This is a genomic window from Shewanella sp. KX20019, assembly GCF_016757755.1.
In the GTDB taxonomy this organism is placed as follows: Bacteria; Pseudomonadota; Gammaproteobacteria; order Enterobacterales; family Shewanellaceae; genus Shewanella.
Genome location: NZ_CP068437.1, coordinates 4959742 through 5075084 on the forward strand (window position 1 = coordinate 4959742; position 115343 = coordinate 5075084).

Here is a 115343-nt window from a genome sequence, read left to right on the forward strand (position 1 = left end):
TGATGAAACATTTGTCGTTGTATGTGGCGATGCATGGATTGATCTCGATCTTAAGCAAGCAGTCGAACAGCATAAAAGCCACGGGGGGCTGGCTACAATTATCACCCGTGAAGTTCCCTCATCAGAGGTCTGTAAATACGGTGTTGTTGTTACAGACAAATATGAACAGGTGGTTAGCTTCCAAGAAAAACCACTGGAGTCAGAGGCGCTATCTAACAAGATTAATACTGGGATCTATATCTTCGAACCTGCTATTTTTGATTTTATCCCTAAAGGTGTCGAGTTCGATATCGGCAGCGACCTGTTCCCACTTCTTGTTGAAAGAAAAGCGCATTTTTATGCGGTGAATATGGACTTTCAGTGGCTAGATGTCGGTAAAGTCAAAGATGTTTGGGAAGTGACGAGCGATATTTTAAACGGAAAAGTAAAGGGGTACCCCATTCCTGGCACACAACTATCGCCTGGTGTTTGGGTGGGCATTAATACCCAAATCGATATCTCTAAATGTAAAATAACTCCCCCTGTCATTATAAGCAGTGGCTGTGAAATCCAGAACGGTGCAACCATTATCGGCCCTGCAGTTGTCGGTGCTAACTGTAGAGTAGATGCCAAAAGCTTAGTCAGCAACACTCTAATTTGTGATTACATTCATCTCGCTGATGACGCCTACATTGCCAATAAAACCATGTTTGGTGATTACCTGCTAGGTCACGATGGTTACACCCAACTGCTGGCAGATTGCCAATACGTACATATTCTGAAAAATCGTAACGTTTCTAGGCCATTGACGGGTAAGGCGAGCATCAACGAAATCTATAGCACTCTGCAGGCACCAAAGGCAGATCCGGTGCCGCTACAGCAGGTTAAATAGGGCTAATTTATGGATGTGAGCACGGGGACGTTTCACAAACAATATCTCAGTAGCCTTGAAGCATCTAGAGAGGTCGCTGAAGACATTGTGCCCTACTGGAATAGTCTAGGACTTAATGAGTCGATAGTCGGACAGATGGAGCTTTGCTTAGTTGAAGTTGTTAACAATGTTTTTGAGCATGCCTATGGCAACAGGGAAGGTGACAAGTTCGAAGCTACATCGTACATGAGTAGTGCCAATGTTCTCATCGTTGAAATATCGGACTTTGGTCAATCCATGTCTGATGATTTGCTGGAAGATTTACTCAGCACAGACTTCGTTGAACCCATAGCGGATGATCCTGAAACGTGGCTGCAAAGCCGAAGAGGATTGAAGATCATTCAACAACTATCCGATAAATTAGAATATTTTTCGCACCAAAATCGTAACACATTAAGGCTACAACGTAGTGCCAGCTAACTGAATAAACTATAACCGTTCAGTCGACAAAGCCCGACTCGATGCAGCTAGGAAGATGGATATGTGCCTTACAAATAAGTGCACGGAGATAAGAAAATGGATTTTTACTTCAATGAGTTTGAGAAACGCACTCCACCTCAACCTGCAAGCTATAGCCCTTCGCGAGAATTACTGTATCAATACTTGGCGACCTGTAACATTGCGCTTGGTGTATGGTATTTGGTTTGGCGTTGGGGCTTTGCGCTCAACTACGATGCAATGTGGTTTTCACTGCCTTTGGCCTTCGCCGAATCTTGCGCATTTGTTGGTTCCGTCCTATTTGCCTTCAATTTATGGAAAACCGCAGATGAGTCCATCAAAAGCCCACCAGCCAGCATTAATGAGTGCATTAATGATCCGCTGGACGACAGACCTATTGGCGTGGACATCATGTTTCCCACATATGATGAGGAGCCAGAGCTCGTCGCTTTGAGCATTCGAGACGCGCTAAAGGTACGCTACCCTCATGAAATAGAGATGAGGATCTTTATACTCGATGACGGCAGACGCCCAGAGATGGCACAGTTAGCCGCCGACATGGGGGTTGAATATATCACTCGCGATAATAACGTCGGCTATAAAGCGGGGAATTTACGCAATGCGTTAGAGCAAACCTATGGCGACTTTATTGTTATTTGCGATGCCGATACTCGCCCCTTCCCTAGTATCTTAGAAAATACCTTAGGATACTTTAAGGACCCTGATGTGGCTTGGGTACAAACACCACAGTGGTTTTTTGACCTTCCCGCCGGTGAAAGACTCCCCGCTTGGTTAAAGAAACGCTTAGGCACTCCAGTAGGCTGGCTTGGCAGTGCTTTTGAGAAAATTTATGGCCCTGTCACGTTAGGCCGCGACCCCTACGCGAATGATCCACAAATGTTTTATGACGTCATTCAGCGACGTCGTAATTGGGCCAATGCGTCGTTTTGTTGCGGAGCAGGATCGATACATCGCCGAGAAGCAGTCATGGAAGCGGCGTTACGAAGCTATAGCCACCAGATCAGCCAAGAGCATGAAGAGGTTGAAAAGCAAATCCGTAAACTCACCAAAGAGAAGAGCGTCGATAATGATATCTCCGCGAACTTACGCCAAGAGATCATCTTTGATACTGAGTTTACCCCCTATAAATTCCATGTTTCAGAAGATATCTATACCTCACTCATTCTTCACAGTGATACCGAACGTGAGTGGCGCTCAATTCAACATACGCAAGTAGAAAGTAAAATGCTGTCACCACAAGACCTGCAAAGCTGGACCGTACAACGCTTTAAATACTCAGGTGGTGCAATTGACATCTTTATGAACGATAACCCTCTGTTTAAAAAAGGCATGAGTCTGAAGCAGAAACTCATGTACGGCGCCAGCTTTTGGTCAAACTTATCGGCTATTTGGAATATTATCTTCCTTGCCTGCCCTATTGTGTACTTTCTTACCAGCATTGCGCCCGTTAGCGCCTATGACACCACTTTCTACATGCACTTCCTCCCTTTTGTGATTACCGCAGAGCTTGCGATGATGGTCGGTACCTGGGGCATTGCTGGCTACCAAGGCAAAACTAACTTCTTGTCCTTTTTTCCGGTTAACTTACGCGCTTTGTGGACGGTTCTGCGCGGTAAAAAAATCAGTTTCCCCACCACCCCTAAAAGCCGTCAACAAGGTTTCTTCCTCCATTTAGTGATTCCGCAAATAGCAGTGTTTACTCTGAGCCTAGGCAGTATGGCTTTTGCGTGGTACGCATACAGCAGCCACACATTTGGCAATTATTCACTTGGCGGGTTAATTCTCAATAGTTTTTGGACCATTAATAACATGATGGCCATGTGGGGCATGATTGCCGCAGCATGCTGGTCACCACCCTCTCACGATGTATCCACCACGATAGAAACCACCAAGGAGTTGGAATATGGAATCGAGTAGCTCATTCGTTAAAGCTCGTCATCACATCGTATTCTTAGCGGGGCTGTTTACTGCTCTAGCTGTCGCTTTCACTATTGAAACCCGCGAATACAACCAAGTAATGGGCAACCTTTCATTTGCTCCTTCAGAGCCCATCCCTTTTAGAGAGACCCGAGTATTAACCGAACAAGAGTTTCAGTGGGCAAAAACAGCTTGGCAGTACTTCGAAAACAACTATCAAGATAATACTGGCTTGGTGAACTCAGTAGATGGCTATCCCTCTACGACGATGTGGGATACAGCCTCCTACCTTATGGCGCTCATTTCTGCCCATAGGCTCAATGTGATTAGCTATGAAGAGTTCAATCTCAAGATAGAAAAAGCTTTAGTCACTCTATCCCGCTTGCCGCTGGTGAAAGACCAATTACCCAATAAAGCTTACGACACCCAAACATTACAGATGGTGGACTACACCAATAAACCTGTCGAAGATGAAAATGGTATTGGTTGGTCAGCTATCGATATCGGCCGAATTTTAGTGCCGATGAACATTTTGGTTTGGCAATACCCCAAGTTTAACAAACAGGTCAACAGTGTATTGCAGCACTGGCAGGTGGGTGTAATGACCAAAGATGGTTATTTATTTGGCTCCAGACCCGCTAAGTCAGGTAAAGGTCTTGAGCTAGTACAAGAGGGGCGTATTGGTTACGAAGAGTATGCAGCAAAAGCACTCAGCTTGATGGGGCGAGATGTATTCAACGCGTTGAAGTACGCTGACTATTTGAAGCTGATAACGATTGATGGCGTCGAAGTTCCAACCGATAGTCGAGATCCAGCCAAGTACCATGCACATAACTATGTTGTTAGTGAGTCATACATTCTCGATAGTATCGAATTTGGCGCTGACAGTGTGTCCAAAATTTTTGCTTTTCGTGTTTATAAAGCGCAAGAACAGCGCTATGAACGTTCAGGCATTATCACCGCCGTTAGTGAGGATAATATAGACCAAGCCCCCTACTTTGTTTACAACACCGTTTTCTCTGATGGCAAGGAGTGGAACACCATCACAGATACTGGTGCAGATGCCTCTGAATTTAAGACCCTTTCAACGAAAGCGGCTTTCGGCTGGTACGCCCTATATGACACCGCCTATGCAGACGTTCTGATAGCGGGTGTCGATGAACTGTATTCCGACAGTAAAGGCTGGTACTCAGGAGTATATGAGAAAACCGGAGAAGCCAATAAAGCAATTACCGCCAATACCAACGGTATTGTTTTAGAGTCGCTGGCTTACATTCAAAATGGCGCCTTGCTTAATGTCGGTGTAGAAGAACAACTATAGGGGATGCGTATGCAACTTACTTTAACCATATGCCTAGCTCTACTGCTTGTTGCATGTGGTAATAGCTATCAAGGCTTTTCTAACGATATTGTCGAACGTCATACACATTGGGAGGTTCCTAAGCCACGCTCAGGAGAACTTACTGAGCAAGAGATGGAAATGGCGACTATCGCTTGGCAGTATTTTGTTAACAACTATCAAGAGTCAACCGGGCTCGTTAATGCTGTAAATGACTACCCCTCAGTTACTTGGTGGGACGCCTCATCCTATTTAGCGGGAATGGTCAGTGCGTTAGAGTTTGGCATTATTGAGAAAGAGGAGTTCGATCGCCGTTTTATTCGTTTCATTGCCACACTCAATACCATTGATCTATTTATGGGTGAGCTACCCAACAAGGCGTATAACACCCAAAATGCCGCAAAAGTGGATTATGCAAACCAACCTGGCGAGATTGGCTATTCTGCTTTGGATTTAGGCCGGTTGCTCATTTGGCTGCATATTATTAAACATCGCTTTCCTCAGTTTGGCAGTGCCATTGATTCAGCGGTATTACGATGGAATTTTTGCAATGTTGTCGATGAAACTGGCACCATGTTTGGCGCGCTTTTGGAGGCCGATAAACCCGTGCAGTACTTACAAGAGGGCCGATTGGGTTATGAAGAATACGCCGCCAAAGGCTTTGAACTTTGGGGATTTAATACTAAGCAAGCATTAATGCCTGAACCCTACGCCACCATCAATATGTATGGTTACGACATACCCTATGACACGCGAGATCCGCGCAAGCTCAAAGCTCATAGCTACGTAGTCACCGAAAGTTATGTGCTAGATGGTGTTGAGTTCGGTTGGGATGTTACTGCGGACCATAGTGCACACGACAACAATTACAGCCACGCTTGGGTAGCTGAGTTTGCATTGCAGATCTATCGAGTTCAAGAAAAACGCTATCAAGAAACCGGTATCATCACTGCCAGGACTGAACATCAACTCGACGGAGCGCCCTACTTCGTCTATGACACTATTTACACCGATGGTTTTGCTTGGAATACGATTTCTGAAGTAGGTGCTTTTTTACCGCAATACTCCGCCGTTGCGATCAAAGGGGCAATGGGGATGTGGGTACTGTGGGACACAGAATATACCGATCTTCTTTTTGACCACGTGAGCCATGTTTATGACCGTGAAAAAGGCTTTTATGAGGGCATATTTGAGAATGGTACCGGACTCATTAATACATTCACCTCAAACAACAACGGTATTTTGCTCGAAATCTTACTGTATAAAAAACAGGGTAAGTTACTACAGTATCAAGCGACTACCGCTCCTAGCCTTTGGGAGAAAGCATTACAAAGCCCATTTGGATATGAAGGGCAATGCTTACCGAGAAAGACTGCAGCAAACTAATTCAGCTTTCTGACTGGAGTCATATGCTACGACAATGTGTTCTGCTGTTACTGCTGTTTTGCCTTCAAGCTTGTGGTCTTGTCTACCAAGGAGTTCAGTCTGGCGTATCTGGCGTTAATGAATCTCAGTTCATAAGACAAGGTAGACACGGTGAACTGACCGAAAAAGAGCTTAGTTGGGCAAACACAGCGTGGCAGTATTTCGCCAATAATACTCAGCTATCTTCAGGCCTAGTTAACTCCATAGACAATTATCCGACGATGGATATGACCTCGTTGGCCGATTATCTTATCGCGCTGCAAGCTGCGCTGCAGTTCGAGTTAATTTCAACCAAAGCTCATGACGAAAGACTCACTATGGTGATTGATTTTCTGGTGAAAATGCCTTTAACGCGTCAAGGTGTACCAAATAAAGTCTACTCCACCAACTATGGCAGCATGGTTAACTACGCCAATCAGCCAGCTGAATTAGGTTGGTCTGCCATTGATATAGGTAGACTACTTATTGCATTAGCCATTACAAAACAACACAACCCTGAATTTTCTGAATATATTGATAAAGCTGTTCTACGTTGGAATTTTTGCGCCTTGGTCTCTGACAAAGGCGAGCTATATGGTGGAAATATCAGTGATGGACAGGTTAATAGCTATAAAGAGGGACGCTTAGGTATCGAGGAATATGCTGCATATGGTTATTTAGACTGGCAGATAATCCCTAAAAAAACCATGAAACTTGAGCCCTATGAAGTGGCGACAATCAATGGAATCGACCTACTTTTTGATGGCAGAGATCCGCGCTATTTTGATGTGCTAAGGCCGGTTTTTAGCACCCCCTACCTATGGCTAGGACTTGAATTTAATTGGGATGATATAGACGACCTACATTCACTCGACGCACAACATACCAATGTGCCGTTAGCAGCAATGGCGGACTCCATCTATCAAGTACAGCAGAGTCGCTGGGATATTGAACGGATTTACACCGCAAGAGCAGAACATGTGGTCTCCGGCGAACCCTATTTCGTTTATGATGCTATCTATGCATTAGGCACCCCTTGGATCACCGTCGCCGAAGATGGCAGTAGCCACGATCAGCTTGCTCTTATCTCTACCCGAGTCGCGTTTCAAATGTGGGCACTTTGGAAAACCTATTACACCGAACGCCTAATAACACTGGTGCAAGAGTTATATCATCCACAACGGGGTTGGTATGAAGGGCGCTATGAAGTATCAAGTGCCTATGAAAAAAGCATCACTTTAAAGACTAATGCAGGAGTGCTCGAAGCTTTGCTCTACAAGGTCAACGGCAAGCTTTATCAAGCCAAAGAAAACAAGGAATATCGTGATGTACGCTTTAACTCACGCTTCAATCATCCAGGTAAATGCTTAGTGGAGACGTTCGATGAGTCATAAGTATCGATTTATAGTAGCCCTGTCTCTTATGGTGCTATCTGCAAGCAAGCCCTCATTTGCAGAAGCGCTAAACCTTGAATTACGCCCCTTTAGCAAAGGAAACTATCTACTTGCAAAAGGCCGCTATCAACAAGCTGCGGCGCATTGGCATCAGCTAAGTGCGGTGCTGTTAAGTAACCCCAACAAAGTGTCTCAACAAGAGATGTGGCAATCGGCAGGACTGGCGGCATCACTTGCTGCTATTGCAGCAGATAAAGCAGAAGATCCGGTAGCGTACCAATATTGGTCAGACAGCACTCGCTACCTCTTAACAGGGGGGACTAATTGGTCGCAAATACAGCAAAAACTACATCAACGTTTAGAAACTGCGAATACTCAGCTATCGGTGGCTATGCAGGTCAGTGATGTTACCAGTGGTATAGACGAGAACCTCGACATTGAACTCACGGCACTGCAGTTGTGGCAAGAGAAACTAAACCTTTTCTCCTTCACCACCCCCAAGCTAGGTCTGAACCGATATGACTTAAACATCAATTACAATGTAGACCAACCTACCCAGATCTACACTCCCAGCACAGTGCAATCACAACAGCCTACTTCGGGGAAGAAACTCTCAGGCTATGATTCTAATTTTTCCCACTCTCCCTCCTTTACCCCAACACCACAATCTACAAAAACCGCCGAAGCACAATTAGAAAAGGCAGCGGAAAATAGGGTCATCGATGCTTCTGACGCGGCGCTTGCTTCTGCAGCTCAGTCTCAGACAAAGGACAGTAAAAGTACCGCCGTCATCCTGCCGACTGAAGAGGCAAATACAACCAATTTACTGGGTAAGGGAGGTATTAATCAAGCACAAGAGATAAAAGTAGAGTCGCTACAAAAACGGCAAATTGAACCTATTCCAGCAACAGCAAAACCTGAAAATATAGAGATAATTGATCTCAAAGAAAATGACAGAGAACCACCATATTAAGCTTTTAAAATAAATAGCTAACTGAGCGACAGGAGCCAACGACTTCATAATACCTAAATAGCCGTAAACGGAGAAAGGTATCTCCTTGCTGTTTTGTCGATCTATTACTACATTTTAAGCATGTCCAATGTTGATGCAGCGTCAATATTGCGGGCGCTCAGGATGAGTTAATCAATGAAAGGATTCATTATGAATATGCACAAAGAAGATCTCCAACAAATTTATCGCGCGGCTAGCAACCAATTTGATTTAACTGAATCTTCGCACCAAATCAGTCTACTTGAGCTCGCGGACTCCTTATTGGAGCTAAAACGCACCTCTCCTGCGCAACTTGCCTCATTGGCACGAAGAGAGGATTGCCCCCTTGCCTTTAAATTAGCCGTTAAGCTAGTGCAATCACGCAAATACTTGCGACAAATAACCACACCTATCTCCATTGGCGTTGTCTTTGCTATGTGGGGAGAGCATCATCGCTTGCTAGAAAAAAGCGCCACTAATATCAATGGTGAAAACTCACTGCTAACCAAAGTCACTCAGCTTCAATGGGCATGCAAAGGGACTAAAGTGGACTGGCATTTGTATCCCGTTGACGATGGCTGCCCTCACAGCAGTTTCGACATTGCCAACCGCATTGCCAATAGAAGCTCACAGCCCGAAAAAATATCGGTACTCGACCTAAAAGATGGGATCAGTGCAAAACAGGGCCCTTTAGCCAAGCTCAATGATGTTGATGACTCCAGAAAAGGTGGCGCTATAATTCATGGTTGCATGCAAGCCCTCTCTGACGGTGTTGATGCCGTTATTTATACCGACGCTGATAACTCTGTTCATATGGGACAACTTGGGCTCATACTGGCACCTTTTGTGGCAAATCATGCTCAAGTCGTACTGGGAAATCGCAAAGATCCACTCTCTATTTTAGTTAAACAAGAGCAGCGCTGGGGGATCGGTATTAAGACCCTCAGACACATGCAAAGAATGGTCGGTGCAGCTATTTTTTCAAAGGGTATTCACGATACTCAGGCCGCTTACAAACTCTTTAGTCGTGATGCACTACAGCATATTCTAGCTAAACCAAGCGTATTTGATTTTTCATTCGATACCGATTGGATCTTAGCTGCCATGCAGCATCAGCAAAGTATTGCCACGGTTCCTTTCGCCTTTATTGATTCAGCTGCCGAATCAGCTTCAATAACCCAGGGACCAATGAGCACTTGGTTAACATTATTACAAGGCCTAGTTAAAGCGTTGCGAGCCAGAGGTGCTGATTACAACAAAGAGATGGCTCAGTTAATTGATAGAGAAATACAAACCGCTGAAGATTTAGAGCGCATTATTGATCTGCTCCCAGATGAACTTATGCATGCAAAAGACGCTGAGCTCGGTGATATGCAACTTATGACTCCTAAAGCATTAGCAACTTGGTTAACCAAGGTTAAAGCGGGGCAACTCACCGCAACCGCCTAATAAACGAATTCAATCAAAATATACCGTGTATCAGCCAATATTTTCATCGCAGACGTCCCAGATGAATATCAGGCGTCAGTAAACAGGTATAGAGCAAAGGACGTAATCATGATAGAAGTTAATGAATTAAAAGCACTGTGTGGCGATGATGATTCCATGGTAAAAATGTTGCTTACCATATACTTAGAAGAGTATGGCGAAAGTGATAGCATCATCCAACATCGCTTTTCCAGTGATGATGTCGACGGCTTATTTCAAATATCTCATGAACTTAAAGGTATGTTCAGTAATTTATGCGCCAAAGAGGCTATGACATTAGCCCAAGCAGTAGAATCAAGCTCCCAAGCTGGCTCTTTGCCAAATCAAACGGCTATCAACGATCTTTGTGGCAAAATAAAAGAGATTAACCAACAAATAGAAGGGATTTTGCAATAGGCCGCCAATTGCAAAAAACCATGCTAGATAAGAGCACACTCAATATCGCAGTGTGCTCTTTCGCTATACTCAGTACGGTAGGAAATCATTTTGCGTGGGGAAATACCACGCAAAATGACGCTGCAATACAAATACAGCCCGAGCAACAGAAGTCGCAGTTACATTCCCCCGAATCACAAAGGGTGTCAAGAGTGATATTGGGCTCTGAGAACTCTAATCAAACGACTATCCAATTTCAGCGTCGAGCGGTTATCCCACAAGTAAAACCTAAAAATGTGAGTATCCCGGTAGCACAAGAGACTGCCCCTCAATATTCAGATCCCCCAGAGAAACTTGCCGATAAAGCAATGCAGGTTTCTCTAACTCGCTACGAGAAGTTACTGATAAGCAAAGCACAGCGATACATAGATAAGAACTGGAACGAAAGCACCGGCCTCATCGATTCCGTTCAAGGGTATACGCACGCCACCATGTGGGATATTGCCAGTGGTATCGCTGCTATTATGGCCTTGGAGGCATTGGGAGTCAGCAACCAACAAGTCACAGAGTTACGACTAGGGAAATTACTTTCGACCCTACATCAATTGCCACTTTACAAAGGCAAGCTCCCCAATCGACAGTACAATACCGTAACAGGACAACCCTCTGGTCGATTTAGTCAAACCTCGTCCCACGGTAATGGATGGTCTGCTTTAGATCTAGGTAGGCTCTATATTTGGTTAGCGATTGTCGCCAAAAAAAAGCCTCACCTCGCCGCCGATATTGAGCTCATCAAGAAAAAGTGGCAGCTTAGTACTGCGGTACATAAAAAAACACTATATGGCACCAAGCTAACGTCTAAAAATGAGTATTTCCGCCAGGAAGGACGACTGGGTTACCTGCAATATGCAGCAACGGGTTATCGCCTGATGAATCTAGATGTCGATAATGCTTTTATGTGTAATAAGTTAGATAAAGTGACGCTTGATAACATCAAGCTACAAATTGACCCGCGCAATCTGCCCTTTCTAACACTTGACCCTTTTCTGCTCTACACCATCGAGGTCAGCAATGACCCCTCTTGCTGGAATCAGCTTAATAAGCTCTACCAACTGCATGAAGCCAAGTACAACCTCAATAACAGGTTAACCGCCTACGCTGAAGATTCATTGAGTAAGTCCCCTTGGTTTTTATATAACAACATCTACTACCAGGGCAAAGCTTGGCATAGCGTTTCTCATTCAGGTAAGCCTCTTGGCGAATCGCAAAGCTTCAGCAATAAAGCCGCTTTTGCTCTGAGTGTTATTTATCAAAGCGAGTACAGCCAAAGCTTAGCGACACAGGTAATAACTAATAGTGCTCAGCATACAGAAATCCCTACTGGACTTTACCGTGATGGCAAAACAAACACCGCCTACAATATAAACACTAACTCACTGATTTTAGTCAGCCTTTGGTATAAGGCTCGCAATAGACGGGCAATTTTTGAAGAGTGAAAAATTGGTAATACTCATACGCTATAATACATAGATCTGTTAGGGATGACTCATTTGAGAAAGCACCATGAATGGACTGTTAGCACGACCTTATGGGTAATAACCCTAAGCAGTACAGTGGCTAATTGTCAGGCAAATGAACACCAAACTGAGATGGCAAAACACGCGCCCAGAACAGAAGAGACAACCGTAATCAATCAAGCTGTCACCAAAGAAATAGAGCCAAAAACAGAAGCTGATCTCATCTGGAATGGTGCAACCAGCTCATTTATGCTGCCATTTGAAGGTTGGGACTCCGATGCTCCTTGGTACAAACGCTGGAGCGCCAGTATCAGCATTGGCTACCCTTTGGTCGATACTGCCGCCGTTCTACCCGCAAATGCCACCACAGGCCCAAGTAATCAAAATTTAACAGCAAGCTTGTCACTTAAGTATTCGATTATCGGTAATTGGTTTATCTCTGCTACCGCATATCACTATTTTGATAAAGAGCTTCAGCAAGCGTGGAATCCCGATTTTACCTATGTATTTGGTTACAGTGATTGGCGACCGTATACCTTTAGCCTGCTCTACTCCAATTACGGCGGTAACCGTTTCTCTCCCGACCCTGGAGGCAAACACACTGAGTTTTCGCAAGGAACATGGGCGTTAGGTTGGAAATTTCCAATCAACAAACCTTTTGTCGATTGGCTTTCGTTTACTGACGAAGGTGCCATTGGTTGTCAATTTGATTATAACTACACACCAGAATACTTCGATTTAGCTAGCATCGAATATAAGACCAGCCATCAAACAATAAGCTTAGGGTGCAAATACTCAATCATCGGCAATTGGTATGTCAATGCAACTGCCTTTTACTATTTAGACAGTAGCCAGAAACAGCCGTGGAACCCTGATTTCACTTATGGATTCGGTTACTTTGATTGGCATCCTGGAACAATAACCATTCAATATAACAACTACTCTGGTAACCGCTGGAATAGTGCCGATAGAGGGCCCGATACTGGTCGGTTTAAGGATGGCTCCTTGAGTATCAGTTATTCATTCAACTTCTAACATTTAACTTTATGTTATAAGCCACTCTTGCTATGACTCTAAGCGATTAAGCACTTTCTGATGGCACTTTGGGCACTTATAAGAGTGTCGATGAATTTTACTGCCACACTCGGGGCATGGCAGCATTTTCCTATCCTTGCTAAGCAGTAAAATTAACACGCCAATGGGCCCTAATACATAACCCAACAATGCTCCAGCAACGATGTTGCCTTTGCGATAACCAATGATAATAGAGGCAAGTAACATCAGCAGATAAAAGCCAAGCCAAAATACAATATTATCCATAATCAAAAGACAAAGTTCAAAGTCAGGCTGAGTATGTCGACATCATCTTTCTCGCCGTATAAGAGTGGCGAGGTGACAAACTGAGCACGATTACCCTTTTCTTGTGAGAATATAGATTGGAACTCAGCATTAAGCGATATTGTCGAAGTCACATCATAGCGAACCCCCACTGTAACGCCTTTGCTCTTCCTTAACTCATGGCTCTCGGCATAGACAAGGTAAGGTGTGAAGTCATCAAGAGCATAGGCAGCACTGGCGTACCAGTTGGTTTGAAACTTATCGTACTCAACTTCAACCATCCACTGCCAAGCATCCAAACTGTACTCAGCCCCCAAAGTATAAATATCCAGTTTCTGTGTCGCTGGAAATGGACGCTGAGTATATTTGGCCTGCATAAAACCAGTATGGATCCGATAGTTAAATCCTACCAAATCTACGTATATCCCCGCCATATACTCGGTGTCAAATTTAAGTAGGTTGGCCCCGAGCTGCACTTCATTAAGTCGGTCAAACCCGTAATATGGAGAGATAGTTAGTGATATTTCGTCAGATATTTCATAATCCCAAGCCAGAGAAATACCGTCATAAGAGGTAAAACCTAAAATGGCATCGTAAACCTCTTCTGGTGGTCTAGCCCATGTATAGGCTTGACCAACATAGTAAAATTCAGAAACTAGAAACAACGGTAAGCGCAGTCGCCCTGTCCGCAATTCAAAATCACCAAACTCGTAGCCCAAATAGGCCCACTCCAGTTCGGGTTCGCTCCAGTTATCTTGAGTACGTTTGACGACTTGAGCTGACGCATTAAACCCTTCAAAAACATCGATATCGAGCTGCAATCCAAATAAGGTATCACAGTCATAACAGATGTCATCGGAGATTTCTCGGTTGATAAATAGCGGTGTCTTATTATCTGTTTTACTGATGGATGTCGTACCGAAACCACTCAACATAATGTCATCTGTGAGTTCGACTCCAGCTTCTACATTTGCGGTGATACCTAAGCTCAATATCAAAAATATGTACTGACGGCTTAATAACATGGCTACTCTCCTTGTGGCACGGTAATTAAGATATTCACTTCTTCCGGAACCGATTCAATCGGAGCATATGCGATACCATTAGGGTTGTCATTTAGCCACTTTAGGATCTGTTTTATATCATCACCATCTAGCTCTTCGGGTGGTGAACCTTTGCCAGAGAAGGCTAGCCCCGCCCAATAACCGTTCATCTGTGATACTGATTTTCCCAACAACATGCTGTAGAACTCTTCACGATGCATGGAAGTTTCGGGTAGATCGACCAAAACAATTTTAAGGCTACCGTCTATTTTTTTAGACTTGCCTCGATATAACATTCTAGCTTTGCTTTTACTTAGGGGGGGGAGTGACTCATTAAGGCTAAAAATTGCGAACTCAACATCAGTGCCTTCATCCGTGTCAGCTTCTAAAGCCCAGAGTGATGAGGATAGGGAGAGAGCCGTCATCAAAACGACTAACCTTGTATAAAAAAACAAGCTACTAAAGTTTAATCCATTAAACATATAAAACCTTCAATCCTAGATAGTTTTTTGTACTATGCTGAATATAGTCAAGAGTTGTGAGATTCACAACTTTATGATTGAACCGTTCAATTCAAGGAGCAGGAATGAACTTATTGAATCGTATTTCAATAAAAACAAGGATGTTGGCATTAGTGTTACTACCGTTATTGTTCGCTGCATTTTTATCGGCACTGGAGATAAAAAAGCAAACCAATAATGTGCGAGCACTCAATACTCTCAACCACAAAATTACCTTTTTAGAGTCTTTTTCAGCACTGAATATCAAAATAAATCAAGCTCGAGAACAACTCTACGCTCAGGGCCGCCCTTTCTTATTGGCAGACTTCACCCCTATTATCGCTGAATTTCCACAGTTACTTCCCAAAGCGTTCACCACCCAAAACAGCGATGATATCCAAGCCTGGTTTGATAGCACTAAAGATGCTTTAACTGAATCGCCAGAACTAACAAGAGAGGGTGTTGTTGATTGGTCTGCTTGGATGAGTGAACTGCAAGCGCAAGCGCTAGTTGTTTTAGAAAAAGATAAGCTAGATGTGCCTGCGCAGATTAACCAAAATCTAACCATACTATTTCAGTTGCAATGGTTGTCACTTTGGTCAGCAGAAGAGAAGTGGCTTATTAATCAACTACTCACAAATAGGAGCAACACAGATCTACTCACTCAATTAAACATGAGCGCTGAAAGACAGCAGCTCTACGTTGAACGCTTTATCAATATCAATGCCAAACCAGAACAAGTCGATCTGCTGCTGGCGACATTTTCAGACAAGGCATTTGAGCAAAGTTATCAACTGCGCAGCGATATTTTACGGGGCAATATTTTAGTCGATAGCCCCGAATCCAATTTAAAAGCCTTTAGTCAACGCCTAAGCCTTATTCAGTTTGTTGTAACCACATTTTCAGAACAATTGACCGGTAAAATTCACAGTGAAATAGCACAATCAAAAAATTTGATCATCATTTTCTGTAGCGCCTTATTTGCATCACTACTCATCATTGGAACGATTGGTGCCAACCTTTACCGCCGAATACTCAATTACCTAAACCACGTGATTAAAACCATGTCAAAAATTGAGGAAACACATGACTACTCAAATAAAATAAATGAAAATGGCAACGACGAATTTAGCTTGTTTTCCAAAAAGCTCAACAACCTGATCCATGAGCGCTACTTAAATGATGAGAAAATTTTACGCGCTAAATCTGATGCAGAAAATGCCAATAAAGCCAAAAGCTCATTTCTCGCTAATATGTCCCATGAAATCAGAACCCCATTGAATGGTATTATCGGTATGTCTGAGATTCTTGCAGGCACCAAACTGACCCCAGTACAAAATGAGTATTTGGAAACCATAGAAACATCGTCGCACACTTTACTGTTACTGATTAACGATATATTGGACCTGTCAAAAATTGAGTCTGGTAATCTTACAATTGCCAACACCGACACAAATATTTCAGAGGTCGTCTACGACACGTTAACAATGGTGCTAGCTAAGGTGGTTGAGAAAAATCTCGACCTGCAAATTGATATCCCAAAAAATACGCCTTACCTCGTTTCGATTGATGAACATCGTATGCGTCAAGTACTGATGAATCTACTGTCAAATGCGGTCAAATTTACCGCTGAAGGTTTTATCAAGGTCGCTGTATGTAGTCAGTTTGATGAAAAACCGTATGCCAACATGCAGATTAAAATTTATGATAGCGGCATTGGTATCGAAGAGGACAAGCAACAACAGATCTTTTCTCCGTTTATTCAAGAAGATGGCTCTATTACCCGCGAATTTGGTGGCACAGGTCTAGGGCTTGCTATCTGTAAACAACTAATCGAGCTAATGGGTGGTGACATAAAGATCAGCTCAGAAAAAGGTAAAGGCAGTTGTTTCTCTGTTGAATTTAAAACGCGTATTATTGCCCACGAAGCACCAGAACAGGATGAGTTTAAACACCTTACCTCAGCACTAATATCCAATAATAATGACATTATAGAAACCCTTGATGGCGCTTGCATCAGGCAGGGATTCAAGCTCAATTATCGTTATCCATCCAGCTTTGACCTTCTACAAGATAAACAATCGTTCGATGTCCTTTTTGTTGATAATTCCTCAATCACTAGAGAGGCTTTAGCGACGTTACCTGAGTTATTGTCTCAACAAGATATCTTTACAATTGCCATCAACACACTCTCAGAGCAACGTACCCTTGATAATATAGATTCCACTATCACTCTGCCATTACTAGGCAGACGCTTTAACAACGCCATTCACAACGGTTTAGAAAATAGAGAACTACGCACAAAAGTGGTATCTGAAACGGAGCAGATAGCGAACAGCAACATCGCTGAGGATAAAATAAAAGTTGTAATTCTGATTGTCGAAGACAATCTGGTAAACCAGAAAGTGGCATCTCTACTGGTGAAACAAGCTGGATTTGACTTTATCATTGCCAATAATGGACTCGAGGCATTCGAGTTCATTACCAAAGGCGAAGTCATTAACGCTATTCTGATGGATTGTATGATGCCCATTATGGATGGCTTCACCGCAACCGAAAAAATCAGGGAATGGGAAAAGCTAAACTCTGAACAGCGCTTACCTATCATTGCACTCACCGCCAGTGTATTAGATCAAGATATCGAGAAATGCTTTGAGTCGGGTATGGATGACTATTTGGCGAAACCCTTTAAAAAGGATGTGTTACTCGACAAACTAAAGCTAGTCTCTAAGCTTGCCAGCTAACCCCCTCCCCACGGCGGTGATCACCGCCAGCAACTACAATTTCAATATGAGTCAAAAACTAATACCGCTCCCAAACTGCAAAACTGCGTTGTTTTGGTTAAATCTTGAACTTGCATATTGGAGTTTAATAGTATGAAATGACAGCAATATGAATGAATTTAGTGACCTTGTATCACAAGGATATTGGTGGCTCTCTTTGCTTGGCGGTCTTCACTGCTTAGGCCTAGGCTTATACATCCGCTATATCTATCATGAAAAAAATGGTAACCATAAGATTTTAGGCGGTATATTTAGCCTAATGGCGCTATATTTTTTTACCGGCCTACTCACCAAAGAAAATGCGCCCGCTCCCATCCACTTTATCGTTATTTTAATTATTCCAATCTACTTCTTATTAATGCCGATGCTCTATTTATACTGTCATCGCAGTTTAAATGACACAAAAACTCCCATAGGTTTTTCCGCTCACTTCTATCTCGGTACCATAGTCGCTATTACCGTATTGACCGCTGCAACTTACCACGTATTGAACCAAGGGGTACTGCCCGAAATACCATTGAGCCTCAACTTGGGTTTCAGCCACCTAAATCTACTCGGTGCGGCACTGCCTGCGCTGTTATTTATCCAGACAGCGTTCTATTTTTACATTATTTTAAAGATGCTTAGCCACTATCCTGGCCGCACTTCCCGACTACATCAAGAAAGCCTTAAGGACATAAAGTTTCGCTGGTTGCTGGTACTTACCCTCGCGCTAATGAGTAATTGGATTATCAGAGCGGTACTGGTTATCTTACCTTTTTATTTCGGCGAACAATTAATTGGCATTAACCATGCTGCCACTAAACTTGTACTGTTACTCACCGTATATATCCTTGCCATTTATGGCTTAAAACAGATCACCTATGCCGCATTCTTACGTGGCAGGTTAGCTCAACCTCAGCAAAAGTCACCGATGAAATCCAGCCAACAACTGCTCAGTTCAGAAGAGCTTGCCTACCTGCAAAAGTTAATGCAAGACGAGAAAAAATAACCTTAATAGCTGACATATTTCATGGATTTTATAACACCACTTGCGCTAGTGTATTAGCGCTTATCTCATTATAAAAATTACAGAAATACCTGAAGGGTAGGAACAACATGAAAAACTTCAACAAGCTAACCCTGCTTGCTACTGCAATGGCAACATTGCTCGGTACCAGTATGGGCACCTCGGCAGCAGAAAGAACTCACGACATCATTATCGATGATTTTTTTGATCTTGGCGGCATGAGCTCAGTGACATTAAGTCCTAATGGCAAGAAAGCACTTTGGCTAGAATCCCGCTGGGACAAAGAGCTGGATAAAAGCCAGCGAGATCTATGGCTACTCGACACCAAAAGTGGTGACGCCAAACGCCTTACATTCACTAACGAAAGTGAATCAAGCCCACAATGGAGTCCTGACGGGCAACATATCTATTTTTTAGGTAAGGTAAAACAAGAATCAGCCAAGGCTCCATACAATGGCAAGACACAAGTTTTCCGCATTGCAGTCGCTGGCGGTGACATGCAACCGATGACTAAAGAGGTTGAAGGTGTTAACGGTTTTCAACTCAGCAATGACGGCAAAAGTGTATATTTCTTAGCGACTAAAACAGTGAAAGACAAAGATGATTGGGCCTCAATGCGAGCTGGTCACTCTGCGCCTCAATATGGCCATGGCGAGCGTAAAACAAACCCTTTATACCAACTGGATCTACAACACTTTAAGCAACAATTATTGTTAGATGACGACAAAGTAGTTTGGGAGTTCAAGGTCAATGACGATGGCAGTAAAGTTGCCCGTATAACCACGGACGACAATGAGCTGGTTAGGCTAGAAGGTTGGTCTGATGTTGAAGTCTTCGATACCAAAACAAAAATCAATACGACCCTCGCAGATAAGCAATGGCGCGACCAAGCTCCTTCCCCGTATGGCTGGTTATTAGGCCTAGATTGGCAAGAAAACGGTAACCAACTCGCCTTTAGAATCGATTTTGACGGTCACCCAGGTAAGCTCTTTATCGCCAATGCGCAAACAACCGACGCGCCATCACTCGAAGTGACCCGTGGCGGAGATGTTACCTTAAACTCCGGCGACATAAAGTGGCGACCAGATAGTGATGAGATCTGTTATCGCGGCGCTGAACATGCTCGAGTAAAGCTATTTTGTACCGAAATTGATGATGGCGAACAGGGAGATACTCGTGCTGTTGTTAATGGCGATATGGTCATTGGTAGCTACAGCTTTAGCCAAAATGGTAAACGCGTCGCCTTTAGCCACAACGGTTTAGATCATTTTTCAGATATGTTTATTGCCGATGCCAATAGCAGCCGCGCTAAAGCAAAACGCCTGAGCAACATCAACCCGCAAGTTGATAGCTGGAAGCTCCCTCAAGTGTCTATCGTTAGCTGGAAGGCACCTGACGGTAGTGTTGTGGAAGGTATATTGGATCTACCCGCTGACTATAAAAAGTCTGATGGTCCGTTACCATTAGTAGTGCAAATTCACGGCGGACCAACATCAGCAACACCATACGCTTTACAACACCGCTCTTATGGACGCTCAACATTTACAGCCAAAGGCTGGGCACTGCTGTCGCCTAACTATCGTGGTTCTACCGGTTATGGTGATAAGTTCTTAACTGATTTAGTTGGTAAAGAGCATGACATCGAAGTTAAAGACATTATCGCTGGTGTCGATCAACTTATTAGCGACGGTATTGTTGATGGAGACAAAATGGCAGTGATGGGCTGGAGTAACGGGGGTTACCTGACTAATGCTTTAATCAGCACCACTGAACGCTTTAAAGCGGCAAGCTCCGGCGCAGGTGTTTTCGACCAGCGTCTACAGTGGATGCTCGAAGACACACCGGGTCACGTAGTTAACTTTATGGAAGGCCTACCTTGGGAAAAGCCAGAGGCTTACACCCATGGCTCATCACTCAGCCATGCTGACAAAATCAAAACGCCCACTCTTATCCATATCGGTGAAAATGACCAACGAGTTCCTGCAGGTCATGCACAAGGTCTATATCGCGCCCTTAAACACTACCTAAACGTACCTGTTGAGCTCATTGTTTATCCTGGCGAAGGTCATGGACTGAGCAAGTATCAGCACCGAAAAGCCAAGATGGAGTGGGACCAGAAATGGTTCGAGCACTATGTTTTAGGCAAGCCAGTCGAATAAGTTAACAAGTAGCTATTAATAGAAGCGCCTCATTAGGCGCTTTTTTAATGAGAAACAAACATCAGTATAAAAGTCATTCACTTTCCGTTCAGGATAGCTATGCTAAGGTTGATACCATCCAGTATAAGTCCAGTTTGCTCGATAAGGATAATTCAATGACAAGCTTCATCAAACGAATCACCGCCAGTTTATGCTTACTCGCCAGCATGATGATCGCGCCACAAGCTTTAGCTGAAGATGGCTACACCCAAGCCAAAAATACTTTCCAGCAAGCGAACCAAACCAAAAAGTTCTTCGATACCGCATACGGTTACGCATTATTTCCGACCGTCGGTAAAGGCGGAATAGGTATAGGTGCAGCTTATGGCAAGGGGCGCGTCTATCAAGGTGGCAATTACCAAGGTGACACCAGCCTGACTCAAGTCTCTTTTGGTTTTCAGCTTGGCGGCCAAGCCTATAGCGAAGTTATATTCTTTAAAGATAAAGCCGCTTATCAAGATTTCACCAGTGGCAGCTTTGAGTTCGGTGCACAGGCTTCTGCAGTAGCGATTAACATTGGTGCCAATGCACAAGCAGGTACTACAGGTAATTCAGCTGGAGCAGGAAAGAAAGCGGCGACAGCGTCTTATATTAACGGCATGGCAGTCTTTACCGTGGCCAAGGGTGGCTTAATGTTTGAAGCCGCATTGGCAGGCCAATCCTTCACTTTTGAAGAGAAATAGCCTTAAGGGAACGCAGCGACGAGGGTGTGACTTCGTCGCTTCTAGATAAGCTAAGAAGGCAAGAACCGGACAACAGTTCTTGGTTCTAGGCTCGAGTATTAGAGGTTCTAGGTTCTTGGTTCTAGGCTCGAGTATTAGAGGTTCTAGGTTCTAGGTTCTAGGTTCTAGGTTCTAGGTTCTAGGTTCTAGGTTCTAGCAATTGAAAGCTAAAATCTAGATGCATCACACCCGTTCACTTAAACAGATTGTCTTACTTATGTCCCCAAGGTACAGGAGGCAAATCAACAGGTTTTGTCAGATCAAAGTCGACTCGAAAATCTCGCTCTTCACGAGTTAAGCGATAGGTAAACTCTTCAGGGTTACTGTACATATGCCAAACATTGGTGATCGAAACATCTAGACCGTTGTCTCTAAAGTTGTTAATTGAATATGCATCCACAGGAAAGGATTGCTCAGTAGCGCTGCCCATACTTGCCGTCATACCGCCGTACATAGTGACCTTATCCTCACTGCCATCTTGATGGCGATGATCGTGCGCTAGATGCAAACCGTATTGTGTTTTAGTGATCACCCAAGTGCGAGAGTGATCGTCACCGACGTGAAATGGCACCTTAAGCACGGTGTCACTGCATTCGCGTACATGCATAACCAGTTTCTTACCGCTGAACGCCGAATCAGCGCTATTACCCGCCGTCACTGTACCTTCAAATGCTTTGCCACAATGCGCTGCGATACTATCGAAAAAGGTTGTTTGTTCGGTGGTGACAGCCGCCGCTGGCAAGGTAAAAGTCGCAGCCGTTAACAGGCCAATCTGTGAGTATTTTGTTGTTTTCATTATTATCTCCAATGATTTGTGACTAACTCTATCATAAAGAGATAAATTTTAACTTAAGCAGAGTAAACACATAATTCACTCCAATAAACAGGGGGGAACAGCTAGTGAAAATGAACTAGTTACCGGCATACTTTTGACTGATATGAAGACGATATACAAAATCCACATTGCTATCAATTATATCAACTGTTAGCTTCCATAATTAATAAAATTCAACGTTCGATAATATCGAAATTATAAAACCTATAGAGAAAGTAGAGTGAAATCAAAAATACTAAATAGGACAAGAAACATTATTGGTTATATCTTTATTATTACTGCTGGATTTAGCATTGGCATTGGGACGAAGTACGGTTTTGATCTATACAATCAGCAACCAAACGTAATTCAAACAAACACTAGTAATCATTACCAAGATATTGATAGCAAGGTGATAATCTACACCACTCAGTGGTGTCCTTTCTGTAAAAAAGCCAAACAATACTTAACAAAACATAACATTGATTATATTGAAAGGGATATTGAATCAGGTAATAAAGAAACCATTGAACTATATGAATCTATAGGCTACCCAGGAGTTCCAAAGATAGTCGTAGGCAGCAAAATAATAAATGGGTTTAATGAATCATTATTATCAAAAGAACTAAAGTCTCAAAATTTACTTTAGAAAATATTTAAATCTCAGCATCAACAAACCAATAATCGGCTCTATTTAGTAAAAAACACCTATTTATGCTTAATGAAACTAAACAATAGCTTATTTAAAACAAACCATAATCATTTAACATTTAATTAAAGGGAAGTATCATGATTAATAAAAAACTAGCAGTATTAGCGGCAAGTATAGGCCTAGGGTTAAGCTCATTCTATGCTATCTCGGCACCGGAATGTGGCAGTAGTGCTAGGTGCGGTTATCAAAATGATCGCGATATAAGTGCCTGCATGCAAACCACAAACCCAGTGGTAATCGATGGCGTGCGTTACGATAGATATAACACTCGCGCCGAATGTGAAGCGGCGTACGCCGAAGATTTACAACGATGCCTAGCCGGTGATACTGATGGCCCAGGTTCGCCATTTGGCTGCTAGTTAGATAAAAATCGATGGGGGTAACTCAAATGATTTACACCCATCGTCATTTTATTCTCGACGAAATCAAGCATTCGTCTCATCTTTAAATTAACTACCTTTGGTGCTTAGGCGTGGTGCCCCAGGCATTTTTCTTTACAGGACGCTGGCTACCCGATTGAGTTTTCGAGTGAGCACCTTTTGACTGGCCAGGTTTAGCATGCCCTGATTGACGATTTCCCGATCCACCAGCATTACCACCAGCTTTCTTAGCTGCGCCGCCCTTGTTGCCATCTGCTTGCTTTCTGTCATCAAACTGATCGGCTGAGAATCGGGTGAACGCCTTCTTACCTTTACCATCATCTTTGCTTGTGAGCTTCTTTTTACTACGCAGCGCTTCTCGCTCTTGACGCGATTCTGCTGGCACCAAGCATGATGGACTGTTACCAATAAGCTTCTCTCTGCCCATCTCTATTAGCGCTTCACGGATCATTGGCCAGCCAGCTTCATCGTGATATCGCAGCAGAGCTTTATGCAATTTTCGCTGTCGCCCCTTCTTAGGAACAGATATTTGCTCACTAGTATGTTTCACATTTTTCAGTGAGTTCAGTTCAGTATGGTAAACAGTTGTTGCATTGGCCATCGGTGATGGATAGAAGTTCTGCACCTGATCGAGTTTAAACTTTTCAGCCTTTAACCATAGCGCGAGGTTAACCATATCTTCATTGGTTGTTCCTGGATGCGCCGAGATAAAGTAGGGGATCAGATACTGCTTCTTACCCGCTTGCTGCGAATATTTGTCGAATAACTCTTTGAATTTGTCATAGCTCCCCATCCCAGGCTTCATCATCATATCGAGAGGACCTTTCTCGGTATGTTCTGGTGCAATCTTCAGGTAGCCACCCACGTGATGGGTCGCTAACTCTTTGACATAGCGAGGATCTTCTGTCGCTAAATCATAACGGACTCCTGAGGCAATCAAGATTTTTTTAATACCTGGAATTTCTCTAGCGGCACGATATAGGTCTATCGTTGGCTGATGATCGGTATCCATATGACCACAAATATCGGGGAAGATACAGGAGAGTCGACGGCAGGTTTGCTCCGCCTTTTCACTCTTACATCCCAAGTGATACATGTTGGCTGTGGGGCCACCAAGGTCTGAAATCACTCCAGTAAAACCTGGGACTTTGCCTTGAATATCTTTAATCTCTTTCACCACCGAGTCTTGAGAGCGACTCTGGATAATGCGGCCCTCATGTTCGGTGATCGAACAAAAAGAGCAACCACCGAAACAACCACGCATGATATTAATTGAGGTCTTAATCATGTCATAGGCTGGGATCTTCTCGCTACCATACGAAGGGTGAGCGACACGCTGATACGCCAGATCAAACACACCATCCATCTCATCGGTATTTAGCGGCAAAGCGGGAGGATTGACCCAGATAGCGCGCTCAGCATGAACTTGAAATAGCGCTCGAGCACAACCCGGGTTTTGCTCCTGATGCAAAATACGCGAAGCATGGGCATAGAGAAACTTATCGCTTGCGACCTTTTCATAGCTAGGCAGCTGAATATAACTCTTCTCCCAAGGCTTAGGCTTGGGCGGTTGAACAGTGATAACCTTAGGGGCGTCGTTATCGAATATTTTCTCATCGGTTGGGCCAGAAAGATTTTTACAGCCGACATCATCGGCGCCATAAGGGTTGGGAATAGCATCAATCTTATGTTGCTGATCGATTTTACGTGAATCGATTCCGCTCCACCCAGATAGTGGCTCCTTACGGATCACCGTGGTACCACGAATATCATGCATATCTGCCATCAATTCACCGGCGCCCAGCCGATGGGAGATCTCGACCAAGGGTCGTTCAGCGTTACCGTAGACCAGAATGTCGGCCTTAGCATCTAAAATGACTGAACGGCGAACCTTATCTGACCAATAATCATAATGGGCCGTACGGCGCAGACTCGCCTCAATACCGCCAATCACTACCGGTACTTGTTTAAAGGCCTCTTTACAGCGCTGAGTATAAACGGTTACCGCACGATCGGGGCGCTTGCCACCAATATTGCCCGGCGTATAGGCATCATCATGGCGCATTCGTCGCTCTGCGGTATAACGGTTGATCATCGAATCCATATTGCCGGCAGTGACCCCAAAGTAGAGGTTAGGTTTGCCTAGCTTCATAAAATCATCTTTATTAGACCAGTCAGGCTGTGAGATTATCCCCACTCTAAAGCCTTGAGCTTCGAGCATGCGACCAATGATGGCCATGCCAAAACTTGGATGATCCACATAAGCATCACCTGTAACTATGATGATGTCACAGCTATCCCAACCTAACTTATTCATCTCTTTACGAGACATAGGTAAAAATGGCGCTGGGCGAGTAAGCTCAGAGCGATACTTGGAATGAGTAAATAATGTGGATTCTACTTGCATTGATTAGACTGCCTAACTTAGAAACAAAAAATACGGGTTACACGCCCCGGTGTCAGCTCATATCGGGGACGCGGAGTATAACAGGCTCCGCTCCGCAGGTGTGACTAAAAAAGCATCAGATTGATGCTTTTTTTAGTATAGTCGATATACCCTCTTCTTCGCTGTGGGTATTGCTGTGCTTGGGATTGTTACGACACAGAGGCTGATTGAAAAAACCAACACATCACAATAACCAAGATTAAAGGTTAGTCACATATGCAATTAGATTAACCACCACTAAACCCACAATAACCGCCCATGTCATCAATACCCCCCAGAAACGGCCGAAATGATAACCGCCTTTGCCTTGGGTTAACCCTATGGCATGCATCAAGCGTGATACAAGCCAAAGCGTACCAAAGCAATGCAGTACCGCAGCGCTGGTGCCATTGCTCTCTGCAACCACAAATAGCAACATCGCAATCGGTGCGTTCTCGAGCAAATTTTCATGTACTCGACGCGCTAAGCTTAGTGTTTCGTTGCCAGAAGAACCAATGCCAATTTTATGCACTCTTCTGAGTTTTATCACTCTATAAGCTAAAGTAATAATGAGCAGTGCTGTTAGGCTAATATACAGACCTGATATCGCGAGTAGCATGGAACTTCCTATTTGTGATTACTATCAACTGCACAGCATTACAATTTACGAACATGAAGTAAATAAATCACAACTTTTTTTGAACAAATCAGGTAAGATGCGCTCGTCAATAATATGCCAATAAGCAGTGTCGAATAGCAGTGACAAGCAAGCTAAATTAACAGCTGCTTATTGATAATAATTAAGCCTTACAACTAAGATATAAATAGCGAACAACTATTGTGAACAATCAAGAGTTTCTAGAAAAGCGACGTTTTATCATTCGACTCGGTAAAGCACTGCATAAATTTGGTACCCCAGCCTATCGGCTTGAAGCACACCTGCAAGCGGTATCAAAGCTGCTCGGCATCGAGGGTTATTTCTTGGTGTCGCCAACGGCAATGACTTTCGTACTGCAACACGATGAAGATCAAGAGTATAACCACGTGGCGCGGGTCAACCCTGGTGAACTAGATTTAGGCTCCTTAGCACGAACCGACGAACTCGTTGAAGAGCTGATGTCTGGCAAACGGACATTAACCGAAGCTCTTGAACGTTTAGAGGAGATTTCCAATAAGCCTAACCCTTATGGCACAGGCCTAACGCTATTGGCTTTTGGCAGTTCAGCAGGTGCCTTTGCCATGTTAATGGGCACCAGTTGGAATGATGTATTCTGGTCAGCGATTTTAGGCTTGATGGTTTATGGGTTGGTCTATCGCGCCGAACGCTCTAAGCGTATGGCCGAGATGCTCGAACCCCTAGCCGCGATTTTGTGCGCAATTGCCGCGAGCGGTATTGCAAAATTTGATCCCAGTATGAATATTCCGGTGGTCATACTCTCTGGTATCATCATCTTTATTCCAGGTTTAGCATTAACACTCGGCTTAGCAGAGTTAGCCGCAAGAGATCTAATCTCTGGCACAGCAAGGGTGATGGATGCGTTCATGCTGCTGTTTAAGCTCTATTTCGGGGTTATTCTAGGCATGACAATAGGTGAAACACTATTTGGTGAAACCACTTATGTACCGCCTGAATCACTGCCTGAATGGGCTATTTGGGCTGCTGTTCCGATTCTATCTATGGCGCTAGTGATTATCTTCAAAGCGCGTATGAAAGACTCTCCTTGGGGAGTTCTTGCTGGTATTGTGGCATTTTTCTCCGCTATGATCGGCGGCATTTACTTTGGAGACTCTATTGGTATTTTCTTTGGCGCTTTAGCAGTAGGCGTATATTCAAATCTGTTTGCTCGCTGGATGAAAGCACCAGCAACTATTGCGCTGTTACAAGGCATCGTAATCTTAGTGCCCGGTAGCAAAACTTATATTGGTCTCAATACCTTAATTTTAGGTGAAACCATTTTTAATCAGTCACACCTTGGCACGCAGGTATTTCTTATCTTTATGTCCATTGTCGCTGGGTTGATCTTTGCCAATGTGGCCGTGCCTCCACGCCGAACCTTGTAACCGTTTACGAGTTACAATTTAACACATGCGGGCGCCTCAGCGCGCTCGCATCCTCTGCGTTATATTCAATTCTCCTCAAGTAAAATCATCATCTTATCCTTGACTAACCCGCGCGTTCCGTGTGTTATAGCTATGTAAAGCAATTGTAAGAGCTGTTACTTATTAGGACTCCATCCTGCCTATGACTCGATTTAGCTGTTCGACGTTAGCCTTGTTAACTTACGCACTAACCAGTGCCGTTAGTGCTGAAGAGGTAACGACGGAAAAAACAGCAGCTAAAGCCGAAGATTACCAGCAAAAAAAACAGATAAAAAACATAATTGTCAAAAGTAATGACATCTTTGATCTGTCTGATCCCGAGACCTTTTTCATTCATCGCTGGGCTAATTACCTGCATATCAATACTCGTGATTCAGTCATTCGTGACAAGCTCAGCTTTAAAGAAAATGAAACTGTAAGCCAGAAAGATCTCGATGAAGTACAGCGCATACTGCGGGCAGAGCCCTATATTCGTGACGCTAATATTGAGTTTGCTACGCCTGCACCAGATGCTGATCTAGCCAGTGACAATAGCGAGAACATTTTAGTAGAGACCTGGGATAATTGGTCATTACTCCCCACTGTCAGTGTCGGCCGCAGCGGTGGTGAAAGTAAGTTCTCTATCGGCATCAAAGAAGATAACTTGCTCGGGTTAGGGATCCGGACTCGTTTCAAGTACCAATCGAATGCCGACCGTACCGGCTACAAATTTGCCATTGAAGCCCCCATCAACTTTATTGAACATGCCACCATAGCGGCTGATTTTTACGACAACAGTGACGGCCAAGCAACCCATCTATATTTTGAGAAACCCTTCTATACGCTTGATGCTAGTAATATGTATTCGGCCGAGTATTTAGATGATCTGCGTGTCGATACCTTAAAGCAAAATGGCCAAGAGTTTAATGAGTTTGAACATGGGGTCACCTACAACAGCGCCCGATACGGCTGGTTATTGAATCGCAGCAGTGATGAGCTTTCTCGCATAATAACGGGACTGACTCAAGACAAGCACGAATTCAGTAATATAGCAGAGTACCCCATATCAGAGCTGCCGCAGGATCGTGATTTCCTCTACCCTTGGGTCGCCTATCAATACCTGCAAGATGACTTTAAGGTTCTTAATAACGTCCACCTCATTAACTACAACGAGGACTTTAATCTAGGTTGGCAGCACTACGTTAAATTGGGGCTTGAGACTCGAGATACCGATGACGACTCACCCGTTGGCTATCACATCAACTGGCAATCTAGCCGTGGTTTTCAGGCCGAAGATCATTTGCTACTGCTGGAGATGGATGGCGAGGGCGTATTTGCCACCACTCAAAAAGATTACTATCAGGTCAATGTTGCCGCAGAATACTTCTACCACATTACGCCTAAATGGACTGCCTACTCCAAGCTAAGATTCAGCAGTTCTCAAAACAATTATATTGATAAGCCTTTTGCCCTGGGCGATGACACTGGGATCCGTGGCTACCCAAATAACTATCAATATGGTGACAATCAATGGGCATTTACCGCAGAAGTACGTAATTACCCCAATATTAACCTTTATCAATTAGCAGAGCTCGGTTGGGCTGTCTTTAGCGATGTGGGTCAAGCAACTGGCGGAAACGATGCCAACAACGAAGTTTCCGGCGTTATTGGCAGTGTCGGGATTGGCGCGAGGATCTACTCCTCTAAATCAAGTTATGGCAACGTCGCCCATATTGATTTTAGTGTCCCCTTTACCACGGGGGCCGAAGTGAATAGCTGGGAATGGCGTTTCTTAGTGAAGAATCGATTCTAGCTGCTGAGATGCTAGGGGCGAGCAGCTAACGAAACACTGTAAATATCGGCATCATTAATACCCAACATACTAACCACAATGGTATCGTCATCTGCTTTCGCCAATGCACGCTGACCACGAATACTCACCGCAGGTAAAGTAAATAGCAACTGCTGTTGATTATCTGCTGTCATCTCAATAATTTGATCGCTGATATCAGAACGCTTTAAAAAATACAGCGCCTCATTTTGATAAAAGAAGCTGCCCCAATCACCAGTCGACAGTTCGGCTGTGATCAACTGCTCTTCGCCACCATCATTTGGATGGTAGAAGATGCCAGCTTGGTTATCACGGCTGTAATATACGCCACCCGCGTTATCCTCTACGCCATATTTCGCAGCATGAGCCACGACAAACTCGGACTGCTGACTATCGAGATGATAGACATAGAGACTCCAATGACCATCGACATTTGAGGAGTAGTAGATCTTACGGCCATCATTGGAAAATGACGGATTTCTAACATCACCTTTAATACCATTGATTTTACTTGGCGCTTCGCTACCCACCAAACCTAAGTAGAGGTCGTAGTTCTTGGCCCCTTTGGGTTTCATCGGCAATACATAGTGTTTATCAACTGGCGAGGCTGCAGGTACGCCAACTATCCCCTGCGAATGAGTTAGCTGTTTACTGCCTGTATCTTGATTAACCCATAGCTCCCAAGCACCGCTACGATTAGACAAAAACAACACCTCTTGCGAGCTCGCCACGAACTGTCCAAACATGTCACGCGAAGACGACGCTAACTGACGTTTTATCTGTCCGTCCGTTAATGAACGCACGGTAATATGCTCTTGGGATAGATGACGAGAGTAATACAGACTATTGCTTTTTTCGTTAATGGCTATGCTGCTAATGGTATTATCCTGATGAAAATCAGTAATCGATTGAGTGGCAAAACTATATCGCTCAATCACAAACGCCCCATCACGCAGAGCATTAAAATACAGCATATTACTTGCTTGTTCCCACTCAAGAGCGATCACCATACTCTCGCCTTCAATGATGCTAACTACGTCATCGTTTAGCTGCGATAGTATAATAATTTTGGCATCCATCGCAGCCGAGCGTACCAGCGCTAACTCTTCACTATTCGCAGACCAGCTCATTAACAGATCTTCTTCTCCAGAGGCGGGATAAGAAAACTGGCTGATATCTGATGAGGCAAAATGGTAGGTAAATACTGCAACACTATCGTCAATCGATTTGGCATAGGCAAGTAACTCACCATCTGGAGACCAATCAAGACTGTGCAGATAGCCACGACTAGTGCAGCCCGTGTCGATAAGCCGGTCTTGATTAGTAATGAGCTCTCGAACATGCAACTCGCAGCGACCATTCGCGCTGAAGCGCAGATAAGCCAATGCTTGACCGTCTGGCGACCAAGTCGGCGACGTTTCCTTATCTTCACTCATAGACACTTGTCTCAACGGTGCCTTAGCATCGCTCAAATCTTTAATATAAATCTGGGCTTTTTTCTGCTCTCGTCGCCATTGAAAAGCCATAAAACGACCGTCGGGAGAGATGGCTGCTTGCTCCTCCACCCCTTCAAAGTTGGTAATTCGCTTCACGGCTAGCGGCTCTTCAACCGTTATAGGGGCATAAAGCGAGTGCAAGAGAAACCCAAGCAAGGAGAGTAGTGCAACGCTAAATAACGCGACGATAGGCTTGAGCAACGATGACGAATGCTGTGGAATTACATGCGGTTTCAGAACGATAGCTTGATTAGTTTTTTCATCGAGCACGACCGGGGTAAATAACAGCTGGTAGCCAATTTTAGTGATGGTCTTAAAGTAGAATTCAGGCTCTTCATCAAGCTCGCTAATGGTTTTTCTTAGCTGCCAAATTGCATTACCGGTGCCGCGTTTTCCTACCTCAATATTTCCTAGCCACACCTGCTCAATCGCAACCTCTTTAGTGACTGTTTCTTCCGCATGAAGAATTAACAACTTTAGAAATTCAAATACTTTTGCAGGCAAAGTAACGATACGCTCGCCTTTACTTATCGTCATGTCGTGACAATTTACGATACATTGACCAATCTGATATTTTTGATGTGGTAACGAGATCATATTTATTGTCGATACTCCCATAAGGACTTATAAAACAAGAGTTTTAAAGCTAATAATCAGCTTAAGGTTAACTTTTACGTAACATGCATCTTATCTGTGCCTGCTCAGCAATCCAACTCCTAACCTACATTTCCCAACTAAAAAGCGACCTTATTCACAATTATTGAAAATTCAAGGCGGTGTAGATTTACATTTTGACAATAATAATCAGCGACTTGAAAATAATTCATCTTCAACCTCGTTAGCTGTATCAATTTGTACAATCAGCAATGCAAAAAAGAGAGCACCTAATGTGCTCTCTTTTTAAGTGGAAGCTAAGCTCCTTTTCATAAACTAGCGTTTAACGGCGTACTCTACGGCGTAAACCAAGCAGTGCAAATAAGCTAAGCAGGCTAACACCTAAGCTACCACCGCTATCGCTGTCATTGGTTGGCTCTTCAGCAACTGGCGCATTCAGCGTCATTACAAAAGTCGTTGCTGTTTTATTTACGCTATCATCAGCTGTCACCATCACAGTGTATTCACCTGCGGCGCCCGCTGCAGCACTACCAGTGATCACACCACTAACACTGTCGATGCTCATACCATCTGGTAAGCCTGTCGCGCTAAAGGTCAATGCATCACCTTCCGCTTCGCTAAAGTACATAGCTGCATCAATCTCTACAGCGTCCGTCTCCGCCAAAGATACTGCAGGTATTACATCCACAAGCTCAGGAGCGATATCATTAACGTTGTTAATCGTCACTGTGACGTTAGACACTGCTGTAAACGCATTACCCGCGCGGCCTATAACTTCCAAGTTATAGCTCATGTTGCCAGCATCATAGTCTAGAGCGGCTGGATTATTGACGATGATCTCACCCTTTGCACTCATTGAGAATGGATCGCCTGGTATCGCATTGGCTAGGCTTAGCGTATACGGTGACCACGAAGAATCAAAGTTTGCTGCAGCGAAGAAGGTTTCAGAATCAAGCTTCACTTGGCCAATGACGGTGCCCATTTCTGCATCTTCATCGACACTGTGGCTTTGACCATCTAATGGGTGAGCCATCAAGCCATAACTGCCCTGTCCCATCGCCGAGGTCATGCCCCAGTTATCCTCAAGGCTGATCAACATCATGCCGTGGTTATCACAACCGCCACCACCGATGTTGAAGCTAAAGTTACAGACACTTGCCATACCTAGCTCAGCGGTCTCACCGGCAGCCAAGGTCACCATAGGGCTGTACTCTTTGACCTCCCCCTCTTCAACGAGACGTGAAATCAATGGTAGACCACCAGAGTTACTTTCCACTTCCTTCTCTTCACCTGTCATCCAGTCAAAGTAAGTGCTGGTCTGTATCTTGCCGAATTTAACAGGGTTAAACTGAATAATAGGCTCACCCAGATTGGCAATTGCGTCACGGTCAGTAGCAAAGATCCAGCCGTGGTTTTGATCAAAGTCAGCTACACTAGCCATGTTGTCACCATGGTAGAGATCTTCTAGACAATACTGAGAAACAAAATTCTGCCCGTGACCTGTCATGTAAGTTGGTAACTTAGACTTGGTGTAACGCTTGCGTGGTTGGGTCCAATCATACTCTTGGTTGTGGTCGATAAACCATGATGCTGGCGCACCGTTTTCATCTGGCTCAATAAAGCCTCCCATCACCACTTGAGTAGCTTCATCCCATGCGTTCGGGTCACCGTTCACCCCTTTATCCAGCTCCATATCGAGCACAAACTGCTCTTGATAAACGTTCCACCAAATTAGCGCAGCCCCCCCCTTATCAAAGTGATTCGCCATACCTGCATCATTCGGCTTAAAGAAACGCCCCGCAACCACTAGTTTCTTACCTGAAACAGTGCACATTGCTTCATCATAAACACCACCACCGACTACATTCGGCATATTGCCTTGGGTGTTCTCTTTTCCTTCAGGAAGCTGTTTCTGATGATGCATTGCAGGAAACACCGCAAATGTAGTCTCTGTGGCACTGGCATTGGTAAATTGCTGTACATAAGCACCGGCTTCTGGGCTAAATTTGTTGCTTAGCTCAGAACCGTATTGCTCTTCAAATGTACTAAAATCTCGAGTAATTTCGCTGCTTACCCTTGGTTTAACTAACCAGCTCATGTTCACTGTCGGCTTCTCTTCTGCAGTCAATTGCAGCTGACCTGTTAGCTCTACCTTTGACCAATTTATCGAGCTGAAGTCGCTCGCCATCTTAATTGGCCAGTTCTCAAGTTTCGTAAAATCAATCTCTAGTACCACCGGGAACTCAACAGTCTGCCCCGCAGGAACACTTACGCTTGCTGGCACATCCCATGTTAGCGCTGCATCACCGGACTTACCCATAGAGCTCATCGCCACTTCATAGGTTACTGTGGCATCAGATAAGTTCTTAAGCTGCACCTCCTTAACAAAACGCTGTACACCGACACCCTCTTCGAAACCAAAACTCAAGTTAGGCTGGTAGCTATTTTTCTCCCAAGCAACCACTGACGAGTTGATCGCAGCATCTATATTTTCAACACCGTTACCAATCAATACAAGATCGGCCTGCTCATTAGCGAGATTCATGACATTGTTATCTGCGGTATTCATCAACAGTGCTTTAATCTCAACCATCGACAATGCTGGACGCTTTGATTTAAGCACCGCCGCGGCCGCGGCAACACGTGCAGCCGCCATCACAGTGTGTGACTCGGTATCTGTTTGATCGCCACCACCAACAACTGCAACATCGATATTTTCAGCGTAACTGACCATGTCAGGTTTAGAGTATCCATTGGCACCGCGAACAGGTCCATGTGGGGTACTCTCAGTGACCATCATCTTGTCTGCTGTATCGGTAGTCATACCACCCACCGTCAACGCACTCGGTGCAGCTCCACGCCATGTCATATTGAAGCGATTATCAAACCACTCGCCACCCGTTCCGGCATTAACCACAACCAAGGCGCCGAGCCCTGAAGCCATCTCAATCGCATGAGCCTCTGCAACTGAACCTGAAATACCATCATCTGAAGGGGCATAGAAGGCGCTGCCACCAAGTGCATCGACGACGATGATGTCGGCTCGGTCATCGAAGCTGCCGTCTTGGTTTGGATCGAGTGCATACTCCAATGCCAACATGAATTTGCTGCTTGACTCTGCACTTATTCTGTATCCACTGCCGTAAGGGTCAGATACATTTGATGTTTTATAGGCGGCAATTTTTGCCCCTGGTGCGAGTGAATGAACCACGCTGGCGAGTCTAGTACCATGACCCGTATTGTGAGTTGCACCATCGTAATCACGGGTATAATAGATATTCTGATCGATTGGGTTTGGATCTAACCCCCAACCGGCATCACTGCTCAGATCCATACCTTCAACCACAACATCGGTCGGGAAGCCATCAAATGCATTGACTGCATTTTCCATCGCAGCGCCGTAGCTTGCCGCTTCGCCGTCACCACCTAGTCCGACGTGAGTGTAATCGACACCCGAACCAATAATGGCGACTTTAACGCCTTCACCCGCCGTTGCGTCATCAACCAATGCAGGTGCTTTAGCTGCTGTCGCTAAGGTCCCTGTCATTGTTCTATCTACTGACTGGGTCATCGCATTAACTGGCATCACAGCTGTTGTGATCTCAGCAACCACGGCTTTAACGCCAGCGATGCTCTTTATCTGCTCAGCATATGATGCATCAGCCTGCACCCGCACAAAATTACCAAATATTTTTGCGCCAGGCAGTGACTTGATATTGCCATCAAGTGCCATAATTTCACTAAGAACTGTTTTTTGCTTGGCACTTACCTGCTTCAGGTTGGCGGCAAATTTCTTTTTGTTATTAACCGTGGCCTTAGTGAGTGAGCCGACATCTGAAAGATAAACATTAAAAGTGACGATTTGCTCTTTCTTTGCTGTCGCACTGTATACCGATAAAGTGTCAGTACTTTGTGCAACCGCTATCGTTGCCGGCACCATAGCTGCTAAGGCTATACAGGTTGCCAATTTGGATTTTTTAAATGACATATTTTTTCCCTAAGAAGTTGCGACATTATTATTATTGTCTAAGTCGAATCGTTTAAGGCTAACCAGCCGCGCAGTCACAATTGATTAACAGCTCATTAACTCTCCACCCCTATGGTTTTCTGTCAATTGCAGCCAAACAACAAGCATTCAGCCTTTTATTTTATTTCTTTTCTCTTTCTATTAGTCTTCACTTCTTTTAGATACAACAACTTACACCGACACCATTTAGCGTTAAAAAATCTAACCCTAAATCAAATACAGCAATATTCAATGTCAAACCTGTTGTTTCGCGCCATCAAACCAACTCCCATACCAATGCCAGTATCGCCGCCCACCTCCAAAGCCTTTGCTGCATTGGCTTACAGCGGGTTACAAGCTAAATGTCAGCAATAAATAAGCCAGCTACAAATAGGCGTTCAGTAGATGAGAAACCACTAAAAAGCAGATACATTTCGATACAACAAGCATTTGTAAGCCATTGTTTAAATAGGAAATGAAAAAGAAATGAAGGATAAGTGAAGTCAAATAGTAGCGAGCAATTTGCTCAATACGGTTTCGATGGGGTATCAAGTTTACGTCGAATTAACAATTCTCACCCATTTATAGATCGCGGCAATTAAGTCGTGATGATAGAAAAATAGAATAATAATTAAAAAAGAGGAAGACCAAGTGAAATTAATCTATAAAAAAAGCCTCATCGCAGCGGCGCTCGGATTAGCCTTAAGTCCAGTATCACAGGCGAGCATGCTCGATAGCCGTGGCTTAGATGCTGATAGCGGCCAACGTAGTAACAAAATCCAACCAAGTAAACGTAATACCGATAATCTTTATATGGTACTACTCGATGACCAACCTCTAGCAACTTATAAAGGCGGCATCGCCAACTTACAAGCCACTAGCGTATTAACTAACAGTGCCAATAAAACCCAGCATAAAGGCACACTTAATGTGCAAAGTGCTGCGAGTCAGAGCTACTTAAAATATCTTAGCCAACAAACAAATTCTACGCTAAAGCGCGCCCAAGCGAGCCTAAACAGACAGTTAACGGTTGATAGCCAATACCAAATAGCACTCAATGGTTTTAGCACCACTCTAAGTGAGCAAGAAGCAATGCAACTACAAAATGTTGCAGGCGTAAAGCTGGTGCAGAAAGTGCAACGCCGCCACCTAACTACTGATTCAGGCCCAAAACATATACAAGCACCGTCCGCATGGGATGGCACAGCCACAGGTATGGCAACTCAAGGTGAAGGCATTATTGTCGGTATTATCGATACTGGCATCAGTGCATTTAACCCATCATTTGCAGATGTTGGTGGTGATGGCTATGACCATACTAACCCTCTAGGCGAAGGGGTATATTTGGGCCACTGCGCAGATTCAGAACTAGCACATTACTGTAACGATAAGTTAATTGGTATTTGGGCGCACGATGGAGTGCTTGCCGACTACATTCCTGAGGGTGATGATGTTATCGGTATTGATCATAATGGTCATGGTTCACATACCGCATCTACGACCGCGGGTAACGTTGTTAAAAACGTCCCTATATATAATGTGATGGGTGACGAGGCAGAATTTACTTTTGGTCAGATTAGCGGCGTAGCACCCCACGCAAATATTATCTCTTATCAAGTTTGTGCAGCCGATGCTGGTTGCTGGACAGATGTCACCGCACTCGCTGTGGAGCATGCTATTGAAAATGGTGTGCAAGTACTCAACTATTCTGTCGGTGGTGGCGCTAGCAACCCTTGGTATGATACCGATGCGGCAGCATTTCTGTCAGCACGCGAAGCGGGGATCCATGTTGCCACATCAGCAGGTAACTCTGGACCTGAGGCTGGAACCGTAGGATCTCCAGGTAATGCACCATGGATCACCACAGTAGCGGCTTACACCCATGATCGTAGCTTTACCGATAAGGACGTCAGCTTTACCGGTGGTGATAGCTCACTAGCATCTCTCTCAGGTAAAGCCGCTACTGGCGGCATAACCGCTAACGTAGTTCACGCCGCTGACTTTGGCGATGCAGACTGCCTTGAACCTTTTGCAAGTGACACCTTTAATGGTGAAATTGTTATTTGCCAACGTGGTGATATAGCACGAGTCTCTAAGGGAACCAACGTTTTAGCTGGCGGCGCCGGCGGCATGATCTTGATTAATATCGATGGTGGGGCTGAAACCGTCAATGCCGACTTCCATGTACTGCCAGCCATCCATGTCGATGCGGCTCAAGGTAATGAGTTAACCACTTGGTTGTCTATGGGTAGCGACCACACTGCGACTATTGACAGCTCAACGATGGAGAGCAACCCAGACAATGCCGATATCGCAGCAGTCTTCACCTCACGCGGGCCAGAACCCATCATGAACCGTTGGTTAACGCCGCATGTTGCAGCGCCAGGTGTTGCCATTTACGCAGCAAACTCTGAATACCAGCCATGGCGTGAAGAGAAAACCGAATCTCCATATACCTTTATGGATGGTACCTCAATGTCTAGCCCACATGTTGCTGGCGCGATGGCATTAATCGCCGCGCTTAAGCCAGAGTGGACCCCAGCAGAGCTGCAGTCGGCACTAATGTTAACTGCCGAGTTTAATACTCGTAAAGATGATGGCGTCACGCCGTCAGATTTTTTCGACTCAGGTGCCGGTAGTATCCGTATTAACAATGCGCTCAATAGCGGATTGATCATGGATGTAACATATCAAGAATACCTCGATGCTAACCCCGACTTGGGCGGCAAGCCAGAAGAGATGAACATGCCATCAGCAATACAAAGTGATTGTATGATCAGCTGTAACTGGAGCCGTACTTTTACGGCAACGGCAGCATCTACTTGGACCACTAGCGGTGATGCAAGTGTTGATGGCTTGACCGTTAGCGCTTCACCTAGCACTTTCACCCTTGCTGCAGGTGAAAGTATTACTCTTGATGTTAACGCTACTATCTCAAGTGGTTTTGATTCTGAATATGGCATGGGTAGGTTGTTACTGACACCGTCAGATTCTAGCCTAACGCCATCAGCTATGCCGGTGATTGGGACGTTTGTAGCAGGTGGTTACCCATCCAAAACACGACTTGAGACCAGCAAAAACATTGCTGGAATGGCGATTGAAGGCATTACCACGGTAGGTTCTGATAATGTCCATGTCGGCGTGTTTGAACTTGCAGAAGTTGAGACCATCACAGTAAGCATTCCCCGCGATGACAGCGACGGTGCTTCATGGCCAACGAATGTCTACAATGACAGCAGCTATTTCTACTCACAGCTTATCAATATTACCCCGAATACCAAGCGTATTGTTGCGCGTATTAAGGATACCAGCTCGCCAGATCTCGATCTCTACATTGGCCGCGATGCAAACTACAACGGTAAGCCTGACGATTACTACGAGATGGCTGAATTACTCTGTATGAGTGCGACCGAAACCGCATTCGAGAACTGTGAAGTTAATGACCCGCAACCAGGAACATACTATGTCGCTGTGCATAACTTTGGTGACACCTCTGCACCGTCAGACACCATCGATGACATCACTATTGAGCTAACCACTATAGGTAAAGACGACTCAAGCATTACCGTTGACTATAACGCTCAGGTTGATGCCAATGAAGATATTGGTTTGGTGATGAACTGGAATAAAGAGCTACAACCTGACACGCTTTACATGACGGTTCTCGAGATAGGGACCGGCCCAGATGCACCCGATAACATAGGTCTAATGCCAGTAGAGTTATATCGCTCAGCAACTTATGTCAGCAGCAGTTTAGATGCGACAGCAATCGATGCCGGCGACATGTTAACCATGAGTATTGAGCTAGCTGCTAATTCTGCTAATGAGGATATGCAGTTTGAGATTCAAACTTCTATCCCCGCTGGATTAACTATTGCTAGTGACTCTCATAGTGGTGTTGTTGATGGCGAAACTCTAACGTGGCAAGTCACTCAAGCTGCCAATAGCGACGCACAAGTCATTGTACTAACGCTGGCGACAACAGATGTGGTGATGTCTACCGAGCTCAATTTTTATGTTAGTCACACAGTGAACAATGACAGTGTAACTGAGACATTAGCGCCGGTACATTTAGAGGGGATCCCTGTAGCCAAAATCAATGGTGAGTCAACATCGACTACCAGTGCTGATGAGCAAACAGTAGTCAACCTATCGGCTAGCGACAGCACTGCACCCAACAGTACAGATACGCTGAGCTACGCCTGGGTACAAACTTCAGGACCTGCTGTAACAATAGATGATGCAACGATGATGGATATCGCGGTAACGCTACCTGATGTTGATGCTGATACCACTGTAGAACTTGAGCTGACGGTGAGTAATGGGATGAAAACCGCTATTGCAGCAACAGCCAGTATCGCCATCACAGCTGATGTTGCACCAGCTCCAGTACCGACACCTGAGCCAAGTGACTCTAGCGGTGGTGCCATGGGACTATCAGTCCTGTTGTTAGGAGTATTAGGTTTACGTCGTCGTTCAAAGAGGTCGTAAATCTAGTCATAAAGGGGGGCGTTATTTTGAAGTGGTAACGCCCAAAACGTAAGGTTTCTTGTCAATTAAGATCGCTAATAGAGGATCTTTTAGGGTTAATACTTTTGCCGACTGCATTGCAGTCGGCTTTTTTCTACCTCTTACAAATCGTGTTAGAACTTATAATCAAGCGTCAAATACACTTGCTGGCTGTTATCAATAGTGATCCCATGACGTTCGTAATCTTGCTCTAGATAGCGATAACCGAGATCTGACGAAAAGTGTTCGCTCCATTGATATTGCATGCCTACCTGGCCACCCCAGACAGGCGCAGTATCTGCACGCCCTGCTATTTTATTATCGTTAACGCCGGCAGTAACACCGGCAAATAAGTTAACGTCTTTATGCACTGGGATGAGATAATCGTATGAGATCAGCCAGCTGTATTGCTCCTGTTTATAGTCACTACCCGCTTGGGAAAACTCATCTTCCATATAGCCAAAAGTACCTGTGATCCGGTGCTGTTGTTCAATCAACACGCCCGCTCTTCCTTGCCACGACATATCTTCAGTATCATGCTGTATCTTGCCATCAACCTTGTCTGTTTGATAACCCGCAGCCGCACCAACGAAGAATTCAACTTCAACTGCATTAGCGCTACCGACCAGTAACCCTGAACATAGAACACCTGCTAGCATTGTTTTAATTTTCATAACAAACCTCACTAATGACTTATCTGTTTCGTGTCGTAATCGACATTGAGAACAGATTAACCGTAAGATTAACAATAAAAAAGTGCCTATCGCCAGCCAGTTTGTATTGAATAATGTGACAGTCAATAAACCGTCAACATCCATTAACGTACTGTTTTTAATCCCTTAACAAGGGGGTTATCAGCAGCCAGCGTTTCAATCTTCACTCAGCTGAGTGGTACTGCTCCTTTATATTCAAGACAATCTACTGCGCCTAAAGGCATTTACTGCGCAGTCAAGTACAACTCCTATGCTGCTAGAGAATAAACTCAGAAGAGATGTTAATTAGCTTTGGAGAAACGTAAACTTATCTAAGCCGAACCCACTCTAATTGGCTATTAATGGCTATGCCCTTGGGATAGATTGATCATAATCACGCCTGCGGCCACAAGACCCATACCCACCCAAGTGGTTAAATCCAAATGTTGACGATAGAATAACGCGGATAGCAAGGTGACAGTGACGATAGCAAGGCCCGCCCAAAGCGCATGCACCACACCGACAGGCATGCCTTTCATCGCTTGGCCTAGAAAGATAAATGCCGTCAAATGCCCCAGTATGACCATTGCAGCTGGCAACGGCTTGCTAAAGCCATCAGTCGCCTTAAGCGCCACATGAGATAAAGCTTCAGCCATGACACCTAGTAATAGAAAGATCCAACTCATAATGTAAGCCTTAAATTTTAAACTGTTCGGCAGGCAAAGCCCGCTACAAAGATTGGGATAGTGGTTTTATTGCAGCTATTATATTGGTAATCAATAAGATGATAATCTACTGAAACAGCAAATCACTTTTACTAGGTAGTAATAAAGTAATGTGGTCGAATTGAAAAATAAGCCAACAGATCGCAGTATCAATGACGCTGTTTGGGTGATACCAGCCAATAAGTTACCCCTAGCGCGATAATGACTGCCGCTGAGGCCCATACATATTCAGGCTCCACCTCTTTAAAGTCTAAGACGATAATTTTTCGGGAGATCGCCATCAATGCAGTCGCTATTACAATCTGCACATGGATCACCTCCTCTTTCAGATAGATGGTAATATTTTGGAAAATTTCAATCGCAATTAGCACCGCGAGGAAAGAGCCGAAAATAACCAGTATGTCCTTCATATCGATCAAGCCGTAGGGTGGCGTCATGATTTCAATAAACAACACCCGCCCGACATCAATCACACTCCATAGAATGACCAATGTCATCAACACCGCTAATATCCGCACCGCATAGTGCACAACTTGACCCAACTTATTAATCAGTGGCTCTTTCTCTATTTTTTCCATCTAGCGCTCCGGTATTAATCAGATAAAGTATTTTAAGCGGTTATTCATACTGTTAGACCAACTCCGCTTTGGTGGAGGTATTATATTCATTTACGCAGAGATGATAATCCACCTGAAATACAATTATCTTTTACCAGACAGAAATAATTAATACCCACGTGTTCCCATAAAAGCGTCCGTCTACTCAAATGGCTTTAGCTCTCCGATGACAATGGCGCCAAAGTACAACTTTTCGTGCGAGCGCTACCCTAATGTTAGTCATAAAAAAAGCGCCGAAGCGCTTTTTATCATGTCCAATAATAGTGACATCAATATATCAGTCTGTTTTAGCCGTTATTTGCAACATGAGCTGCGATGGCATCCATCAATACTGGGGATAGGCAATCATATGGCGCCAATCCTAGATCTGTTAATGTATTGCGAACATCTGCCATAGCTTCAGGTGCAGTGCCAGACTCAATGATTGAAGAGACAAAAGCTGCAAACTCAGGTGCAGACCAACCTTGTTGCTTAGATAGCTCTGTATGTACAAAGTCTAAACCATAGAAAGGGTGGCCAGTGTTTTCGATACGACCATACATATGAGTACCGCACTCTTTACAAGCATGACGCTGAATTGCCGCTGATTCATCGATGACCTGTAATTTATCAGCGTTGGCAGTCACGCTAACCATCTCTTTTGAAACCACAGCGATCTGGGCAAACAGAGCGCCTTCGGGCTTCCAGCACTTGCTACAACCACATACGTGGTTATGTGCCGTTTGCGCTGCTACGGCAACTTCTACCGGATTGCTTGAACATTGGCACTGTAATGAACCGCCAGTAAAACCTTCCGCTGTTGCTACAATGCCGTTATCGACCTGTGGGTGAATTAATGTTGTCAAAATGATTACTCCAAAAATGTGGCTAAGCTCTGTTCAACAGGGCTTAGCCTGCTAGTTATACCAATCTGGATAAGTTAAGTGTTCATAACATTACGCAGGAAAAACCGCTTAGAACAAGGCATGAGTTGCTGGTAACTAATTATTCTAATTACAAAACTCATAACGTAGTTATCAGCGATTTTGACCAGTAAGAATGATCAAATATTTATGTAAGTTGGTATTACATAGCTTGTTTAAAAATATTGATAATGTCTTCAGTGGTGGCTTTTCTTGGGTTGGTTAAAGAGCACGCATCGTTTAAGGCATTAATCGCCATAAACTCAAGTTTGTCCTCTGTGACACCAAGATCGGCAAGCTTTTGTGCGGTTCCCACAGAGGCTGAAAGTCGTTCGATTTCAACAATGCCAGCTTCTGCTGCATCGGCAGTCGTCATATCTCTAGTATCGACTCCCATCGCTTTAGCAATATCGGCAAAGCGCTCACTGCTAACCACAGCGTTGTAACGTGAAACCTTAGGTAGCAAGATGGCATTACATAAGCCGTGTACTAGGTCATACACACCACCAAGTTGATGTGCGATAGAGTGGGAGTAGCCTAACGACGCATTAGAAAACGCCATGCCAGCAAGATATTCGCCGTATTGCATGCCATCACGCGCTTGACGGTCTTCCCCATTATCGACAGCCTTTTTCAGGTTTTGCGCAATTAGCTCAATAGCCTTAATCGCCGAGGCATCGGTTATTGGCGTTGCTGCGGTAGAGACATAAGCTTCTACTGCATGGGTCAACGCATCCATACCGGTTGCAGCGGTAAGTGACTTTGGCATTGCCACCATAAGTTCTGAGTCATTCACAGCAATAATCGGTGTCAGGTTTTTATCGACAACCGGATACTTGGTCTGGTCTTCTTCGTTGGCAACAACCGCAAATATGGTCATTTCAGCAGCGGTGCCCGCTGTAGTATTCACTGTAACCAGAGGTAACTGCGGTTTAGCCGATAAATGTACTCCCTTAGAGTAATCACGAATATGGCCACCATTTGTTGCCACTAAGGCGATGCCTTTGGCACAGTCATGAGGGGAACCGCCCCCAAATGAGATCACAAAGTCACAATCCTCAGCTTTGAGGATCTCAAGGCCTTGCTCGATGTTGTTCTCTGTCGGGTTAGGTTGTACACCATCGAAGATGGTGAAAGCGATATCGTGTGCAGTCAACTCTTCGGTAAGCTTATCGACGAGTTTAATGTCAACCAGCGCCTTATCTGTCACAACCAAGGCTTTATTAAAATTTCTTGCTTGTAGTTCACTACCTAATTGTTTGATGGCATTGGGTCCCATCATCGACATTGGTGGCATATAGAATGTTGTGCTCATTTTAATTTCCTTAATTAATATAAAAACAGGCAGCCTCTTTAGATAAAATGGAACCACTGAAAGTCGAGGCTGGATGACTCAAGGTCATTCGATGGCAGTAATTATATTCCTTACTCACGAGTTGATAATCCCCACTTTCAGCAAATTACTTTTTACACTGAGTAATAATAAATCTAAGCAGAATAGCTATTTTAGTGATAGAAAAGATCGCGAAGAGACTCAAATAAAACAGGAGATTGCATTTAGAGAGGATTGGATAATAATTAGGGGATACTCAACAGAAATAACCTCTTGAGAGCCATTATGTTTAAATGGGAAGGCCTGTGTGAATTCGTTGCAGTAGCTGAAACCGAAAGCTTTACCAAGGCGTCACAACGCTTAGGGATCTCCACTGCCCAAGTTAGCAGACAGATCAGCGCACTGGAATCTCGGCTTGCGGCAAAGTTATTTCTACGCACCACCAGAAAAGTGTCTGTAACCGAAGTAGGCCAGATCTATTATCAACATTGTCGGCAGCTTCTTGATGGGCTAGATGAAGCAGAGCGAGCTATCACTAATTTGCAAACCATTCCTAGGGGATTGTTAAAAATCACCGCCCCAGTCAGTTATGGCGAAAAATATATTGCCCCCTTGATCAACGACTTTACCGTATTATATCCAGAACTGGAGGTAAAGCTGGTGCTCACTAATCAACAAGTGGACCTAATTGATGAAGGATATGATCTCGCCATTCGGCTCGGACAATTAGCAGACTCTAGCATGATGGCCAAAAAGTTAAGCACACGAACACAATACGTTTGCGCATCGCCTGCTTATATTACTACTTACGGTATCCCCCACTCGTTGTCAGAGTTAGAACAGCATAATTGCTTATTAGGTACAATGGATTATTGGCGTTTTCAAGTTAAAGGCAAGACAACAAATGTTCGCGTCAGCGGCACACTCAGCTGCAGCAGTGGCCATGCTTTGGTCGATGCCGCTATAAAAGGTATCGGTATCGTTCAACTTCCTGATTTTTATGTTTCCAATTTCCTAGAAAGTAAGCAGCTAGTGACACTGCTCGAGCACAACCGCCAACCCGAAGAGGGTATTTGGGCCATCTATCCGCAAAACCGCCACTTATCACCCAAGGTGCGTATGTTGCTCGACTACCTCACCACAGCCCTCAAATAAGTTTTTAATGTCCCTGCACTGACCTGCAACAAGCTATCACCTCGCCTCTAGCAACTAATAAAACAATGTATTCATATGCTTGCTATTACTCACAACACTACTATTACCAGGTGGTAAAAGTAATTTACCTTTTTGGCCAATTGTTCCAAATACGATGGTAACTATAATGAGCCCATCTTAAGTCCTGAGGACGAGCGCTTCCCTTTCGGAACGCACAAGCCCTAAGGCAATTGTCAAAAGTATTACAGCACCGATTACGGTGCACAGAGGAACTATTATGTCTCGTATTGTTATTGTTGGTGGCGGCGCAGCTGGTCTTGAAATCGCTAGCCTTTTAGGACGTTCTGTCAATCGTCAAGATGAAGTCGTCCTTGTCGAAGGGGAGACTCACCATTACTGGAAGCCTCGTTTCCATGAGATTGCCGCTGGTACCTTTGATAGCGACCTCGACAGCCTTTGCTATTTTAGTCATGGCGCTAAGAATGGTTACATGCATTATCAAGCGTGGATGACAGACATCAACCGACAAGATAAACAGCTCGTGGTGCGTAAACCTAACGGAGAAGCAGATACTATTGAATATGATTACTTAGTGATTGCTATCGGCGCCATTAGCAACGATTTTGCGACTCAAGGTGCTAAAGAGCACTGCCTGTTTCTCGACACTCCAGAGCAAGCTCGAGATAGCTGGCACCAGATAAGCACCCTGTTACGCTCAGGCCAAGAGCGCACCATTAATATCGTCGGTGCAGGCGCTACCGGTCTTGAACTCGCTGCTGAGTTAGCTAAAGTAAGTGCAAAATTAACGAAAAACCCTTATGCCGCCAAACTAAACATCAACCTGATAGAAGCTGCTGATAGGGTGTTACCTAACAGTCCACAGAAAATGTCAGATCTAGCTCAATCACGACTTGAGCAGTACCAGGTCAACATCATGCTCAACACCCGTATCGCCAATGTTGAAGCTTCTCGCATGACCACCATCGATGGCAAAATATTAACCGCTGATGTCCAGTTTTGGGCTGCTGGAATTAAAGCGCCCGATTGGCTTAAAAACATCGGTGGTTTGCAGAGTAATAACGCGAATCAGTTGATCGTTGAGCAAACACTGGCTACAACAGCAGATGCATCAATTTTCTCCCTAGGTGATTGCGCCGCGATCCCTCAGGCAGACGGTACTCAAGTGCCACCAAAAGCACAGGCTGCTAATCGCGCCGCAGTGCATCTAGCCAAGAACTTGGTGGCGCATTTAGAGGGCAAAGCGCTGAAACCTTTCGTCTACAAGGATGGCGGAATGGTCGTTGCAATTGGGCATAACTTTGCCATCAGCACCCTGATGAATGACAGATTAGTGTTAAAAGGCCGCTTAGTTCGCCGCCTGTACGATACGATTTTCCGCCTGCATCAAAAAACGGTCAGTGGCCTATTTACCATGTCACGACTGATTATCATCAAGCGCTTAAAATGTATGTTTAAGCCAGCTTAAACTACGCAATATCCCCTGACTCGAAAGGTGCTTCAGGTCAGGGGAGCATTAAACATACAAAAAGGAGGCTAGCGCCTCCTTTTTATGCTTAATGACGTTAAACGCTATCCATATTAAAAGCTAAGTGTCACCTGCTCGTTGGCTGCCAGAGGACGATCGAAACCAATATGCGATGCAGCTGCGGCATCATCAGACATGGGTTTGAAGTTCGGTTGACTCGAAAATGCTGACTGCCACTCGATCAGGTTTATGTCATCAACATAAATCGACTCACTTGATTGACTGAGGTTTTCAAATTCAACTAATACCCGGATACTACGATAACCAATCCGAGGTGAGTTAAATTGTGCCTCAATGTTTTGCCATTGTGCATTTCCGCCAGATAGAAGCTGACTACTTATCAAGTGTTTTTCACCCTGCTGTAATGCCGTGTCTAATTTTTCTCGCGTCTTGCGCCCCTGCCAATAAAGATTCACCTTAGTATATTGAGGCGCTTTGATATTCAAGGCTAAGGTCATCGGGCTGCTAGAGTTATAAACTCGACGAAAATTAGTCATACCTATGGTTGCAGTCGCCTTGGCAGGTAATCTTGCTTCGAGCGCATATTGGCCACTACTTGCCTCAGCAGTGGTTATTTCAAACGGTGACTGGTCGAGATCCCAACCACGTTCTGCGGTATTAAACAGCGCAAAGCTTTCAAAATCAGAACCATTAACCAGATTTTTGCCAACGCGATACTTTATTCCCGCCTTGTTGCTTTCGACATGCTTAAGTTGCTGACTCCAATCACTGTTATAGAGATCAAATACACTCTGCTCTGCCAACGGCTTTATCGTTAACATCCCAGGTTCGCTCGATGGAGAGTGACGCGTAATCACCCCATGCCCACCTGAGACTTGAATGTCCACACCGCGCTTTTTAGATAGTGTACTCAAGCGTTTTAGTACCGTATAGCGCTGCGCGCCCGTCGCAGGCGTCGGCTTATAGCCTTTCAAATAAACAGGGACAATTTCAGCACGGTGAAAAACATCACCGTCCATCCACACATTTAACATAAAAGAATAGGGCGTCGCGTAAAAATACTGATCGAAGATAAAATTCCCCATTGAGTAAGCAATTAATTTGTCATTGTAGATCTCAAAACCTTGAGTGACATGGGGATGATGCCCAACGGCTAAATCCGCACCGCTATCTATGGCTAACTTTAGTTTTTGCTCCAAAACCATTGTCGGCTCAGCGCTATATTCCAATCCACCATGATACTGCACCACGGTCGCTCTGCTTGCCGAAGCCTCTTTCGCGACTGACGCTTGAATATTGTCCTCAGAACCGAAAGCGGCGCCACCTTTTTTAAGCGAAGCGGTTTGATTTGGCGTGAAATTCCCCTGCCAACCCACGTAGCCTAAAAATGAAAACGGGTTACCGTTGAGCGTGGTTCGGTGAGCGGCTAATGCGTCAGCTTGATCTTTGCCTGCACCAGCATAAGCCAGAGGGCTTTGTGCAAGATAAGCAAGTGTTGAATCCAGCCCTTCATCTAGATAGTCATAAGTATGATTGTTACCTAAGGTGACAAAATCGACCCCGGCCCATTCTAATGCCGCGAGGGTTTCCGGGGGCGAATAGAAGGTTACTGATTTTGGCGCGCGCTCTGCAGGCTTATGAGCGGCGATCTGCGTTTCCAAATTCACCGAGGCGAGATCGGCCAAACTTAAATAGGGCTTAACATGTTGAACTATCGATCTCGTGTCTTCAGTTTTACTCTCTGCGTTAATAATCACTGCGTTATTAAAACGCGGTTTAGCATAACGACGACCCATCATCACATCGCCACCAAAGGTGAGCAGCGTACGACCTGCTTTTTCCGCCACCAATTGGATATCACCGATAGTGTTATGACTTGCGCCTAACTCATAATGGCTGAATGTTTGCAGCCCCTGATAGTGACCTTTCGCCTGCAACTTTAACAAGTAAGATTCCGCCGCCGCGACCTTAAGCTCATAGCGTCCTTCATTATCCGTTTGCACAAGTTGTTGACCGACCGATACCTGCGCCCGTGCAATCGGCATATCAGCCTCAGTAAACACTCGCCCTTTTAGGGTTATCAAGTCTGCCGCAGTTGCGACATTGGCCGAGAGCAGAAATACGCTGCAGCAGATCAGTTTGAAGGTCATATGTTAGTCACCCAAAGGTAAATGAATCGTTAAATATATCCGATTAAAGCGCGCTACACACCGCAAATAATCAGCCAAAATCATAACGTTAGGTTATGAAGTAAAAAGGGAAATATCACGCTATAGACACTGTCTATAGTTTAAGCAATCTTCTGTCTTAGCCAAGCAATATAAAACTTGCTAACGTAAACAAACTAGACGAATGAGGCAGCCGACATGGAACATCAATTACAGCATTTCAGTGTAGATAAAAACGAGCAGCAATTAGCATTGGACGAGGTTAATAGCGATAAAAAGCCAACGGATACTTGGACTAACGAGTATTTAGCCGATGAGTCTTGCTATGTGCTCGGTTACAACTAGCGCCTAACAGCCCCTAAATAACCAACACTAAAATCAACGCCTTTAAAGAAAGGCGCTATTTAACAACTCGGCCCCCAAGCAAGCCAGTATAATGGCCTTGATTGATGGCCAATTTTCCATTTATAACAACGTAATCAACCCCACTAGACAAGCGGTTCCAGTGAGCAAAGTCAGCCTCATCGCGTAATCGCTCAGAATCAAAAATAACGATATCTGCAAAATAGCCGGTTTGTAATAAGCCTCGCTTATCCAGCTTCAATATTGCGGCTGTCTTACTGCTACTTTGCTGAATAAACTGCGGCAAGGTTAGCAAAGATTTTTGCTGCACATACTCACGATATTTCTTAGGGAAGCTGGCATACTTTCGAGGATGACCATCGGTGCCATCCGATGAGGTAACGACCCAAGGTTGCACCATAAATCGCTCTATATCTGCCGGTGACATGTTAAAAGATGCCACTCGAATTCGGCTACCTTTGACCAATTCCAGCACAGTATCTGCCGCCGTTTTTTGATACTTAGCAGCGATCTCTTTTAGCGTTTCCCCCTCTAAAGACTCATCTTCTGCTGCGGTGATAAGCAGTGAGTCGGGTCCACCTCTACGCCTAATATTCTCTTCAATTTCACTGATAATTCGCGCTCGCTTTGAAGGGTCTTCGAGGCGACTTAAAAAATGAGAACGTGAATCAGCCATCACCCACTTTGGCACCACAGCACTCTTAAGGTTGGTACCTGAGGCTCGCCATGGATATTGGTCAGCCGAGATACTGCTACCCGATTGCTGCGCCGCATTAATCAATTTGATGACATCTTTACTTTGCCCCCAAACATCTTTTCCTAAGGCTTTTATATGGGCAATATGTAGATGGATATCCGCAGCGTTGGCAATCTTAATCGCTTCCTCTATAGCCGCTGTAAAACCGATATTAAAGGTACTTTCATCCCGTAAGTGGGTATCGTAAATGCCATCATATTTTGCTGCGACTTTCGCCAATGCAATCACTTCTTCGGCATCTGCATACACACCCGGAACATAATACAATCCGCTCGATAGCCCCACCGCCCCCTGTTCCATCGCTTGCGTTAACAACATTTGCATTTGAGCTATCTCAGCCTTAGTGGCATAGCGCTCAGCTAAACTCATTACTGCCCTACGAATATAGCCATGGCCCGCAAGTAATGCGGTATTGGTACCGATACCATTTTTAGCAAGCTGCATGCTTAATCGTTGAATGTCGGCACGACCATCGCCGTCGTTACCGTTTACCACAGTTGTAACACCTTGATAGAGATAGTTGAGGTTGGCCTTTTTATCCTCACTCAGTAACTGTTCAATGCTATGGGTATGTGGATCAATAAACCCAGGACTCACGACAGAGTTTTTAGCATCAATCCTTTGCTTAGCGACATACTTCACTTCGCCCAGCGGACTGATACCACAAATTTTATCGCCGCAAATGGCTATATCTAACGCTCTTTGCGCCGAACCATCACCAATATGCACGCGCTTACCACTGATCAATAGATCGACCTCTTGTGGTTCTACAGCAATGGAACTAAGCGACACGCACAGTAAACTCACAACTAATGACAATTGTTTCATTTCAGCGACTTCCCTTTAAACTCACTCGGCGTTGTGGCTAGCATTTTTTGCATCAAACCATCGCTAGCGACCACTGCAAGCTTCTTAATTACCGCTCTATCGGTATTATCACCCATCTCATAGGTGATCCCATGAACCCCATATTCATCAGCAATAAACTGCTTAAAGATCCCCTTGTCTGAATTGTGTCCAGGCTGCTCGCGGATCACAAAAGGCGACACGGTCTCTCTCAACTCCGCAAGCCAGCTTTCAACCAACAACGGCGGGTTTAAACCATAATCAGAAGGCATGGTGTAAAAAATATCTTTCTTGGTTGAATGGAAATCGACGGCAAATACGATCTTGCCACCGCTCTGAGTGATGCCCTTAAGCTTATCGCGCACCAATCTCGACTCTACCTGCTTAAATGCTTTCCAATCACGGTTAAGATCCACACCATTTGCATTGTGTCTCCAATTGCCTAACGCCACACCGTCTGGGTTTAAGTCTGGCACGATCAATATATTGAATCGCTGCATAAAGCGGGCTGATAATTGGCTATCAGCAATCAAGTTATTAACGAATGGAAATAGCGCTAAAGCACCGGTGACTTCAGGCGGGTGTTGACGCCCGAGAACAACTATCCACTCATCTCCCCCGCCTGTGACCTCAAGCGCACCAATATCTCGGAGTTGTGTTGATTGGCCCAGAGTGTAATGACGCACATTTGGCTGTTTAGCTAAGCTTTTCATCCATATGTCATAGTCTTTATTAGTGATTAACTCTTGGCCTGCAATAAACGTAGGCGTTGGGCTTACTGCAACCTTAAAGTGCAGCACATTATTACGCACTCGATACTTTAAAGGCTGCCAGTTAATGCGGTTTTGACTGGCTTTAGGGGTATATCTTTGATGCCCACCTTGATAACTGATTGATACCTCAACCTCCTTCTCTGTCGTAGAGGTGATCTTAAAAGCGTACCAAGGGCTATCATTAATAGGCTCATTTTCTGGGGTAATGCTGAGCTTGATTTTACCATCGACAATCTTGCAATCGTTAACTCGTGCATTTTCAAAGTTACTGCTGACCTTAAGATCTGGCCCGTCACAACGCGTTATCGGCTGGACTGAACTGCAGGCAATAACCACAAAGCTGAGAATAATAAAACTGATTTTATACAACATATTCAAAAACCTTAACCATAGAGAGCGTTTGCTCTCTATGGTTTATTGTGTTTTAAGAGGTAGATTTAGAATGATTTACGAATATCGATATAGAAATAACGACCACGATTTGAATGGACACTAGAGAAGTAACCAAAGCTTTCATCTGCTATTGGTGGCTGCTCATCTGCAATGTTTTTCACTCCGAGTCGGATCCGAGTATCATCTAATAAACCGGCATCATTAAAGGTGTAATCAGCGTACATATTGACAGTAATCATACTGTCGATAGGCAGAGGTTCACCCTCGCTGGTCGCGGTACTCGTATCAACAAAATCGCTAACATAGTTAGCCGTTACACCGGCGCTCCAAGGCTGGAACTTCCAACGCACAGACGTATATGCACGCCATTCAGGTCTACCATTTTGCTTTATCAAATCATTGGCGCCTGCTACCACTTGTGATTGTGGTACCGAAGGGTCACCCGCTTCTTGTGCCGCCAAGACTTCAGCTGTAATTGCGTCAGGTTCTTGATCAAACTTGATGAGGTGCGCGGCATTAAGATTAAAATCAAATTCACCGATGGCAGTCTCTAAACCATAAAAAACACTAAAATCTATACCCTCGATCTCTCTTGGGCTAAGGTTTTGATACTGGTTTTGGATCTCAATCACTTCACCGTCAGCTCCACGGATAACCGCGGTATTGGTTGAGCCTTGAGAGCGCTTTAATGAGTCATAAAGTAGATGAGTCTGACTAGGTAATATGCCAACAACGCCCTCTTGTTCGATATTCCACCAATCAAAAGTAAAGGTTAGGTTATCAAGGGGAGAGATGACCAAACCAAGTGACTTGTTAATATCGTCTTCCGGTTCCAGGTTAGCATTACCAGAACGGATCTCGGTCATTGCATAGGATGAATCCGTGACGGGGTCATATCGTGTATTTGAACGTGAAACTCCTTGCTCAACAACTTGGGGCAGGTTGGGGGCTCTAAACCCACCAGAGTATGCGCCACGAAGCTGTAAACCATCCACAGGTACCCAAGATAGCGCCACCTTAGGTTTTAGCACATCACCCACATCAGAGAAGTTTTCATAACGTAATGCTAACTGTAGCTCTAAACTCTGCGCCCAGGACATATCCGCTAGGATTGGCGCTATCACTTCGCCGTATGCCGAAAATACATTACGACTACCATCAGCATCAGGTGTTGGACTCGAGCCCAGCACACTACTACCCGATAGCACTTCGCCGCTATTTGGATCTGTTAGCGGATGACTACCATCAAGTAGAGGGTCACGGTCATCACTGTAAGTTTCACGTCGCCACTCTATACCACTGGCAAAGCCAACATCACCTGCGGGTAACTCAAACAGCTCTGCTGTCGAGACCTTAAAGTCGGCTAGCGCCAATGATGTTTCACTCTCTCGAGTAACATCTGTTGTGAATAGATCAATCACCTCTTGTGGGTTAGGTGTGCCATCACCACTATTGATATTATTAATATCACCACCATTAAAAATGTCATACGCACTGCTCATTTCAGTGCTATTAACGGCTCTAACAAATTTGTTGGCATCAATACGATTGCGCGCGGTATCTAAGGTATTGGCTTCTGAATATAGTAGTCCGGTTTCCCAGTCCCAATCTCCCGCGTATCCGGTTAAACCCGTTAGTAATCTAAAGCTAGTATCTTCTACTTCAATGTCTCTGCCACCCGCATCGATTGGACGGTAACTACGTACAGTCACCTCTTCTCCGAATGGATTGTAATAAGCGTCTTCAGCAATGGTGAAACGCTGTGCAGTTAAATTACCCGATTGTTCACGAACACGGTTTGAGTCCGCTTTGTAGTAGATAGCCTCGCCAAAAAGTTCTAAATCTTCATTTATTTCATGGGTTAGATAACTGTAGAAGTTAAGGCGTTTTACATCGGACGTCATCGATTGATCTGCCGCCCTGTCATATCTCATGTCTCGCGGAAGGCTGCCTTTATCGGCACAAAGGCCATTTTCTAACTGCTGAACACAACCATCCATAGTGTCTGGTTGAATATGAAATTTGCCTAAAGAGCTAGAGGAAAATGAGCCCCAAGGTGTGCTGCTACTTCTGTTATCGAGTTGAGTGTCACCGACAAACTCTTCTGGTAATCCCGGATACTCACGTCTATCTTGCGACTTAGAATAATCACGCTCACTTGCATCCATACCATTACGATCGTAATAGCCTAGTGACATAGTCATGTGCGTTTTATCTTCGTTAAAACTAAAGCCTGTTGCACCATTGATAGTCACCTGATCTAGATCAGTTCCCTCAGAGCTACCATAGTTAACACTCACATTGGTGCCTTCAAAATCACTTTTCAAGACATAGTTAACCACGCCTGCTACCGCATCAGAACCATAAACAGCAGCGGCACCATCGCGCAACACTTCTAAACGCTTAAGCCCTTTCACAGGTAGTGTATTCGCGTTCACTGTTGCAACAGGGACATAGTTTTCAGTCTGGGTTCCTGGGTGTAACACTAGCCGGCGACCGTTCAATAGGGTTAATGTATTACCCGTTCCTAGGCCTCTTAAGTTAATTGACGATACATCACCACGCGCATCATTCACTCCACCAACGGCTCGCTCATTATTAAAAGCGACCTCACCAACTTGAGGTATTGATCGCAATAACTCATCAATTGTCGCGGCGCCTGTAGCTTCAATATCATCTTCACTCAATACCGTGACGGGTAAAGTCCCTTCCGCCTCAGCTCGCTTAATGTTTGAACCTAAAACCTGAATACGTTCAACCGTTTCCTCTGTTGCTGGCGGGGTCTCTTCTGCAAGTACAGGAGCTGCCAAAGTAGTTAGTAAACCTAGGGTTATAGAGTTAAGCGCAAAGTTGCGAATATCCTTATTTTTCATCATATCACCATTAATTATTTCTTATTATTCGGCTACCGCAAAACGCCATTCAATTCGGGACTATAGTGATGACAGTTTCTGCTGGCACATACAATTTACATTTTATAACCATCGTATAACCTTTGTTTATACCGTGTAAAATTTATGTTTAATACAAGCACATAAAATGATGCTAGATTGTTTGGCAGATAATAAAAAGAGATATATTCCAATGGACAGTTTGAAAAAACCTGTGGTGTTACTATTCACCTTACTGAGCTTTGCACTCTGCGCTTATGTTCACTTCAATGTAGAACCGACATGGAAAGAGCAGCTCTATTCTTTTGCTACCCATGAAAATGAAGCTGGAGCACTTTTTTATGAAGAGGACGGGGTAAAAAAACGCATTGAATCACTCACTCCCTATGCAAACTCACCGTTAACACAAGTGGCACTCAACCTCTACTCTAAGCCAGTCGATTTAGACCAACAATGGGTAACAAAGGACGCTTCAATCTACCTTTCCAAACCGAGCTTTCATCTCGGGTTTTGGTCGATATTCCCGGCATTTCTGGCTATCTTTCTATGCCTTGTCACCAAAGAACCTCTTATCGCGTTAATGAGCGGTATTATATCTGGCGCCCTATTACTGGGTAAGTTTGACCTTATCGACGCCATCATAATACCGAGTCTGGCAACCGAGAGCGCTGCAGGTATCTTGTTGTTATATCTATGGTTACTAGGTGGCTTGATGGGGGTGTGGTCAAAAACTGGGGCGGCGCAAGCGTTTGCCGACCATATGACAGAGCATTATGTTAGCGGGCCCAGATCAGCCAAATTAGTCGCTTGGTTTTTAGGCGTGATCTTCTTTCAAGGCGGAACCGTCAGCACTGTGTTAGTCGGTACTACCGTTAAGCCACTTGCCGATAAGGCTAATGTGAGCCATGAAGAGATGGCGTATATCGTCGACTCTACGGCGTCGCCGATTGCTTCGGTTATCGCCTTCAACGCTTGGCCTGCTTATGTTCAAGCGCTTATTTTTGTACCCGGTGTGGCCTTTTTAGCGACAGCACAAGATAGGATCAACTTCTTCTTTTCCAGTATCCCTTTTAGCTTTTATGGCATTATCGCGGTATTGGGTACCTTACTTTTGAGCCTGAATATCATGACCTTTTCAGGGAAAAGGCTGCGCCAAGCACGACTCCGCGCGATAACGACTGGCCAGCTTGATGCCCCAACGGCTCGACCAATGAGCGCAGAAGAGCTGTCTAAACCCAGTGTTCCCGCAGGATATAAATCGAGTATGCTGGAATTCATATTGCCATTACTGCTGTTAATTGGCATCGCAATAACCACATTTCTAACACTTGGTTCCCCCAAGGTCGCATGGGCATTTGCCGCTGCACTCCTATTGAGTGTCTTGATCGCCTTAGCTAAAAATATGTCCATTCACGATCTTATCGACGGTTTCAATCAAGGCGTAAAAGGAGTCGTACTCGGGTCTGTTATCTTAATGCTCGCCGTTATTATTGGATTACTAAGCAGGCAAGTGGGCGGCGGGCTGTACCTTATCGATTTTCTCGGTGAAGGAATGCCCTATTGGTGTCTACCCATTTTCTTGCAAGTGTTAACCATGGTTATCGCATTTTCGACAGGCACAAGCTGGGGCACCTACGCCATTGCCTTTCCATTAGCCATGCCGCTCGCTTGGTCTATTGCCATGAGTAGTGGAATTGATAATCCAGAGATCTATATGATGATCTGCTTTGCCACTGTGCTCAATGGCAGTGTTTGTGGCGATCAATGTTCGCCGATCTCAGATACCACGATATTAAGTTCGATGACGACCGGTTGCGATTTAATGGATCATGTTAAATCACAAATTTACCCCGCCAGCCTAGCAGCTGTGCTTGCAGCAATTTTGTGGACTCTGTCTGCACTGATTTTCGCCTAACTTTTACTGAGGCTTTATGAGATTACGTCATATAGAGATTTTTCACGCGATTTATACCACCGGCTCGATAACCAATGCCGCGCAGTTTTTACATGTGTCACAACCTTCGGTGAGTAAGGTGTTAGCCCATGCTGAAATGCAGCTGGGGTTCTCACTATTTCAACGACAGAAGGGACGGCTCACGCCCACCAGCGAAGCACAAATGCTATTTAGCGAGGTCGACAAGGTATATAAGCAGATCCACTCGGTGCGTAATACGGCAGAAAATATCAGAAAAAGTCGCAGTGGCAGTATAAGCATTGGCGTCACCCCTGCACTAGGCTTTGATTACTTACCCGAAACCGTGGCTGCATACCGGAAATCACACCCCGACATCAACATCAATCTAGAAACCATACACAATGAAGATGTGCTACAAGCCTTGCTTGAGCACCGAATTGATTTCGCACTGGTGTTCTCTCCACCGCCACTCGCTGGAGTTAGCCAACATGTTATTTGTAATTCAGAGTTGGTGCTGATGTATCCAACCGGATCCGAGCACTCATTTGCGGCAACCGTTCCCATTCAAGCCTTAGAAAACAAAGAGCTCATTGGAATTTGGGATAGTGGCCCTCTTGGCGACATTTTATGGAATCGCATAAACCAAGAAGCAATATCAGTTAACAGCAATATTCAGGTACAGACCTATTTCATTGCAGCCAGATTGGTGGCACAAAAGATGGGAGTATGTGTAGTGGACGAATATACAGCTGCCGGAAACCTGAATGATGAAGTGTCGATGGCCAACTTTGAACCTCCACTTAACTTCAAATTATCGGCTCTTCACTTAGAGAATAAAGCACTGTCGAACGTCGCAACCGCTTTTCTTGAACAGCTGAGGAAAACAGCCGAAAAAGCATAGGTATAACCTTTAGTTATGTTGCTGGTAATTGTTGGTATTTTCAACTCAAACAAGGATCGCTTAGCTTTAAGTTATGTACTAAAACACACTTAAGGCTACCATGAATATAACTGCGCCGTATCTACTCTTCTTGGGCGATGCAACCGATAAGCTCTCGATCAAAATGGCTCAAGGAGTCGCCGATTGGCGTCCTGATTTGTGTGTTGGTCAGCTTAGACTTCCTGGTTGCGAGGTGTCTACAAACTTGCCCGATATGAGCATTCAAGATGCCCATGCAAAAGGGGCAAAGACCTTTGTACTCGGATTTGCTAACAGTGGCGGCACTATCGACCCGAGTTGGGTTCCCTACATTATTGAAGCGCTCAATGCAGGGCTTAATATCGTTAGTGGCCTACATGATAAATTGACGGATATCGCTGAAATTAGGCAAGCAGCCGCAGCAAAAGGGCTGCAACTTACCGATATACGTCACCCTCAGCAAAAATTCAAAACCGCTAATGGCGTAAGTCGCCCAGGAAAACGGTTACTCACCGTTGGTACTGACTGCTCGGTGGGTAAAATGTATACCTCCCTAGCCCTAGATAAAGCGATGAAACAGCATGGTTTTGATGTTGATTTCAGGGCTACTGGTCAATGCGGGATCTTAATTGCTGGTAGCGGGGTTGCAATTGACTGCGTCGTTGCAGATTTCATCGCTGGCGCCAGTGAAAGCTTGAGTCCAGCGAATAAGCCTCTGCATTGGGATATTATTGAAGGCCAAGGTTCACTGTCACACCCTGCATTTGCTGGTGTTAGTTTAGGCTTACTTCATGGCGCTCAACCCGACGCACTGGTCATTTGTCATGCCTTAGGTAGAAGTTCAATGCGTGGCCTAAACCACTGTTTACCTCCATCAATTAGCGACACCATCGCGATGAACTTAGCGGCGGCTAAGCTTACCAACCCTGACTGCTCCATTGCAGGCATAGCGATTAACACGTCAAGTGTTGATGAAGAGGAAGCCTTGCTGATCTGTGAACGTATCACTGCTGAGTTTAAACTGCCTTGTGTCGACCCACTGCGCCACGGCGTGGATATGATTATCGAGCGCTTATCATGAAGCTATCCTATCAATTAGTTGAACAATCATGGCCGTTGGCGAAAGAGTTTAGGATCTCTCGCGGCGCCAAGACACAGGCCAACGTGCTACTACTCGCGCTCTCAGATGGTGAACATCTTGCGTGGGGAGAATCGGTTCCCTATGCTCGTTACGGTGAAACACTCACTTCGGTTTCGCAGCAAATTGAGCGCATCATGCCGCTTCTGTCGAGCCAAACGAGTGGCGAACAATTAAGCCAGATGATGCCTGCGGGCGCAGCACGTAACTTAGTCGATTGCGCGCTTTGGGATTTACGCGCTAAAAAAGCTAACGCCTCTGTAGCGACATTGCTGGGGCTAACACCCGCATCAACAGTGATCACCGCACAGACCCTCAGCATAGACACCAAAGAGCGCATGGCGGCTGAAGCCCGAACGATTGGCAATGCTCAACTGATAAAAATTAAGCTAGATGAGCATGACATCATCGCAAAAATGGAGCAGATCCACCTTGCTGCGCCGCAAAGCCAATTCATTATCGATGCCAATGAAGCCTGGAGTTTTGAAACCTTAATCCAGGTATTACCTGCACTCGCAAAGCTCAATGTGGCACTCATTGAGCAACCGTTACCCAGCAACAACGACAGCGACTTAGCGACTCTATCTTCACCGATACCGATTTGCGCCGATGAATCCTGTCATGTCAGTGCTGATCTAGCCAAATTAAAAGGAAAGTACCAAGCGATAAACATCAAACTGGATAAATCCGGTGGCTTAACTGAAGCGGTAAAACTAATGCAAGCTGCGACTGAACAAGGTTTTATCATTATGACAGGTTGTATGGTCGGCACATCGTTGGCGATGGCCCCCGCCTACCTTCTCTCTGGTGCATCCTCTTTTGTCGATCTTGATGGACCACTGCTCATTGCTAAAGATAGAGATAACGGCTTTACCTTTGCTGATGGCCAAATGCAACCTCACTCGAGTGCTTTTTGGGGCGGTGAAAACAATCAATCTAATGTTGAGCTAGCGAGGCTATTTACATCTTAATGCTTACATTATTGCTGTCTCCCCTGTTGTTTCGTCCCCTACCGTCTAGGACACTGTTGTGCCACGCTTAATTGGGCACAACAGCTTATCTTATTGTTAGTCGCGAGGTGATAACAACGCTCTCCAAGTCTTGCCACTCAAACACCGATCTGATTTAATCGTTGCCTTAGCCGATAATCGAAGATAACAATTATCAACACAACAAACATTCAGGCAAGGCGACTCAATACGCCTCCCCAGCAGTCAAAAATAACATTAGCGATCATGCTAGTGCTGTTGCTGTGCCAGTTGTTTGTGATGAGTTCAGCTTATTCGGTGCAGTACCCCAATGGTAAGCACCCTATGGGCAGCAATGTTAGTCACCACCATAGCCACGAAAATAACCATCCCTTAACGGCCCATCACGACAGTGATAATATTTCCGCTTTTAATGCTACCGAATCGATTATCGATATTGTTGAGCGCGATAGCGGCTTATCGGCCGACAGTGGTGAGCATGATCACAGCAACCATTCACATACACCATCGCACCTGCCAATCGAGTCACATTTTAATAGCGACTTCTATCAAGCCGGTACCTTAAGTGATGCTGATGTGTTGTTTAGTAACCATAGATACGCACCACCCAACCCACCTCCACACAGCTAATTATTTTTCTATTGTGCGATAAGTGAAACGCACAACATCGTTAATACGCACCAGTAACCGATTGAAATTGTTGCGGGATATCTGCGTATGACAGAAATGAATAATTGGAGTATCTGTAATGAGCCAACCTTTGGCGAAAGCCATGGCTACCACCACGAAGCTAGTGGTGATTTTTTTGGGGCTATTTGCCTCTTTCTCTCTGTTCGCTCACGGCGTAGATGAGGGGACTCGGCAGTTTTTAGCCGCTAACCAAGGGGTATCAATTCTGCCCTTTATCTATATCGGCGCTAAACACATGGTCACCGGATATGATCACCTACTGTTTTTAGTGGGGGTGATTTTCTTTCTCTATCGCACCAAAGATGTATTGCTGTATGTCAGCCTTTTCACTATTGGCCACAGCATTACCTTGTTGTACGGCGTGTTTTATGACATTCAGGTCAATGCTTATCTGATCGATGCCATTATTGGGTTTTCAATCGTTTATAAAGGTTTTGATAACTTAGGCGGATTTAAGCGCATGTTTGGTTTTCAGCCCAACACCAAAGTCGCAGTGATGATCTTTGGCCTATTCCATGGCTTTGGCCTTGCCACTAAAATCCAAGAGTTTAACCTGCCACAAGAGGGGTTATTAGCCAATATTATTGGGTTTAATGTCGGCGTAGAAATTGGGCAGTTCTTAGCGTTAGGCGTGGTACTTATTGTCATGAGTTTTTGGCGTAGACATCAGAGCTATCTTAAGTTTGCAACGACTGCCAACACACTGCTAATGAGTGGTGGATTGATGTTAGTTGGCTACCAACTCACTGGTTACTTTACCAGTTAACGCTTAACAAGATAGCCGCGTTCAACGGCAAAATACAGCTCAATACGCATGCGTAATTACCCTTTTAGGAACAACAATGAAAAACCAAACTAACAATCAAGCAACTGACACCATAAGCAGTACCATTAGCGTACCCGTCCACTCTAATGCCACTTTACTGAAAGCGAGTATCGTCGCCACCGTCATCGCTGCTGTGGTATTGGTCACGGCTATTTTGCCCGCCGAGTACAATATTGACCCAACTGGGATCGGAAAATCACTCGGGCTAACAAAAATAGCCACGGCAGCGACAGCTGCGATTATTCCAAGCGCTAAAGCCGCGACCAACGTAATGAAAAGTACTGATTCCATTGTGATAATAAATGCACCGTCAGTGGCAGAGATAAAGCAAGTTAGAGCAGAGGTACTTGGACTGCGCCAAGATACGGTCGACATAGTGATTGCGGCAGGCAAGGGCTTAGAATACAAGCTACTGATAAATGAAAACGAACATTTAGAGTATGAATGGCACACCGATGGCGCTCCATTGTATTTTGACTTTCACGGTGAACCTCAAGGTGATACGACCGGCTTTTTTGAAAGCTTTACCATCACCACATCCGATCAAGTGAAGGGCACGCTTACAACACCTTTTGCAGGATCTCACGGCTGGTACTGGAAAAACAAAACCAGTGCGCCAATTACGGTCACGTTAACCACTAAAGGCGCTTATCTGATTAAGGGTTAGATTCAATGACAAAAAATCCCGCTTACTAGTAATAAGTGAGCGGGATTTAAATACTAATAATTAAGACTATTACAGTGAAATAGGTTACACCTAAAATGCCTATAATTAGCTCTTAATGGTTAAAGTTGGCCATATGGCTGGCTTGATTCGTATTGTACTGTTCAAGACTCATCGTCTCGGCGGAGCCTTGTGGGAAGAAGTTCTCAACAAAGTATTGATAATATTGTTGACGATCAATTGCTTGCTTATTAGGCTGGCTGTCCGCAGGTGTTAAAGGGACAACCGTATTGTTGTTGGCATCCCAACTCCCAGCTTCGATTCCCCCATTGATGATGTCGGTTACAACTCCCATTCTGTTAGCAAAAGTATGATTAACCCGCCCTTTAGCTATATCATTTTCATTGGGTTGCCATAAGCCATTGATTACCGCTGCACACGATGGTTTATTCCATTGCGGGGTGCACCAGAACCAAAGTGCCGTAGCCCAGGCAAGATAAGGCGTTTCAGCCACTAATTTAGGATCATTAAAAATATCTTGCTCATTATTGGGGATCCCTTGGCTTGCAGCTTGGTAGTTTGATTCGTATGACAGCTGCAATGCACCACGGCCATAATACGATTGAGATCCATCTGGCGTTAATCCATAAGCGGCACACCATGGAGTTTGACCCGGATTGATCGCACACCGCTCCTGCGTTGCCGCGCCGCCTTCGATAACAAAAAACAACCCTTTATTAAAGGTATCGCTATTGTAACCATCGCCTGTCGTTTCATGGCTAGCATTCGCCAAGAAGGCCAATAGATTGGTCAGTGTTAACGCCACCGTAGTCCCCAGCATTTCACTTTCAAACTGCTGATATGCGGCAACCAGCGCGGCATAGCTATAAACACTATCTCGCTCAGGAAACATTTGGTTAAATTGATCTTCAGAGAGCATAAAGCGGCTTTGATTCGACATGTTTTGACTTCCTTGTTATTGAGTTCAGCTAATGGAATACACCTATCCCACTATTAATAAATTCATACACCATGAATTAGGTCTGTGGTTCAGTTACAGCATTTAAAAACCAACAACACAATCCTAGACCATAGATTCAAAACCAACCTTACGGAAAGCTTACTGCGAGCAGTGACCCCATACTCTTTGCCTATTTTGTAATAAAAATAATGTTCTCAACCTTGTTCACGTAATAGCCTGCATTGGACGCAAAGCCAATCACCCCTTCATTGTCACACTTACCAGATCAGCCTCAGATCTTATTAAAGGTAAAATTTAAGTAACAAAAAAGCCCGCTCACTATTTATAAGTGAGCGGGCTTTTTTGGTGATTTAGCAAACGCTTTTATTCGGCGTTGCCCTTATCGGCTTCTTTTTCCTCAACAGCAGCAAAAGCGATAATTTTTTGCTTAATCGCCTCTTTCTCAGCCTTATCTTTTAAACGGTAGATGCGCTTTATCTGCGACTTCTGCATTGGCTCCTGTGGAGTCGCTACTGAATCGAACCCGACCTCAACCTTTCCCAAGGTTGAAGTAATCAACAGCCCTTGGGCAAACTTCAAATTATTCAAGCCACCATTCAACACCAACAAGTAACTCTGTCGCGGTTTAGAGTTAACGATTACCGTATATTTATCGACATTCTCCCAACCATCCATTCTAAAGTTATCGATAGAATTAACCTGCTCTAATTCAGGAAAAGTATACAGTGCAGATCGTTCTTTCGAGGCCTCTGATGATGCGCAACCCGCTAAAAATATTGCAAAGCTAAGTGCTAGGATGTTCCATATCTTCATTGCTATCTCCCTAATGTATTGTTATCAATGATATGAGCTAACTTAACTCTAGCGTGAAAACAGCAGAGTGCCAATACTCGTCATCCTCGATGAGTTAACCACAAAATGACCCTATAGCACTAGCACTCTACACTCCCTCACATAACGACAATAGCTGAACCACATAAATACGGTGTTCTGCGCAGCAGAGGCAATTTCCGCCCATAAAAAATGCCGCTACAGAGCGGCATTTTTAAAATATGACAGAGTAAAACTAGTCGCTTAAATGCGCTGCATGAAAACGCATATGCTGCTCAATAAAGCTGGCGATAAAGTAGTAACTATGATCATAACCTTCATGCATATTAAGCGTTAACGGATAACCGCTCACTTTAGCCGCAGCCTGCAACATTTCAGGTTTAAGTTGCTCAACTAAAAAGTTATCAGCTTCACCTTGATCAACTAACGCCGGTACAAAGCTTGTGGCTTTACGCATTAATAGACTCGCATCGTAGTCAGCCCAAGCATTAGTGTCACGACCAAGGTATGCTGTCAGTGCTTTTTTGCCCCAAGGGCAATTAACCGGGTTACTGATCGGGCTAAAGGCAGAAACAGACTGATAAGCGTCGCTATTACGCATGGCAATAACTAAAGCGCCATGTCCACCCATTGAATGACCGGCGATTGAACGCTTGTCTGATACTGGGAACATTGACTCGACTAGCTTTGGCAGTTCACTGACCACATAATCATACATTTGATAATGACGACTCCAAGGCGCTTGAGTCGCGTTCACATAGAAACCCGCGCCTTGGCCTAAATCATAGCCTGCATCATCCGCGACACCTTCACCACGAGGGCTAGTGTCTGGCGCCACGATGGCAATACCCAATTCAGCCGCTAATGCTTGAACACCCGCTTTTTGCATGAAGTTTTCGTCAGTACAAGTTAAACCTGACAACCAATAAAGCACGGGAACTTTCTGGCCATTTGACGCTTGAGGCGGTAAATAAATAGCAAATCGCATGGCACAGTTTAACGATTCTGATTGGTGAGTATATTGCTTGTGCCAACCCCCAAAACTCTTATTCACACTAATATTTTCAATTGTCATACATACATCTCTTGTCGCGCCCCCTTATTACTTCCACCTTAGCTGGAAGCAATAAGAAAGCGACTGAATGGGTTTAGATTATCTTTCGAGTGGCAGTGTTAACTTACTTATCGAAATGGATAACAGTACGAATACTCTTACCTTCGTGCATTAGGTCAAATGCTTCGTTAACTTGCTCTAGGGCCATTGTGTGAGTAATAAAGTCACTTAACTTAAACTCACCTGCCAAATAACGCTCAACGTACTCAGGTAGCTCAGAGCGGCCTTTAACACCACCAAAAGCACTACCTTTCCATACTCGGCCAGTCACTAGCTGGAATGGACGAGTTGAGATCTCTTGACCTGCACCAGCCACACCAATAACCACTGATTCGCCCCAACCTTTATGACAACACTCAAGTGCGCTGCGCATTACGTTGACGTTACCGATACACTCAAATGAGTAATCAACGCCGCCATCAGTCAGCTCAACAATCACATCTTGAATTGGCTTGTCGTAATCTTTTGGGTTGATGCAATCTGTTGCACCCAATTGACGAGCTAATTCGAACTTGCTTTCGTTAATGTCGATAGCGATGATACGTGAAGCTTTAGCCATCGCTGCACCAATCACTGCAGATAGACCAATACCGCCCATACCAAATACAGCAACAGTAGCTCCCTCTTCAACCTTGGCAGTATTCATCACTGCGCCCATACCAGTTGTAACACCACAACCCAATAAGCATACTTCTTCGAGAGGTGCTTCAGGGTTAACTTTGGCAAGTGAGATTTCAGGTAATACTGTGTATTCAGAAAAGGTTGAACATCCCATGTAGTGGAAAATATCGACACCATCTTTAGAGAAACGCGTAGTGCCGTCTGGCATTAGGCCTTTACCTTGAGTTTCACGGATCTTCTGGCATAAGTTAGTCTTACCAGACTTACAGAACTTACACTCGCCACACTCTGGCGTGTATAAAGGAATAACATGATCACCGACTTGAACACTGGTTACGCCTTCACCAATTGACTCAACGATACCGCCACCTTCGTGACCTAAAATACAAGGGAAGATCCCTTCTGGGTCATCGCCAGATAGTGTGAACGCATCGGTATGGCAAACACCCGTAGCAATCATCTTGACTCGAACTTCGCCTTTTTGCGGCGGCATAACATCAACGATTTCCATCGTCAGTGGTTTGCCAACGGCCCAAGCAACTGCGGCTTTAGATTTAATAGTCTGTGCTGTCATGTGTAATTCCTACTTTATATAGAGTTAAAAAACGGTCTTATTCTGTTCAATGCCGTAATGAATATGCGAGCATTATAGCGAGGACTCATAAAATGATAATCCCACCATTATGCAATTAACTTTTACCGTATGGTAATAATAGTGGCTAATTTACCGCTTTTATCATTACCTAATTAGCCAATGCGCTTACTGTTGTTAGCGCAACTGACTATCTTTACTACCTCGTCTGTTAAACAAGGTGACTTTTTTACTTTTCTCATCCAGCTCACTTTGGCAACTAACACAATAGCGAACACCTTGAATCGCCTTGCGACGCGCCTCTGGGATCGGACTATCGCACTCCTCACAAAATAGTAAGCTGGCTTCCGATGATAATCCGCTACGAATTTGAGCTACGCCATCGGCGACACTATTATCAATCTGATCTTGCACCGCTCCATCACGGGCCCATCCACCAGCCATAAGGACTCCTTTATCTAGCACGCTGGTTACGTGGCAGAGTTAAAGTTTAGAAGAACATGGGCGAATTACCACGTTCCTTTGATTGGTTAAATTATACCCAGCGAGGTAAGAATGATAATCCCACTAAAGCGAAAATTTCTTTTACTGCACAGTAATAATTTGCCACGAACAAGGAAGATCACTTTGCATTTCAACCAGAGTTAGTAATAATTGACGCCATTAGAGAGTGACAAATAGTAGAGAGCGTATATGTTCAATTGGGAAGGTGTCAGTGAGTTTGTTGCAGTAGCAGAAGCTGAGAGCTTTACTAAGGCTGCCGCACGCCTAGGAATATCGACGGCTCAAGTCAGTCGTCAAGTGAGCGCACTAGAAACACGACTTGCTGCTAAGTTGTTTCACCGTACTACCCGCAAGGTATCGGTAACTGAAGTTGGCAGGATCTACTATCAGCACTGTCGCCAAGTCTTAGATGGTTTAGATGAAGCAGAAAGGGCGATCACCAATTTACAGACCACCCCTAGAGGCTTACTCAAAATCACCGCGCCGGTAACCTATGGTGAGGGCATGATTGCACCACTCATTAACGATTTTATTACTCAATACCCAGAGCTTGAAGTACAGATAAACCTCACCAATTTGAAAGTAGACCTGATTGATGAAGGCTACGATCTCGCCATCCGCTTAGGCCAGCTAGAAGACTCAAGCATGATGGCAAAACGCTTGGGTTCTCGCACGCAATATGTCTGCGCCTCACCCAGCTATCTGTCTACCTACGGCTTACCACATTCATTGTCTGAACTTGAACAACACAACTGTTTAGTGGGCACCATGGACTACTGGCGCTTTCAAGAAAAAGGTAAAGCCCGTAATGTACGCATCAAAGGTAACTTAAGCTGTAATAGCGGTCATGCCTTGGTCGATGCTGCTATAAAAGGGCTGGGCATCATCCAGCTACCCGATTATTACGTTAGCGAATTTATTGAGTCCGGAAAACTAGTACCACTGCTGGAAAACAACCGCCAAGCGGTTGAGGGAATTTGGGCGCTCTACCCTCACAATAGACATCTATCTCCTAAAGTACGTATGTTACTCGATTTCTTAAATGAAAAAATAGTTTAGAGATTGAAACTAACACAGCTCAAAGGTTCTGCCCAGCGTGAGGCTGCGGCAGGATAATTGCGCGCTCTACCCCACTATTCACGAAAGACATCTATCGCCTAAAGTACGTATGTTACTCGATTTCTTAAATGAAAAAATAGTTTAGAGATTGAAACTAACGCAGCTCAAAGGTTCTGCCCAGTGTGAGGCTGCCGCAGGATAATTGGGCGCTCTACCCCACTCTTAACGAAAGACACCTATCGCCTAAAGTACGTATGTTACTCGATTTCTTAAATGAAAAAATAGTTTAGAGATTGAAACTAACGCAGCTCAAAGGTTCTGCCCAGCGTGATGCTGCAGCAGGATAATTGGGCGCTCTACTCCACTATTCACAATGAATACCTGACTTAGTCGCAGGCTTTTAGTTGCGACTAGCCACTAAAAGGTTTTACCTAAGGTTAGGTAAAGGGTTTTATGTTGCAGGTCGTCAATACCAAAGCCAAGTACTGCTGGGCCAAACTCAGTTTCGGTGCCGATAAATATACTGCTGGCGTAGATCAGATCGTCAAGCCCGCGCTGATCTTTATATTGCCAAACATTACCCGCTTCGGCAGAAACGCCCAAGTAAAGTGGTTTGTTCATGCCACCGAATCCCTGCCAGTTAATACGATACTGATACACCAGTGACCCATACGCGAGCTGTGAACCCACCAGCGCATTTTTATGTAAGCCAGATAGGTTTAAAAAGCCCCCAAGTTTATGAGTATGTATTAAGCTCACCTCATCACTATCTGTGCCGCTAACTTTGAGCTTACTGATCAGCGTGTGCTGTTTGAGGCTACGGGCATGCTTGAGGGAAAACTCATAATTGAAAAGTGCAGTATCACCAAATACATCACCGACAATGGGTAAAACAAGCGAGTCCAATTTATCGTCGTTATAAGCCCCCTTGAAATAGAGCTGGGTACCGCGGTTCGGAAAGCTATAACTGTCTAAACTATCAAAACTAATAATGATAAATCCGGAGTAACTCTGATAATCAATATCAAGATCAATCATTGATGGGCCTTCTATATTGCCGATTTCAGCAGCTATCCCCAGTTCAACGATCATATCGTTACTCAGATTAACCCCAATCGAGGAGCTGATACTGTGTGCCTTAGTCAACGTTTTTAAACTGCGCTGGTTATCCCAAAAATACAACTGTTCATCTTGGGAGTATTGATAACGATTTTTCCAATAATAATGCTCTAACGGATCGAGATGTAGACGATACTCGGTCGCAAGACGCTTCTCTTTGCCTGAAGATAACTCAAAACGCAGCAGTCCTTGGCTATCTCCGACATGATGCATCGTATAAGCGAGATCGAGCTTAACGTCAGATATTTCGCTAAAGTCCTCTTCCAATGAAAACCCGATATCAAAAAAGTTAGGCCCCCAACTTTTCTCATTGGCAGTGATCTGTAGTGTTTTTTGAGAGTCTTCATCCGTCACAACTTCAGCTGCAATTCGCTCAAAGCTATTAAGCGCATAAACACGATCCACCGCCTCCACTATTTCGTCTGCATCAACGCTATCGCCAGCGTTAATGTCTAGAGCGGCGCTTATTTTCTCTGGCGTCTCACGACTATTATTAACTACGATAACGTTATCAATCGCTCGCCGTTGAAAAGCCTCTAGAGCTTGCTTATAGCGCTGTCGATTATCAACATATAACGCAAACTCCTCGGCGCTGCTTTGCAATGGAATAAGCCTGTCGGCATGGGCAAGTGCCGCCTGTTCTCCTTTTTCAAAACCCAGTGGCATGCTGCTAAAATCGGTGGTGCCTAGCAAACTGATATCGGGACGAATAAGAATATCTTGCGGCTGTAAATTCTGCACCTGCTCAACGGCATTAGCTCGCGTCATCATGGTGGATAGCTGCGACAATATCGCAAAGCTATCTTGCAACTCCTCTTTCGGCGCCAATTCGGCACCAATATCAACTGCAATGACAATATCAGCGCCCATTTCGCGCACTGTATCTGCCGGCATATTGCTCACCATGCCGCCGTCGGTTAGGTATTTACCATCAATCTCTATCGGCTGCAAAATACCTGGCACCGATGCAGAAGCCTGCATCGCAGCCAGCAAGTTGCCTGAATCTAAAACGACAGCGTGCCCAGTGGCAATGTCAGTGCTGATCGCTTTAAAGGGGATAGCTAAATCATCAAATGAAGTTTGTCGCGGCACCATGCCTGTAGACAGAATATAAAGGTTCGCCATAGTTTGGCCGCGCAAGACGCCTTGCGGCAATAGAATTTCACCATCTAGCGAGCCAAACTCAAAGGGTAAATTAAAGCGGTCAAAATCTTGTTTATCATGATAATTCAATGCCGTTCTCGGCACCGTATCATCAAAGCCACTGACCCAATCGAGCTCAAGCATAATCCGCTCGATATCATCGACACTGTAGCCAAGCGCGTATAGTCCACCAACATAGGCACCAATACTGGTGCCAGCAATATAATCGACCCGTATATGCTGCGATTCCAGATAACGCAGCACGCCCACATGCGCCGCCCCTTTTGCGCCACCACCACTCAACGCCAGACCAATTTTTCCGAGAACCGGCTTAGACTCTCCCATATCAGCGTGCAGCAGCGGTTCTTGCTCACGAGCAGACACGGCCGCTGAATTCAGCACTACTGCCGTCATAAGTAAAACACCTGCGCTAGCTAAATAATGACTCAAACCCATTACACCATCACGAAAATAGAGCGGCTATTTTAAGATGTAAGTGATTGACTCATTAAGTGCCGGTTGTGAGTTTTATTGTCTCGAATAGAGAGACAATATACTGCAGTCAAAAATATCACGCTAATTTACAACAGGTTAAGATATGAAAATTTGAGTTGTGATAAGCACATTATTTCGATTAGGGCTACGGCGGCTAATTCGGATCATACAATAGCACTGAGTGTGCACTACTCCAGCTAGAGGCATCACGCCTCATGAACTGCGAGTAAAGCGGCATCTTCATCACTTAGCTACTACTATATGTAAACCACAACCCAGAGTGATTATTAATTCGAGTTCAAACTATTTCGGTGGTGTGTTAATTGATGGAGATCACAAGCTAGGGCGGGAAAACTGTTAAGTCGATGCCAGTCGTGTTAATTTATTTCGTTAATTTCCTTATGTCAGCCACACTTTTGGTAATAAAGTTGTCACGGCGTCGTTACCCGCAACATCCGAAGCGCAGTCCCTAGTTTGAACTCTAACAATTGTTAGAAAAGGCACATGCGAAAAATCTCTAACCTCACATACGGAGTTTTTATGAAACGTATACTTATGATTGGTACTCTGCTGCTTAGTAGTGCCGCTCATCAAGCCCTTGCCGAAGAGCAATGCGGCAAGGTCACTATCGCTGATATGAATTGGAGCTCAGCTTCATTAATCGCTAACGTCGACCGTTTTATCCTCGAGCATGGCTATGGCTGTGACGCCGAGTTAATCCCTGGCGATACTATGCCTACCAGCACCTCAATGATCGAAAAAGGTGAGCCTGACATCGCGCCAGAAATGTGGACCAATACAGTCAAAGAGCTTATCGAGCAAGCCGTTAGTGACAAACGCTTGGCCATCGCAGGCTATTCACTCTCCGATGGTGGTGAAGAAGGCTTTTGGGTACCGCAATATATGGTCGACAAAGACCCAAGCCTAAAAACGATTGCAGGCATTATCGCCAAAGTTAAAACCTTTAAACACCCAGAAGACCCTGATCGTGGTGCCTTCTATGGCTGCCCAGCGGGCTGGGGCTGTCAGCTTTCTGCAGAAAATCTATTTCGCGCACTAAAACTGAGTGATGCCGGTTTTGATCTTATTGATCCAGGTTCAGGAGCGGGTCTTTCAGGTTCTATCGCCCGTGCCTACGAGCGTGGAAAACCTTGGTTTGGTTATTACTGGGCACCGACCTCAGTTTTGGGCAAGTACAAAATGTCCAAGGTCGACTTTGGTACAGGTATTGATGAGGAGCATTTCCGCGACTGCATCTCTCAAGCTGAGTGCGCCGAGCCACAGGTCACCATGTACCCCACTTCAGTCGTACAAACGGTCACAACAATGGCTTTCGCTGAAAAATCAACAATTCAGTTTGAGTACCTTGCTAAACGCTCTATCACCAATGCACAGATGAACGATCTTCTAGCTTGGATGGAAGACAATCAAGCGGATGGCAATATTGCCGCTGAGCACTTCCTCCTAACCCATCAAGACATTTGGCTTACTTGGATTCCTGCTGACGTCGCCGCAAAGGTGAAATCCGCACTAGCAGATCTATAAGTCACACCATAATGCGAGGCCTACAAAACCTCGCTATTTTGCTCCCCGTCTAAATTATTCATATAAAAAATAAAGAGGTAGAAATGGCTGACTTTTCTTGGCTCAGCAAATTCCCTAAGATGGACCGTGCCACCTTGCTGGAAATCCGCAAATATTTGGATGGCACCTTTCGGGACTTTTCCCGCGAATATGGCGATCTCATCGAGTCTTTTTTCGATCCACTGCTCAGCTTTCTTATCTGGTTTGAAAAGCTATTAGTACAATCTCCATGGTGGGCGGTACTGCTGTCGATTACGGCGTTGGTTTACGCTGCTAGTCGTTCATGGAAATTGTCTTTAGGCGTGGTGGTTTCCTTCCTGCTGATTGGCTATTTCGGTATGTGGGAAGATACGATGCGTACGCTAAGCATCATTACCGTATGTACGCTAGTGGCCATTGCACTAGGCGTACCTATTGGTATCTTAATGGCGCGCAGTAACCGAACCCAAGCCGTGATAACACCAATTCTGGATGTGATGCAAACCATGCCCGCTTTCGTCTACTTGATCCCCGTGGTCATGTTACTTGGCATTGGCAAGGTACCCGGCGTTATCGCCGTGGTTATATACGCTATTCCGCCCGTTATTCGATTGACTAACCTGGGGATCCGCCTAGTCGATAAAGAGGTGCTTGAAGCCGCTACTGCCTATGGTGCTAACCCAATGCAACGTCTGTTGGGGGTGCAGTTGCCACTGGCCTCACCCACCATAATGGCGGGTATTAACCAGACCATTATGATGGCGTTAGGCATGGTCGTTATCGCGTCAATGATTGGCGTTACGGGGCTAGGTCAACCGGTGCTTAAGTCGATCACCAACCAATATTTCACCCTCGGGCTGTTTAACGGTTTAGCCATTGTTGCACTAGCCATTATTTTTGATAGAGCTTCTCAAGCCTATGCCAAACGTTCGCAAAAACATACCCGGAGTGGACATCATGAATAACGCCTCGCCTAAAGAGCCACTCATTCAAATTAGAGATCTGTATAAGGTCTTTGGCAAAAAGCCAAACAAGGTTATGCCTTTAGTAAAAGAAGGTTTATCTAAGGATGACATCTTAGCTAAAACCGGTCATACGGTCGGCCTTAAAGCCATTAATCTCGATATTCAAAAGGGCGAGATCTTTGTGATTATGGGGCTGTCAGGTTCAGGTAAGTCGACTTTGATTCGTCATTTCAATCGGTTAATTGATCCTACCGAAGGGCAAATTCTGGTTGAAGGCATCGACGTGATGCAGCTCAATACCAAAGAGTTGGAGCAGTTTCGTCGTAATAAAATGGCCATGGTATTCCAACGCTTTGGCTTAATGCCCCATAAAAGTGTGCTGGAAAATGTGGCTTACGGCCTAAGCGTACAGGGGGTAGACAAAGCCATTAGAAATGCCAAAGCCAAAGAGTGGCTGGAGACTGTCGGCCTGAGCGGGTATGAAGCGCAGTACCCTGCACAACTTTCTGGTGGTCAGCAACAACGTGTTGGCCTAGCAAGAGCCTTGTGTACCGATGCCGAAATCCTGCTGATGGATGAAGCTTTCTCGGCTCTCGATCCATTGATACGTAGTGAGATGCAAGACCAACTGATTGAACTGCAAAAAGATCTCCACAAAACGATTATCTTTATTACCCATGATCTCGATGAAGCGCTGCGTATTGGCGACAGAATCGCGATCCTCAAGGATGGCAATCTGGTTCAAGTAGGACAGCCGGTGGATATCTTGCTCAACCCTGCCGACGATTATGTTGAGGCCTTCGTCAAAGACGTCAACCGTCCACGAGCCTTAACCGTCGAAACCGTGATGAAGCCACCCGCAAATCGCCTTACCGCCGAAACCATCGGTGAAGCACTTAAACAAATGAAGCGTATTCCGGCAGATTATGCCTACTACGTTACCGACGAGGGCTTCCAAGGTGTTGTGTGCCAAGAAGCATTAGAAGACGCCGTAAAAACAGATAAAGATGCGCTCATGGAAGACTTCAAAGTCGAAGAGATGAGCCCAATCTCACAGGACGCGCTGCTCGAAAGTATTATTCCGGCCACTATGGAATCTGACTTTCCACTGCCGGTTGTCGATTCAGAAGGTGATTTGCAAGGAGAGCTTTCGCGAGCCCACCTAGCTGACGTGCTATCTGACTTCTACACTGATGATGCCGACAACAGCGACTCACAAAAATCAAACTAAAAAACAAGGATAAATGATGATCCGTTATACACTTGCTGCTTCCTGTATAGCCCTTGCGTTAACTGCTAATGCAAATGCCACCCCAGTAGATGAAGAACTAGAGGCGTTAAAAGCCCGAATCGAGCAACTAGAATCCCAACAGCAGAAGGAATCTGAGCCGCTAGTCGCCGAAGAGAAGAAAAAAGACAATGCCGTCAAGTTTGGCGGTGCCGTTCGTGTCAATTACTCCTATGAAGATTTTGACGATGATAATGCTGACCGCGGTGGCGATTTTGATTTCGATCTATTCCGCATCGACGTTTCAGGCAGTTACGAAGACTTGAGCTACTCTGCTCAGTATCGCTGGTTTGAATACATGAATGTCATTCAGCACGCATGGATTGGTTACAACTTTACTGAACAACAGCAGGGTAAAATTGGTGTAACTCAAGTACCATTCGGTATGCTAACTTACGCATCAAACAGCTACTTCTTCAGCTCTAACTTCTATTTAGGCTTAGAAGATGACTACGACATGGGCTTAAATTATACCTACACTGGTGATAAAAACCGACTCGATCTCGCCTTCTACAAGAATGATGAGCAAGGTGGCCTTGATGGTTATGTCTCAGACCGTACCGATCGTTATGCTTACGATGTTGTCGGTATTCGTTTAGAGGGTGAAGATGCCTATGCCGCTCCAACTGACGGCTACGACGCCGCAGAACTAAACACCTTCAACGCGCGTTATGCCCATAACTTGGCATTCAATGATGTTGATGTTGAGCTCGGTGCATCCATTCAAGCTGGCCAGCTTGAAATTGCCAACGGTACCGATGGCGACAACGTTGCAGCAGCAATCCACGGTGTGGTTAACTACGACCGCTGGAATGTTAAATTGCAAATGACCGATTACAAGTATGACGTTGATGGCATGGATGTTGAGCGCATTGTTGTGGCCGCTTACCACTTCTATGACTCTATTCCAGCAGAAGCGACGACTTATATCGCCAACGTAGCATACAGCCTACCTGTTGATATTGGGCCAATATCAAACCTAACCTTCTATAACGACTACTCAGTGGTTACTGATAAGTCTGCGGATCTAGATGATACCTTTATGAATGTTACAGGCATGGCTATTACTGCTGGCGGACTCTATACCTACGTCGACTTTGTTGTCGGCAAGAACCAACCCTTTATCGGCGGCACTATGGTCGGTGATGGTGATACCAACAAACGTTTTAATATTAACTTCGGTTACTATTTTTAAAGCTGCTTAAAGAACGGAATGAGCTACAGCTCATTTCACTCATCCTATAAAGCCCGCTTATCGAAAGATACACGGGCTTTTCTCAACATGTAAATAACCATGAATCCAATTATGGCTCTGGCATGTAACGCATATGTGGCCCTCTTGCAGGGTGACCCGATATCGATTCTAGAAATGCCATTAGATCTTTGATCTCATTTTGAGTCAATTTAAGCGGCTTTAAGTGGATTGAAGTTTGTGGTGCTAGCGGATCCTCACGTGTTTTTTGGCTCGCTACACCGCCCATATTATAAAAATTCAACAAGCCTTCCATGTTGACGAATAAGCCATTATGCATCCAAGGTTTGGTATTCATAACTCCTCTCAGCCCAGGCGTTCTGAACTTGCCCACATCATCATAGTTACGCGTTTGATTATACAAACCTAGATCTTGATAAAACCTTTTATAGTAAGTCAGCCCGATGTTATGAAATTGGCTATCACTCATTTCAGGACCATTATGACAATTCATACATCTGGCTTTAGTTCTAAATAGGTGTAGACCTCTGACTGATTCATCAGAAAAAGCGGCACTTAACCTTTGCTTTTGGCTTTCTTCCTCAATTTCACTTGCCATCAGGAAAATATCAAATCGACTTCGGCGCGATAGAATGGTTCGCTCAAAAGTGGCAATGGCTTGTGCAATTCGTTCTCGAGTCACCTCTTCACTGCCGAAAGTTAATTTAAAGAGCTGCACATACTGCGGATCATTACTGAGCCTTTCCTCTAGCTCATCAAGAGTAAAGTTCATTTCAACACTATCGGTAATCGGCATCAGCGCTTGTTCTTCTAAACTTGCCGCCCTACCATCCCAAAAAAGGCTGCTGTAAAAAGCGCTATTCTCAATACTGGGGGCATTACGTTTGCCTTTTAATCTATGATGACCAAAAGACACTTGCCTACCATCAGCCCAACCTAAATTCCTATCGTGGCAAGAGGCGCAAGCGATATGGCCTGACCGCGAAAGCTGGGGATCATGAAATAGCTTGTCACCTAAACGCAGCTTAAGTTGGCTAAATGGATTGTCTGCAGGGAAAATGGGAGCCGGCAACAAACCTAACTCTCTTTTTGCAATGCCTACATCTAGTAAGGGTGCAGGCCAGCACTTAGGCGCTTGCATATACAAGGCCCTTAACTCGTCAATATTAGGCGCCTCCAGCCCCATAATTATGCTCGGCAAACATCGAATATTCGTTGGCTCCTCCGCGGCCGCAGCATAGTGAAAGCAACTAAAAATCATACATATAAGAGTAAGCATGAATGCATTGTGTTTGCGATAATATGTGAACTGAAAAGCACTGAAAGGGATAATTGTTATCACTAGAACGACTCAAGCTAGTAAAAAATTGAAGCTGTTAATGCAACAGCTTCTCGATAAAGCTATTTGTAGTGGTTACTTAATGACCAGTGTGGTTTGCGTAGCATCAATCGCCACCAGCAAACGAGCCTCTTTCGCTTTAGCATCGCTATCTAGATTCCAGCACGCATCAACTCTTTCACTGCTGGCTGATGCTAAAACAGAATGAAATAGGCTCGCCTTTTTTAACCACTCATGGGAGCCAATATCATTGCTCGAGATATAACACAGCTGTTGACTACCATCACTAATAATAGGCGCTTGGTGGGCTTGTACTGCAGTGCTAGCTAGCAGACTTAATAGAAAAACAGTGTTTAAAATTTTCATGTGAAACTCCTTAATTTTATAATCTAATGTTGGTATGCAACGCCTAGCCAGAAGCGGCGACCCAGCTCTGTGCCAGTTGCATATGGGTTAACTTGATAGGTACGGCTATTAGTGAGGTTTTCACCGTCAAAACTGAATGTAATACGATGGTTTTTAGCTATTTCAAGGTCATATTTAATACTGCCACTGAGTAACCAAAAAGCTGGTTGTTCACCTTTAATATAAAGTGGGTACTCAGTACGGCTAGTCACACAGCCCTCACAAATACTGGTCGATTGCCGTAATGACAAATACTTACCTGTAGCAAAGGCCACATCTTGTTTAGAGCTATAGCGGGCATAAGCTGATAGGCGCCAATTACCCCAGCCTCCACCCCAACTTAAGTTCGCTATAAACGGACGGTTGTAATCCTGCTTGGCTAAATCCAAATCATGCTGAGTGATGAGATCATTGATAACCTTTGTTTGACCGGGTTTATCGGGGTCTGGCACTATTTGCTGTAAGTAAACCAGTTCACTTTCATCATAGTTAAAGTTTAGTTTTTCGTTTCGTTGTGCGTCACTTACTATCGTTTCGCCATCAAAACTTGCTTTATCAGTTTCATTTTTTACATGGGAGATATTGAACTCTACATGCTGACTGGCAAAGCTTGCCATCCAAGATAAGGAGTATCTTTGGTATTTACTACTACCACTATTTTCAGCAAATAAAATCGCCTCTCCTTGACTGTTGACACCTTTAACTCGATTAATTTGATCTTGGCTTCTACGCGCAAGCCATTTAGCTTCAAGCGTTCCTCCAAAAAGAGACTGCCTAAATGCTAAGGTCAATTCATCGCTAAAAGGTGTTTTGGTGTCTTGGTAGACAGTACGGTAACCGTTTGAAGAAACCTCGCGTTGCCACTGCTGTGGTTGATTTTGATAGGCTCGCCTCACCTCTTTATAACTAGGTTGTACTGCTTCATTTAATTTATGGTGAGAAAGATCGGCTTCATAATAGCGATTAACACCCAATACCAGCACACTGTTGCCACTATCAAACAGATCGTATGCAGCTCTAAAACGAGGTGCAATATTGTGTTGCTGAATAAAGTCGTTGTAATCATAACGCAGACCTAAGGTGGCATTTAATGACTTCCAGTTGAACGTTTGCTCTGCATATAACGCAGCAGCCCATAAGTCGACTTTAGTGCTGGCCATAGGTGAAACCTGTCGGCTCTGAAAGTACTGACCCGTTTGCAATACGTTATTTTGATAGAGCAGCAGATCATCTAGGTTGGTTAAGTCTAACGGGCGGCCTAAATCTCGCTCTAGCTCTGAAATAGTTTTAGCCAACACGGTTTCGACACAATCTAAGGTGTAGCCAGCGCAGTCAACATTAGGGTTAACCACTGCACCATTGTATAAAACGGCATCGACAAGGCGGTCAAACTCAGTGGTTTGCTGCTTAATTTCTCCGCCAAAGCTTGTTTGAGTTTCACCCCATGAAAATGACTGCTCATTGAGCAGATAGTCCTGCTTTAACGTAATGTTTTGCTGGGTTTTATCGATACTGCCATAACCACCTTCAGCGCTAGCCTGACTGCCGTCATAGCTCCCCCAATCTTTACCTTTCAAGTTAACCCAATTAAACCAATAACTCGGTGCGGTTTTACTATTGAGACTTTGATGCCAAGACAGACTGGTTTCAATGTCAGCCCATGGATTACTATTATTCCAATCCAATAAGATACTCTGTGAGCCGCCATTGATATCAAAGTTACTATTCAAGGCATAGGTATCAAAATATTGACCTTGATACGGCGCGTAAATAGCAGTGACTTCCAGCTCATCGTTGGCGCTAATATCATGGTGATACTTAATCAGCCCATTATAATTAGTCTGTTTTTGAGGCTTAAGCACACCCAGTTGTAACTTGGTTTCTGATGACTTTAGCATTTGCAGTTGGCCCAAAAGACCGGCGTTCTCACCTATAGGCGTAGAAAACGAGGCCGACATATCTTGTTTAGAGAAACTCGGCTGATAAATCGTCTCCTCTCCTGAAAAATCAGGCGCGTAAAACTGATTGTAAGTCACAAAGCTATCCGAGGTTTGCCGATAACTAAGCGACCAACTTGGTGCATCCGTTGCTTGTTTAGTGGTAACGCTAACCACTCCGCCAGAGAACTGACCATATTTGGCAGGGACATTGGAGTCATAGACTTCAATTTCCTCTAACAACTGCAAGTTGATAAAGCTTGCTTGACTATGACCAGAGACATCTTGCAGTAAGTTTTTATCTAAAGATGCATTACCGGTACTGAGACGAGAGTTGTTATTCATGCCGTTAATAAAATAGCCTGATTGATAACCATCACTGCCAGACAGTGATACTTCCGCAGGCCTAATATTACTGGCCTGCTCAGCACTGTAGCTTTCTTCTGAGTACTGCACACCCGGCAATAAACCTAGAATATCATTCAGGTTACCATTACCAAATTGATAGTCCTCAATGAGTTGCTGATTGAGTGTGTAGCTACCCGTACTTTGGCTTGAAATCGGGGTTGGTCGTCGACCTACCACCTCAATCACTTCCATTGCCGCTTGCTCTGGCGCTGAATTTTTTTGCTTACCGGTTGCTGCGTCCTTCTTTGGTGAAAGTGCTGGCTGCACTTTAGACTTAACTAACGTTTGCACGTCATTTTCAGCGCTAACAGCTGTTGATAATGTGCTCGCAAACACAATCAGCATAGTGCTGATTGTGTTAATTTTGTGAGAGTGTTTAGTCATTACTACTTCTATTCACTCACTTAATGTACTGCAGGATCTAGAGGCTTACTGTCATCTAAATCACTATAGCCATCGTTGTCACTGTCGCTATCTAAGACAAGGCCAGATGCTTGGATCTGCGCTTCAGTAGCTGATGCACTAAAGAAGTTAGGTAAACCGTCATGATCGGTATCAACTGTTGCCACCGATTGCACAGGGAAGTGATTTTGATTCGCTAATGCCGTAGCAACCTTGGTTTGGATCGCCGCTTTTTCAACGGGTCCCAAATGCTGGTTTTGCATTAATGCTTGTGCTTCTTGATAAAAAGCAGCACCGGCTAACTGAGTCGCAAAGAAGGGCACATAATTGATTTGGGTTTGATTAGAAGCGGTGTTTAATAAGGCTAAGTTCGCATCGATCAACTTTTTCAACTGCGCTCTTGCGTGGCTATATAGCGCTGCATAGTCGGCATGCAATCCTGCTTTTTGGTCAATTTTCTCGATAAATAGCGGATAGTTATTCTCACTACCTCTTTGATCTAAGAAGCGCTCTGTGATTGCACTTAAAAAGCTGTCAGCAGCGCGCTTTTCAAGCGCAATGATCAAATCAATAGTACGATCATAGTAAATGTTGGCCCGGGCATAATCGCCACCTTTAAAAGCGGAGCCCGCAATCTGCTTCAGTAGATCAATTCTTACCGATGAATCAGTGTCATACTTAGCTAGGTTGGTTTCGGCTACAGCTAAAACTTGCTCTATTTCAGCCTCTAATCCACGCGGATAGAGAAACTCAATAAGCTGCGAATTTGCTTGAACTGCATCCTCTATACTCACATCAGTGCCGTCAACGCCATCGGCATAATATTGCTTCGCGAGCGCGACACACATTTTAGCGACACGGACGGTAGCTTGTTGATATTGCGCGGCATTGTCACTGTCATCAAGCGCTAGCTCATCATAGACTTCAATTAGCTTTTGGCATCCGACATTACCTGTAACAAAACCCTGCCTAAAAAGATTTTGCTGTACGTATTCTGCAGAGGAAACCAAGGTTTCAGCCTCTTCTAGCGCTAATACTGCACCAGCATAATCTGCCATACGCAAACGATAGATAGCCAAACCTGGAGTACTTGAGCCATAGTTAACTAAGTTGGTGAAATGATTTCTTAGTTGCGCTTCATCTCGACTGTCGAGCACCAATGCTAAGGCTTTGTTTCCATCAGGCTCTATTTGCGCAAGTGCCATCAGTTTGGCATCAGCAGCCTCCGATGCTGCATATGCTCGCATCCAGCTGGCTTCTGGGATCCCCTCTATAAAAATTGCTGGGTCAATTTCAGGATAAAGCACCACAATCGGTTGGATGTTAAAAGCGACCCCCGCAGGATACTCAACCATACTGACCGCGCTGTACAAGCTGGCCTCTCGTGGATATAGCGGATCGTAGTTAACAACCCCATGCAGAGCTAACAGGTCGGCAGCCGCGGCTTTGGCTTTATCCCTAGCATTAAGACGAGTGTAGAACTCTATTATTTGGACTAATGCCACTTGGCGAACACTGTGAAACGGCTTACCTAGGTTGCCATTACGGTCATTAGAGACATTCTGATAACCGATACGGTTAGCGTAATCGTAGAGCTTGTCGAGGTTAAGCAAAGCAAACGCTATGTCGTTATCGCTATTAGTTTGTTCCCAAATTTTAATGAGCTCTTCAATTTGTCGGCTGTAACCAAAAAATGCGACTAAAGCCGCTCGGTTATACTCTTGACTTAATACGGATGAAAACAGCAGATCAACGATATCAAAAATGCCCGTTGCCGAGATCTCATCACCTGCCGCTCTATATGACTTAGAGAGATCGATATAAAAGCTCACATCATCACCGTTAAAGCTATTAACACCTTTAGATGCGAGATATTGATTATAAATAGACTTAGCTTCACCCCTTAGCGTTTCCGCCTCATCAACTTTTCCAAGCTGCTGATATTCATTGGCGACTCGTAGTTTTGTATCGGCAAAAACGGGAGCTGAAATTATTTTACTGGCGTTAAGCAGCTCATCCACTTGTGTCGTTAGCTCAGCAGTGGCGTAGCCAATCGCTAAACTGCGATTAATAACAGACTGATTGATATCATCATTGAGGTTTTCACTGATTGCGGCAGCTTGCTTTAAGTGTGATAACTCAGAGGTATAGTAGTAGTAAGCTCTATCAGCATTGCTGGCAAGATTAGTGGTAATTTGAAAACGCTTTTGCACCTCTTCAATGCCATCAGAGACGCTAATAATTACCACATCGTCGACCTCAAGCAGCTGTTCGAGTTGATAACTGACCTCTCCAGTGGTTGCGTCCAGCGTTAACTGACCATTTTCAGGTGCCTTCACTAAGGCATAGCTCAATGTATCTTCATCAACATCAGTAGCACTCACCGAGCCGGCTTTAATTTCATTACCACTGACTAACAGTGTATCGCCATTAAACACAGGTGCATCATTCACCGCAGTGATGGTTAGCGACACAGTTAAACTGCTGTCTTTACTGCCATCACTCACAAGCACTTCAAAGCTATCACTGCCAAAATAGTTGCTATTAGGTGTATAACTTGCCACTCCAGTTTGAGGATTAAGCTGCAATGCGCCGCGAGCAGGAGCATTGCCTACAGAGTAAGTGAGTAGATCTCCATCGGCATCTGTAGCGCTAGTCGAAATAGTTTGCGTGCTATCTTCCGCTAAACTAACAGCCATTGATGACTCTGAAAAAATTGGAGCACTGTTGCCACTACTGCTGCCACCACAGGCAGTTAAAATAGAAAGTGACAAAGTTGTAATAAGGTAAGGCAGCAATGAGCTCTTGTTGTGATACATCTGTTTATCTCTATTCGTTAAAAACATGCAGATGCTAATGAGAACAATTCCTATTAACAACAAAGTTTACAAAACTGTAATGTAAATACGGTAAACGAATGATTTTGGATGGGACAAAAAGCGCCGATGTAAAAATAGCGGCTGGATAAAAAATTGAACATTAACAATGACTAAAAAATTAACTTTGTTTTACTATATGCTGTTAAAGATGTTCTTTTCCTAAAAAATCCAATGATAAATTTGCAAAGTAAAGCTCTAGGCAGAGGATTAAAACATCGAAAGTTTAACAAACACGATGAGTTTTCGAAGGGAAATAGATGCCAATAAATATAAATGGCCAATTCTACTGGCAAGTAAATTTATAGCTAAGTCTAATAATAGCGCTAGCAACAGCTCTTTGAATAATGCCATAAATGCAAAAGGCCTCACATTGCTGCGAGGCCTTTTACGTTAATAGGTGAGTTGGCCGATAAGCCGGGTCCTGTCGTGGACAGTTATTCATCTAGGCCTGCAATTGCTCACAGGCTCAAGCGACCTACCCGGTCCCAACGCGAGCAGCGCCATACGGGACCCTATTTGGTCTTGCTTCGGGTAGAGTTTACCTTGCAACGGACTATTACTAGCCGCCCGGTGCGCTCTTACCGCACCCTTTCACCCTTACCAACCGAAGTTGGCGGTCTCCTCTCTGCTGCACTTGTCGTCGGTTCACACCGCCCAGGCGTTACCTGGTACCCTGCTCTTTGAAGCCCGGACTTTCCTCCCCGTTCTTGCGAACGCGGCAACTGTCTAGCCAACTCGGCGCGGATTATAGCCTAAGCTCAAGCAACAAACCAAGGACTTTCACCTTTGATGCTTACGATTAAAGTAATATTAGAGACCGATCGCTAATCCGTGCTTATAAAGTGCGTTCTTTTTAATGCCGTAGATCTGCCCAGCAATCGCTGATGCCTTTTTTAATGGCAGCTCTTCACACAATAACTTTAGCGTTTCAATCACCACAGTAGAGAACTCTGACTCTTCATCACTGCGGTGGCCATGACACATCAATACTATTTCACCACGTTGCTGGTTTGGATCGTCTTTAACCGTTTGCAAAACTTCGCCTACAGGGCCCGACAAGAAGGTCTCAAATGTTTTGGTCACTTCTCGCGCCATCACAATTTCACGGTCTTCGCCGAGTGCAGCTGCAATCGACTCTAAACTGTGGACGATACGGTGCGGTGATTCATAAAAAATCAAGGTGCGTGGATCTTCTTTAAGCGCGCTGAGTTTATCTAAGCGGCCTTTCTCTTTAGAGGGGAGAAAACCTTCAAAAGTGAAACGGTCTGAGGGTAAACCTGAAGCGCTCAATGCGGTAATGGCTGCGCAAGGGCCTGGCAGTGGGATCACATTAAAGCCCGCTTCACGTACCTGCTTCACCAAGTGATAACCTGGGTCAGATATCAGTGGCGTGCCAGCATCAGAGATAAGTGCGACTGACTCACCATAGCCTAACTTTTGAATGATCCACTGCGCTCTATCGCGTTCGTTATGATCATGCAACGCGGTTTTACGCGTTTCAATACCAAAGTGGCTCAACAACTTACCACTATGACGTGTATCTTCGCAGGCGATGAGCGACACTTGATTAAGCACCTCAATTGCACGGCTACTTATATCCCCTAAATTCCCGATTGGCGTGGGAACAATGTAAAGCGCGACCGACAGGTCCATATCTACCTCAGTATTGACTTATAGCAAGAGTTTTTAACAAGACTTTCGCCAAGCGTAAGAGCAGGTTAAACTATTGACAGCATCTTACCAGAGTGAAGACCTGTGTTAAAAAGACTGAATTCAACTAAATTTATCTCAATCGCGATTTTATCTGCAGTTTTATTCGGTTGTGGAACTCCTACGGCTCCCGTAAAGACTGAAAAGACACAAGTTTCTTTGTCTGCTGTGACAATGGCGTCATCACAGTACTTGGCGCTGGCGGCCAACGAAAAAAACCGTGAAACTCGTGATAAGTATGTTTTATTGGCGGCACATGCACTTCTCAATGAAGGTAACGCCAACGCTGCAGACAAAACATTAACGTCTATTGCGCAAGAAATCACACAAAAACCTGAGCTGCTAGCAGAGCACAAATATCTGAGCGCACGTGTTTTAGAGGTAATTTCGACCTATGACCATGCACTGAAAACACTCGACTACCCTAGCACTTGGACACTACCGAATTGGCAATGGGTGAGCTATTACCAATTCAAGGCGCGCCTCTATCAACATATCAACCAGCCGATAGAGCAAGTAAGACAGCTAAGCTTATTGAGCCAGTACTTACCCACTACACAGGCTTTTGAGGTCAATGATGAAATCTGGCGGTCCTTGCAGCCCATTAGCGAAAAAACGCTACTCAGTTTTCGCGATGACCGTAGTAACCCCACTTTTCAAGGTTGGGTACAATTAGCCTATATCGCTAAACATTACGCGATTAATCCCAATGATTTGGTTCGTCAACTCGGCAGCTGGCAACAGCTAAACCCCAACCATCCAGCGGCAGCTAAATTGCCTACGGATCTAGAGAAAGCGCTCAATACTAAGCCCTATCAACCTAAAAACATTGCGGTACTATTACCACTAACGGGCCCACGAGCCGTTGTTGCAAACACCGTTAAACAGGGCATTATTGCCAATTACATGGCAACGGGTGATGACAGTGTTGCTGTTAACTTTTTTGACACAGCACTTGGAGCACAACTTGCTTATCAACAGGCGGTAACTGCTGGTGCTGAGTTTATTATTGGGCCGCTACTACAGTCAGAGGTGGAGCAGTTACAGAATATGGATAGTGCTCCCACGACAACAGAGCAACGGGGCTCAAGCACCACAGCAACGCGAGCGATCACACCGACAACTACAACACCTGTAGCGAAAAAGAGTATTCCGCAGCTGTATCTAAATCATATCGATGATTTTACGCCACAAGATGACAAATTTTTCTTTGCACTATCACCAACAGATGAGGCTATCGATGCCGCGCAACGACTCTATAACGACGGCATAGAGCAGCCATTATTACTTGTGAGTAATGATGCTGTTGGCCACCGCATGGCTGAGAGTTTTAGCGAGGCTTGGCAGCAATTGACTCAAAAACCCGCCGAAATTCATTACTATGATGGCGGTGACAAAATGAAGGTCACGGTACAAAAAGCATTGGGTGTTATTGACAGTAAAGAGCGCATTGCACGCATTAAAGCGATCTTAACACCCAAAATAGAGGCTGACTTCCGCTCTCGCCGTGATATTGATGCTATTTACATGATCTCGGCTAGCCGCGATTTGCTGCTATTAAAACCGTTTATTGACGTCAACTTCAGTGTATTTGCACAGCCAGTGCCGCTTTACACCACCAGCCGCAGCCGAATTGAAAGCAATACCCGTGAAACGGCAACCGAATTGAATCATCTGACTATTAGTGACATTCCTTGGTTAATAACCCCTAACACTGAAACTCGTATGGTGAATGAGCTATGGCCGAACTGGAGTAACAGTCGTAAACGCTTGTACATTATGGGCTATGACGCACTCGATTTAGTCGGTAAACTTGCACAAATGCGCGCACTACCCGGCTACCAGTTTTCCGGCCGTAGTGGCACACTATCAGTTCAAGGTGACGGAACGATTAACCGCCAGTTGAGCTGGGGTCGTTATCAACGAGGTAACTTGCGCCCACTTTAAGAAAATTCTTTAAACTGACATGTAAATGTTTAACGCTCGATAACGACATAGCGTTATATTCAAATACCGCCACAAGGATGCAGCGAATTTGAAAGAGAGAACAGCCGTGAAAGGACAAGCTGCTGAAAATGCCGCGCGGCAATATTTGGAACAACACGGACTTAAGTTTGTCGAACGAAACGTGCGCTATCGTTTTGGTGAAATCGATATTATTATGCGCGACGGTAAAGATTGGGTATTCATTGAAGTTAAGTATCGCACCCATACCCAATACGGCGGCGCGGTTAACGCATTAAGCCTTGCTCAAACGCAACGCTTAAGAAAAGCCGCGAGCCATTACATTCAATTGAACCGAATCGACGCTATCTGTCGATTCGATGTTATCGCCGCCGATCCCTCAGGCATACAATGGATCCGCGACGCTTTTTAAACCGATTTAATTTTAATTTGCGCGTTTGCTAAAACGCTATATACAGACATAAGGTAACTCCATGTTAGAGCGCATTAAAGACAGCTTTACTGAATCTATTCAAACCAAAATTGATGCTTCTGAAGCATTGCCAGAGTCAATTGCCAAAGCGGCAGAGATGATGGTGCATTGTTTGTTAAGCGGCAATAAGATCTTAGCTTGTGGTAATGGCGGTAGCGCTGGTGATGCGCAGCATTTTTCTGCCGAGTTATTGAATCGTTATGAAATAGAACGTCCACCTTTACCTGCTATCGCATTGAGCTGTGACACATCAACGATCACCGCGATTGCGAACGACTACAGTTATGATGAAATTTTCTCCAAGCAAATAATGGCACTCGGTCAGCCCGGTGATATTCTGCTCGCCATTTCAACCAGCGGTAACTCTGGAAACGTGATTAAGGCGATGGAAGCAGCACTTAGCCGCGATATGACCATAGTGTCGTTAACCGGTAAAGACGGTGGCGCAATGGCAGGGCTATTGAGTGTCAACGACGTTGAGATCCGTGTGCCGTCAAAAGTGACAGCCCGCATCCAAGAAGTACACTTACTGGCGATTCACTGCTTGTGTGACAACATTGACCGCACGCTATTCCCGCAGGACGAATCAGCATGATAAAGCTGCTACCGTTAATTGCCATACTGCTCATGCTGCAAGGCTGTGCGGGCGCAGTAATGGTGGGGGCTGTTGGTGGCGTCATGATGGTCAATGATGAGCGTAGTTTTCAAACTCAGCTTGATGACACTAACGCCGATTTCAACATCTCTAGTGCGCTATCATCTCATGATGACCTAAAAAACCAAGCCAATGTCAGCGGGATTGTGATGAACTCAAATGTATTGATGATTGGTCAAGCGCCCAACTCAATGCTGCGAGATAAAGCGATTCGCACAGTACAAGAGCTTAAAATTGGTGGCAAGATCCATAATCAAATTCGGATCGGCAACCCCACCTCCTTTACCACTCGTAGTAATGACACTTGGATAACCACCAAGGTGAAAAGTCGCATGCTCAGTGAAGATAATCTCGATGTCACTAACATTAAAGTGGTCACTGAGAATGGTGAGGTATTTCTCATTGGGTTAGTGGAGCGCCAGCAAGCCGATCTTGCTGTGGACGTTGCCCGAAATACAGCCGGCGTGCGCAAAGTGATTAAGGTATTTGAGTACACCGACTCGTAACCTTAATCAGCCCTGCGACCGTTTAAGAGATCATCGCGCATTGTGCTCGATGATTTTTTTTGCGCTGCTATTCAGTATTTTATGGCTTAACCAAGGAATGAATAACGACGGCAGTACAATAAAACCTGCGCCAACCCAGCTTAATGCATCCAGCCACTCCCCAAATAACAACCAACCAAAGAACACACAAAATAGAAGTCCAGCGTACTCCGCAATCGCTATCTGGCTCGCTTGTGCACGTCGATAAGCCAATACACAAAACCAATGATATGCCAACAAAAAGCCACTGCTTAAGCCAGCTATGGCCACTAACGACCAACTTAGCCCCTCTAACCCTTGTACAGCAACCATCACTATCACTAGCGGAATACTCAGCGCGTTATAAAGCATCAATGTCACTGTTGGATCTTCTGTATCCGGCAACTTTCGCAATGCCAGCTGATTGATCGCAAAGGTAGATGCCGAAATAAGTACCGCAACGCCAAACCAATTTATCTCACTCGGCCTTAGTAGAATTAAGATGCCAATAAATCCGAAGATGGTTGCCAGCCATTGCCATGGGGTCACCCGCTCTTTTAAAAACACGCACCCCAACAGCACTATGATTAGCGGTGCCGAGAAAAATAGTGAACTCACCGTAGCGATGGGTAGCGCCATCAATCCCATGATGAGGCACACAGCCCCCATAGCACCGGTGTTAGCCCTAAAAAGGTGTAATTTAAGGTGAGAGGTTGTTGGACGACGGGCGATAAACCATATCGGTAGTAACATCAATACCGACAGCACTTGCCGCAACAACAAAAAAGTTGCCGCGTTACTGCCCTCTGGCATCCATTTAATCGACACATCGTACAGCGCACTAAAAAGATTGCCGAACACCAGCAACCCAATGCCAATCGTGACATTTGACCTCATCTTTACTTCCACCAGCTAACTCTATATTTGCGGATGATATAGCGCTTAAATCACGACATGAAATGATGTTTTTTACTCAAGCATGAATTAAACTAATACTATGAACAAGATCACTTATTTAACTCATACCATCTAAGATAAAACAATGAGAAAACTACCACCACTCAGAGCCTTGCAGGTGTTTGAAGCTGCAGCAAGACAAGCGCATTTTTCCAAAGCAGCCGCTGAGCTATGCATAACCCAAAGCGCGGTTTCACATCAAGTCAGGCAATTGGAGGAGCACTTTGGTGAGCGATTATTTACCCGAGAGGGACGCCAGCTACGCTTAACAACCAAGGGCAAGCATCTGTACGAGTCATTGGAGCGGATCTTTAATGAACTCAGCGATCTCAGTATGCAGATCAGCGGCGATAGCAACGATCAACTACGGCTAGCGGTTTATAGCTCATTTGCCATTAAATGGTTAATCCCTAGGCTAAGCAGCTTTAGAAGACAACATCCTGAAATAAAAATCCGCCTCGATATGATCACCGACGACCCCGAGCTTAGTGATGGTGTGGCAGATATGTTTATTACCGGCCAGAGCGGACAACCAGGTTACTATCATCAGTTGCTACATAAGGAACGCTTAGTGCCGGTGATCAGCCCCAGCTTGATGACACCCGATTACCTGCCAGTGGATGAGTTAGGCTCACATCCATTACTCACGGTCGATGAAGGGCCTTTAGGGCTAGACTGGGACCGTTGGTTTGTCGCCAATGATATGATTTTGCCGCCAGAGCAACAGCAACACCTCTTTAGCCATGTATTACTGGCCATTGAAGCCGCAATTGCAGGCCAAGGGATAGCGCTGGCTTCTGACTTTATGGTGCAGGCTGATATTGAAAAAGCGCTGTTAGTAGAGTTAGCACTACCCGACATATTGACGGGGTTTGAATTCTATTTCAGCTGTAAGCAGCGTCGTTTAAAAGAGCCAGCAATTGATGCATTTGTGAATTGGCTTAATCTGCAGTCCTAGCCCACAAAAAAGCCAGCGTATTACGCTGGCTTTTATTGCATGCTGAACTTAGTTACTGATAACTAGACAATCATGCCGATTTTTTCGTACACCTGCTTTATGGTCACTTCAGCACGGGCTTTAGCTTTTTCCGCCCCCGCTTTAAAGACAGAATCGAGATAAGCTTCGTCTGCTCTGAATTTTTTAAAGCGAGCTTGTAGAGGCTCAAGCATAGCAACAACGGCTTCGCCTGTGGCGACCTTTAAGTGGCCATACATCTTGCCTTCAAAATCTTTCTCAATCGCTGCTAGTGATTGACCGTTACAGCCAGACATCAAACTCATTAAGTTAGACACACCCGGCTTTTCCTCAACGTCAAAACGCACCACTGGTGGCTCTTGCCCATCGGTCATCGCCTTTTTGATCTTCTTCATAATCGCTTTAGGATCATCAAGTAAACCAATGACATTGTTACGGTTATCATCTGACTTAGACATTTTCTTTGTCGGGTCTTGCAGTGACATCACCTTGGCACCCATTTCAGGGATAAATGGCTCAGGTACCACAAATGTTTCGCCGTAAGCATTGTTGAAGCGAGTTGCAATATCACGCGTTAGCTCTAAATGTTGTTTCTGATCTTGGCCAACAGGCACTTCATTGGTTTGATATAGAAGAATATCGGCCGCCATTAATACAGGATAACCGAACAAGCCAACATTGATATTATTAGCGTGTTTTTGCGACTTATCTTTGAACTGCGTCATACGGTTAAGCTCACCCATCTGGGTGTAACAGTTCAATGCCCAGCTAAGCTGTGTGTGCTGTGGTACTTGAGACTGTAGAAATACGGTGCTCTTATCAGGGTCTATACCACAGGCAAGATAGATCGCTAAGGTGTCTAAACACGCTTCGCGCAACTTGGCTGGATCCTGCCTTACGGTAATCGCATGTAAATCAACAACACAATAAATACAGTCGTGAGTGTCTTGTAAACCAACCCACTGACGTAGTGCACCCATGTAATTACCAATACTCAGCTCACCAGATGGTTGAGCACCACTAAACACGATAGGTTTTGCAGTCATTCTTTTATTGCTCCATTGATTCAGCGGTGATATTTAATAGCGCTGAAATTTCATTAAATTGTTCACATACCGCAGCAGGGCTGCTCAGCCCAATATCTTCACCGTAGTTGTAGCCATAGGTCAAGCCTATTGACGCAATCCCGGCGGCTTTTGCGGCTAATATGTCATTTTTCGAGTCTCCGACCATTAAGAGGTGTGCGGGCTCAAGCTGCCATTGCTGCAATATATGCGTTAACGGCATAGGGTCTGGTTTCATTTTTGACAATGAATCTCCACCCAAGACTATCGAAAAGTAACTGTCTAGCTTAAACGCTTCAAGCAAGGGCACCGTAAATTCATAAGGTTTATTCGTGACGATCGCCAACTGATAGCCCGCGGCATAAAGCTGCTGCAACACTAATTCGACCTTGTCATATAAGCGACTATGCTGCTGCAGATTCTGCTGATAGAAATGCATAAACCTTGGCATACAGGCCGCTAGTTTTTCGTCACTGACTTCGAGCTCCAGCGCAAAACAGAGTGCTCGACGCATCAGCATTTCGGCGCCATTACCGACCCAGCTACGCACCTGCTCTTGAGTACATAAAGGTAAACCCAGCTCCTGCAGCGTAGCATTGGTCGCCGCCGCAAGATCAGGAACGCTATCAATAAGCGTCCCATCTAAGTCAAATGCTACCGCTTTAATTTGACTAAAGTCAGCCATCAGTTAAGCCTCAATACTTGCTAATTCAGTACGCATTTGGTCGATAACGACTTTATAGTCAGGCTTATTGAAAATAGCCGAACCGGCGACGAACATATCTGCGCCCGCAGCAGCAATTTCAGCGATGTTGTCGACTTTAACGCCACCATCAACTTGCAGGCGAATATCATAGCCGCTGTCATCAATCAGCTTACGCACTTGGCGTAGCTTATCTAAGGTTGATGGAATAAATGACTGACCACCAAAACCTGGGTTAACCGACATCAATAGGATGACATCGAGCTTATCCATGACATGATCTAAGTAATGTAGCGGCGTTCCAGGGTTAAACACCAGACCCGCTTTACAACCTGATTCTTTGATCAGCTGCAAACTACGATCTAAATGCTCACTCGCTTCAGGGTGAAACGTAATAATTGAGGCGCCCGCCTTAGCAAAATCAGGAATAAGGCTATCGACCGGTTTAACCATTAAGTGCACGTCAATATCAGCTGTTACACCATAATCACGCAATGCTTTGCAGACCATAGGTCCAATCGTTAAATTTGGCACATAGTGGTTATCCATTACATCAAAATGAACAACATCGGCCCCCGCGTTCAGTACCGCGTCAACGTCTTCACCTAGACGAGCAAAATCTGCTGATAAAATAGAAGGAGCAATCAAAAATGGACGCATAACAAACCCACCAGTATGTTTAAGAAGTGCACTATTCTACCTTTTGCAGCGCATGCGCTCTATACCTGTAAGCTTATTTAACCAAATTGGTGGCTTAAAAAAATTCATTGCCATGGCAAAACAGAATTTAAATGTAAAATATGTTTAAAATATGACCTTCTTTGCTATAATGTTTCGACTGCATGCAATAATAGGAGGGCGACGTGAAGGGATTACTCAAGAAAACAGCAACATTTAGAGCGACTGTTATTCTTGCTGTCGTTACTGCAGCTGTTGGAACTATTAGCTTAACATCTCAATCTTCAGATTTAGCCTCTAGCGCTTGTGTTTGCGATACCGCAACCAGCAGCTATAACCCAGGCCTACCTGCAAGTCATCCGAATAACCGCTGCGCTTCTCAATCTGATGATTTGAGTTGGAAAAGTTGGTTATCGGGTAAAAGTCAGAACAATCAATTACATTTCATCGACCTATTGGAACTGCTCCATGGTCACCAAAGTGCGCCAATGAGTAATGGCTCACCGATGAAGGGCGAATAAGAGCGCTATGCTAAAACAATGGTGGCAAGTGCTATTGAGTACTTTAGCTGCCTTTATTGGTGTGCAGACAGAGCAAAACCGACTTAAAGACTTTCAAACATCCTCGCCAGTCCCCTTTATTGTAATGGGAATTCTGCTCGCTATCGCATTTGTATTAAGCCTGTTATTGATTGTCAGTCAAGTTGTAGGCTAATCATTCTCGCTATGATACGAATCATCGTATAACGCCATCAGCTCATCAACTTTCTTACGACTGCTGCCTTTCTGGCTAATATTACGCTGCACTTTAATCGAGTCAAACATCGCACCGTGATAAAGCTCTCTGGTCAGTGGTATATCATGGTTACTGATCAGCACCGGAATGCCACGTTCAATTGCCGTATGGCGTGACTTTCTAGCCAGCAACGCTTGGTCATCTAATGAAAAACCAGAACCGACATAGGTGGTAAAACTCGCTGTTGATGACAGTGGTGCATAAGGCGGATCGCAGTAAACCACATCACCATTTTCGGTCATATCAATGGCTTGCTCGTAGCCAATACAGCGGAACTCAGCACGTTGAGCTTTTATCGAAAATGCACGAATTTCATTTTCTGGGAAGTAAGGCTTTTTATACGAACCGAATGGCACGTTAAAGCCACCTTTACGGTTATAACGGCAAAGACCGTTAAAACCATGACGATTCATATAAAGAAAATAAACAGAACGTTTAAAAGGGTCTTTAGTCTCGTTAAAGCTGGTGCGAACCTTATAGTACGCTTCCTTTTGATTCATCTCTGGGACGAACAGTGCTTTGGCAGCCTTAATATACTTTTCAGGATCGGACTGCACTATCTTATACAAGTTAATCAAATCTTGATTAATGTCGCACAATAGGTAGCGGTCATAGTCTGTATTAAGGAATACTGAACCTGCGCCCACAAAAGGTTCAACCAGCCTATCCCCCTGCGGAAGGTGTTCTTTTAGCAACTCAATCAGTTTAAATTTTCCGCCAGCCCACTTTAAGAAGGCCCTTTGTTTTTTAATCATTTAAATTGATTGAATCTAATAAAAAGACAGCTGGTGATTGTACTATGTTTATTCTTTAATTTCACGAATTGGAAGCCTATCTTGTAACTCATATTGGCTAAGATCTTGCCACTTTCTAATCCAAGGTGCAGAAATTTTGGCGTTTGCTGTTAATTTCAACGATTGCTCTCTCGCTTGCTTTACCGAGCCAAACTCACCCATGAATACCACCCAACGGCTTTTATAGCGTGCAACCATTACGCCCTTTTCCGCTTTTACACTGTCTAACATTCTTGCTAAAGAATCTAAACGCTTAACACTGGCTAATTGTAGGGTGTAGCCTTGAACAGGCTTTTGCACTACTTTGGCTACAACTTTTCCATCATTAACACTGCTAGGGTTTGCCTTAGAATTAGCTGAAAACGTTTCAATGTGGGTTGCCGTTAAAGGTTTGCTAACCTCAGTGCTAACTTGTGCAACGTCCTCAAATGAGTCATCAACCGCCTGCAGTTGCTGGCTGTCTATCAGATCAGGCTCAACTCGCAATTTGTCATCAACGCCGTCAATCAGCAGTCTCTGACGACTTTCTGACTCATTTTGCGACGCAGCGATAGACTGAGGCACGAGATAGCCAGCCAAAAGCCGTTCACCATATTCAGCCAAAAAGGGGGAGTTCAATACTGGCTTTCCAGCAAAAATGACCGCACTAGCTTGTTCTACAGTCTGTTCCTCGGTATCCATTAAGAGCCAAGCCAGTAATGTTAACGTTAAAAGAACGAACGCTCCGACGATAAATAGCTTGGCTTTAGATTTTTCGGCAGGCTCTTCAGCCCCTCCATTAAGCGCCAACTCAAGTAAGGTTACCACCTCTTTCGGACTGCCGTTTTGCGCCTCTAATCTATCTTTTACGATATCTCTCGGCGTAAAAGGCTGTGCCTCACTACGGCTTAACAACGTGTAATAGAGTCCTTCTCTTTCGGCGCAATCGATAGGTTCAATATCTAATGGGAGTAGCAGCTGACGCTGGTCGATGGGTAACTGCTGTAGAACATCATTTAAAAAATCGACCGGGGATGTCATCGTCACATTGACTGTTTTTCCTGCAAAAGACATCTGACTTAAGACGATACATTCAGCCCAGATCTCTAACGGTATATAGTGGGCATCATCGAGTACGATACAACTTGCTGACGGCAGGGCTGAAGCGACTCTCAATATGGTTTCAGGCAAAGGCAGTTCATCGTCAAATACTGGCTCAGCTAACAACTGCACTAATATTTTGCGTCTAATTTCAGCGCTGTCGCAATGTTTAGGGCAAATGACCAATGCAGAACTAAAGCCTTCAAGCTCATTTAGCAACGCAGTGACAAGCGTGGTTTTCCCGGCACCATTTTCGCCGGTGAGCACGATAAGCTGCTGACCATACAAGCTTATATGCTGTAGTCGATTTAGCAGGGCTTCTTGGCTAGGCAGTAAAATTGAACCTGTTAAGGACATTTAGATCTTCGCTCCCACAAGAGAAAGCTCAATCCATGGCTGAAAATGACGTAGCAAAAATGGCCTATGCTTGATAAACATAGGGTCTTTACCCGTAATAAAACTTGGAGGACTATATTTAGATTTCACCGAATACCTGCTACATAATTTATGCGCAGTCGATAACCTCTTGAAGTAGCTCATCAGTAACATTGCTATAAACGCCCGCCCGGCCTAAGCCTTCCGGTAACACTAAACGCAATTGTCCTTTAAGTACTTTCTTATCTCGGCGCATATGTTTAATGAATTGTTCAAACTTCATTGTTTCTGGTGCTGTAATAGGCAGATCAAATGCTTTAAACAGTGCCGTAACACGACAAACAATTGACTCTTCTACTAGCCCCAGCTTATATGAGGTAATTGCAGCAAGGACTGTGCCAGCAGCAACAGCTTCGCCGTGTAACCACACGCCATAACCCATTTCAGCCTCAATGGCATGCCCAAAAGTATGTCCCAAATTAAGCAGCGCTCTTACTGCTTGCTCTGTTTCATCCTTTTCAACAACATCCGCTTTGATTTCACAGCAACGGCCAATAGCATATTCAAGCGCTTGAGTATCAAGTGCCTTCAATGCGTCAACATTGTTTTCCAACCAGCTAAAAAACTCTGCATCCCACATAATGCCGTACTTGATAACCTCTGCCATACCAGCAGCAAATTCTCTTTTAGGCAAGGTGTTCAAACAGTCAGTATCAATCAAAACATATTTCGGCTGATAAAAAGCACCGATCATATTCTTACCCAAAGGGTGATTAACAGCTGTTTTTCCACCTACTGATGAATCTACTTGAGACAACAGCGTGGTCGGGAATTGGATAAAGTCGATACCGCGCTGATAACTAGCCGCAGCAAACCCTGTCATATCTCCAATTACGCCTCCGCCCAATGCAATAAGTACCGTATCACGGCCCAAATTTTGTTGCAGCAAAGAGGTGAAAATTGAATCCATCTGGCTCAGCGTTTTATATTGTTCGCCATCAGGTAAAATCACGGGAGTAACACAGCTGAAATCGGACAGCATGGCTTGTACTTTTTCAAGGTACAGTGGCGCTATCGTTTCATTGGTGACAATGAGGATATTTTTGTCTTTAAGATAGCGAGCCAAGGGCTCGCCATTACTTAACAAATTCTGGCCAATTACGATTGGGTAACTACGTTCACCGAGTTCAACCAGAACCTGCTTAGTCATATCTTAAAAACCTAATTGCTCAATTATGTGGTTTGCAACTACTTTCGCACTTTGCTCATCGGTTTTAACGATAACATCAGCGATCTCTTCATAAAGAGGGTTACGCGCCTCGGCTAGAGTTTCTAGCACTTCTCTTGGATCATCTACTTGAAGTAGTGGACGACGCTTATCTCTTTGCGTGCGCGCTACTTGTTTGTCGATTGTGGTCTCGAGGTAGACAACAATCCCACGAGCAGAAAGATTATTACGGATCTCTTTGCTCTGAATTGAACCACCACCAGTTGCTAACACGATACCCTGCTTCTCGGTTAAATCAGCAACAACTTGTGTTTCGCGAACGCGGAAGCCCTCTTCGCCTTCGACATCAAAAACCCACGCAATATCAGCGCCTGTACGGCTTTCAATTTCTTGATCTGAATCGTGGAACTCTAAGTGCAGCATCTGTGCCAGATGACGGCCTATAGTGCTTTTACCAGCCCCCATAGGACCTACTAGGAAAATATTACGTTTTTCGGCCATTGCGATATATGTCTGAATCTTATTTGAAGTTTGCCTACGCCAACCCGAAAACGAGAGTTGACCTTAAATGTTACCTTGCTCTATTGAGACTTGACCGCTGATTATCTCAGCTAACCGCTATTGATGGCAAGCGAAGTAACACATTTCTATCAAAAATCTATTTCATCTTGTAAAAAGCCAGTGTTAAACACTGGCTTTTTATTGGTTTATTGCGATTACAGTGATTCGGAAATAATTTTAGGGGTCACAAAGATAAGCAGCTCTTGTCGCTCATTCTTATCCGATGTACTTCTAAACATAAATCCAAGGTAGGGGATGTCGCCCAAAATAGGAACTTTACTTACGCGACTAATCAATTGTTGTTGATATATACCGCCCAATACAATCGTCTCACCATGATCCACCAGCACCTGTGTACCAATGCGCTGTGTATCGATAGAGACTGCTTCTCCCGTTGGCGTGGCAACCACTTTACCTTGCGAGTCTTGGGTTATCTCCAAATCAAGGATCACGCGATTATCAGGGGTGATCTGCGGCGTCACTCTAAGCGATAAGACTGCTTTTTTGAAAGTCACTGTTGTAGCACCACTGGAGCTAGCCTCTACATAAGGGATCTCAACACCCTGCTCAATGTAAGCCGACTTCTGATTTGAAGTCGTAATCCGTGGGCTTGCAATAATCTCCCCTTTATTTTCCTGCTCCAGTGCACTCAACTCAAGATCGAGTACCGTACCATCGGCAAGTTTGGCTACGGAAAATGCAATACTGGTTGCGTTAGCTGCCGCCGCTGGCAAATTAACGTTCAATCTATCGTCTAGGCTCGGAATGATGCCATTAGCAATGCTATTCGCGCCCTCAAGACTTCCCGACGTTCCCTTAGTACCTTGCTGGTCTGTTATCCCCCAACGTACACCTAAGTCCTCTGCTACGTCGTCTTTAACCGTAACCATTCGCGCTTCAATTAATACCTGCTTAATAGGAATATCAAGCACTTCTATTAAACGGTGGATGCTTTCCAATGTTTCTTCTGTATCTTTTACTAATAACGTATTGGTTCGCTCATCTACTGCGACACTGCCGCGAGTTGATAATAAGCTTGAATCTTCACCTTTTAGCAGCGCTGCAATATCAACGGCTTTAGCGTAGTTAATTTGCAAAAATTCAGAATATAATGGTGCTAACTCTTTAACTTCTTGTAAATTTTTAAGCTCTTGGCTCTCTCTGATTGCAATCTCTTCACTAGGCGCAATCATCAAGATATTGCCTTCAATTCGCTTATCCAGCCCTTTGGTTTGCAAGATAAGGTCGAGCGCCTGATCCCAGGGCACATCGTCGAGTCGCAGTGTTATATCACCTTCAACAGTATCGCTAACGACTAAATTGAAATCGTTGTAGTCAGCAATAATCTGCAACACAGTCCTAACGGACATATTTTGGAAATTTAAAGAGAGTGAGCGCCCATCATATTTTTTTTCTTCTTTGACAATATCAAGGCGTTTTGCCTTTTTCATGCTGAGCTTAAATAGACGACCATCTTGTTGGTAGTCATACTCATACATACCCTCGATATCAATTAGAAAGCGACTAGTGAGCTCCTCTTTAAAGGTTTCAAAGCTCTTAACTGGCGTTGCGAAATCATGAACATCCATGACATAAAGTAGCTCAGAGCGGATATCGGTGTTATACAGTTTAAGCTCAAGCTTAGCGCCGACTTGTTCTACATTTGCCGCGACTGAGTTGTTTTCTAGCTTAACCAGTAATTGACCACCGCCATCTGATGTACGTTTAAAGTCGATACTTTCAATCCCATTTGTAAAAGGGTTATTCTCTGTATCATGACGATTCACTACCTCATCATTGATAGTCAGCCTATAAGTATTACCGACGATTCGTCCTTGATATGCTTTAACACTTTCTAGCCCTACAAACACTTGCATGCTCGTACCGCTTTGTACTGTGCTGACAGTTTCAACACCCACTATTTCAATGGGAAGCGTTTGTTTTTCAAGTCCAGAAAGGCTATCTGCAAAGCCTAAGATGATCTGTGCTGGATTAGCGTTCAGTTCAATTTCGGGGGCATCAATATCATTTTCGAATACCAACTGTAACTCTAATTGGTGATCAACTACCGCATGATATTTGACATCGATTAATTTATTCGCCGCATTTGCTAGCGGAGCCATTCCCAATAGGAGCGCAAGGCTAAAGCTAACCTTGATAAAAGACGCGGCCATTGCGAAGGCACGGTGCGTGATAGACAGTCTCATGATCCCCTCAGTCATTCTTATTATTCTCCTGTTAGTTCCATGCTGCTATTTCGTTCCGTCCAGCAGCCAGATCCGTCTGGAATTAACTCTATAATGTCGATTGTTTGCGGCGTTACTTTGGCGATTTTGCCATGGTAAAGCCCAAGATATTGGCCAGTTCCCAAGCGATAAACGCTGCCATCACTTGTTTCAAGCAGAGCCCAAATAGTATCAACTTCACTTAAGGTGCCACGCATTTTCAAATTATCCAGCGCGTATGTTTCTAATCGCCCTTTACGACGTTTAAGATCAGGTTGTAAACAGTCCTTGCTGGTATCAATAACCTCTTCGGTCAACTCTCTAGACGGAGGAATGTACGGGCTACGTATAAGGTCTGCTTGATAAGCGAAATGTTTAAACTTGGGCGTTTCTTTTAAAGGTTTGATATGTGCAACATGCTGGGCTTTGGTCGTCGTGACAAATAGCTCAAGATCACTTCTGTCCCCGACACAGCCTGAAAGTAGCATTGCAGCAAAGATTACCGGGAATATTTTCATCATTTAGCTGCTCCCTCTGTTGCTGGCAACTCAGTACCCTCTTTAAAGCGATAAGTCTTAGCTAAAATATCCATGGCCAGTGAACCACTGTCATCTCGCTTAATCACGAAATCATGCAAGCTAACAATACGCGGTAACTTTGCGACACCACTAACAAGGTGACCAAGCTGATGATAATCTCCGCTGACAGCAATTTTGATCGGGAACTCGATATAAAACTCTCTAACTATCTCTGAGTCCCAATCTAAACTCTTAATTTTAAGCCCTGCATCAGTCGCAACAAAAGTAACATCATCAAGTAACCCTGGCATTTCGTTTTGCGACGGTAGCATTTTTAACAGCTCGGAAAACTGCAACTCCATCACAGCTAACTGCTCTCGATACAGTTTAAGGTTTGCGGCTAATTGATATTTTGATTTAAAATCCGTTTTTAACTGCTGCTCTTTTTGCTGTTCGGCATTTAATGCATCGAGCGCATCCGATACAAACAAAAAATAACTCGCAACGAATACGCAAATAGCCAGCAGTGCGGCAAACACGATTTTAACCAACTTGGGCCAAGCGCCAATATTCTCAAAATCGATATCGTTAAATTGACTTAGGTCGAGATTCATTGACTCGCTCCTTTTGCCATGCTCAGTTCTGCCATTTCACTATCTGCGATGGTCACTCGGAGCGTAAATCGTTGCAGTTGTCTTAGCTCAGCATTTTGAGCAATGATAGATTGCATATTAGGATCTTGCAGCCAAGCAGAGGTCTTAACCTTGCGCATCATATTGGCGACATTATTATTAGACTCACTGCGCCCCTCTATCCATAACATACTGCCCTTTTTCTCTATACTGGAAAGATAGATCCCTGCAGGCACAATACGCACGAGTTCATCTAGAACATGTGTCGGCAAATTTCTAGATTGCTGAAGCCCTAAAATGATTTCGGTACGACGCTCAATGTCCTTTTTACGCGTTCTAATTACTGTGATTTCCGCGATTTGCGCTTCAAGTAATTGAATTTCTGATTGTAAATAGGCGTTACGCCCTTTTTGATCGTCAGATATTACATCGATCGCCATAAGAGATAGATAAACGATAAGGCCAGAAACTAAGAAAACCAGTGCAAGTACACCGGTATAATCTCTTTTTTGTTTTTCTCTCGCATCTTCACGCCAAGGTAAGAGGTTTATGTTCGCCATTCAGCATAACTCCTTAATGCCAGTCCACATGCCAACATGTATTTACCTATGTCTGGCTGGAGTTGCTGCCTAACGGCGTCATCGGCATGCAAGCAACCTTTAAAAGGGTCGCCAACAATGGTATTAACACCTAACTCATTGACCATAAGGTTAGTCATACCTTCAAGCCTAGCAGTGCCGCCACAGAGTACAATGTGGTCCACTCTGTCTTTACCACTAGAAGTGCAGTAAATCTGTAGGGTACGTTTGATCTGCTGCAGTAGCTGAGTTTGAAAAGGAGATAACACTTCAAACATATAGTTCCGTGGAAGCTCACCCGCTAACTTAGCTTTTTCAGCCTGCTCATAGGTCATACCGTAGAAAGAGAGTATTGATTGGGTAAATTGCTCTCCACCAAATGCCTGCTCCCTCACAAAGGTGGTTTCACCATTTTCAACAACTGAAAAAGTAGTAATACTGGCGCCAATATCGACCAGTGCGATAATTTTGCTTGCTGCACCTTCTGGCAATTGCGCAGAAATGACTTCAAATGCACGGCCCAATGCATATCCTTCGACATCGACAACTTTGACCTCGAGGTTAACGTCATCCAGCGCATCGATACGACTATCAATATTTTCAGAGCGACAAGCACTCAGTAATACATCCACCTTGCTAGGATCTGTTTGATTGGCACTGAGGGTTTCAAAATCGATATTAACTTCATCTAGCGAATAAGGGATAAGATTGTCAGCTTCAATTTCTATTTGAGCTTCCATCTCCTCTTCACTCAGAGAGGCATCCATATAGATGACTTTAGTCATTACAGCGGAACCAGATACCGCAACCGCTGCAAATTTTGTGGTTTTAGGAAGTGTGCGCTTAACTTGCTTTAACGCCTCGACAACCGCTTCACTGTCTCGAATTTCATGATCATTGACAGCCCCTTTCTTCAGCGGGATCGCAGCATGGCTTAGTATTTTATATCCATCAGCAGTCTTACTCAGCAGTATTGCTTTAACTTCATGGGAACCAATATCAATCCCAACCATCTGCGGAGCCTGACGCTTCCATATATTCGAAAGCATAGTCCAACGTCACTTTTTTATTATTTTCAAAAATAGATTAGCACACAATCTACGCGTTATAGCTATTTGTACAAAATGTTTCTAGATTTTACAATTGCCATTTTATTGACTTTTAATAACTACTTATATCCCTCTGTGACGCGTCAAACTAAAAACACAGTTCATTTTTTAGTATCTACACTAATTTTAAGTAAAATGTAGTAATAAAAACTAGCAATGTCACTACTAGCAGCATTTAAATCTGCCGTCACAGTTCTGACGGCGGCTATTTTTCAGGCGAATTTATTTCCAATAACATCGAGTACAACACATAATAAAATGCCACTCAGCCGGTGTGCTCGAGTAAAACATGAGCATCAGAGTCGCTCATAGCAAGGGTTTCACAGCGCTTACAAAACCAGCTATTCAAAAACTTAGCAGCTAGATCCGAAGGCGCCGTAGCTTCTACTTAAACCATCGCCCTATAAGTGTTTTTATAAGTGGGTTAGACAGCTATAAATGCCCATTGTATTAATCAAAGCATTAATACTTAGTCTTTTACTTCACCATTCCTCCAACGGCTTATATACTACGGGTCTTATTTATATTCATGGAATCTTCCTTTGAAGTGGTTAAAACGTCTTGTTATTGCTTTTTTTAGCCTAGGGCTACTTGGCATCGGTGCCATTGTGGCGGCATATTTTTATGTGCTTCCAGACCTGCCCGATGTCACCACACTTAAGACGGTAAAACTGCAAACGCCACTTAGAATTTATAGTAGCGACGGCAAGCTGATCTCCCAGTTTGGTGAGAAACGTCGAATTCCAGTCCATTATGATGATGTTCCAGAACAGTTAATAAATGCTGTACTCGATACCGAAGACGCTCGTTTCTTTGAGCATCGAGGCATTGATCCTATTGGTATCATCCGCGCCGCAGTTATCTTGGTCACTACAGGCAAAAAGAGTCAGGGAGCGAGTACCATCACTCAACAGGTCGCCCGTGGTTTCTTTTTAACCCGAGATAAAACCTACATACGTAAGACCAAAGAAATTTTTCTGGCATTGAAAATTGAAAAGGCGCTCAACAAACAAGAGATTTTAACGCTTTACCTTAACCGCTCTTTCTTAGGAAACCGTGCTTATGGTGTTGGAGCCGCCGCTCAAGTTTATTACGGCAAAGAGTTAAGCGAATTAACCTTGCCAGAAATGGCAATGATTGCAGGTTTGCCTCAATCACCATCTGCAGCAAACCCAATTAGAAACGCTAGCCGCGCACTTAACCGTCGTAACTGGGTGCTCAGCCGCATGCTTGAAAAACGTAATATCACTCAAGCTCAGTATGAGGAAGCGATACAAGCACCTATCACCGCTAAGTACCACGGCGCAGTCATCGATTTGTATGCACCTTATATCTCAGAAATGGCCCGTGACTACTTAGTTGAAAAATATGGTGAAGAGGAAGCCTATACTGGTGGCTACGATATCTATACCACTGTTGACTCAAAACTACAGCTTGATGCTCAAAAAGCCCTGCGTCATAACGTTTATTCCTACGATGAACGCCATGGCTACCGCGGACGCACCAAAGTACTTTGGAGTGAAACGCCTTTAGAAGTCGAAGAGATAAAAACTAAGTTAAAGCAAACGGGCTCATTCCAAGGCATGTATCCCGCGGCTGTAATGTCTATCGAGGGGCAAACCGCGAAAGTAATGACAGCGAAAGGAGACATTTACGATCTCCCTTGGGACGGCATTAAGTGGGCCCGTAAGTTCATCACCAATAAACGCCAAGGCAAAGCGCCTAAACTTGCATCCGATGTATTAACTGCAGGTCAGCAAGTATGGATCCGCAATAATGGTGATATTTGGCAATTGAGCCAGGTGCCACTGGTAGCCAGTGCGATTGTATCGATAGATCCTCAAAACGGCGCTATCAAAAATTTAGTGGGTGGCTTTAGCTTTTATACCAGTCAATATAACCGTGTCACACAAGCTAAGCGCCAATTGGGCTCTAACATTAAGCCGTTTATCTATACCGCCGCATTAGAGAAAGGCTACACCTTGTCGACACTTATCAACAATGCACCAATAAATAAGCCCGATACTCGACAAGGCACGGCATGGCGTCCAAAGAACTCTCCAGATGTCTATGGTGGCCCAACAAGGCTACGTGTTGGTTTAGCACAATCTATCAATGTTATGTCAGTGCGAGCCATGCGTTATAGCGGGCTTGATGCCACCATTGCACAACTTGTTAAATTTGGTTTTGATCCTGCAGATCTTCCTCGTAATGAATCAATTGCGCTAGGCTCACCTTCGGTGACACCGCTACAAGTGGTGACTGCATTTTCAACATTTGCTAATGGTGGCTATCTGGTTGAGCCCTATTTTATTGAAAAAATAGAGTCTGCTAATGGCGATCTATTTGAAGCTGCTAATCCGACGTTAGCCTGTACTCCAGTTATCCCTGAGCAACCGTTAGCAGAAGATCCATTTGCTGCGATGGCAAATGAATTCCAAACTGACATAGACACCAAGCAAGAATCGGAAGTCACTACCAACCCGATTCAATGTGGCAGCGATGACTCACGCTTTGCACCAAGAATCATTTCAGAGCAAACCGCCTTCCTTATTACTGAATCGCTAAAAAGTGTTATTTGGGGCGGTGGAAATTGGAGCAAGGGTACCGGCTGGAATGGCACCGCATGGCGTGCAGCACGAGTGGTAAAACGTCGTGATATTGCCGGTAAAACAGGTACTACCAACGAATCACGCGATACCTGGTTTAGTGGCTTTAACCCTAAGCTCGCCACTACAGTTTGGGTGGGCTTTGATGATCACGGTCAAGAGTTAGGTCGCACTAGCTGGAACGCTAACGGTGCCAAAGATCAAATATCACTCGCTGAAGCTGGCGCTAAAACAGCTGGGCCAGCTTGGAATGAGTTTATGAAAGATGCCTTAGCAGGCACGCCTGTAGTACCAACGACTCCACCAGAGGGGATTGTTTCTGCTCGAATCGATTTAGCCACTGGTAAATTGACGCGTAAGACAGACTACACCAGCAAATTTGAGTACTTTATTGCTGGCACTGAGCCAACTGAATATGTCACCGAGCAAGAGGAAGATAATAGCGATATCTTTATCGATAAGTCTGAGGAAGAAGATCTGTTTCAATAAAGTAACAACGCTCAAAAAGGCGGCTATTTCATTGAGAAATAGCCGCCTTTTTGAGCGTTGATTTAACTAACCTAAACTAGAGTTAAGCGATCATTAGCTCGACTGCTTTACCGTTAATGCCGACTTAACCTGCACTAGCGATGTTCCACCTAAGGCTTCACGCTTCGCCAAGCATGATTCAATCGTTAGACACTCATAAACATCGGCTTCAATGATGTCGCTAAAGCCTTGCAACTCTGCTAATGGCAGATCTTCAAGCGGTGTTTGCTTAGCAATGGCTGTTACAACTGCCTCACCGACAACGTGGTGCGCTTCTCTAAATGGCATTCCTTTCGCGACGAGGTAATCAGCCAATTCAGTAGAGTTAGCATAGCCTTGCTGCGCGGCAATCAGTGTTCTTGCGCGATTCACTTGCAATCCACTAAGCACTAGTGCCGCCATCTCTAAACAGATCCCCCAGCTATCCATTACATCAAATAACCCCTCTTTGTCCTCTTGCATATCTTTGTTGTATGCCAACGGTAATGCTTTCATTGTCGTGAGAATACCCACTAAGCTGCCATAGACCCGACCTGTTTTGCCTCTAATAAGCTCAAGCGCGTCGGGGTTTTTCTTCTGCGGCATCAATGAAGAACCAGAGGTGACCTCGTCATCCAATTCGATAAAGCCTGCTTCACCGCTGTTAAAGAAAATCAAGTCTTCTGCCATTCGGCTCAGGTGCATCATGCTTATTGATGCATCACTGCAGATCTCAACCACATGATCTCTGTCAGATACTGTATCGAGGCTATTAAGTGTTGGTCCAGCAAAGCCTAATGACTCTGCAAGCTTAACTCTATCCATAGGATAAGCGGTTCCCGCCAATGCCCCTGTACCTAATGGGCAAGTGTCAGCACGTTTCAATGCATCTTGTAAACGGCTTATATCACGCTCAAACATCTCAACATAGGCAAGACACCAGTGACCGAATAACACCGGCTGTGCTCTTTGCAGATGAGTATAACCAGGCATAACTGCATCGATTTCACGTTCTGCTAGCGCAATAAGCGCCGATCTGAGCTTAGCCAGTAGCTCAAGTTGTTGTTGACCCTCTTTTTTACACCAAAGCTTAAGATCGGTAGCGACCTGATCATTACGTGAACGCCCAGTATGTAACTTCTTGCCTAAATCACCCACTTTAGCGATAAGTGACTGCTCAACAAAACTATGAATATCTTCAGCGCCAGAAGCAATAATCAACTGTGGATTATCTGACGTTTCTAGCAATAGCTCATTGAGCGCAGCATGCAGCTGCGTACACTCATCGGCAGTTAAAATACCCACTTGTGTAATAGCACTGGCCCAAGCGATTGAACCTTGAACATCTTGCTCTATGAGTCGGAAGTCCACTGGCAAAGAGTCGTTAAAAAGTTTGAACAGCGCACTGCTCTCTTGGCTAAATCTACCGCCCCATAGTGCCATTTTGGCTTCCTCTTAAATGCTGGGCGGACATCTCTGTCCGCCGAATAGTTCTAAAAATTTAAAATCACTAATCTATCAATGTCGACGCTATTTATTGTGATTGTGTAACGCTCTGATCCGGCTCGAAAGCGAATACAAACGGATAAAGCCTTCAGCATCTTTCTGGTTATAAACATCATCGTCGCCAAAAGTGGCAAACTCTTCTGAATATAGGCTGTTAGGCGAACGTTTTTTCACTGCGCTAGCTTGGCCTTTGTAGAGCTTAATAATAACTTCGCCGTTAACGAGATCCGCGAGTGGTTTCGATGCTCCAAGCAGTGACTCACAAAGCGGTGTAAACCAACGACCGTCATAGACGAGGTGTGCCATTTGTGCGCCAACTTGTTCACGCCATTCACGGCTTGTTTTATCAAGTACTAATTCTTCAATGGCACGCAGTGCAGCGTACATTACCGTGCCACCAGGGGTTTCATAACAACCACGGGACTTCATTCCAACAAGTCTATTCTCGGTAATATCAATTCTGCCAACACCATGAGCACCAGCAACTTCATTCAGTACCATGAGTGCTTTGTAAGGTGAAAGTGCTTCACCGTTCACCTTGGTGATCTTGCCTTGTTCAATTTCTATTGCGACATACTCAGGCGCATTTGGCGCATCTTCAGGTGCAACTGTCATGGTCCACACACCCTTAGTTGGCTCGTTCCATGGATCTTCTAGCTCGCCACCTTCATGAGAAATATGCCAGGCATTGGCATCACGACTATAAATCTTAGTCACTGAAGAGGTCGTTTCGATATTACGCTCGGCAAGATAATCGAGCAGATCTTCCCGGCTAACCATCTCCCATTCACGCCATGGAGCAATGACCTTTAAGTCTGGTGCTAGCGCAGCAAAACAACCTTCGAAACGCACCTGATCGTTACCCTTGCCAGTGCAGCCGTGACAAACAGCATCAGCGCCAACTTTACGTGCGACCTCGACCTGTGCCTTTGCAATAATCGGTCTTGCCATAGACGTCCCTAGGAGATAGGTCCCTTCATAAATCGCCCCTGTCGCGATGGTCGGGTAGATATAATCAGCCACCAGCTCCTCTTTTAAATCGACGATATGGCACTCTGATGCGCCCGATTTAATCGCCTTTTCGTGCAAACCTTCAAGTTCTGCGTCACCTTGGCCAACATCGGCACAAAAGGCAATAATTTCACAGTTATCATAGGTCTCTTTAAGCCAAGGAATAATGGCTGAGGTGTCGAGGCCGCCTGAATACGCTAGCACGACTTTTTTAACATCTGTTTTCGTAGCTTTGATTGACATATCTACTTCCTAATTCTTGATATTTTTTCGTCGAAGACTCAACGAAATATAAATTCATTAACTTGCTGTTACTGACCTAATAAGGTCACCAGTACTGCATTTTGTGCATGCATACGGTTCTCTGCTTGATGCAGTATTAACGATCCTGCGCCATCGACAATCTCAGTTGTTGCTTCAACTTCTCGATAAGCAGGTAGGCAATGCATAAAGTGTTTTGCACCTGCCGCAGCCATCAATTCGGCGTTCACTTGGTAAGGTTTAAACTTCGCTTCAATCTCTTCCATTGAAGCGCTGTCCCCCATAGAGATCCATGTATCAGTATAGATAGCATCATGGCCAGCGATAGCTTCAACGTCAGAACTCAGTACTAAGGTTCCGCCATGTTTTGCGGCTAATGCTTGTGCTTCACAAACAACCTTGCCATCAGGGAAATGCCCAGGTGGGCACAAGACCGTCATATGAGCACCAAGAATCGCAGCGCCAAACATCAATGAATGGGTCACATTATTACCATCACCGACATAGGCTAGCCTTACTTTACTCACGTCTTCATATTGCTCTGACAACGTCAAAAAGTCTGCCAAGCCCTGACACGGATGGTAAAGATCGGACAGTGCATTTACGACTGGTACAGTGCCATGTTCAGCTAACTGCTCTATGGTTGAGTGCAAAAACGTACGCGCCACGATGGCATCAGCCCAGCAGGAGATGTTTGCTGCAAAATCAGATACGGGTTCACGTTTTCCTAATGCACCATTTTGTTGGTCAAGATATAGACAATGACCGCCCAACTTATTAATACCGATATCAAAGCTGACTCGGGTTCTTAATGATGGCTTCTCGAACAGCATGACGACACTCTTGCCGTCTAATGCTTTTCTATAATCGGCAGGATTGGCCTTGATATTTTTTGCTAGTGTTAGCAGGTCCAAAAGTTGCTGCTGGGATAGATCTTTAATTGATAATAAATGGTCCATGAAACCGCTCTCCTAAGGTTGAATCTGAGTACCAACGGTTTCACCGTTGCTTAATGCAATAAGTTGTTCGGCATGACGCCAAGATGCAATTTGCACCGCTTGCCCCATCGACTCAGCGACTTCGAGTGCTGCTTCGACTTTTACTTTCATGCCCTTCTCAATCACACCAATCTTAGTGAGTGCGGCAATCTCAGCTCGATTCAAACTGCTGATCAATTGTCCTTTGCCATCGAGTACGCCCGACACATCAGACAGCAATACAAGATTTCCGCCAACAAGTTTAGCCAAAGATGTGGCTGCTTGGTCTGCATTGACATTAAGCATCTCGCCCTTAGCACTAATAGCGATGGAACTAACAATGGGCATCCAACCTTTCGTCAGTACAAACTCAAGATAGCTCGCATCATTGGGTTCTACTTCACCGACGAGTCCCAGCTGTGGGTCTTTAATACTTGCCGTCATCATATCCGCATCCGCTAAGCTCATGCCTAAGCAAGTAATGCCCGCCTTAATCGCAGCTGCTTGCAGTATTTTATTTGATGTTCCAGCAAGTGCACCGACAATGACAGGGACTTGTTCAGCAGGTGTCACACGTAGTCCATCCAGTTTTTCGGTCACCATGTTATTGGCTTTAAGCTGCTCATCGACTAAGCAACCTCCGCCATGCACCATAATCAGCGGTTGACCATCAGCGATAATTTTTGCAGCCGTTTCCATTAAACGAGCCATGCCCATGTCACACTGCAATAATGCACCACCCACTTTTAATACCATCACAGGTTTGGATTTTGTATTGCTATCTGTATTTAATGTTGCCATATCTGACTCCAAACCGGTTAATTTAACAACCTTTTAAAATGAATCTTTATGCACTGCAAGGCTTGGCTCGCGGCACCCTTCATTAAGTTATCTATTGCGCTAGATACCACTAGATAATTTGTTTCGGCGTCATACTTCCAACCGATAAGGCAATTTGGTGTTTGTACCACATCATCAATCTTAGGAAATTGGTTCTGCTTTACTGTCACAAGTGGCGCATCGTCATAGCACTGGTAGGCAGCCTCAATATCTTTGGCTGTTGTGCCTTGAGCTAACTTCACCGTAATAGTGGCAAGAATGCCGCGTTTGAAATTGCCTAGATGAGGCGTAAAGATGACTTCCTGCCCGAGCTGCGTTGCAATCTCAGGTTGATGTCGATGACCCAGCACACCATATGGCGTTAAGCTGACTTCACAAAAACTAGTATGTAGCTGTGCTTTTCTACCCGCACCCGTCACACCGCTGATAGCATTAATCACCGGGAAAACATCTGTCAGTAAATGAGATAAGGGCTTTAACGCTGTAAGTGATGCCGTTGGATAACAACCCGGTACCGCAATCATTTTACTGCTAGCAATTTTGTCTGCATTCCATTCCGCTAAACCATAAACCGCATCAGCAAGAACTTGTGGGTATTCATGAGTAAAACCATACCACTTAGGGTATTTATCTAATGCTTCGAAACGATATGCGCCACTCAGGTCGAAGACCACCAGCCCTTGTTGATAGAACCAAGCTGCAAGGTGCAGACTGACCACGTGGTCAGTCGCTAATACTACAGCATCCGCCTGTGCAACTATGACTGCTTTAGCATCATCGGTTAATGGGCTTAAACAAAAATTTATATGACTGTAGCTAGGGTAAAGTTCAGCAAGAGGTTTACCTTTATCTAAGCTGTTTTCAGATACATAAAGGCCTTGAATGGATAAGTCCGCTTCAGCATTTATGAGAGCAGTGATTTGTGCGCCGGTATACCCGCTAGCACCAATAATGGCTATATTTTTCATAGTCTATGACTTTAAAACCTTTATCTTGAATTTAGATGACAAAACGAAAAAAAGAGTGGGCACAACTTAAGCCCTGGCTTAACACCATTAAAGACAAGTTTATCGTCGCAGGAATTGGGTAGGATTGACCTTAATATTTAATAATTGAACTAGGTTAAACATATATACTCTCATTTATAGGCCATCAAAATATGGTACTTATCTTAGCTGTTTGATAGACTAACACACAAAATTAATTATGCAATATAATTGAATATATATTTGAGTATTATTTAATGACTACATTACCTGATATAAAGAGTAGCTTCACTCAGCTAATCGCAGCACCTTCAATAAGTGCATTAGAAGTGCAGCATGACATGAGCAACAAAGCCGTCATTGCGCTATTACATAGTTGGTTTACCGATTTAGGCATGAACTGCCAAGCACAGCCCGTTGCCAACACCCGTGATAAGCACAACTTTGTTGCCTCTTTTGGCAGCGGTAAAGGTGGATTATTACTGGCTGGGCACACCGATACAGTACCGTTTGATGAGGGGCGCTGGAGTCAAGACCCTTTCCAACTAGTTGAAAAGAATGACCGTTGGTACGGTTTAGGCACTTGCGATATGAAGGGTTTTTTTGCTTTAGTGTTAGAAGCCTTAAAAGAGCTGCCAATGGATAAGTTCAAACGCCCCTTGCATATATTGGCTAGCGCGGATGAAGAAACCACTATGAATGGTGCTAAGGCTTTTGCCGCCGCTAAATCCATCAGCCCCGATTACGCCATTATTGGCGAACCTACCAGTCTAAAGCCTGTTTATATGCATAAAGGTCATTTTACTCAAGGCATAAGAGTAACAGGTCGTAGTGGCCATTCATCTGATCCTGCTAAAGGCTTAAACGCTATCGAGGTTATGCATTTAGTTACTGGGCAATTGCTAAAACTCAAACAGCACTTAGCAGATAACTATCGCGAAAATGCTTTTAGCGTCCCCTACCCAACCATGAACTTTGGCCATATTCACGGCGGTGATGCTGCCAATAGAATTTGCGGCTGCTGCGATCTACATATCGATCTTCGTCCAATTCCAGGCCTGGCACTTGAGGATTTAGAGCTAATGGTTGCTAACTACTTGGCACCAGTCTCTAGTCAGTACCCTGGTTGCATTAGCGTTGCACCGCTATACCCTGGCTCGGAGCCATTTGCAGAGAATAAAGAGGCTAGTTGGAGTAAGCTCGTTGCGCAACTGTCAGATAATGAACTTGAAGTCGTCAACTATGCAACTGAGGCTCCCTATATTCGCCAACTTGGTTGTCAAACTTTAGTACTCGGTCCAGGCAGTATCGAGCAAGCCCACCAGCCAGACGAGTATCTTGACCTGCATTATATCAATCGCACTAAACAGCTATTAAAAGAACTGATATATCATGCCTGTATAAAATAACTCATGTTGTTAAGGCAGATATTTAGTCCAAACTAATTCTAAGCGCCATAATTAATGGATTGAAAGGTGAGGTAGAGCACATTCAGACACGATAACCCAAACCAGATCATTGCCTAGTGCACAGTCGCTAGGTATTGTGATCGATTAGCTTACTAATAATGGAGCACGTATGGTTGATATGTATGCGTCGCTAAGGTCGAACGTTGGCACCTTAGGACAGATTTTAGGTGACACTATTCGCACCGATCTCGATGACACTTTCCTAGACAAAATCGAACAGATCCGCCATCTCTCTAAAAGTTCACGCCAGGGTAACGATGCCGCCCGCGAAGAGATGCTTACCCTACTCTCCTCTTTGAGTGATGATGAACTTGTACCATTTGCCAAAGCTTTTAACCAATTCCTAAACTTGGCCAATATTGCCGAGCAGTTTCACACCATTAGCCGTAACTGTGATGAACTAGTGTGTGTTCCAGACCCAGTAGAGCAGCTGCTAGGGAGAATGCTAGGTGGTAATATCGATCAAGAGAAGATGCTCGACTGCTTAAAGAGCCTCGATATCGATTTGGTGCTAACCGCCCACCCTACTGAGATTTCACGACGCACACTGATCCAGAAGTATTCCGCTGTCGTTGATTCACTCACCGCGTTAGAGAACACCCAATTAACTGAGCAAGAGAAGAAACAACACCATCTGCGTTTACGTCAACTTATCGCGCAAATTTGGCATACCAATGAGATCCGCAATGAGCGACCAACCCCCGTTGATGAAGCTCGCTGGGGCTTAAGCACTATTGAAGTGTCGTTATGGCAAGCTATCCCCGACTTTTTAAGGCAATTAAACCAGCAGGTAGAAGAGCGTACAAATACTCAACTTCCCATTGATATTGCGCCAGTAAGATTCTCCAGTTGGATGGGTGGCGATCGTGATGGTAATCCATTTGTTACTTCCGTGGTTACTCAAGAAGTTCTTGATAGAAACCGTCATACTGCCGCCAGACTTTACCTTAAAGACGTGGTACTTCTGGTCAATGATCTGTCGATGGAAACCGCAAATAACGAGTTGCTTGCATACACTAACAACAGTAACGAACCCTATCGTGACGTACTCAAATGCCTGCGACAGAAGCTAAGAAAAACCATCGATTACCTCAATGCCAGACTTGAAGGTCATCACCCTGAAGTTGACTTAAATGACATCATCTGGGAAGAGAAAGATCTTAAAGAACCACTGATGATGCTTTATAAGAGTCTAAGTGATAGCGGTATGAGCCTGATTGCCAATGGTCTACTCCTCGATATGCTGCGCCGCATCGCCTGTTTTGGTATACACATGCTCAGGCTCGATATCCGTCAAGATGCGCAGCGTCACGCAGATGTCATTGCAGAGTTAACGCGATATTTAGGCTTGGGTGATTACGCACATTGGGGAGAGGCAGAAAAACAGTCCTTTCTACTAAGAGAGCTCACCAGCAAGCGCCCATTGATCCCGGCGACATGGCAAGGGTCTGATGATGTAGCAGAAGTACTCAGGACCTGTCGCTTAATCGCTACACAACCAGCACGAGCAATGGGCTCTTACGTTATATCGATGGCCAGCCAGCCGTCAGACGTACTCACCGTATTACTATTGCTTAAAGAAACCGGTTGCCCTCATCCGATGCGAGTGGTGCCACTGTTTGAAACCTTAGATGACCTAAATAATGCCTCTCAATGCATGTCTTCACTCTTTAGCATTGATTGGTATCGCGGATACACTAAGGGGATCCAAGAGGTCATGATTGGTTATTCTGACTCCGCAAAAGATGCAGGGGTGATGGCAGCAGCTTGGGCACAATATAGCGCACAAGAAAAGCTGCTTGCTGTGAGCCAAGATGCCGATATTAAGCTAACACTATTCCATGGACGTGGCGGCACTATCGGCCGTGGAGGCGGACCAGCACATGAGGCTATTTTATCTCAACCTCCTGGTTCTGTAGACGGCCGTATTCGCGTCACAGAGCAGGGTGAGATGATCCGCTTTAAGTTTGGTCTGCCTAAGTTGGCAGTACAGAGCCTAGCCTTGTATACATCAGCTGTAATGGAAGCGACTTTACTCCCACCACCAGAGCCTAAACCAGAGTGGCGTCGCTGTATGGAGCAACTTGCTGACGAATCTGTACTGGCTTATCGTGCCATCGTTAGAGATGAGCCAGATTTTGTATCTTACTTCCGCGCAGCTACGCCAGAAGTAGAGTTAGGTAAACTACCTTTAGGTAGCCG

At 44.6% G+C, this 115343-nt stretch carries 91 protein-coding genes and 1 other RNA gene (2 of these 92 only partly in view); 45 read left to right on the forward strand and 47 right to left on the reverse strand.

The genetic code is table 11. The annotated features are described in order from the left end of the window. The 11 genes from JK628_RS21485 to JK628_RS21535 form a co-directional block, all read left to right on the forward strand. On the forward strand, window positions 1-871 hold the 3' portion of the coding sequence (locus tag JK628_RS21485) for a sugar phosphate nucleotidyltransferase (RefSeq protein WP_202286927.1). 323 nt of this gene lie to the left of the window's left edge; the window shows 871 of its 1194 coding nt (coding positions 324-1194); its start codon lies beyond the left edge, outside the window; the stop codon is at window positions 869-871. Between the two features lie 9 nt (window positions 872-880). Then, complete coding sequence (locus JK628_RS21490) at window positions 881-1330, forward strand: ATP-binding protein (RefSeq protein WP_237524085.1); 450 nt, start codon at window positions 881-883, stop codon at window positions 1328-1330. A 96-nt stretch (window positions 1331-1426) separates the two neighbouring features. After that, on the forward strand, window positions 1427-3286 hold the full coding sequence (locus JK628_RS21495) for a glycosyltransferase family 2 protein (protein WP_202286928.1): 1860 nt from the start codon (window positions 1427-1429) through the stop codon (window positions 3284-3286). Next, window positions 3273-4607, forward strand: a complete 1335-nt coding sequence (locus JK628_RS21500; RefSeq protein ID WP_202286929.1) for a DUF3131 domain-containing protein — start codon at window positions 3273-3275, stop codon at window positions 4605-4607. Before JK628_RS21495 ends, JK628_RS21500 begins: the two co-directional genes overlap by 14 nt. 9 nt (window positions 4608-4616) lie before the next feature. After that, window positions 4617-6011 carry a DUF3131 domain-containing protein gene (locus tag JK628_RS21505; RefSeq protein WP_202286930.1) on the forward strand — a complete coding sequence of 465 codons (1395 nt, stop codon included), beginning with the start codon at window positions 4617-4619 and terminating at the stop codon, window positions 6009-6011. After that, complete coding sequence (locus tag JK628_RS21510) at window positions 5981-7423, forward strand: DUF3131 domain-containing protein (protein WP_237524086.1); 1443 nt, start codon at window positions 5981-5983, stop codon at window positions 7421-7423. The genes JK628_RS21505 and JK628_RS21510 overlap by 31 nt, the downstream gene beginning before the upstream one ends. Then, entirely contained in the window at window positions 7413-8396 is a 984-nt protein-coding gene (locus JK628_RS21515) for a hypothetical protein (RefSeq protein ID WP_202286931.1), read from the forward strand. The genes JK628_RS21510 and JK628_RS21515 overlap by 11 nt, the downstream gene beginning before the upstream one ends. Window positions 8397-8585: 189 nt before the next feature. Continuing rightward, window positions 8586-9863: a glycosyltransferase gene (locus JK628_RS21520; protein ID WP_237524087.1), complete on the forward strand. Its 1278-nt coding sequence runs from the start codon at window positions 8586-8588 to the stop codon at window positions 9861-9863. A gap of 108 nt (window positions 9864-9971) precedes the next feature. Further along, window positions 9972-10298: an Hpt domain-containing protein gene (locus JK628_RS21525; protein WP_202286933.1), complete on the forward strand. Its 327-nt coding sequence runs from the start codon at window positions 9972-9974 to the stop codon at window positions 10296-10298. Between the two features lie 20 nt (window positions 10299-10318). Beyond that, window positions 10319-11773 (forward strand): DUF3131 domain-containing protein, encoded by a 1455-nt coding sequence (locus tag JK628_RS21530; RefSeq protein WP_202286934.1) that lies wholly within the window; start codon window positions 10319-10321, stop codon window positions 11771-11773. 54 nt (window positions 11774-11827) lie between these two features. After that, window positions 11828-12829 carry a hypothetical protein gene (locus JK628_RS21535; protein ID WP_237524088.1) on the forward strand — a complete coding sequence of 334 codons (1002 nt, stop codon included), beginning with the start codon at window positions 11828-11830 and terminating at the stop codon, window positions 12827-12829. Between the two features lie 30 nt (window positions 12830-12859). On the opposite strand, the gene JK628_RS21540 is transcribed toward JK628_RS21535, so the two are convergent. From JK628_RS21540 to JK628_RS21550, 3 genes are read right to left on the reverse strand one after another with little or no spacing between them, the layout of a single operon-like run. Next, window positions 12860-13114: a hypothetical protein gene (locus JK628_RS21540; RefSeq protein ID WP_202286935.1), complete on the reverse strand. Its 255-nt coding sequence runs from the start codon at window positions 13112-13114 to the stop codon at window positions 12860-12862. A 2-nt stretch (window positions 13115-13116) separates the two neighbouring features. Then, entirely contained in the window at window positions 13117-14157 is a 1041-nt protein-coding gene (locus JK628_RS21545; RefSeq protein ID WP_202286936.1) for a hypothetical protein, read from the reverse strand. Window positions 14158-14159: 2 nt separating this feature from the next. After that, entirely contained in the window at window positions 14160-14600 is a 441-nt protein-coding gene (locus JK628_RS21550; RefSeq protein ID WP_237524089.1) for a hypothetical protein, read from the reverse strand. Between the two features lie 161 nt (window positions 14601-14761). Between JK628_RS21550 and JK628_RS21555 the strand changes: the two genes are divergently transcribed. From JK628_RS21555 to JK628_RS21570, 4 genes are all read left to right on the forward strand, one after another. Further along, window positions 14762-17419, forward strand: coding sequence for a hybrid sensor histidine kinase/response regulator (locus JK628_RS21555; RefSeq protein ID WP_202286938.1), 2658 nt, complete (start codon window positions 14762-14764; stop codon window positions 17417-17419). A 148-nt stretch (window positions 17420-17567) separates the two neighbouring features. Continuing rightward, window positions 17568-18449 (forward strand): hypothetical protein, encoded by an 882-nt coding sequence (locus JK628_RS21560; RefSeq protein WP_202286939.1) that lies wholly within the window; start codon window positions 17568-17570, stop codon window positions 18447-18449. 107 nt (window positions 18450-18556) lie between these two features. After that, window positions 18557-20626 (forward strand): S9 family peptidase, encoded by a 2070-nt coding sequence (locus JK628_RS21565; RefSeq protein ID WP_202286940.1) that lies wholly within the window; start codon window positions 18557-18559, stop codon window positions 20624-20626. A gap of 155 nt (window positions 20627-20781) precedes the next feature. After that, on the forward strand, window positions 20782-21348 hold the full coding sequence (locus JK628_RS21570; RefSeq protein ID WP_202286941.1) for a YSC84-related protein: 567 nt from the start codon (window positions 20782-20784) through the stop codon (window positions 21346-21348). A gap of 250 nt (window positions 21349-21598) precedes the next feature. Here the strand turns inward: JK628_RS21570 and JK628_RS21575 are convergent, their stop codons facing one another. Continuing rightward, a complete protein-coding gene (locus JK628_RS21575; protein WP_202286942.1) occupies window positions 21599-22183 on the reverse strand; it encodes a hypothetical protein in 585 nt (194 codons plus the stop codon). A gap of 259 nt (window positions 22184-22442) precedes the next feature. Between JK628_RS21575 and JK628_RS21580 the strand changes: the two genes are divergently transcribed. Both JK628_RS21580 and JK628_RS21585 read left to right on the forward strand, forming a co-directional pair. Continuing rightward, window positions 22443-22850, forward strand: a complete 408-nt coding sequence (locus JK628_RS21580; protein ID WP_202286943.1) for a glutaredoxin family protein — start codon at window positions 22443-22445, stop codon at window positions 22848-22850. A gap of 140 nt (window positions 22851-22990) precedes the next feature. Next, window positions 22991-23272, forward strand: a complete 282-nt coding sequence (locus tag JK628_RS21585) for a hypothetical protein (RefSeq protein WP_202286944.1) — start codon at window positions 22991-22993, stop codon at window positions 23270-23272. Between the two features lie 94 nt (window positions 23273-23366). Here the strand turns inward: JK628_RS21585 and JK628_RS21590 are convergent, their stop codons facing one another. Together JK628_RS21590 and JK628_RS21595 are read right to left on the reverse strand one after the other, a co-directional pair. Then, on the reverse strand, window positions 23367-25700 hold the full coding sequence (locus JK628_RS21590; RefSeq protein ID WP_202286945.1) for a YgiQ family radical SAM protein: 2334 nt from the start codon (window positions 25698-25700) through the stop codon (window positions 23367-23369). 238 nt (window positions 25701-25938) lie between these two features. Beyond that, a complete protein-coding gene (locus tag JK628_RS21595) occupies window positions 25939-26337 on the reverse strand; it encodes an MAPEG family protein (RefSeq protein WP_202286946.1) in 399 nt (132 codons plus the stop codon). Window positions 26338-26558: 221 nt separating this feature from the next. Here JK628_RS21595 and JK628_RS21600 point away from each other — a divergent pair, with 221 nt between their 5' ends. Together JK628_RS21600 and JK628_RS21605 are read left to right on the forward strand one after the other, a co-directional pair. After that, entirely contained in the window at window positions 26559-27779 is a 1221-nt protein-coding gene (locus JK628_RS21600) for a threonine/serine ThrE exporter family protein (protein ID WP_202286947.1), read from the forward strand. Between the two features lie 181 nt (window positions 27780-27960). Beyond that, on the forward strand, window positions 27961-29610 hold the full coding sequence (locus tag JK628_RS21605; protein ID WP_202286948.1) for a hypothetical protein: 1650 nt from the start codon (window positions 27961-27963) through the stop codon (window positions 29608-29610). Between the two features lie 11 nt (window positions 29611-29621). On the opposite strand, the gene JK628_RS21610 is transcribed toward JK628_RS21605, so the two are convergent. Continuing rightward, complete coding sequence (locus JK628_RS21610) at window positions 29622-31721, reverse strand: DPP IV N-terminal domain-containing protein (protein ID WP_202286949.1); 2100 nt, start codon at window positions 31719-31721, stop codon at window positions 29622-29624. A gap of 340 nt (window positions 31722-32061) precedes the next feature. Further along, window positions 32062-35727 (reverse strand): S8 family serine peptidase, encoded by a 3666-nt coding sequence (locus JK628_RS21615; RefSeq protein WP_202286950.1) that lies wholly within the window; start codon window positions 35725-35727, stop codon window positions 32062-32064. 669 nt (window positions 35728-36396) lie between these two features. Between JK628_RS21615 and JK628_RS21620 the strand changes: the two genes are divergently transcribed. Continuing rightward, window positions 36397-40236 carry a S8 family serine peptidase gene (locus JK628_RS21620; protein WP_202286951.1) on the forward strand — a complete coding sequence of 1280 codons (3840 nt, stop codon included), beginning with the start codon at window positions 36397-36399 and terminating at the stop codon, window positions 40234-40236. A gap of 152 nt (window positions 40237-40388) precedes the next feature. Here the strand turns inward: JK628_RS21620 and JK628_RS21625 are convergent, their stop codons facing one another. From JK628_RS21625 to JK628_RS21645, 5 genes are all read right to left on the reverse strand, one after another. Continuing rightward, window positions 40389-40928, reverse strand: coding sequence for an outer membrane beta-barrel protein (locus JK628_RS21625; RefSeq protein ID WP_202286952.1), 540 nt, complete (start codon window positions 40926-40928; stop codon window positions 40389-40391). A gap of 377 nt (window positions 40929-41305) precedes the next feature. Next, window positions 41306-41632: a DMT family transporter gene (locus JK628_RS21630; protein ID WP_202286953.1), complete on the reverse strand. Its 327-nt coding sequence runs from the start codon at window positions 41630-41632 to the stop codon at window positions 41306-41308. 188 nt (window positions 41633-41820) lie between these two features. Beyond that, entirely contained in the window at window positions 41821-42249 is a 429-nt protein-coding gene (locus tag JK628_RS21635) for a phosphate-starvation-inducible PsiE family protein (protein WP_202286954.1), read from the reverse strand. Between the two features lie 326 nt (window positions 42250-42575). Further along, window positions 42576-43133: an S-(hydroxymethyl)glutathione synthase gene (gene gfa / locus JK628_RS21640; RefSeq protein WP_202286955.1), complete on the reverse strand. Its 558-nt coding sequence runs from the start codon at window positions 43131-43133 to the stop codon at window positions 42576-42578. Between the two features lie 220 nt (window positions 43134-43353). Next, a complete protein-coding gene (locus JK628_RS21645; protein WP_202286956.1) occupies window positions 43354-44505 on the reverse strand; it encodes an iron-containing alcohol dehydrogenase in 1152 nt (383 codons plus the stop codon). A gap of 303 nt (window positions 44506-44808) precedes the next feature. On the opposite strand from JK628_RS21645, the gene JK628_RS21650 reads away from it, so the two are divergent. After that, a complete protein-coding gene (locus JK628_RS21650) occupies window positions 44809-45678 on the forward strand; it encodes a LysR substrate-binding domain-containing protein (RefSeq protein WP_202286957.1) in 870 nt (289 codons plus the stop codon). A gap of 277 nt (window positions 45679-45955) precedes the next feature. Then, window positions 45956-47164, forward strand: a complete 1209-nt coding sequence (locus JK628_RS21655; protein WP_202286958.1) for an NAD(P)/FAD-dependent oxidoreductase — start codon at window positions 45956-45958, stop codon at window positions 47162-47164. Between the two features lie 113 nt (window positions 47165-47277). Here the strand turns inward: JK628_RS21655 and JK628_RS21660 are convergent, their stop codons facing one another. Next, on the reverse strand, window positions 47278-49335 hold the full coding sequence (locus tag JK628_RS21660; protein ID WP_202286959.1) for a CapA family protein: 2058 nt from the start codon (window positions 49333-49335) through the stop codon (window positions 47278-47280). A gap of 216 nt (window positions 49336-49551) precedes the next feature. On the opposite strand from JK628_RS21660, the gene JK628_RS21665 reads away from it, so the two are divergent. Next, complete coding sequence (locus JK628_RS21665) at window positions 49552-49698, forward strand: hypothetical protein (protein WP_020912230.1); 147 nt, start codon at window positions 49552-49554, stop codon at window positions 49696-49698. A gap of 55 nt (window positions 49699-49753) precedes the next feature. Here JK628_RS21665 and JK628_RS21670 read toward each other — a convergent pair whose 3' ends face one another. From JK628_RS21670 to JK628_RS21680, 3 genes are all read right to left on the reverse strand, one after another. After that, entirely contained in the window at window positions 49754-51301 is a 1548-nt protein-coding gene (locus JK628_RS21670) for an N-acyl-D-amino-acid deacylase family protein (protein WP_202286960.1), read from the reverse strand. Beyond that, the gene (locus tag JK628_RS21675; RefSeq protein ID WP_202286961.1) at window positions 51298-52464 is read right to left on the reverse strand and encodes a M14 family metallopeptidase; all 1167 of its coding nucleotides are present in this window, start codon (window positions 52462-52464) and stop codon (window positions 51298-51300) included. The genes JK628_RS21670 and JK628_RS21675 overlap by 4 nt, the downstream gene beginning before the upstream one ends. A 65-nt stretch (window positions 52465-52529) precedes the next feature. Next, window positions 52530-55361 (reverse strand): TonB-dependent receptor domain-containing protein, encoded by a 2832-nt coding sequence (locus tag JK628_RS21680; protein WP_237524090.1) that lies wholly within the window; start codon window positions 55359-55361, stop codon window positions 52530-52532. A gap of 208 nt (window positions 55362-55569) precedes the next feature. Here JK628_RS21680 and JK628_RS21685 point away from each other — a divergent pair, with 208 nt between their 5' ends. The 7 genes from JK628_RS21685 (at window position 55570) to JK628_RS21715 (ending at window position 62520) form a co-directional block, all read left to right on the forward strand. Next, a complete protein-coding gene (locus JK628_RS21685; RefSeq protein ID WP_202286962.1) occupies window positions 55570-57291 on the forward strand; it encodes a Na+/H+ antiporter NhaC family protein in 1722 nt (573 codons plus the stop codon). A 16-nt stretch (window positions 57292-57307) separates the two neighbouring features. Then, window positions 57308-58192 carry a LysR family transcriptional regulator gene (locus JK628_RS21690; protein ID WP_202286963.1) on the forward strand — a complete coding sequence of 295 codons (885 nt, stop codon included), beginning with the start codon at window positions 57308-57310 and terminating at the stop codon, window positions 58190-58192. A gap of 100 nt (window positions 58193-58292) precedes the next feature. Then, on the forward strand, window positions 58293-59291 hold the full coding sequence (gene dgcN, locus JK628_RS21695) for an N-acetyltransferase DgcN (protein WP_202286964.1): 999 nt from the start codon (window positions 58293-58295) through the stop codon (window positions 59289-59291). Further along, on the forward strand, window positions 59288-60319 hold the full coding sequence (dgcA, locus tag JK628_RS21700) for an N-acetyl-D-Glu racemase DgcA (RefSeq protein WP_202286965.1): 1032 nt from the start codon (window positions 59288-59290) through the stop codon (window positions 60317-60319). Before dgcN ends, dgcA begins: the two co-directional genes overlap by 4 nt. A gap of 297 nt (window positions 60320-60616) precedes the next feature. Further along, the gene (locus JK628_RS21705; RefSeq protein WP_237524091.1) at window positions 60617-60967 is read left to right on the forward strand and encodes a hypothetical protein; all 351 of its coding nucleotides are present in this window, start codon (window positions 60617-60619) and stop codon (window positions 60965-60967) included. A 118-nt stretch (window positions 60968-61085) separates the two neighbouring features. Next, window positions 61086-61793 (forward strand): HupE/UreJ family protein, encoded by a 708-nt coding sequence (locus JK628_RS21710; protein WP_202286967.1) that lies wholly within the window; start codon window positions 61086-61088, stop codon window positions 61791-61793. A gap of 76 nt (window positions 61794-61869) precedes the next feature. After that, a complete protein-coding gene (locus JK628_RS21715; RefSeq protein ID WP_202286968.1) occupies window positions 61870-62520 on the forward strand; it encodes a hypothetical protein in 651 nt (216 codons plus the stop codon). Window positions 62521-62632: 112 nt separating this feature from the next. On the opposite strand, the gene JK628_RS21720 is transcribed toward JK628_RS21715, so the two are convergent. The 5 genes from JK628_RS21720 to JK628_RS21740 form a co-directional block, all read right to left on the reverse strand. Further along, entirely contained in the window at window positions 62633-63478 is an 846-nt protein-coding gene (locus tag JK628_RS21720) for a chitinase (RefSeq protein WP_202286969.1), read from the reverse strand. A gap of 384 nt (window positions 63479-63862) precedes the next feature. Continuing rightward, complete coding sequence (locus JK628_RS21725; RefSeq protein ID WP_202286970.1) at window positions 63863-64312, reverse strand: DUF6491 family protein; 450 nt, start codon at window positions 64310-64312, stop codon at window positions 63863-63865. A gap of 253 nt (window positions 64313-64565) precedes the next feature. Beyond that, a complete protein-coding gene (gene fghA, locus JK628_RS21730; protein WP_202286971.1) occupies window positions 64566-65405 on the reverse strand; it encodes an S-formylglutathione hydrolase in 840 nt (279 codons plus the stop codon). 103 nt (window positions 65406-65508) lie between these two features. Then, a complete protein-coding gene (locus tag JK628_RS21735; RefSeq protein WP_237524092.1) occupies window positions 65509-66639 on the reverse strand; it encodes an S-(hydroxymethyl)glutathione dehydrogenase/class III alcohol dehydrogenase in 1131 nt (376 codons plus the stop codon). A 195-nt stretch (window positions 66640-66834) separates the two neighbouring features. After that, window positions 66835-67101, reverse strand: a complete 267-nt coding sequence (locus JK628_RS21740) for a DksA/TraR family C4-type zinc finger protein (protein WP_202286972.1) — start codon at window positions 67099-67101, stop codon at window positions 66835-66837. Window positions 67102-67350: 249 nt separating this feature from the next. Between JK628_RS21740 and JK628_RS21745 the strand changes: the two genes are divergently transcribed. Then, window positions 67351-68220, forward strand: coding sequence for a LysR substrate-binding domain-containing protein (locus JK628_RS21745; protein ID WP_202286973.1), 870 nt, complete (start codon window positions 67351-67353; stop codon window positions 68218-68220). Window positions 68221-68637: 417 nt separating this feature from the next. Here JK628_RS21745 and JK628_RS21750 read toward each other — a convergent pair whose 3' ends face one another. Continuing rightward, entirely contained in the window at window positions 68638-70932 is a 2295-nt protein-coding gene (locus JK628_RS21750; protein ID WP_202286974.1) for a patatin-like phospholipase family protein, read from the reverse strand. Window positions 70933-71517: 585 nt separating this feature from the next. Between JK628_RS21750 and JK628_RS21755 the strand changes: the two genes are divergently transcribed. The 4 genes from JK628_RS21755 (at window position 71518) to JK628_RS21770 (ending at window position 75988) form a co-directional block, all read left to right on the forward strand. Then, window positions 71518-72522 carry an ABC transporter substrate-binding protein gene (locus JK628_RS21755; RefSeq protein WP_202286975.1) on the forward strand — a complete coding sequence of 335 codons (1005 nt, stop codon included), beginning with the start codon at window positions 71518-71520 and terminating at the stop codon, window positions 72520-72522. Between the two features lie 83 nt (window positions 72523-72605). Beyond that, entirely contained in the window at window positions 72606-73505 is a 900-nt protein-coding gene (locus JK628_RS21760) for an ABC transporter permease (RefSeq protein WP_202286976.1), read from the forward strand. After that, the gene (locus JK628_RS21765) at window positions 73498-74736 is read left to right on the forward strand and encodes a quaternary amine ABC transporter ATP-binding protein (RefSeq protein WP_202286977.1); all 1239 of its coding nucleotides are present in this window, start codon (window positions 73498-73500) and stop codon (window positions 74734-74736) included. Before JK628_RS21760 ends, JK628_RS21765 begins: the two co-directional genes overlap by 8 nt. Window positions 74737-74752: 16 nt before the next feature. After that, window positions 74753-75988, forward strand: coding sequence for a carbohydrate porin (locus JK628_RS21770; RefSeq protein WP_202289925.1), 1236 nt, complete (start codon window positions 74753-74755; stop codon window positions 75986-75988). Window positions 75989-76097: 109 nt separating this feature from the next. Here the strand turns inward: JK628_RS21770 and JK628_RS21775 are convergent, their stop codons facing one another. From JK628_RS21775 to rsmI, 6 genes are all read right to left on the reverse strand, one after another. Beyond that, complete coding sequence (locus tag JK628_RS21775; protein WP_237524093.1) at window positions 76098-77147, reverse strand: cytochrome-c peroxidase; 1050 nt, start codon at window positions 77145-77147, stop codon at window positions 76098-76100. 273 nt (window positions 77148-77420) lie between these two features. Then, window positions 77421-77711: a hypothetical protein gene (locus tag JK628_RS21780; RefSeq protein WP_202286979.1), complete on the reverse strand. Its 291-nt coding sequence runs from the start codon at window positions 77709-77711 to the stop codon at window positions 77421-77423. A gap of 23 nt (window positions 77712-77734) precedes the next feature. Next, the gene (locus JK628_RS21785; RefSeq protein WP_202286980.1) at window positions 77735-80479 is read right to left on the reverse strand and encodes a TonB-dependent receptor plug domain-containing protein; all 2745 of its coding nucleotides are present in this window, start codon (window positions 80477-80479) and stop codon (window positions 77735-77737) included. A 20-nt stretch (window positions 80480-80499) separates the two neighbouring features. Further along, window positions 80500-83316: a cadherin-like domain-containing protein gene (locus JK628_RS21790; RefSeq protein WP_202286981.1), complete on the reverse strand. Its 2817-nt coding sequence runs from the start codon at window positions 83314-83316 to the stop codon at window positions 80500-80502. Window positions 83317-83770: 454 nt separating this feature from the next. Further along, an RNA gene (gene rnpB, locus JK628_RS21795) (RNase P RNA component class A) lies at window positions 83771-84114 on the reverse strand. Window positions 84115-84186: 72 nt separating this feature from the next. After that, the gene (rsmI, locus tag JK628_RS21800) at window positions 84187-85029 is read right to left on the reverse strand and encodes a 16S rRNA (cytidine(1402)-2'-O)-methyltransferase (protein ID WP_202286982.1); all 843 of its coding nucleotides are present in this window, start codon (window positions 85027-85029) and stop codon (window positions 84187-84189) included. Between the two features lie 102 nt (window positions 85030-85131). Here rsmI and JK628_RS21805 point away from each other — a divergent pair, with 102 nt between their 5' ends. The 4 genes from JK628_RS21805 (at window position 85132) to dolP (ending at window position 88684) form a co-directional block, all read left to right on the forward strand. Then, window positions 85132-87033: a penicillin-binding protein activator gene (locus JK628_RS21805; protein ID WP_202286983.1), complete on the forward strand. Its 1902-nt coding sequence runs from the start codon at window positions 85132-85134 to the stop codon at window positions 87031-87033. A gap of 88 nt (window positions 87034-87121) precedes the next feature. Then, window positions 87122-87463 (forward strand): YraN family protein, encoded by a 342-nt coding sequence (locus JK628_RS21810; protein ID WP_237524094.1) that lies wholly within the window; start codon window positions 87122-87124, stop codon window positions 87461-87463. A gap of 61 nt (window positions 87464-87524) precedes the next feature. Further along, the gene (locus JK628_RS21815) at window positions 87525-88118 is read left to right on the forward strand and encodes a phosphoheptose isomerase (RefSeq protein WP_202286984.1); all 594 of its coding nucleotides are present in this window, start codon (window positions 87525-87527) and stop codon (window positions 88116-88118) included. Beyond that, window positions 88115-88684 carry a division/outer membrane stress-associated lipid-binding lipoprotein gene (gene dolP, locus JK628_RS21820; RefSeq protein WP_202286985.1) on the forward strand — a complete coding sequence of 190 codons (570 nt, stop codon included), beginning with the start codon at window positions 88115-88117 and terminating at the stop codon, window positions 88682-88684. Before JK628_RS21815 ends, dolP begins: the two co-directional genes overlap by 4 nt. Before the next feature lie 30 nt (window positions 88685-88714). Here the strand turns inward: dolP and JK628_RS21825 are convergent, their stop codons facing one another. Continuing rightward, window positions 88715-89599: a DMT family transporter gene (locus tag JK628_RS21825; protein WP_202286986.1), complete on the reverse strand. Its 885-nt coding sequence runs from the start codon at window positions 89597-89599 to the stop codon at window positions 88715-88717. Between the two features lie 145 nt (window positions 89600-89744). Between JK628_RS21825 and JK628_RS21830 the strand changes: the two genes are divergently transcribed. Beyond that, window positions 89745-90617, forward strand: coding sequence for a LysR substrate-binding domain-containing protein (locus tag JK628_RS21830; RefSeq protein WP_202286987.1), 873 nt, complete (start codon window positions 89745-89747; stop codon window positions 90615-90617). Window positions 90618-90679: 62 nt separating this feature from the next. Here the strand turns inward: JK628_RS21830 and trpS are convergent, their stop codons facing one another. The 3 genes from trpS to rpe are packed head-to-tail and all read right to left on the reverse strand — an operon-like array spanning window position 90680 to window position 93062. Further along, a complete protein-coding gene (gene trpS, locus JK628_RS21835) occupies window positions 90680-91681 on the reverse strand; it encodes a tryptophan--tRNA ligase (protein WP_202286988.1) in 1002 nt (333 codons plus the stop codon). 4 nt (window positions 91682-91685) lie between these two features. Then, window positions 91686-92384, reverse strand: a complete 699-nt coding sequence (locus tag JK628_RS21840) for a phosphoglycolate phosphatase (protein WP_202286989.1) — start codon at window positions 92382-92384, stop codon at window positions 91686-91688. Between the two features lie 3 nt (window positions 92385-92387). Further along, complete coding sequence (gene rpe, locus JK628_RS21845; RefSeq protein WP_202286990.1) at window positions 92388-93062, reverse strand: ribulose-phosphate 3-epimerase; 675 nt, start codon at window positions 93060-93062, stop codon at window positions 92388-92390. Between the two features lie 203 nt (window positions 93063-93265). On the opposite strand from rpe, the gene JK628_RS21850 reads away from it, so the two are divergent. Together JK628_RS21850 and JK628_RS21855 are read left to right on the forward strand one after the other, a co-directional pair. Further along, entirely contained in the window at window positions 93266-93601 is a 336-nt protein-coding gene (locus tag JK628_RS21850; RefSeq protein ID WP_202286991.1) for a hypothetical protein, read from the forward strand. Window positions 93602-93608: 7 nt separating this feature from the next. Further along, on the forward strand, window positions 93609-93794 hold the full coding sequence (locus JK628_RS21855; protein WP_202286992.1) for a DUF2970 domain-containing protein: 186 nt from the start codon (window positions 93609-93611) through the stop codon (window positions 93792-93794). Here JK628_RS21855 and JK628_RS21860 read toward each other — a convergent pair. The 9 genes from JK628_RS21860 to JK628_RS21900 all read right to left on the reverse strand — a co-directional run bounded on the left by JK628_RS21860 (window position 93791) and on the right by JK628_RS21900 (window position 102915). Continuing rightward, window positions 93791-94630, reverse strand: a complete 840-nt coding sequence (locus JK628_RS21860) for a Dam family site-specific DNA-(adenine-N6)-methyltransferase (protein WP_202286993.1) — start codon at window positions 94628-94630, stop codon at window positions 93791-93793. The two genes, JK628_RS21855 and JK628_RS21860, sit on opposite strands and share 4 nt — an antisense overlap. A 48-nt stretch (window positions 94631-94678) precedes the next feature. Next, entirely contained in the window at window positions 94679-96106 is a 1428-nt protein-coding gene (locus tag JK628_RS21865) for an ATP-binding protein (protein ID WP_202286994.1), read from the reverse strand. Window positions 96107-96254: 148 nt separating this feature from the next. Then, window positions 96255-97334: a 3-dehydroquinate synthase gene (gene aroB, locus JK628_RS21870; RefSeq protein ID WP_202286995.1), complete on the reverse strand. Its 1080-nt coding sequence runs from the start codon at window positions 97332-97334 to the stop codon at window positions 96255-96257. A gap of 3 nt (window positions 97335-97337) precedes the next feature. Further along, complete coding sequence (aroK, locus tag JK628_RS21875; RefSeq protein ID WP_202286996.1) at window positions 97338-97853, reverse strand: shikimate kinase AroK; 516 nt, start codon at window positions 97851-97853, stop codon at window positions 97338-97340. A gap of 215 nt (window positions 97854-98068) precedes the next feature. Beyond that, a complete protein-coding gene (locus JK628_RS21880) occupies window positions 98069-100087 on the reverse strand; it encodes a type IV pilus secretin PilQ (protein ID WP_237524246.1) in 2019 nt (672 codons plus the stop codon). Between the two features lie 53 nt (window positions 100088-100140). Next, window positions 100141-100656 carry a pilus assembly protein PilP gene (locus JK628_RS21885; protein ID WP_202289927.1) on the reverse strand — a complete coding sequence of 172 codons (516 nt, stop codon included), beginning with the start codon at window positions 100654-100656 and terminating at the stop codon, window positions 100141-100143. Beyond that, window positions 100656-101270: a type 4a pilus biogenesis protein PilO gene (locus JK628_RS21890; protein ID WP_202286998.1), complete on the reverse strand. Its 615-nt coding sequence runs from the start codon at window positions 101268-101270 to the stop codon at window positions 100656-100658. Before JK628_RS21890 ends, JK628_RS21885 begins: the two co-directional genes overlap by 1 nt. Further along, complete coding sequence (locus tag JK628_RS21895) at window positions 101267-101848, reverse strand: PilN domain-containing protein (protein ID WP_202286999.1); 582 nt, start codon at window positions 101846-101848, stop codon at window positions 101267-101269. Before JK628_RS21895 ends, JK628_RS21890 begins: the two co-directional genes overlap by 4 nt. Next, window positions 101836-102915, reverse strand: coding sequence for a pilus assembly protein PilM (locus JK628_RS21900; protein ID WP_202287000.1), 1080 nt, complete (start codon window positions 102913-102915; stop codon window positions 101836-101838). The genes JK628_RS21895 and JK628_RS21900 overlap by 13 nt, the downstream gene beginning before the upstream one ends. Before the next feature lie 602 nt (window positions 102916-103517). On the opposite strand from JK628_RS21900, the gene JK628_RS21905 reads away from it, so the two are divergent. Next, window positions 103518-106073, forward strand: a complete 2556-nt coding sequence (locus tag JK628_RS21905; RefSeq protein WP_202287001.1) for a penicillin-binding protein 1A — start codon at window positions 103518-103520, stop codon at window positions 106071-106073. A gap of 93 nt (window positions 106074-106166) precedes the next feature. Here JK628_RS21905 and argH read toward each other — a convergent pair whose 3' ends face one another. The 5 genes from argH to argC all read right to left on the reverse strand — a co-directional run bounded on the left by argH (window position 106167) and on the right by argC (window position 111654). Further along, a complete protein-coding gene (gene argH, locus JK628_RS21910) occupies window positions 106167-107534 on the reverse strand; it encodes an argininosuccinate lyase (protein ID WP_202287002.1) in 1368 nt (455 codons plus the stop codon). Window positions 107535-107621: 87 nt separating this feature from the next. Beyond that, window positions 107622-108851, reverse strand: a complete 1230-nt coding sequence (locus JK628_RS21915) for an argininosuccinate synthase (RefSeq protein WP_202287003.1) — start codon at window positions 108849-108851, stop codon at window positions 107622-107624. Window positions 108852-108919: 68 nt separating this feature from the next. After that, window positions 108920-109828: an ornithine carbamoyltransferase gene (locus tag JK628_RS21920; protein ID WP_202287004.1), complete on the reverse strand. Its 909-nt coding sequence runs from the start codon at window positions 109826-109828 to the stop codon at window positions 108920-108922. Window positions 109829-109840: 12 nt separating this feature from the next. Continuing rightward, on the reverse strand, window positions 109841-110647 hold the full coding sequence (gene argB / locus JK628_RS21925; protein ID WP_202287005.1) for an acetylglutamate kinase: 807 nt from the start codon (window positions 110645-110647) through the stop codon (window positions 109841-109843). Window positions 110648-110664: 17 nt separating this feature from the next. After that, entirely contained in the window at window positions 110665-111654 is a 990-nt protein-coding gene (argC, locus tag JK628_RS21930) for an N-acetyl-gamma-glutamyl-phosphate reductase (protein WP_202287006.1), read from the reverse strand. A 275-nt stretch (window positions 111655-111929) separates the two neighbouring features. Here argC and argE point away from each other — a divergent pair, with 275 nt between their 5' ends. Both argE and ppc read left to right on the forward strand, forming a co-directional pair. Beyond that, a complete protein-coding gene (gene argE / locus JK628_RS21935; RefSeq protein WP_202287007.1) occupies window positions 111930-113081 on the forward strand; it encodes an acetylornithine deacetylase in 1152 nt (383 codons plus the stop codon). 169 nt (window positions 113082-113250) lie between these two features. Next, window positions 113251-115343, forward strand: the 5' portion of a protein-coding gene (gene ppc / locus JK628_RS21940; protein ID WP_202287008.1) for a phosphoenolpyruvate carboxylase. It continues 544 nt past the right edge of the window; the window shows 2093 of its 2637 coding nt (coding positions 1-2093); the start codon lies at window positions 113251-113253; its stop codon lies off the right edge, out of view.

What these genes read in the sequence shown, in the direction of transcription:
- JK628_RS21725 (WP_202286970.1), bottom strand. Translation starts at nt 64,312, where the DNA reads ATGAAGATATGGAACATCCTAGCACTTAGCTTTGCAATATTTTTAGCG.
- JK628_RS21680 (WP_237524090.1), bottom strand. Translation starts at nt 55,361, where the DNA reads ATGATGAAAAATAAGGATATTCGCAACTTTGCGCTTAACTCTATAACC.
- argB (WP_202287005.1), bottom strand. Translation starts at nt 110,647, where the DNA reads ATGGCAACATTAAATACAGATAGCAATACAAAATCCAAACCTGTGATG.
- JK628_RS21520 (WP_237524087.1), top strand. Translation starts at nt 8,586, where the DNA reads ATGAATATGCACAAAGAAGATCTCCAACAAATTTATCGCGCGGCTAGC.
- aroK (WP_202286996.1), bottom strand. Translation starts at nt 97,853, where the DNA reads ATGGCCGAAAAACGTAATATTTTCCTAGTAGGTCCTATGGGGGCTGGT.
- JK628_RS21555 (WP_202286938.1), top strand. Translation starts at nt 14,762, where the DNA reads ATGAACTTATTGAATCGTATTTCAATAAAAACAAGGATGTTGGCATTA.
- JK628_RS21900 (WP_202287000.1), bottom strand. Translation starts at nt 102,915, where the DNA reads ATGCTTTCGAATATATGGAAGCGTCAGGCTCCGCAGATGGTTGGGATT.
- JK628_RS21650 (WP_202286957.1), top strand. Translation starts at nt 44,809, where the DNA reads ATGTTTAAATGGGAAGGCCTGTGTGAATTCGTTGCAGTAGCTGAAACC.
- JK628_RS21885 (WP_202289927.1), bottom strand. Translation starts at nt 100,656, where the DNA reads ATGAAAATATTCCCGGTAATCTTTGCTGCAATGCTACTTTCAGGCTGT.
- JK628_RS21715 (WP_202286968.1), top strand. Translation starts at nt 61,870, where the DNA reads ATGAAAAACCAAACTAACAATCAAGCAACTGACACCATAAGCAGTACC.
- JK628_RS21890 (WP_202286998.1), bottom strand. Translation starts at nt 101,270, where the DNA reads ATGAATCTCGACCTAAGTCAATTTAACGATATCGATTTTGAGAATATT.
- JK628_RS21615 (WP_202286950.1), bottom strand. Translation starts at nt 35,727, where the DNA reads ATGTCATTTAAAAAATCCAAATTGGCAACCTGTATAGCCTTAGCAGCT.
- JK628_RS21525 (WP_202286933.1), top strand. Translation starts at nt 9,972, where the DNA reads ATGATAGAAGTTAATGAATTAAAAGCACTGTGTGGCGATGATGATTCC.
- JK628_RS21840 (WP_202286989.1), bottom strand. Translation starts at nt 92,384, where the DNA reads ATGGCTGACTTTAGTCAAATTAAAGCGGTAGCATTTGACTTAGATGGG.
- JK628_RS21740 (WP_202286972.1), bottom strand. Translation starts at nt 67,101, where the DNA reads ATGGCTGGTGGATGGGCCCGTGATGGAGCGGTGCAAGATCAGATTGAT.
- JK628_RS21665 (WP_020912230.1), top strand. Translation starts at nt 49,552, where the DNA reads ATGGAACATCAATTACAGCATTTCAGTGTAGATAAAAACGAGCAGCAA.
- JK628_RS21590 (WP_202286945.1), bottom strand. Translation starts at nt 25,700, where the DNA reads ATGCAAGTAGAATCCACATTATTTACTCATTCCAAGTATCGCTCTGAG.
- JK628_RS21855 (WP_202286992.1), top strand. Translation starts at nt 93,609, where the DNA reads ATGCTAAAACAATGGTGGCAAGTGCTATTGAGTACTTTAGCTGCCTTT.
- JK628_RS21895 (WP_202286999.1), bottom strand. Translation starts at nt 101,848, where the DNA reads ATGGCGAACATAAACCTCTTACCTTGGCGTGAAGATGCGAGAGAAAAA.
- JK628_RS21915 (WP_202287003.1), bottom strand. Translation starts at nt 108,851, where the DNA reads ATGTCAATCAAAGCTACGAAAACAGATGTTAAAAAAGTCGTGCTAGCG.
- dgcA (WP_202286965.1), top strand. Translation starts at nt 59,288, where the DNA reads ATGAAGCTATCCTATCAATTAGTTGAACAATCATGGCCGTTGGCGAAA.
- JK628_RS21815 (WP_202286984.1), top strand. Translation starts at nt 87,525, where the DNA reads ATGTTAGAGCGCATTAAAGACAGCTTTACTGAATCTATTCAAACCAAA.
- JK628_RS21785 (WP_202286980.1), bottom strand. Translation starts at nt 80,479, where the DNA reads ATGACTAAACACTCTCACAAAATTAACACAATCAGCACTATGCTGATT.
- JK628_RS21565 (WP_202286940.1), top strand. Translation starts at nt 18,557, where the DNA reads ATGAAAAACTTCAACAAGCTAACCCTGCTTGCTACTGCAATGGCAACA.
- JK628_RS21660 (WP_202286959.1), bottom strand. Translation starts at nt 49,335, where the DNA reads ATGACCTTCAAACTGATCTGCTGCAGCGTATTTCTGCTCTCGGCCAAT.
- JK628_RS21595 (WP_202286946.1), bottom strand. Translation starts at nt 26,337, where the DNA reads ATGCTACTCGCGATATCAGGTCTGTATATTAGCCTAACAGCACTGCTC.
- argC (WP_202287006.1), bottom strand. Translation starts at nt 111,654, where the DNA reads ATGAAAAATATAGCCATTATTGGTGCTAGCGGGTATACCGGCGCACAA.
- JK628_RS21780 (WP_202286979.1), bottom strand. Translation starts at nt 77,711, where the DNA reads ATGAAAATTTTAAACACTGTTTTTCTATTAAGTCTGCTAGCTAGCACT.
- fghA (WP_202286971.1), bottom strand. Translation starts at nt 65,405, where the DNA reads ATGACAATTGAAAATATTAGTGTGAATAAGAGTTTTGGGGGTTGGCAC.
- JK628_RS21505 (WP_202286930.1), top strand. Translation starts at nt 4,617, where the DNA reads ATGCAACTTACTTTAACCATATGCCTAGCTCTACTGCTTGTTGCATGT.
- JK628_RS21920 (WP_202287004.1), bottom strand. Translation starts at nt 109,828, where the DNA reads ATGGACCATTTATTATCAATTAAAGATCTATCCCAGCAGCAACTTTTG.
- JK628_RS21655 (WP_202286958.1), top strand. Translation starts at nt 45,956, where the DNA reads ATGTCTCGTATTGTTATTGTTGGTGGCGGCGCAGCTGGTCTTGAAATC.
- JK628_RS21675 (WP_202286961.1), bottom strand. Translation starts at nt 52,464, where the DNA reads ATGTTGTATAAAATCAGTTTTATTATTCTCAGCTTTGTGGTTATTGCC.
- JK628_RS21765 (WP_202286977.1), top strand. Translation starts at nt 73,498, where the DNA reads ATGAATAACGCCTCGCCTAAAGAGCCACTCATTCAAATTAGAGATCTG.
- JK628_RS21515 (WP_202286931.1), top strand. Translation starts at nt 7,413, where the DNA reads ATGAGTCATAAGTATCGATTTATAGTAGCCCTGTCTCTTATGGTGCTA.
- JK628_RS21490 (WP_237524085.1), top strand. Translation starts at nt 881, where the DNA reads ATGGATGTGAGCACGGGGACGTTTCACAAACAATATCTCAGTAGCCTT.
- JK628_RS21735 (WP_237524092.1), bottom strand. Translation starts at nt 66,639, where the DNA reads ATGACAGCACAGACTATTAAATCTAAAGCCGCAGTTGCTTGGGCCGTT.
- JK628_RS21745 (WP_202286973.1), top strand. Translation starts at nt 67,351, where the DNA reads ATGTTCAATTGGGAAGGTGTCAGTGAGTTTGTTGCAGTAGCAGAAGCT.
- argE (WP_202287007.1), top strand. Translation starts at nt 111,930, where the DNA reads ATGACTACATTACCTGATATAAAGAGTAGCTTCACTCAGCTAATCGCA.
- JK628_RS21540 (WP_202286935.1), bottom strand. Translation starts at nt 13,114, where the DNA reads ATGGATAATATTGTATTTTGGCTTGGCTTTTATCTGCTGATGTTACTT.
- JK628_RS21495 (WP_202286928.1), top strand. Translation starts at nt 1,427, where the DNA reads ATGGATTTTTACTTCAATGAGTTTGAGAAACGCACTCCACCTCAACCT.
- argH (WP_202287002.1), bottom strand. Translation starts at nt 107,534, where the DNA reads ATGGCACTATGGGGCGGTAGATTTAGCCAAGAGAGCAGTGCGCTGTTC.
- JK628_RS21635 (WP_202286954.1), bottom strand. Translation starts at nt 42,249, where the DNA reads ATGGAAAAAATAGAGAAAGAGCCACTGATTAATAAGTTGGGTCAAGTT.
- JK628_RS21550 (WP_237524089.1), bottom strand. Translation starts at nt 14,600, where the DNA reads ATGACGGCTCTCTCCCTATCCTCATCACTCTGGGCTTTAGAAGCTGAC.
- JK628_RS21630 (WP_202286953.1), bottom strand. Translation starts at nt 41,632, where the DNA reads ATGAGTTGGATCTTTCTATTACTAGGTGTCATGGCTGAAGCTTTATCT.
- JK628_RS21500 (WP_202286929.1), top strand. Translation starts at nt 3,273, where the DNA reads ATGGAATCGAGTAGCTCATTCGTTAAAGCTCGTCATCACATCGTATTC.
- JK628_RS21585 (WP_202286944.1), top strand. Translation starts at nt 22,991, where the DNA reads ATGATTAATAAAAAACTAGCAGTATTAGCGGCAAGTATAGGCCTAGGG.
- JK628_RS21710 (WP_202286967.1), top strand. Translation starts at nt 61,086, where the DNA reads ATGAGCCAACCTTTGGCGAAAGCCATGGCTACCACCACGAAGCTAGTG.
- JK628_RS21825 (WP_202286986.1), bottom strand. Translation starts at nt 89,599, where the DNA reads ATGAGGTCAAATGTCACGATTGGCATTGGGTTGCTGGTGTTCGGCAAT.
- aroB (WP_202286995.1), bottom strand. Translation starts at nt 97,334, where the DNA reads ATGACTAAGCAGGTTCTGGTTGAACTCGGTGAACGTAGTTACCCAATC.
- rpe (WP_202286990.1), bottom strand. Translation starts at nt 93,062, where the DNA reads ATGCGTCCATTTTTGATTGCTCCTTCTATTTTATCAGCAGATTTTGCT.
- JK628_RS21720 (WP_202286969.1), bottom strand. Translation starts at nt 63,478, where the DNA reads ATGTCGAATCAAAGCCGCTTTATGCTCTCTGAAGATCAATTTAACCAA.
- JK628_RS21775 (WP_237524093.1), bottom strand. Translation starts at nt 77,147, where the DNA reads ATGCAAGCGCCTAAGTGCTGGCCTGCACCCTTACTAGATGTAGGCATT.
- JK628_RS21705 (WP_237524091.1), top strand. Translation starts at nt 60,617, where the DNA reads ATGAGTTCAGCTTATTCGGTGCAGTACCCCAATGGTAAGCACCCTATG.
- JK628_RS21830 (WP_202286987.1), top strand. Translation starts at nt 89,745, where the DNA reads ATGAGAAAACTACCACCACTCAGAGCCTTGCAGGTGTTTGAAGCTGCA.
- JK628_RS21760 (WP_202286976.1), top strand. Translation starts at nt 72,606, where the DNA reads ATGGCTGACTTTTCTTGGCTCAGCAAATTCCCTAAGATGGACCGTGCC.
- dolP (WP_202286985.1), top strand. Translation starts at nt 88,115, where the DNA reads ATGATAAAGCTGCTACCGTTAATTGCCATACTGCTCATGCTGCAAGGC.
- JK628_RS21790 (WP_202286981.1), bottom strand. Translation starts at nt 83,316, where the DNA reads ATGTATCACAACAAGAGCTCATTGCTGCCTTACCTTATTACAACTTTG.
- dgcN (WP_202286964.1), top strand. Translation starts at nt 58,293, where the DNA reads ATGAATATAACTGCGCCGTATCTACTCTTCTTGGGCGATGCAACCGAT.
- JK628_RS21575 (WP_202286942.1), bottom strand. Translation starts at nt 22,183, where the DNA reads ATGAAAACAACAAAATACTCACAGATTGGCCTGTTAACGGCTGCGACT.
- JK628_RS21510 (WP_237524086.1), top strand. Translation starts at nt 5,981, where the DNA reads ATGCTTACCGAGAAAGACTGCAGCAAACTAATTCAGCTTTCTGACTGG.
- JK628_RS21685 (WP_202286962.1), top strand. Translation starts at nt 55,570, where the DNA reads ATGGACAGTTTGAAAAAACCTGTGGTGTTACTATTCACCTTACTGAGC.
- trpS (WP_202286988.1), bottom strand. Translation starts at nt 91,681, where the DNA reads ATGACTGCAAAACCTATCGTGTTTAGTGGTGCTCAACCATCTGGTGAG.
- JK628_RS21570 (WP_202286941.1), top strand. Translation starts at nt 20,782, where the DNA reads ATGACAAGCTTCATCAAACGAATCACCGCCAGTTTATGCTTACTCGCC.
- JK628_RS21860 (WP_202286993.1), bottom strand. Translation starts at nt 94,630, where the DNA reads ATGATTAAAAAACAAAGGGCCTTCTTAAAGTGGGCTGGCGGAAAATTT.
- JK628_RS21605 (WP_202286948.1), top strand. Translation starts at nt 27,961, where the DNA reads ATGACTCGATTTAGCTGTTCGACGTTAGCCTTGTTAACTTACGCACTA.
- JK628_RS21545 (WP_202286936.1), bottom strand. Translation starts at nt 14,157, where the DNA reads ATGTTATTAAGCCGTCAGTACATATTTTTGATATTGAGCTTAGGTATC.
- JK628_RS21865 (WP_202286994.1), bottom strand. Translation starts at nt 96,106, where the DNA reads ATGTCCTTAACAGGTTCAATTTTACTGCCTAGCCAAGAAGCCCTGCTA.
- JK628_RS21690 (WP_202286963.1), top strand. Translation starts at nt 57,308, where the DNA reads ATGAGATTACGTCATATAGAGATTTTTCACGCGATTTATACCACCGGC.
- JK628_RS21645 (WP_202286956.1), bottom strand. Translation starts at nt 44,505, where the DNA reads ATGAGCACAACATTCTATATGCCACCAATGTCGATGATGGGACCCAAT.
- JK628_RS21770 (WP_202289925.1), top strand. Translation starts at nt 74,753, where the DNA reads ATGATCCGTTATACACTTGCTGCTTCCTGTATAGCCCTTGCGTTAACT.
- JK628_RS21755 (WP_202286975.1), top strand. Translation starts at nt 71,518, where the DNA reads ATGAAACGTATACTTATGATTGGTACTCTGCTGCTTAGTAGTGCCGCT.
- JK628_RS21880 (WP_237524246.1), bottom strand. Translation starts at nt 100,087, where the DNA reads ATGGCCGCGTCTTTTATCAAGGTTAGCTTTAGCCTTGCGCTCCTATTG.
- JK628_RS21670 (WP_202286960.1), bottom strand. Translation starts at nt 51,301, where the DNA reads ATGAAACAATTGTCATTAGTTGTGAGTTTACTGTGCGTGTCGCTTAGT.
- JK628_RS21625 (WP_202286952.1), bottom strand. Translation starts at nt 40,928, where the DNA reads ATGAAAATTAAAACAATGCTAGCAGGTGTTCTATGTTCAGGGTTACTG.
- rsmI (WP_202286982.1), bottom strand. Translation starts at nt 85,029, where the DNA reads ATGGACCTGTCGGTCGCGCTTTACATTGTTCCCACGCCAATCGGGAAT.
- JK628_RS21560 (WP_202286939.1), top strand. Translation starts at nt 17,568, where the DNA reads ATGAATGAATTTAGTGACCTTGTATCACAAGGATATTGGTGGCTCTCT.
- JK628_RS21530 (WP_202286934.1), top strand. Translation starts at nt 10,319, where the DNA reads ATGCTAGATAAGAGCACACTCAATATCGCAGTGTGCTCTTTCGCTATA.
- JK628_RS21610 (WP_202286949.1), bottom strand. Translation starts at nt 31,721, where the DNA reads ATGATCTCGTTACCACATCAAAAATATCAGATTGGTCAATGTATCGTA.